107 protein-coding genes, 4 pseudogenes and 1 riboswitch (1 of these 112 running past the window's edge) are annotated in these 113378 nt (G+C 56.6%); of the genes and pseudogenes, 48 read left to right on the top strand and 63 right to left on the bottom strand.

Annotation, left to right across the window (positions count from 1 at the left end; genetic code table 11):
* Positions 1-609 carry the beginning of a glutamate--ammonia ligase gene (glnA, locus tag EGK14_RS18965; protein ID WP_125290648.1) on the bottom strand. The gene continues 801 nt to the left of window position 1, outside the view, so only the first 609 of its 1410 coding nucleotides appear in the window; the start codon lies at positions 607-609; its stop codon lies off the left edge, out of view.
* A gap of 433 nt (positions 610-1042) precedes the next feature.
* Between glnA and typA the strand changes: the two genes are divergently transcribed.
* The 5 genes from typA (at position 1043) to fabY (ending at position 5891) form a co-directional block, all read left to right on the top strand.
* Positions 1043-2866 (top strand): ribosome-dependent GTPase TypA, encoded by a 1824-nt coding sequence (typA, locus tag EGK14_RS18960; protein WP_125290646.1) that lies wholly within the window; start codon positions 1043-1045, stop codon positions 2864-2866.
* A 153-nt stretch (positions 2867-3019) separates the two neighbouring features.
* Positions 3020-3619 (top strand): glucose-1-phosphatase, encoded by a 600-nt coding sequence (yihX, locus tag EGK14_RS18955; protein ID WP_125290645.1) that lies wholly within the window; start codon positions 3020-3022, stop codon positions 3617-3619.
* Positions 3606-4529 (top strand): virulence factor BrkB family protein, encoded by a 924-nt coding sequence (locus tag EGK14_RS18950; protein ID WP_125290644.1) that lies wholly within the window; start codon positions 3606-3608, stop codon positions 4527-4529. Before yihX ends, EGK14_RS18950 begins: the two co-directional genes overlap by 14 nt.
* Positions 4465-4902 (top strand): D-aminoacyl-tRNA deacylase, encoded by a 438-nt coding sequence (gene dtd / locus EGK14_RS18945; protein WP_125290643.1) that lies wholly within the window; start codon positions 4465-4467, stop codon positions 4900-4902. The genes EGK14_RS18950 and dtd overlap by 65 nt, the downstream gene beginning before the upstream one ends.
* Positions 4903-4949: 47 nt before the next feature.
* Positions 4950-5891, top strand: coding sequence for a fatty acid biosynthesis protein FabY (gene fabY / locus EGK14_RS18940; RefSeq protein ID WP_125290670.1), 942 nt, complete (start codon positions 4950-4952; stop codon positions 5889-5891).
* On the opposite strand, the gene rluF is transcribed toward fabY, so the two are convergent.
* The 3 genes from rluF to EGK14_RS18925 all read right to left on the bottom strand — a co-directional run bounded on the left by rluF (position 5888) and on the right by EGK14_RS18925 (position 10029).
* The gene (gene rluF, locus EGK14_RS18935) at positions 5888-6775 is read right to left on the bottom strand and encodes a 23S rRNA pseudouridine(2604) synthase RluF (protein WP_125290641.1); all 888 of its coding nucleotides are present in this window, start codon (positions 6773-6775) and stop codon (positions 5888-5890) included. The two genes, fabY and rluF, sit on opposite strands and share 4 nt — an antisense overlap.
* A gap of 87 nt (positions 6776-6862) precedes the next feature.
* Entirely contained in the window at positions 6863-8542 is a 1680-nt protein-coding gene (locus EGK14_RS18930; protein ID WP_125290639.1) for an AsmA family protein, read from the bottom strand.
* 104 nt (positions 8543-8646) lie between these two features.
* Positions 8647-10029 carry an NCS2 family protein gene (locus tag EGK14_RS18925; RefSeq protein ID WP_125290638.1) on the bottom strand — a complete coding sequence of 461 codons (1383 nt, stop codon included), beginning with the start codon at positions 10027-10029 and terminating at the stop codon, positions 8647-8649.
* Positions 10030-10189: 160 nt separating this feature from the next.
* Between EGK14_RS18925 and EGK14_RS18920 the strand changes: the two genes are divergently transcribed.
* The gene (locus EGK14_RS18920; RefSeq protein WP_125290636.1) at positions 10190-10852 is read left to right on the top strand and encodes an SDR family oxidoreductase; all 663 of its coding nucleotides are present in this window, start codon (positions 10190-10192) and stop codon (positions 10850-10852) included.
* Positions 10853-10889: 37 nt separating this feature from the next.
* Here EGK14_RS18920 and recG read toward each other — a convergent pair whose 3' ends face one another.
* Genes recG through gmk form a run of 5 tightly spaced genes read right to left on the bottom strand, consistent with a single transcriptional unit; the run spans position 10890 to position 16759 of the window.
* On the bottom strand, positions 10890-12971 hold the full coding sequence (gene recG / locus EGK14_RS18915) for an ATP-dependent DNA helicase RecG (RefSeq protein ID WP_125290634.1): 2082 nt from the start codon (positions 12969-12971) through the stop codon (positions 10890-10892).
* On the bottom strand, positions 12968-13666 hold the full coding sequence (trmH, locus tag EGK14_RS18910; protein ID WP_125290633.1) for a tRNA (guanosine(18)-2'-O)-methyltransferase TrmH: 699 nt from the start codon (positions 13664-13666) through the stop codon (positions 12968-12970). The genes recG and trmH overlap by 4 nt, the downstream gene beginning before the upstream one ends.
* 3 nt (positions 13667-13669) lie before the next feature.
* Entirely contained in the window at positions 13670-15784 is a 2115-nt protein-coding gene (gene spoT, locus EGK14_RS18905) for a bifunctional GTP diphosphokinase/guanosine-3',5'-bis pyrophosphate 3'-pyrophosphohydrolase (RefSeq protein WP_125290632.1), read from the bottom strand.
* A gap of 22 nt (positions 15785-15806) precedes the next feature.
* Positions 15807-16082: a DNA-directed RNA polymerase subunit omega gene (rpoZ, locus tag EGK14_RS18900; RefSeq protein ID WP_016191359.1), complete on the bottom strand. Its 276-nt coding sequence runs from the start codon at positions 16080-16082 to the stop codon at positions 15807-15809.
* Between the two features lie 53 nt (positions 16083-16135).
* Positions 16136-16759 carry a guanylate kinase gene (gmk, locus tag EGK14_RS18895; protein WP_125290631.1) on the bottom strand — a complete coding sequence of 208 codons (624 nt, stop codon included), beginning with the start codon at positions 16757-16759 and terminating at the stop codon, positions 16136-16138.
* A 251-nt stretch (positions 16760-17010) separates the two neighbouring features.
* Here gmk and ligB point away from each other — a divergent pair, with 251 nt between their 5' ends.
* Positions 17011-18675 (top strand): NAD-dependent DNA ligase LigB, encoded by a 1665-nt coding sequence (gene ligB, locus EGK14_RS18890; protein WP_125290630.1) that lies wholly within the window; start codon positions 17011-17013, stop codon positions 18673-18675.
* Between the two features lie 5 nt (positions 18676-18680).
* On the opposite strand, the gene EGK14_RS18885 is transcribed toward ligB, so the two are convergent.
* Positions 18681-19298 carry a trimeric intracellular cation channel family protein gene (locus EGK14_RS18885; protein ID WP_125290629.1) on the bottom strand — a complete coding sequence of 206 codons (618 nt, stop codon included), beginning with the start codon at positions 19296-19298 and terminating at the stop codon, positions 18681-18683.
* A gap of 261 nt (positions 19299-19559) precedes the next feature.
* Here EGK14_RS18885 and EGK14_RS18880 point away from each other — a divergent pair, with 261 nt between their 5' ends.
* A complete protein-coding gene (locus EGK14_RS18880; RefSeq protein WP_125290628.1) occupies positions 19560-19961 on the top strand; it encodes a hypothetical protein in 402 nt (133 codons plus the stop codon).
* Between the two features lie 47 nt (positions 19962-20008).
* On the opposite strand, the gene EGK14_RS18875 is transcribed toward EGK14_RS18880, so the two are convergent.
* The 6 genes and pseudogenes from EGK14_RS18875 to EGK14_RS18850 all read right to left on the bottom strand — a co-directional run bounded on the left by EGK14_RS18875 (position 20009) and on the right by EGK14_RS18850 (position 24470).
* Positions 20009-20341 carry a zinc ribbon domain-containing protein YjdM gene (locus tag EGK14_RS18875; RefSeq protein WP_125290627.1) on the bottom strand — a complete coding sequence of 111 codons (333 nt, stop codon included), beginning with the start codon at positions 20339-20341 and terminating at the stop codon, positions 20009-20011.
* A gap of 307 nt (positions 20342-20648) precedes the next feature.
* Positions 20649-21107: pseudogene (locus EGK14_RS18870) on the bottom strand (DUF943 family protein); the annotation flags it as partial.
* A pseudogene (locus tag EGK14_RS18865) lies at positions 21097-21583 on the bottom strand (YPO3983 family protein); the annotation flags it as partial. The pseudogenes EGK14_RS18870 and EGK14_RS18865, both read right to left, overlap by 11 nt.
* Positions 21584-21782: 199 nt before the next feature.
* Complete coding sequence (locus tag EGK14_RS18860) at positions 21783-22247, bottom strand: DUF943 family protein (RefSeq protein WP_125290626.1); 465 nt, start codon at positions 22245-22247, stop codon at positions 21783-21785.
* Complete coding sequence (locus tag EGK14_RS18855) at positions 22237-23082, bottom strand: YPO3983 family protein (protein ID WP_125290625.1); 846 nt, start codon at positions 23080-23082, stop codon at positions 22237-22239. The genes EGK14_RS18860 and EGK14_RS18855 overlap by 11 nt, the downstream gene beginning before the upstream one ends.
* A gap of 524 nt (positions 23083-23606) precedes the next feature.
* A complete protein-coding gene (locus EGK14_RS18850) occupies positions 23607-24470 on the bottom strand; it encodes a YicC/YloC family endoribonuclease (protein WP_125290624.1) in 864 nt (287 codons plus the stop codon).
* 221 nt (positions 24471-24691) lie between these two features.
* Between EGK14_RS18850 and rph the strand changes: the two genes are divergently transcribed.
* Both rph and pyrE read left to right on the top strand, forming a co-directional pair.
* Positions 24692-25408: a ribonuclease PH gene (gene rph / locus EGK14_RS18845; RefSeq protein WP_125290623.1), complete on the top strand. Its 717-nt coding sequence runs from the start codon at positions 24692-24694 to the stop codon at positions 25406-25408.
* Between the two features lie 51 nt (positions 25409-25459).
* Positions 25460-26101, top strand: coding sequence for an orotate phosphoribosyltransferase (gene pyrE / locus EGK14_RS18840; RefSeq protein WP_125290622.1), 642 nt, complete (start codon positions 25460-25462; stop codon positions 26099-26101).
* Positions 26102-26245: 144 nt separating this feature from the next.
* Here pyrE and slmA read toward each other — a convergent pair whose 3' ends face one another.
* The 3 genes from slmA to coaBC form a co-directional block, all read right to left on the bottom strand.
* Entirely contained in the window at positions 26246-26842 is a 597-nt protein-coding gene (gene slmA, locus EGK14_RS18835) for a nucleoid occlusion factor SlmA (protein ID WP_125290621.1), read from the bottom strand.
* A 107-nt stretch (positions 26843-26949) separates the two neighbouring features.
* On the bottom strand, positions 26950-27408 hold the full coding sequence (dut, locus tag EGK14_RS18830; protein WP_125290620.1) for a dUTP diphosphatase: 459 nt from the start codon (positions 27406-27408) through the stop codon (positions 26950-26952).
* On the bottom strand, positions 27386-28597 hold the full coding sequence (gene coaBC / locus EGK14_RS18825; protein WP_125290619.1) for a bifunctional phosphopantothenoylcysteine decarboxylase/phosphopantothenate--cysteine ligase CoaBC: 1212 nt from the start codon (positions 28595-28597) through the stop codon (positions 27386-27388). The genes dut and coaBC overlap by 23 nt, the downstream gene beginning before the upstream one ends.
* 184 nt (positions 28598-28781) lie before the next feature.
* Here coaBC and radC point away from each other — a divergent pair, with 184 nt between their 5' ends.
* The 4 genes from radC to mutM all read left to right on the top strand — a co-directional run bounded on the left by radC (position 28782) and on the right by mutM (position 31060).
* On the top strand, positions 28782-29450 hold the full coding sequence (radC, locus tag EGK14_RS18820) for a DNA repair protein RadC (RefSeq protein WP_125290618.1): 669 nt from the start codon (positions 28782-28784) through the stop codon (positions 29448-29450).
* A 282-nt stretch (positions 29451-29732) separates the two neighbouring features.
* Complete coding sequence (rpmB, locus tag EGK14_RS18815; protein WP_004154798.1) at positions 29733-29969, top strand: 50S ribosomal protein L28; 237 nt, start codon at positions 29733-29735, stop codon at positions 29967-29969.
* A gap of 16 nt (positions 29970-29985) precedes the next feature.
* Positions 29986-30153, top strand: a complete 168-nt coding sequence (gene rpmG, locus EGK14_RS18810) for a 50S ribosomal protein L33 (protein ID WP_001051798.1) — start codon at positions 29986-29988, stop codon at positions 30151-30153.
* 97 nt (positions 30154-30250) lie between these two features.
* Entirely contained in the window at positions 30251-31060 is an 810-nt protein-coding gene (gene mutM, locus EGK14_RS18805) for a bifunctional DNA-formamidopyrimidine glycosylase/DNA-(apurinic or apyrimidinic site) lyase (protein WP_125290617.1), read from the top strand.
* Here the strand turns inward: mutM and coaD are convergent, their stop codons facing one another.
* The 8 genes from coaD to EGK14_RS18765 form a co-directional block, all read right to left on the bottom strand.
* Entirely contained in the window at positions 31061-31543 is a 483-nt protein-coding gene (gene coaD, locus EGK14_RS18800; protein WP_125290616.1) for a pantetheine-phosphate adenylyltransferase, read from the bottom strand.
* Complete coding sequence (locus tag EGK14_RS18795; RefSeq protein ID WP_125290615.1) at positions 31540-32328, bottom strand: glycosyltransferase family 2 protein; 789 nt, start codon at positions 32326-32328, stop codon at positions 31540-31542. The genes coaD and EGK14_RS18795 overlap by 4 nt, the downstream gene beginning before the upstream one ends.
* Positions 32329-33603, bottom strand: a complete 1275-nt coding sequence (gene waaA / locus EGK14_RS18790) for a lipid IV(A) 3-deoxy-D-manno-octulosonic acid transferase (RefSeq protein WP_125290614.1) — start codon at positions 33601-33603, stop codon at positions 32329-32331.
* Positions 33604-33704: 101 nt separating this feature from the next.
* The gene (locus EGK14_RS18785; protein ID WP_125290613.1) at positions 33705-34838 is read right to left on the bottom strand and encodes a glycosyltransferase family 4 protein; all 1134 of its coding nucleotides are present in this window, start codon (positions 34836-34838) and stop codon (positions 33705-33707) included.
* The gene (gene rfaQ / locus EGK14_RS18780; RefSeq protein ID WP_125290669.1) at positions 34831-35910 is read right to left on the bottom strand and encodes a putative lipopolysaccharide heptosyltransferase III; all 1080 of its coding nucleotides are present in this window, start codon (positions 35908-35910) and stop codon (positions 34831-34833) included. Before rfaQ ends, EGK14_RS18785 begins: the two co-directional genes overlap by 8 nt.
* 70 nt (positions 35911-35980) lie before the next feature.
* The gene (locus EGK14_RS18775) at positions 35981-36982 is read right to left on the bottom strand and encodes a glycosyltransferase (RefSeq protein WP_125290612.1); all 1002 of its coding nucleotides are present in this window, start codon (positions 36980-36982) and stop codon (positions 35981-35983) included.
* Positions 36983-36984: 2 nt separating this feature from the next.
* The gene (locus tag EGK14_RS18770) at positions 36985-38085 is read right to left on the bottom strand and encodes a glycosyltransferase family 9 protein (RefSeq protein ID WP_125290611.1); all 1101 of its coding nucleotides are present in this window, start codon (positions 38083-38085) and stop codon (positions 36985-36987) included.
* Positions 38086-38298: 213 nt separating this feature from the next.
* Positions 38299-39384, bottom strand: a complete 1086-nt coding sequence (locus EGK14_RS18765) for a glycosyltransferase (protein WP_125290668.1) — start codon at positions 39382-39384, stop codon at positions 38299-38301.
* Positions 39385-39701: 317 nt separating this feature from the next.
* Here EGK14_RS18765 and EGK14_RS18760 point away from each other — a divergent pair, with 317 nt between their 5' ends.
* On the top strand, positions 39702-40664 hold the full coding sequence (locus tag EGK14_RS18760; protein WP_125290610.1) for a deacetylase: 963 nt from the start codon (positions 39702-39704) through the stop codon (positions 40662-40664).
* Between the two features lie 15 nt (positions 40665-40679).
* On the opposite strand, the gene EGK14_RS18755 is transcribed toward EGK14_RS18760, so the two are convergent.
* From EGK14_RS18755 to envC, 8 genes and pseudogenes are all read right to left on the bottom strand, one after another.
* Positions 40680-41597, bottom strand: coding sequence for a glycosyltransferase family 2 protein (locus tag EGK14_RS18755; protein ID WP_125290609.1), 918 nt, complete (start codon positions 41595-41597; stop codon positions 40680-40682).
* Positions 41594-42583, bottom strand: coding sequence for a lipopolysaccharide heptosyltransferase RfaC (gene rfaC, locus EGK14_RS18750; protein WP_125290608.1), 990 nt, complete (start codon positions 42581-42583; stop codon positions 41594-41596). The genes EGK14_RS18755 and rfaC overlap by 4 nt, the downstream gene beginning before the upstream one ends.
* A complete protein-coding gene (gene rfaF, locus EGK14_RS18745; protein WP_125290607.1) occupies positions 42571-43632 on the bottom strand; it encodes an ADP-heptose--LPS heptosyltransferase RfaF in 1062 nt (353 codons plus the stop codon). Before rfaF ends, rfaC begins: the two co-directional genes overlap by 13 nt.
* A 16-nt stretch (positions 43633-43648) precedes the next feature.
* Positions 43649-44581 carry an ADP-glyceromanno-heptose 6-epimerase gene (gene rfaD, locus EGK14_RS18740; RefSeq protein ID WP_125290606.1) on the bottom strand — a complete coding sequence of 311 codons (933 nt, stop codon included), beginning with the start codon at positions 44579-44581 and terminating at the stop codon, positions 43649-43651.
* 133 nt (positions 44582-44714) lie between these two features.
* Positions 44715-45622, bottom strand: a pseudogene (locus tag EGK14_RS18735) (hypothetical protein).
* A complete protein-coding gene (locus tag EGK14_RS18730) occupies positions 45615-46850 on the bottom strand; it encodes a glycosyltransferase (RefSeq protein WP_125290667.1) in 1236 nt (411 codons plus the stop codon). The pseudogene EGK14_RS18735 and the gene EGK14_RS18730 overlap by 8 nt, the downstream one beginning before the upstream one ends.
* Before the next feature lie 46 nt (positions 46851-46896).
* On the bottom strand, positions 46897-47784 hold the full coding sequence (locus EGK14_RS18725; protein ID WP_125290666.1) for a divergent polysaccharide deacetylase family protein: 888 nt from the start codon (positions 47782-47784) through the stop codon (positions 46897-46899).
* Between the two features lie 48 nt (positions 47785-47832).
* Positions 47833-49137 carry a murein hydrolase activator EnvC gene (envC, locus tag EGK14_RS18720; protein WP_125290605.1) on the bottom strand — a complete coding sequence of 435 codons (1305 nt, stop codon included), beginning with the start codon at positions 49135-49137 and terminating at the stop codon, positions 47833-47835.
* Between the two features lie 313 nt (positions 49138-49450).
* Here envC and EGK14_RS18715 point away from each other — a divergent pair, with 313 nt between their 5' ends.
* From EGK14_RS18715 to cysE, 5 genes are read left to right on the top strand one after another with little or no spacing between them, the layout of a single operon-like run.
* Positions 49451-49882 (top strand): rhodanese-like domain-containing protein, encoded by a 432-nt coding sequence (locus EGK14_RS18715; RefSeq protein WP_125290604.1) that lies wholly within the window; start codon positions 49451-49453, stop codon positions 49880-49882.
* Positions 49883-49899: 17 nt separating this feature from the next.
* Positions 49900-50151, top strand: a complete 252-nt coding sequence (grxC, locus tag EGK14_RS18710) for a glutaredoxin 3 (protein WP_125290603.1) — start codon at positions 49900-49902, stop codon at positions 50149-50151.
* Between the two features lie 48 nt (positions 50152-50199).
* Positions 50200-50667 (top strand): protein-export chaperone SecB, encoded by a 468-nt coding sequence (gene secB, locus EGK14_RS18705; RefSeq protein WP_125290602.1) that lies wholly within the window; start codon positions 50200-50202, stop codon positions 50665-50667.
* Positions 50667-51677, top strand: coding sequence for an NAD(P)H-dependent glycerol-3-phosphate dehydrogenase (gpsA, locus tag EGK14_RS18700; RefSeq protein WP_125290601.1), 1011 nt, complete (start codon positions 50667-50669; stop codon positions 51675-51677). Before secB ends, gpsA begins: the two co-directional genes overlap by 1 nt.
* Positions 51678-51724: 47 nt before the next feature.
* Entirely contained in the window at positions 51725-52546 is an 822-nt protein-coding gene (gene cysE, locus EGK14_RS18695; RefSeq protein WP_125290600.1) for a serine O-acetyltransferase, read from the top strand.
* Here cysE and trmL read toward each other — a convergent pair.
* Genes trmL through cpxR form a run of 3 tightly spaced genes read right to left on the bottom strand, consistent with a single transcriptional unit; the run spans position 52543 to position 55129 of the window.
* Positions 52543-53016 (bottom strand): tRNA (uridine(34)/cytosine(34)/5-carboxymethylaminomethyluridine(34)-2'-O)-methyltransferase TrmL, encoded by a 474-nt coding sequence (gene trmL, locus EGK14_RS18690; RefSeq protein WP_125290599.1) that lies wholly within the window; start codon positions 53014-53016, stop codon positions 52543-52545. The genes cysE and trmL overlap by 4 nt on opposite strands.
* 41 nt (positions 53017-53057) lie before the next feature.
* Positions 53058-54434: an envelope stress sensor histidine kinase CpxA gene (cpxA, locus tag EGK14_RS18685; RefSeq protein WP_125290598.1), complete on the bottom strand. Its 1377-nt coding sequence runs from the start codon at positions 54432-54434 to the stop codon at positions 53058-53060.
* Positions 54431-55129, bottom strand: a complete 699-nt coding sequence (cpxR, locus tag EGK14_RS18680) for an envelope stress response regulator transcription factor CpxR (protein WP_125290597.1) — start codon at positions 55127-55129, stop codon at positions 54431-54433. Before cpxR ends, cpxA begins: the two co-directional genes overlap by 4 nt.
* A gap of 152 nt (positions 55130-55281) precedes the next feature.
* On the opposite strand from cpxR, the gene cpxP reads away from it, so the two are divergent.
* The 7 genes and pseudogenes from cpxP to EGK14_RS18650 all read left to right on the top strand — a co-directional run bounded on the left by cpxP (position 55282) and on the right by EGK14_RS18650 (position 60870).
* The gene (gene cpxP / locus EGK14_RS18675; RefSeq protein ID WP_125290596.1) at positions 55282-55791 is read left to right on the top strand and encodes a cell-envelope stress modulator CpxP; all 510 of its coding nucleotides are present in this window, start codon (positions 55282-55284) and stop codon (positions 55789-55791) included.
* Between the two features lie 278 nt (positions 55792-56069).
* A complete protein-coding gene (locus tag EGK14_RS18670) occupies positions 56070-56228 on the top strand; it encodes a type II toxin-antitoxin system HicA family toxin (RefSeq protein WP_233598537.1) in 159 nt (52 codons plus the stop codon).
* A 55-nt stretch (positions 56229-56283) separates the two neighbouring features.
* Positions 56284-56406: pseudogene (locus EGK14_RS21920) on the top strand (type II toxin-antitoxin system HicB family antitoxin); the annotation flags it as partial.
* Between the two features lie 187 nt (positions 56407-56593).
* Positions 56594-57490 carry a CDF family cation-efflux transporter FieF gene (gene fieF, locus EGK14_RS18665; protein WP_125290595.1) on the top strand — a complete coding sequence of 299 codons (897 nt, stop codon included), beginning with the start codon at positions 56594-56596 and terminating at the stop codon, positions 57488-57490.
* Between the two features lie 204 nt (positions 57491-57694).
* Complete coding sequence (gene pfkA / locus EGK14_RS18660) at positions 57695-58657, top strand: 6-phosphofructokinase (RefSeq protein ID WP_125290594.1); 963 nt, start codon at positions 57695-57697, stop codon at positions 58655-58657.
* A 151-nt stretch (positions 58658-58808) separates the two neighbouring features.
* Positions 58809-59801: a sulfate ABC transporter substrate-binding protein gene (locus tag EGK14_RS18655; RefSeq protein WP_125290593.1), complete on the top strand. Its 993-nt coding sequence runs from the start codon at positions 58809-58811 to the stop codon at positions 59799-59801.
* 310 nt (positions 59802-60111) lie between these two features.
* Positions 60112-60870 carry a CDP-diacylglycerol diphosphatase gene (locus EGK14_RS18650; RefSeq protein WP_125290592.1) on the top strand — a complete coding sequence of 253 codons (759 nt, stop codon included), beginning with the start codon at positions 60112-60114 and terminating at the stop codon, positions 60868-60870.
* A 6-nt stretch (positions 60871-60876) separates the two neighbouring features.
* On the opposite strand, the gene yhjD is transcribed toward EGK14_RS18650, so the two are convergent.
* Positions 60877-61872: an inner membrane protein YhjD gene (yhjD, locus tag EGK14_RS18645; protein ID WP_125290591.1), complete on the bottom strand. Its 996-nt coding sequence runs from the start codon at positions 61870-61872 to the stop codon at positions 60877-60879.
* A gap of 56 nt (positions 61873-61928) precedes the next feature.
* Positions 61929-62828: a LysR family transcriptional regulator gene (locus EGK14_RS18640; RefSeq protein WP_125290590.1), complete on the bottom strand. Its 900-nt coding sequence runs from the start codon at positions 62826-62828 to the stop codon at positions 61929-61931.
* A gap of 115 nt (positions 62829-62943) precedes the next feature.
* Here EGK14_RS18640 and EGK14_RS18635 point away from each other — a divergent pair, with 115 nt between their 5' ends.
* Positions 62944-63702, top strand: a complete 759-nt coding sequence (locus tag EGK14_RS18635) for an SDR family NAD(P)-dependent oxidoreductase (protein WP_125290589.1) — start codon at positions 62944-62946, stop codon at positions 63700-63702.
* A 42-nt stretch (positions 63703-63744) separates the two neighbouring features.
* Here EGK14_RS18635 and EGK14_RS18630 read toward each other — a convergent pair whose 3' ends face one another.
* On the bottom strand, positions 63745-64596 hold the full coding sequence (locus EGK14_RS18630) for a PhzF family phenazine biosynthesis protein (protein ID WP_125290588.1): 852 nt from the start codon (positions 64594-64596) through the stop codon (positions 63745-63747).
* 149 nt (positions 64597-64745) lie between these two features.
* Between EGK14_RS18630 and EGK14_RS18625 the strand changes: the two genes are divergently transcribed.
* Positions 64746-65369 (top strand): glutathione S-transferase family protein, encoded by a 624-nt coding sequence (locus tag EGK14_RS18625; protein WP_125290587.1) that lies wholly within the window; start codon positions 64746-64748, stop codon positions 65367-65369.
* Positions 65370-65373: 4 nt separating this feature from the next.
* Here EGK14_RS18625 and EGK14_RS18620 read toward each other — a convergent pair whose 3' ends face one another.
* On the bottom strand, positions 65374-66831 hold the full coding sequence (locus EGK14_RS18620; protein ID WP_125290586.1) for a PLP-dependent aminotransferase family protein: 1458 nt from the start codon (positions 66829-66831) through the stop codon (positions 65374-65376).
* 136 nt (positions 66832-66967) lie between these two features.
* On the opposite strand from EGK14_RS18620, the gene EGK14_RS18615 reads away from it, so the two are divergent.
* Positions 66968-67552 (top strand): LysE family translocator, encoded by a 585-nt coding sequence (locus tag EGK14_RS18615; protein ID WP_125290585.1) that lies wholly within the window; start codon positions 66968-66970, stop codon positions 67550-67552.
* A 29-nt stretch (positions 67553-67581) separates the two neighbouring features.
* Here EGK14_RS18615 and EGK14_RS18610 read toward each other — a convergent pair whose 3' ends face one another.
* From EGK14_RS18610 to EGK14_RS18595, 4 genes are all read right to left on the bottom strand, one after another.
* Positions 67582-69981, bottom strand: a complete 2400-nt coding sequence (locus tag EGK14_RS18610) for a phosphoketolase (RefSeq protein WP_125290584.1) — start codon at positions 69979-69981, stop codon at positions 67582-67584.
* A 112-nt stretch (positions 69982-70093) separates the two neighbouring features.
* Positions 70094-71689, bottom strand: a complete 1596-nt coding sequence (gene mqo, locus EGK14_RS18605) for a malate dehydrogenase (quinone) (protein WP_199746482.1) — start codon at positions 71687-71689, stop codon at positions 70094-70096.
* A gap of 642 nt (positions 71690-72331) precedes the next feature.
* Positions 72332-73099: a triose-phosphate isomerase gene (gene tpiA / locus EGK14_RS18600; RefSeq protein WP_125290583.1), complete on the bottom strand. Its 768-nt coding sequence runs from the start codon at positions 73097-73099 to the stop codon at positions 72332-72334.
* 119 nt (positions 73100-73218) lie between these two features.
* Positions 73219-73812 carry a YiiQ family protein gene (locus tag EGK14_RS18595; protein ID WP_125290582.1) on the bottom strand — a complete coding sequence of 198 codons (594 nt, stop codon included), beginning with the start codon at positions 73810-73812 and terminating at the stop codon, positions 73219-73221.
* Between the two features lie 92 nt (positions 73813-73904).
* Between EGK14_RS18595 and EGK14_RS18590 the strand changes: the two genes are divergently transcribed.
* Positions 73905-74348 carry a DUF805 domain-containing protein gene (locus tag EGK14_RS18590; RefSeq protein ID WP_125290581.1) on the top strand — a complete coding sequence of 148 codons (444 nt, stop codon included), beginning with the start codon at positions 73905-73907 and terminating at the stop codon, positions 74346-74348.
* Here EGK14_RS18590 and fpr read toward each other — a convergent pair.
* Positions 74339-75085, bottom strand: coding sequence for a ferredoxin--NADP(+) reductase (gene fpr / locus EGK14_RS18585; protein WP_125290664.1), 747 nt, complete (start codon positions 75083-75085; stop codon positions 74339-74341). The genes EGK14_RS18590 and fpr overlap by 10 nt on opposite strands.
* A gap of 280 nt (positions 75086-75365) precedes the next feature.
* On the opposite strand from fpr, the gene emrD reads away from it, so the two are divergent.
* Entirely contained in the window at positions 75366-76544 is a 1179-nt protein-coding gene (emrD, locus tag EGK14_RS18580; protein WP_125290580.1) for a multidrug efflux MFS transporter EmrD, read from the top strand.
* Between the two features lie 29 nt (positions 76545-76573).
* Here the strand turns inward: emrD and glpX are convergent, their stop codons facing one another.
* The 3 genes from glpX to EGK14_RS18565 all read right to left on the bottom strand — a co-directional run bounded on the left by glpX (position 76574) and on the right by EGK14_RS18565 (position 80114).
* Positions 76574-77584: a class II fructose-bisphosphatase gene (gene glpX, locus EGK14_RS18575; RefSeq protein ID WP_125290579.1), complete on the bottom strand. Its 1011-nt coding sequence runs from the start codon at positions 77582-77584 to the stop codon at positions 76574-76576.
* 144 nt (positions 77585-77728) lie between these two features.
* Positions 77729-79240: a glycerol kinase GlpK gene (gene glpK / locus EGK14_RS18570; protein WP_125290578.1), complete on the bottom strand. Its 1512-nt coding sequence runs from the start codon at positions 79238-79240 to the stop codon at positions 77729-77731.
* Between the two features lie 31 nt (positions 79241-79271).
* Positions 79272-80114, bottom strand: coding sequence for an MIP/aquaporin family protein (locus EGK14_RS18565; RefSeq protein WP_125290577.1), 843 nt, complete (start codon positions 80112-80114; stop codon positions 79272-79274).
* Between EGK14_RS18565 and EGK14_RS18560 the strand changes: the two genes are divergently transcribed.
* Together EGK14_RS18560 and zapB are read left to right on the top strand one after the other, a co-directional pair.
* Complete coding sequence (locus tag EGK14_RS18560) at positions 80113-80571, top strand: hypothetical protein (RefSeq protein ID WP_125290576.1); 459 nt, start codon at positions 80113-80115, stop codon at positions 80569-80571. The two genes, EGK14_RS18565 and EGK14_RS18560, sit on opposite strands and share 2 nt — an antisense overlap.
* Positions 80561-80800 (top strand): cell division protein ZapB, encoded by a 240-nt coding sequence (gene zapB / locus EGK14_RS18555; RefSeq protein WP_125290575.1) that lies wholly within the window; start codon positions 80561-80563, stop codon positions 80798-80800. The genes EGK14_RS18560 and zapB overlap by 11 nt, the downstream gene beginning before the upstream one ends.
* Positions 80801-80896: 96 nt before the next feature.
* Here zapB and rraA read toward each other — a convergent pair whose 3' ends face one another.
* From rraA to priA, 7 genes are all read right to left on the bottom strand, one after another.
* A complete protein-coding gene (rraA, locus tag EGK14_RS18550) occupies positions 80897-81382 on the bottom strand; it encodes a ribonuclease E activity regulator RraA (RefSeq protein WP_125290574.1) in 486 nt (161 codons plus the stop codon).
* Between the two features lie 106 nt (positions 81383-81488).
* Complete coding sequence (locus EGK14_RS18545; RefSeq protein ID WP_125290573.1) at positions 81489-82418, bottom strand: 1,4-dihydroxy-2-naphthoate polyprenyltransferase; 930 nt, start codon at positions 82416-82418, stop codon at positions 81489-81491.
* 171 nt (positions 82419-82589) lie between these two features.
* Positions 82590-83921: an HslU--HslV peptidase ATPase subunit gene (gene hslU / locus EGK14_RS18540; RefSeq protein ID WP_125290572.1), complete on the bottom strand. Its 1332-nt coding sequence runs from the start codon at positions 83919-83921 to the stop codon at positions 82590-82592.
* 11 nt (positions 83922-83932) lie between these two features.
* Positions 83933-84463 carry an ATP-dependent protease subunit HslV gene (gene hslV, locus EGK14_RS18535; protein ID WP_012439891.1) on the bottom strand — a complete coding sequence of 177 codons (531 nt, stop codon included), beginning with the start codon at positions 84461-84463 and terminating at the stop codon, positions 83933-83935.
* Between the two features lie 90 nt (positions 84464-84553).
* On the bottom strand, positions 84554-85522 hold the full coding sequence (ftsN, locus tag EGK14_RS18530; protein WP_125290571.1) for a cell division protein FtsN: 969 nt from the start codon (positions 85520-85522) through the stop codon (positions 84554-84556).
* A gap of 159 nt (positions 85523-85681) precedes the next feature.
* Positions 85682-86719, bottom strand: a complete 1038-nt coding sequence (gene cytR / locus EGK14_RS18525) for a DNA-binding transcriptional regulator CytR (RefSeq protein WP_125290570.1) — start codon at positions 86717-86719, stop codon at positions 85682-85684.
* Positions 86720-86917: 198 nt separating this feature from the next.
* The gene (gene priA / locus EGK14_RS18520) at positions 86918-89116 is read right to left on the bottom strand and encodes a primosomal protein N' (protein WP_125290569.1); all 2199 of its coding nucleotides are present in this window, start codon (positions 89114-89116) and stop codon (positions 86918-86920) included.
* Positions 89117-89331: 215 nt separating this feature from the next.
* Between priA and rpmE the strand changes: the two genes are divergently transcribed.
* Entirely contained in the window at positions 89332-89544 is a 213-nt protein-coding gene (rpmE, locus tag EGK14_RS18515; RefSeq protein ID WP_024966154.1) for a 50S ribosomal protein L31, read from the top strand.
* An 84-nt stretch (positions 89545-89628) separates the two neighbouring features.
* On the opposite strand, the gene metJ is transcribed toward rpmE, so the two are convergent.
* Entirely contained in the window at positions 89629-89946 is a 318-nt protein-coding gene (gene metJ, locus EGK14_RS18510; protein WP_125290568.1) for a met regulon transcriptional regulator MetJ, read from the bottom strand.
* 244 nt (positions 89947-90190) lie between these two features.
* On the opposite strand from metJ, the gene metB reads away from it, so the two are divergent.
* The 4 genes from metB to EGK14_RS18485 all read left to right on the top strand — a co-directional run bounded on the left by metB (position 90191) and on the right by EGK14_RS18485 (position 95662).
* Entirely contained in the window at positions 90191-91351 is a 1161-nt protein-coding gene (metB, locus tag EGK14_RS18500) for a cystathionine gamma-synthase (protein WP_125290566.1), read from the top strand.
* A 2-nt stretch (positions 91352-91353) separates the two neighbouring features.
* Entirely contained in the window at positions 91354-93783 is a 2430-nt protein-coding gene (locus EGK14_RS18495; RefSeq protein WP_125290565.1) for a bifunctional aspartate kinase/homoserine dehydrogenase II, read from the top strand.
* Between the two features lie 267 nt (positions 93784-94050).
* Positions 94051-94953, top strand: a complete 903-nt coding sequence (gene metF, locus EGK14_RS18490) for a methylenetetrahydrofolate reductase (protein WP_125290564.1) — start codon at positions 94051-94053, stop codon at positions 94951-94953.
* A gap of 88 nt (positions 94954-95041) precedes the next feature.
* Positions 95042-95662: a hypothetical protein gene (locus EGK14_RS18485; protein ID WP_125290563.1), complete on the top strand. Its 621-nt coding sequence runs from the start codon at positions 95042-95044 to the stop codon at positions 95660-95662.
* Here EGK14_RS18485 and ppc read toward each other — a convergent pair.
* Both ppc and argE read right to left on the bottom strand, forming a co-directional pair.
* A complete protein-coding gene (gene ppc, locus EGK14_RS18480; protein ID WP_125290562.1) occupies positions 95659-98310 on the bottom strand; it encodes a phosphoenolpyruvate carboxylase in 2652 nt (883 codons plus the stop codon). The two genes, EGK14_RS18485 and ppc, sit on opposite strands and share 4 nt — an antisense overlap.
* 237 nt (positions 98311-98547) lie before the next feature.
* Positions 98548-99699: an acetylornithine deacetylase gene (gene argE, locus EGK14_RS18475; RefSeq protein WP_125290561.1), complete on the bottom strand. Its 1152-nt coding sequence runs from the start codon at positions 99697-99699 to the stop codon at positions 98548-98550.
* 171 nt (positions 99700-99870) lie between these two features.
* Between argE and argC the strand changes: the two genes are divergently transcribed.
* The 4 genes from argC (at position 99871) to argH (ending at position 104354) form a co-directional block, all read left to right on the top strand.
* Positions 99871-100875: an N-acetyl-gamma-glutamyl-phosphate reductase gene (gene argC / locus EGK14_RS18470; RefSeq protein WP_125290560.1), complete on the top strand. Its 1005-nt coding sequence runs from the start codon at positions 99871-99873 to the stop codon at positions 100873-100875.
* Between the two features lie 15 nt (positions 100876-100890).
* On the top strand, positions 100891-101667 hold the full coding sequence (argB, locus tag EGK14_RS18465; RefSeq protein WP_125290559.1) for an acetylglutamate kinase: 777 nt from the start codon (positions 100891-100893) through the stop codon (positions 101665-101667).
* A 19-nt stretch (positions 101668-101686) separates the two neighbouring features.
* Positions 101687-102901 carry an argininosuccinate synthase gene (locus tag EGK14_RS18460; protein WP_125290558.1) on the top strand — a complete coding sequence of 405 codons (1215 nt, stop codon included), beginning with the start codon at positions 101687-101689 and terminating at the stop codon, positions 102899-102901.
* A gap of 79 nt (positions 102902-102980) precedes the next feature.
* Positions 102981-104354, top strand: coding sequence for an argininosuccinate lyase (gene argH / locus EGK14_RS18455; RefSeq protein ID WP_125290557.1), 1374 nt, complete (start codon positions 102981-102983; stop codon positions 104352-104354).
* 98 nt (positions 104355-104452) lie between these two features.
* Here argH and EGK14_RS18450 read toward each other — a convergent pair whose 3' ends face one another.
* Entirely contained in the window at positions 104453-105184 is a 732-nt protein-coding gene (locus tag EGK14_RS18450) for a glutathione peroxidase (protein WP_125290556.1), read from the bottom strand.
* A 135-nt stretch (positions 105185-105319) separates the two neighbouring features.
* Here EGK14_RS18450 and oxyR point away from each other — a divergent pair, with 135 nt between their 5' ends.
* Entirely contained in the window at positions 105320-106237 is a 918-nt protein-coding gene (gene oxyR, locus EGK14_RS18445) for a DNA-binding transcriptional regulator OxyR (protein WP_125290663.1), read from the top strand.
* Here the strand turns inward: oxyR and sthA are convergent.
* Positions 106220-107620: a Si-specific NAD(P)(+) transhydrogenase gene (gene sthA / locus EGK14_RS18440; RefSeq protein WP_125290555.1), complete on the bottom strand. Its 1401-nt coding sequence runs from the start codon at positions 107618-107620 to the stop codon at positions 106220-106222. The two genes, oxyR and sthA, sit on opposite strands and share 18 nt — an antisense overlap.
* 193 nt (positions 107621-107813) lie before the next feature.
* Between sthA and fabR the strand changes: the two genes are divergently transcribed.
* Entirely contained in the window at positions 107814-108455 is a 642-nt protein-coding gene (gene fabR / locus EGK14_RS18435) for an HTH-type transcriptional repressor FabR (RefSeq protein ID WP_125290554.1), read from the top strand.
* A gap of 9 nt (positions 108456-108464) precedes the next feature.
* Positions 108465-108818, top strand: a complete 354-nt coding sequence (locus EGK14_RS18430; RefSeq protein WP_125290553.1) for a YijD family membrane protein — start codon at positions 108465-108467, stop codon at positions 108816-108818.
* A 57-nt stretch (positions 108819-108875) separates the two neighbouring features.
* Here the strand turns inward: EGK14_RS18430 and trmA are convergent, their stop codons facing one another.
* Entirely contained in the window at positions 108876-109976 is a 1101-nt protein-coding gene (trmA, locus tag EGK14_RS18425) for a tRNA (uridine(54)-C5)-methyltransferase TrmA (RefSeq protein ID WP_125290552.1), read from the bottom strand.
* Between the two features lie 123 nt (positions 109977-110099).
* A riboswitch (cobalamin riboswitch) is annotated at positions 110100-110276 on the top strand.
* Between the two features lie 65 nt (positions 110277-110341).
* Between trmA and btuB the strand changes: the two genes are divergently transcribed.
* Positions 110342-112213 carry a TonB-dependent vitamin B12 receptor BtuB gene (gene btuB, locus EGK14_RS18420; RefSeq protein ID WP_125290551.1) on the top strand — a complete coding sequence of 624 codons (1872 nt, stop codon included), beginning with the start codon at positions 110342-110344 and terminating at the stop codon, positions 112211-112213.
* Positions 112158-113009 carry a glutamate racemase gene (gene murI, locus EGK14_RS18415; RefSeq protein WP_125290550.1) on the top strand — a complete coding sequence of 284 codons (852 nt, stop codon included), beginning with the start codon at positions 112158-112160 and terminating at the stop codon, positions 113007-113009. The genes btuB and murI overlap by 56 nt, the downstream gene beginning before the upstream one ends.
* Positions 113010-113378: the final 369 nt, after the last annotated feature.

Here is a 113378-nt window from a genome sequence, read left to right as displayed (position 1 = left end):
CATTTGCTCCATGGTCAGACACATAGCAGAACGGATGTCCTGTGAAGAGTCGACCGGTGGCACCGGGAAATAACCGCCTTTCAGGCCCGGACGGTGGCCTTTGTTGCCGCCTTCATATTCTTTACCGGTGTTCCATGCCGCTTCGATATCGTCGATAGCCACGTGAGAGCCGGAGGTGGTCGCGCCGAAACGCACATCGTCAAACAGGAAGAATTCTGGCTCCGGGCCAAACAGTACGGTATCAGCAATGCCGGAAGAACGCAGGAAATCTTCGGCGCGCTTGGCGATAGAACGTGGGTCGCGATCGTAGCCCTGCATGGTGCCTGGCTCAAGGATGTCACAACGGATGATAAGCGTAGAGTCTTCAAAGAAAGGATCCAGGACCGCAGTGGTCGCGTCCGGCATCAGCACCATGTCGGATTCGTTAATGCCTTTCCAGCCGCCGATGGAGGAGCCGTCAAACATTTTGCCTTCTTCGAAGAAGTCAGCGTTAACCTGGTGAGCAGGAATGGTAACGTGCTGCTCTTTACCTTTGGTGTCTGTGAAGCGCAGGTCAACAAATTTGACTTCATGCTCGTTCATCATCGACAGAACGTGTTCAGCGGACATACTTAACTCTCCTGGATTTGTCATGGTCGTCGGTTAGAGAACTTTCGCGGTGCGCTTTGCTTATCTCGCCCAGCCGACCGATAATTATGTTCTCTGACTGCTTAGCAACCGTTGTAGAAACTGGCCTCTTTCGCTTGTTATAATTAAAGCGAAAACTATGCCAACTTTCTTAATTGATGAAAAAAGCGCTATGATGCGCCCTCTCGTGAAACGGGAGCTGCACCATGATGGAAGTCGCGCACCATTATGGTGCTTTTGCGTGCGGTCAATGCACAATAATAGTGCATTTTTCTGATAAAGGGTGTTTTTTGCACCGGAAACGGCCCCGAAAGCAATCCCGAAAGTTATCTTTAATTGAAAACTGTGATCCTGTTCAGCTCTTCGATTAATCCGTGTACAATAGCGCGCTATTTCTAATGCCTGAGGCAAAGCTGTGATCGAAAATTTGCGTAACATCGCCATTATTGCCCACGTTGACCATGGTAAAACTACCCTGGTTGATAAGTTGCTGCAGCAGTCCGGGACCTTTGACGCCCGCACCGAAGCAACCGAACGCGTAATGGACTCCAACGATTTGGAGAAAGAGCGTGGGATTACCATCCTCGCAAAAAACACCGCCATTAAATGGAACGACTATCGTATCAACATCGTGGATACCCCGGGACACGCCGACTTCGGCGGCGAGGTAGAGCGCGTGATGTCTATGGTCGACTCGGTGCTGCTGGTTGTGGATGCAATGGATGGCCCTATGCCGCAAACCCGCTTCGTGACCAAAAAAGCGTTTGCTAATGGTCTGAAGCCGATCGTGGTCATCAACAAGGTTGACCGCCCTGGCGCACGTCCTGACTGGGTTGTGGATCAGGTCTTTGACCTGTTCGTTAACCTGGACGCGACCGACGAGCAGCTCGACTTCCCTGTTATCTACGCTTCTGCTCTGAACGGTATTGCTGGTCTTGACCACAGCGACATGGCAGAAGACATGACCCCGCTGTATGAAGCCATTGTGCAGCACGTTTCTCCTCCACAGGTAGAAATGGAAGCGCCGTTCCAGATGCAGATCTCGCAGCTGGACTACAACAACTATGTTGGCGTTATCGGCATCGGCCGCATCAAGCGCGGCAAAGTGAAGCCGAACCAGCAGGTCACCATCGTCGACAGCGAAGGCAAAACCCGTAACGGTAAAGTCGGCAAGGTTCTGACTCACCTGGGTCTGGAGCGTATCGACGCGACCGAAGCGGAAGCGGGCGATATCATCGCTATCACCGGCCTGGGCGAGCTGAACATCTCCGACACCATCTGTGACCCACAGAATGTGGAAGCGCTGCCAGCGCTGAGCGTTGATGAGCCAACCGTTACCATGTTCTTTAACGTCAACACCTCGCCGTTCTGCGGTAAAGAAGGTAAGTTCGTTACTTCTCGTCAGATCCTGGATCGTCTGCGTAAAGAGCTGGTGCACAACGTTGCGCTGCGCGTGGAAGAGACCGAAGACGCCGATGCATTCCGCGTTTCCGGCCGTGGTGAACTGCACCTGTCCGTACTGATCGAAAACATGCGTCGTGAAGGCTTTGAGCTGGCGGTATCCCGTCCAAAAGTTATCTTCCGCGAAATTGACGGTCGTAAGCAGGAGCCGTTCGAGAACGTCACCCTGGATATCGAAGAGCAGCATCAGGGCTCTGTGATGCAGGCGATGGGCGAACGTAAAGCGGACATGAAAAACATGGATCCGGATGGCAAAGGCCGCGTACGTCTTGACTACGTGATCCCAAGCCGTGGCCTGATCGGCTTCCGTAACGAATTCATGACCATGACTTCCGGTACCGGTCTGCTGTACTCCACCTTCAGCCACTACGACGACATTCGTCCGGGCGAAGTGGGCCAGCGCCAGAACGGCGTGCTGATCTCTAACGGCCAGGGTAAAGCGGTAGCCTTCGCCCTGTTCAGCCTGCAGGATCGTGGCAAGCTGTTCCTGGGTCACGGCGCAGAAGTTTATGAAGGCCAGATTATCGGTATTCATAGCCGTTCTAACGACCTGACCGTGAACTGTCTGACCGGTAAGAAACTGACCAACATGCGTGCTTCCGGTACTGACGAAGCGACCACGCTGGTGCCGGCTATCAAGATGACGCTTGAGCAGGCGATTGAATTTATCGATGACGACGAGCTGGTGGAAGTGACTCCGCTGTCCGTACGTATTCGTAAACGTCACCTGACTGAAAACGATCGTAAACGCGCATCACGCGGCAGCAAAGAAGCCTAATCGCTTTTTTTAAGCTGTAATACAGGGCCGGATCTTTCCGGCCCTGTTTTTTTCGCCTGTGGAACCTTCCTTCCAGATTTCAAAATCCTGCCCTGTTCAGCTTCTCTTTTTACCGCTAGAGTGAATACCTTACCGGAACAAATGGAGATGGCCATGCTGTATATCTTTGATTTAGGTAACGTCATTGTTGATATTGATTTCAACCGGGTTCTGGGCGTCTGGAGCGATCTGGGACGCGTGCCTTTGGCCACGCTGCAAAGCCGTTTTACGATGGGAGAAAGCTTTCATCGCCATGAACGAGGAGAAATCAGCGACGAGGATTTTGCCGAACAGCTGTGCGACGAGCTGGGTCTGGCGCTAAGCTTTGAACAGTTCACCGCAGGCTGGCAGGCCGTTTTTGTCGGCGTCAGGGCGGATACCATCCGTATCATGAACGGACTGCGCGCGCGCGGCGATCGGGTCGTTATCCTGTCTAACACCAACCGGCTGCATCAGCGTTTCTGGCCGTCGCAGTATCCCGAAGTGCAAAGCGCGGCGGACAAGCTCTATCTTTCCCAGGAGATGGGGATGCGCAAACCGGAAGCGCGTATCTATCAGCAGGTGCTGAGCGAGGAGGGCTTTACCGCCAACCAGGCTATTTTCTTTGACGACAATCAGGAAAATATCGACGCGGCGCAGGCGCTGGGCATTCAGAGCGTACCCGTTTTTGATGCGACCACCATACCGGCCTTTTTCGCTAATGCGGCCGATTAACCATTATCGACATCGCCTGCGGGCAACCTGGCGCTGGGTAAAACTGCTTTGGCAGCGTATTGATGAAGATGGCATGACGCTGCTGGCGGGGCATCTTGCCTATGTGTCGCTGCTGTCGCTGGTGCCGCTGGTGGCGGTGGTATTTGCGCTGTTCGCCGCCTTCCCGGCCTTCGCCGACGTCAGCAGGCAGCTCAAGCTGTTTATTTTTCAGAACTTTGTGCCGGCGTCCGGCACGGTAGTTCAAAGCTATCTGGAACAGTTTGTCGCCAACGTCAATAAAATGACGGCGGTGGGCGCCTGCGGGCTGGTGGTGACGGCGCTGCTGCTGATGTACTCCATCGACAGTGCGCTAAATGTCATCTGGCGCAGCAAGCGCAAAAGGCCCCTCGTTTACTCTTTTGCCGTCTACTGGATGATCCTGACGCTTGGCCCGCTGCTGGCGGGTGCCAGCCTGGCAATCAGCTCTTATCTGCTGTCGCTGCGCTGGGCTTCAGTCAGCGGCGTCAGCGGCCTGATTGACTACGGGCTGCGTATTTTTCCGCTGCTGCTCTCCTGGCTGGCTTTCTGGCTGCTCTACAGCATTGTGCCAACGCGGCAGGTGCCGGGGAAAGATGCGCTGGTCGGCGCGCTGGTGGCGGGGCTGCTGTTTGAGCTGGGGAAAAAAGGCTTTGCGCTCTATGTTACGATGTTCCCTTCATATCAGCTTATCTATGGCGTGCTGGCGGTTATCCCCATTCTGTTTCTCTGGGTTTACTGGACATGGTGTATTGTCCTGCTGGGCGCAGAGATCACCGCCTCTCTCGGCGACTATCGCCAGCTTAAACAGGAAGAAGAAAAGGAAGAGAATGATTGCCTTAATTCAACGAGCGCTGAGCGCGAGCGTGACGGTAGCCGGTCAGACCATCGGTGAAATCGGGCCGGGATTGCTAATCTTACTGGGCGTGGAAAAAGGCGACGACGAGCAAAAAGCGCAGCGGCTGTGCGACCGCGTGTTGGGCTATCGCATCTTCAGCGATGAGAACGGCAAGATGAATCTTAACGTGCAGCAGGCTGGCGGCAGCGTGCTGGTAGTCTCGCAGTTTACGCTGGCGGCCGACACGCAAAAAGGCATGCGCCCGAGCTTTTCGGGCGGCGCGGCGCCAGCGGAGGCTGAGCAGTTATATGAGCACTTTGTCGCCTGCTGCCGCGAAACAGGCCTTGTCGCCGAGACGGGCCGCTTTGCGGCGGATATGCAGGTATCGCTGGTTAACGACGGGCCGGTGACGTTCTGGCTCCAGGTATGAAACGGTCGGAAAGGCTAACGGGCGCCCCGGAAAAAGAGAATCACTTTATGTATCATCTTCGTGTACCTGAAACCGCAGAAGAGCTGGATATCTACTACCAGTTTCGCTGGGAAATGCTGCGCAAACCGCTTCGCCAGCCCAAGGGATCGGAGCGCGACGCCTGGGATGCCTTTGCGCATCACCAAATGGTGGTGGATGAAAACGGCGCGCCGGTTGCCGCAGGGCGCCTTTATATCAACGCGGATAACGAGGCGGCCATTCGCTTTCTGGCCGTGCATCCTGCGGTGCAGGGCAAAGGATTGGGCACGCTGGTCGCGATGACGCTGGAGTCGGTGGCGCGTCAGGAAGGGGCCAAGCGGGTAGTGTGCAGCGCCCGTGAAGACGCCGTCGAGTTTTTCGCCAAGCTTGGCTACGTCAATCAGGGCGAAATCACCGTGCCACAGACGACGCCGGTTCGTCATTTTTTAATGATTAAGCCGGTGATCACGCTGGACGATATTCTGCATCGTGCCGACTGGTGCGGGCAGTTGCAGCAGGCCTGGTACGAGCATATCCCGCTCAGCGAAAAAATGGGCGTGCGTATCCTGCAGTATACCGGGCAAAAATTTATCACCACGATGCCGGAAACCGGCAACCAGAATCCTCACCATACGCTGTTCGCCGGCAGCCTGTTTTCGCTGGCGACGCTGACCGGCTGGGGGCTGATTTGGCTGCTGCTGCGCGAGCGACATTTAGGCGGCACCATTATCCTGGCCGATGCGCATATCCGCTACAGCCACCCCATCAGCGGCAGGCCAGGCGCGGTAGCGGACTTAGGCTCGCTGAGCGGCGATCTGGACAGGCTGGCCCGGGGACGCAAGGCGCGCGTTCAGCTGGAAGTCGAGCTGTTTGGCAATGAAGAGTGCGGGGCGGTATTTGAAGGCGTCTATATTGTGCTTCCTGCCGATCCGGATGGCCCGCTGGAGCCAGCCGGATCGAATATGCCTTAACGGCCTTTTTTCTTGCGGCCCGGCTGGGTAAAGCGTTTGCGGGAGGCCAGGTTGCCCGGCGTCTTCGCGCCTTCCTTACCGCTTTTCTGCCCGCCAATGGCCGGTTTTTTCGCGGCGGCGGGCTTCGCTTTCGCCTGCGCTTTTTTGGCGGGTTTTGCTTCGGATGAGGAATCCTCAATCAGGCCGAACAGCTCGGTCAGCTCGTCGTCGGTCAGATCGCGCCACTCGCCCAGCGGCAGGCCTTTCAGGCTGACGTTCATAATGCGCGTGCGTTCGAGCTTGGTGACCTCGTAGCCAAAGTGCTTGCACATGCGGCGGATCTGGCGGTTAAGCCCCTGCACCAGCGTAATGCGGAAAACAAACGGCGCTTCCTTTTGCACCTTGCACTTCAGCGTCACCGTGCCCAGCATCGGCACGCCAGCGCTCATGCCCTCAATAAACTCATCCGTCACCAGCTTGTTTACCGTGACCACGTACTCTTTTTCGTGGTTATTGCCGGCACGCAGGATCTTATTCACCAGATCGCCGTGATTGGTCAGAAAAATCAGGCCCTGCGAATCTTTATCCAGGCGGCCAACAGGGAAAACCCGCTTGCTGTGGTTAACGAAGTCGCTGATATTATCCCGTTCGCCTTCTTCCATGGTGGTGATAATGCCCACGGGTTTATTCAGGGCGATAAATACCAGATCTTCCTCATCGCGCGGCTCGATAAGCTGACCGTTCACTTTCACCACGTCACCGGCAAAAACCTGCGCGCCAACGGCGGCCCGCTTGCCGTTAATAAAGACATTTCCCTGTTCGATATAGCGATCGGCATCGCGACGAGAACAGATACCGCTCTCGCTAATGTATTTATTGAGACGAATGGATGAGTTGGTCAGCATGGTTCCTCCGTAAAAAAGCGGACTATACATTAACCGCGCTACGTTGCGAATACGGGTTAATCATATAGTCCGCCTGCGGGCAGCATTTTACCTGTTGCTGAGATTACCTGCCTGCACGGTCTGCTGGACTGACTTATCGCCAGCAATAGCGGAAAGCGTGCCGTTAACGGAAGGCTTCAGCGGCGCGTCTTTCATCAGGCTGCCCTGCATCTTCAGCGTCAGCTCGCCGTTTTCGGTCAGGGGTACCGCTGGCCATCCCCAGTCCTGCAACAGATTCAGCGGCATGTCACGGCCGTGCAGCGACAGCGAAAAAGCGCGCTGCGGCTGCTGCGAAACCGTTGCCAGCCCTTTGAGAATGCCGCTGCGGGGAAACGCGCTCATCTCCGTGACGTTGATGGCATTGCTGTCCGCCGTCAGGGCGAGAGAAGGATGACGCAGATCCACACGGTTAAAGGTCGCTTCCGCCGCGTTAAAGCTCAGGTTACCGCCCCAGATGCCCCATTCCCGATCGCGCGCCAGCAGCAGGTTGCTACCGTTGCCGTCGAGCGAGGTCAGCTGGAAAGGAAAATTCGGGTCGATATCAATAATCAGGTTATGGCTGACGTTCAGCTTTGTCACTTCCAGGGTTTGCAACCACGCCGGTAAACGGCTCAGCCAGAACGCCCGCCAGGCTGGCGGCAGCGTGTACTCCAGCCCGGCGATAACCACATCATCCAGCGTCAGCTTTTTATCGCTGCGCGTCCAGTTACCTGACGCACGGATCAGCCCGTTAACCCAGCGGGAGCTGAACTGCGTCAGCGCCGCGCCCTGCGGTGAGAAGGTCATATTAACGATAGGATCGTTCAGCAGCAGCGCGCCGTTCACAAAGCTGCTGGCATTCATCGACAGCGAGCCGTCCTCGCTTTCCCAGTCGCCGTCGCGCAGCGTTATATTTTTCAACGCCAGATTAAGATCGGTCACCGCCCAGTTCTGGCCTTCCAGTCGGGCATCGGTTACATCCACTCGCTCGAAATGCACGGCGGGCAGCGTTAACAGAGGCTGTAGAAATTCGGCAAGCGTTTTGCTGCTCTGCAGACGCAGATTGTTCAGCCTTAGCGTGCTGACCTGCCAGCTGCCCTGCTCGTCACGCTGCGCGCTGGCCGTCACCGACCCGCGTGCCACGTCGGCGCCCATATTACTCAGCACCAGCTGTTTTGACCTGATGCGGCCTTCAATCAGCACATTGCTGGCAGGAATATCTTTAAACGTCAGCGAGCCAGCGCTGAACTGGAAGCTGGCATTATTACCGATAAAGCTTATCGCCTCGGGCTGCCAGGGCATCACGCCGCCGTTTACGTGCCGAGCCTCGAGAGGCAGCATATCGTGATGGCTGCTGACTGCCATGTCGCTCAGCTGCAAACGCTCTGCGGAAAGAGGCAGCTGGCTGGTTTTACTGGTAATTCTTAGCGTACCCTGGCTAAGCAAAACGCTGGCAAAATGCAGAGGCTGTGAAAACTGCCCGGCGCTCAACCCTAAATCGACACTTTTTGCCACCAGGATGGCTGGTCGGGTTTTATGGCCGAACGAAACGTCATGAAGGATGAGATGCGATGGCGCGGAAAAATTATGCTCCAGCTGGCCGACTGCCAGCTGATAAGCGCTGTGCTGGCTGACGGTGCGGCTGAGCCAGCTGGCTCCCCAGCGAGTTTGCAGCAGTAGATACGACATAATGACCAATGCCAGCAGGATAACCAGCAGCGAAAGAAGAATTTTTCCAACAAATTTCATGAGCTATCCCTGTGCGCTTGCAATAAGGGGTGTTATGCCTGATTTATGCGCGAAGCTCAACCCTGGGAAGACGGCAGAAGGCGCTTTGCCCTCTGCCGTTTACGCTATTTCTCCTGAGGGAAAAGCAGATTCAGGATGATAGCGGTAATGCCGCCGGCGGCGATGCCGGAAGAGAGCAGCGTTTTCAGCCATGCCGGTGCGAATTGCAGGATCAGCGGCTGTTGTGAAACGCCCAGCCCTACCGCCAGCGACAGCGCAATAATCATAATCGCCCGACGATTCAGCGGCTCGCGCGAGACGATGCGCACGCCCGAGGCCGCAATCGTGCCGAACATAACGATGGTCGCGCCACCCAGCACCGGTTCAGGAATATGCTGCACAAAGCCGCTGACCGCCGGGAAAAGCCCCAGTACGATCAGCATCAGCGCGACCACGAAGCCAACGTAGCGGCTGGCGACGCCGGTCAGCTGGATCACGCCGTTGTTTTGACCAAAACAGGAGTTGGGAAAGGTATTAAACAGTGCCGAGACGCACGAGTTCAGGCCGTTCGCCAGCACGCCGCCTTTCAGCCGCTTCATATAGAGCGGACCGCTGACCGGCTGTTCGGAAACGTCGGAAGTTGCGGTAATATCGCCGATGGTTTCCAGCGAGGTCACCATAAACACCAGCATCAGTGGGATCAGTAAATTCCAGTCGATGCCCAGCCCGTAATAGAAAGGCTGTGGCACGGCAATCAGCGGCTGGTTCGTTGCGGCGGTTCCGGCGGGGAGCATATCCATCAGCCAGGCCAGCAGATAGCCGACGGCCATGGCTATCACCAGCGAGGCCACGCGTAAATAAGGATTACGCTGGCGGTTCAGCAAAATAATCACCAGCAGCACCGCGCCGGCCAGCAGCAGGTTCTTTGGCGCGCCAAAGGTGTGATTGCTCATGGCGGCAAAACCGCCGCCGATAGAGGTCAGGCCGACCTGGATCAGCGACAGGCCGATAATCATTACCACGATGCCGGAAACCAGCGGCGTAATTACACGGCGCGCCAGATGCAGCACGCGGGAAAGCGCCATTTCGGTAACGGAAGCCAGCATCAGCGTGCCGAACAGGGCAGCCATCATAGTCGGCACATCCGCGCCGCCGTTTTTCAACGCCATGCCGCCCATGATCAGCGGCGTCACAAAGTTAAAGCTGGTGCCCTGAATCGACAGCAGTCCCGATCCTATCGGGCCCCAGGTTTTTATTTGCAGCACCGAGGCAACCCCGGAGGCGAACAGCGACATGCTGATAATATGCTGCGTGTCCTCAGCGGGCAGGCCCAAAGCCTGGCAGATCAACAGCGCGGGCGTGATAACCGCGACAAACATTGCCAGCAAATGCTGGCAGGCAGCAAACAGCGTCTGCGGCAGCGGGGGGCGATCTTCAAGGCGGTAAATTAATTCACTTTTTGCAGCGGGCGCTGCGCTGCGGCTGGCTTCAGAAAGATTAGCGGACATGCTCAGGAGTTCCGTGGCGAACAAAGTGGCGATTTTAAGCTTCTCTACGGTAAAAGCAAACGATTGCCAACAGCATCGGCTAAACGCCGGACGGCAAAGCGAACCACTATTCACTAAGCTTAATCATCGCGCCTGCGGGCCAGAAAAAAGGAAGCAAACAATGAACGTATTTATTATTGGCGCAACGGGTGGCGTGGGGCGACGTCTCAGAAAACGGCTGGCCAATGCGGGCCATCAGATCACGGGGCTGCATCGTCGGAACAGTCAAAAAGAGGCGCTGGAGGCCGATGGCGTAAAACCGGTGAATATCGACCTGATGAACACCAGTAGCGAAAGGCTGGCGGCGGCGATGCAGGGCTGCGATGCCGTGGTGTTCTCCGCAGGCGCAGCAGGCGCTGGCGTAGATTTCACCGATGGCATTGACGGTCGCGGCGCGCGCTTCGCTGCCGAAGCCGCCAGGCTGGCAGGTATTCAGCGTTTTCTGCTGGTTTCCGCTTTTCCTGATGCCGGAAGGGGCAAGGCACCTTCGCCGGGCTTTGAGCATTATATGCAGGTAAAAAAACAGGCCGACGTGATGCTTTCTGCGACCTCGCTGGACTGGGTGATCCTGCGGCCCGGCACGCTGGTTAACGAAGCGGGCACGGGAAAAGTCAACGCCGGGTTGGCCATTCCTTACGGCACCGTCCCGCGCGATGATGTGGCCGCCGTGCTGCATTCGCTGATTGAGCAGCCAGAGGTGAAAAGGGTGATAATCGAGTTAACCAGCGGCGAACAGCCGGTTAACGAAGCGGTCGCCGCGATGGCTGCCTTTAGCGGTAGGTAGCCGGAGCGCAGGAGGAAAGACAGCAGGCTACCGGAGGTCAGGCGTTGGTATAGCGCTCGGTTTCCGGCATCCAGCGTTCAATCAGCGCCTGCGCCTGTTCAGGATAGTGCTGATGAATATGGCGGGCGACGCGCTGCACTTCCGGGATCATCGCGCCATCGCGTACCAGATCGGCCACCCTGAATTCGGCGTTGCCTGTCTGACGCGTACCCAGCAGCTCGCCAGGACCACGGATTTCCAGATCGCATTGCGCAATCACGAAGCCGTCGTTGCTGTCGCGCAGAACCTGTAAGCGTTTCTGCGCCGTTTTGCTCAGCGGCGCTTTATAAAGCAGCACGCAGTGGGAGGCAACCGAGCCGCGACCAACGCGCCCCCGCAGCTGGTGCAGCTGCGCCAGGCCAAGCCTTTCCGGGTTTTCGATGATCATCAGGCTGGCATTAGGCACATCCACGCCAACTTCGATGACCGTGGTAGCGACCAGCAGGTCAACCTCGCCCTGTTTGAACGCCTGCATCACCGCCTGCTTCTCGGTGGGTTTCATCCTGCCGTGCACCAGCCCGACGTTCAGCTCTGGCAGCGCCAGCTTCAGCTCTTCCCAGGTGGCTTCGGCGGCCTGGGCTTCCAGCTGTTCCGATTCTTCAATCAGCGTACAGACCCAGTAGGCCTGGCGACCTTCGCCGCTACAGGCGTTCTGCACGCGGGTAATAATATCGGCCCGCCGCGTATCGGGAATGGCGACGGTAGTGACCGGTGTACGGCCCGGCGGCAGCTCGTCGATGGTGGAGGTTTCCAGGTCCGCATAGGCAGTCATCGCCAGCGTACGCGGGATCGGCGTCGCGGTCATAATCAGCTGATGAGGATGGAAACCCTGCTGCAAGCCTTTTTCCCACAGCGCCAGCCGCTGGTGGACGCCAAAGCGGTGCTGCTCGTCAATAATCACCAGCGCCAGGCCGTTAAACCGCACCTGTTCCTGAAAAATCGCGTGGGTGCCGACAATCATCGATACCTGACCGCTGGCGATGGCATCCTGCTGCGCCAGGCGCGCCTTGCCTTTCTGCTTGCCAGCCAGCCAGCCAACTTCAATCCCCAGCGGCGCAAACCACTGGCGGAAGTTATTGGCGTGCTGTTCGGCCAGCAGCTCGGTTGGCGCCATCAGCGCCACCTGTTTGCCCCAGGCGATCGCGTTCAGGGCGGTCAGCGCGGCCACCAGCGTTTTGCCCGATCCTACGTCACCCTGCACCAGGCGCATCATGGGGTAGCTTTGCGCCAGGTCGTGCTCTATTTCCTGCACGACGCGCGCCTGGGCGTTGGTCGGCTTAAACGGCAAGGCAGCCAGCAGCCTGTCGCTCAGCTCATGGCGAGCCGGCATAGCTAAAGCACGATAGCGCTGCGCGCCGGCGCGAACGGCCAGCATACTGAGATTGTGCGCCAGCAGCTCTTCCATAATCAGGCGACGCTGCGCCGGATGCCTGCCGTTTTCCAGATCCACCAGCGCCGTATCGGGTGGCGGCCTGTGCAGCATCCGCAGCGCATCCGGCAGGCTGATCATGCCCTGGCTCAGCTCCGACGGCAGAAGTTCGGCGACAGGACAGGTATCCAGCAGCTTCAGCGCCTGATCGGTCAAATTGCGCAGCGTCGCCTGGCGGATCCCTTCGGTCGTGGAGTAGACCGGCGTCAGCGTTTCCTGTAGCTCCACCACGCTGTTATCGCCCTGAACGCGATACTCAGGGTGAATAATTTCGGCGCCGCGCTGGCCGCGCTTTATTTCGCCATAGGCGGTTACACGCCGACCGGGCGCCAGGCTGTTTTTCATGCCGGCGTTAAAGTTGAAAAAGCGCAGCGTCAGGATGCCGGTGCCGTCGCTGATTTGACAGGTCAGCATGCGGCGGCGGCCAAAGGAGATATCGCTTTGCAGCACTTCGCCCTCTACCGTGGCGTAGATGTCAGGCAGGAGGTCGTTAATAGCGTAAAGCTGGGTGCGGTCTTCGTAACGAAGCGGCAGATGAAGCAGCAGATCCTGCACGGTGGTCAGCCCGAGCTTCGCCAGCTTGCCAGCCTGGCTTGCGCCAACGCCGGCAAGCGTGCTGAGCGGGATGGCATCCATCAGGCGGCCCGTCATTTTTTACGTACCGATGCCTGCATGGTGGCCCACCAGTCGGGATCGGCAATTACTTCGCCCGTTTCGCTAATTTGCGGATAAGGTAAGCCTTTATGTTTGGCGACCCTGGCCAGAACGGGATAGCCGCCTTCAAACAGCAGGCGCTGCTGTTCGCTATAGGAAAGCAGACTCTCCTGACGCTGATACATGCCTGCGTTCTGGCGCTGGCGCTGTGCTTCATAGAGGATCAGCGCTGAAGCTACGGAGACGTTCAGCGACTGCACCATGCCGACCATCGGAATAACGATCTCCTGGTCAGCCAGTTCAAGCGCCTGTTGGGTGATACCGGTTTTTTCCTGACCCATCAACACGCAGGTCGGGCGGGTATAATCGATTTTGCGGAAATCTACTGCTTTATCAGAAAGATGCGTAGCCAGGATCTGCATTCCCTGGCCTTTAAGATGCGTGACCGCATCAGCAATAGTCGGATGCGTTTTCACCTGCACCCAGCTGTTGCTTCCGGCGGCGGCAGAGGCCATGGTACGCATCCGGCTGCCCGGCCAGACCGCATGGACTTCATGCACGCCAACCGCATCTGCCGTGCGGATCACCGCAGAGACGTTATGCGGTTTGTGCACCAGCTCCATGCAGACGGTTAAATCGTGCTGGCGGGCAGCCAGCATTTCACGGATACGGGCAAAACGTTGAGCATTCATGCGCTAGTTTCGGTTGCGGTGAACTTTAATCACGTCAGGCATTACGCGGATTTTGCGCATAATATTCGCCAGATGTACGCGATCGCGTGCCGTCAGACGGATAAAGGCGCTGTAAACCCGGCCATCTTTCTCTTCCGTGTTCAGGCTCTGGATATTCGATCCGGCAGTGTTGATGGCCGCCGTCAGGTTTGCCAGCGCGCCCTGGTGGTTAAACATATCCACCTTGATCTCCGCCACAAACTCCTGCTCGGTAACCTTATCCCACTCTACCGCCATAAACTTCTCTGGCTCTTTCTGGTAGCCGCGGATATTCCGGCAGGATTCATGGTGCACTACCAGACCTTTGCCGGGGCTGACATGCGCCACAATAGGATCGCCGGGAATAGGGCGGCAGCACTTGGCAAAGGTGATCAGCACGCCGTCGGCGCCTTTGATCGGCAGCTTGCCGCGCGATGGCGTACTGGAAACCACCGGCGCAGGCTGGTCGCTCTGCTGCAGGTTTTTCGCCACCACCACGCTCATAGCGTTGCCCAGGCCAATCTCTGCCAGCAGATCGTCCAGCGTCGCCAGCTTCATGCGTTCCAGCTCGTGCTGAATACTCTCCGGCGAAATCTCGGCCAGCTTGCGGCTGCCGCCCAGCGCATGATTCAGCAGGCGACGGCCAAGGCTGACAGAGTCGTCGCGCTTGAGGTTTTTCAACAGCTGACGGATTTTGGCGCGCGCTTTGGAGCTGACCACGAAGTTCAGCCAGGCGGCGTTAGGCCGCGCGCCCGGTGCCGTAATGATTTCAACGGTCTGACCGCTGGTCAGCGGCTGGGAAAGCGGGTAGGGCTGGCGATCGACACGCGCGCCCACGCAGGCATGACCGATATCGGTGTGCACCGCATAGGCGAAGTCAACCGGCGTCGCGCCCGCAGGCAGTTCGACGATGCGGCCTTCCGGCGTGAAAACGTAAATCTCGTCCGGGAAAAGATCCGATTTTACGCTTTCGATAAATTCAAAGGAGCTGCCCGCGCTCTGCTGCAGCTCCAGCAGGCTTTGCAACCAACGCTGGGCGCGGATTTGCGCAGTGGTACTGCTTTCGCCCTGCTCTTTATAGGCCCAGTGCGCCGCGACGCCCATCTCTGCCATCTGATCCATATCTTCCGTACGGATCTGCACTTCAACCGGTACGCCATGCGGGCCGATCATCGAAGTGTGCAGCGACTGATAGCCGTTGGCCTTGGGGATAGCGATGTAGTCTTTCACCCGGCCCGGACGAGGCTTATAGAGGCTGTGCATCTGGCCCAGCACCCGGTAACAGGTATCCACGTCGTGAACGATGACCCTGAAGGCATAGATATCCATAATGGAATGGAAGCGCTGCTCTTTCAGGTGCATTTTGCAGTAGATGGAATAGAGGTGTTTTTCCCTGCCGCTGACGCGACACGGAATGCCGGCTTCCTGCAGACGACCGTCAATCTCCGCAAGGATTTTCTGGATCATCTCTTTGCGGTTGCCGCGCGCCGCTTTCACTACCTCTTTGATAACGCGGTAGCGGTTGGGATAGAGCGCCTCGAAACCCAGCTCTTCCAGCTCGGTTTTCAGGTGATGAATACCCAGGCGATGCGCCAGCGGACTGTAGATCTCCAGCGTTTCCAGCGCGATACGACGACGCTTATCCGGACGCAGCGATCCCAGCGTGCGCATGTTATGCGTGCGGTCAGCCAGCTTGATCAGAATGACGCGGATATCCTGCACCATCGCCATGATCATTTTGCGAAAGTTTTCGGCCTGCGCCTCTTTCTTATCGCGGAATTTCAGCTTGTCTAGCTTGGAAACCCCCTCCACCAGTTCAGCCACGTTCTTACCGAACAGCTGTTCCATATCCTGATAGGTGGCGGGAGTATCCTCGATGACATCATGCAGAAGCGCGGCCATGAGCGTTTCATGGTCGAGCTTCATCTCCGCCAGAATACAGGCGACAGCAACCGGATGGGTAATGTAAGGCTCACCGCTGGAGCGAGTCTGTCCCTCGTGAGCATCACGTGCGACAAGGTAAGCTTGCTTGAGGCGCTTTATCTGGTCCTCAGGCAAGTATTTTTCAATCAGTTGATTGAGACTTTCAAACAGATACAAGGGCGAGCCTTCCGGCTGATGATTAACGACGACCTTCAGCGATAGCGGTAACAGCCTGCAGTTCTGCGGCTTCCTGCTCCTGCTGTTCCTGACGATCACGGACATCCAGAATCTGGTTGGTGATCAGACCTTCTTCGATCTCGCGCAGCGCGATAACGGTAGACTTGTCGTTTTCTTCCGGAACCAGCGGATCTTTGCCGCCAACCTGCATCTGGCGAGCGCGACGAGCGGCGACCAGAACCAGGTCAAAACGGTTACCAATTTTTTCTACTGCGTCCTGTACGGTTACGCGTGCCATAAGTGTGATACTCCACGGTTGACGAAATGACTGGGCATCATACTGAGTTGTCCTCAGTCTGCCAACAGTTTGCTGATTAAAGCATCATGACGGGATTTTTGACGGCCCATTCGCAGACGCTCGGCGCGAATAATGGTTTTCAAATCGGACAGCGCCAGATCGAAATCATCGTTCACAATAAGGTAGTCGTACTCCGCATAGTGGCTCATTTCCGCGACGGCCTGCGCCATACGTCGGGCAATGACCTCTTCGCTGTCCTGACCGCGCCCGCGCAGGCGGCGATCCAGCTCGTCTTTTGACGGCGGTAAAACAAAAATGCTGCGTGCCTGCGGCATTTTCTGACGGATTTGCTGCGCGCCCTGCCAGTCAATATCTAAAAAGACATCCACGCCGGTTGAGAGCACCTGCTCGATCGCCCTGCGTGACGTGCCGTAATAATTGCCGAACACTTCGGCATGCTCCAGAAAGGCATCTTCTTCGATCATACGACGAAATTCGTCATGGTTTACAAAATAATAGTGTTCGCCGTGATTCTCACCCGGACGCACGCCCCTGGTGGTATGGGAGATGGACACCTGAGTGTCATACAGCGGTTGCGTCTTTAGCAGCGCGTTAATCAGGCTGGATTTACCCGCGCCGCTTGGTGCTGAAACAATAAAAAGTGTGCCTTGAGCCATGATGATTTCTTGCTATGCCAGTCGGAGTTTACTTCCTGCACAGTATACACGGGTGAAGGCCAGGATGCAGCGTTTCGGCTGTTCTGCCGCGTTTTTTCTCTAAATCTGGAAGATGGCTCGCGGTACTGATGACAGGTTTCATGCTAGGAGGAAAACTTTTCGATATGTTTTCCATAAGCAATCTTACGCTATCGCCATGTTCTGATTTTGCCGATTTAATAAGCGAAGCAGAGCAACAAGGGAGTGTGACGATGCGAAGCATAGTAATAATGTTCGGGCTGGGAGGGGGGGCCATTGCGCAGGCTTTTTGCCCCGTCTGGTCACCCGCCCGGGCAGAACTGGAGATGGCAGCGCTGGAAAAACAGCTGAGCGACTGGGATCGCGCCTACTATGAGCAAGGCATCAGCCTGGTTGAGGATGAACGCTATGATGCCTTAGAGAAAACGTATCATGACTGGCAGCGCTGCTTCCGGCCTGAAAGCGACTCTCGTTCGCCGGCGCTGGCGAAAAGCGGCAAGGTACGGCATCCGGTGGCGCATGTTGGCGTCAAAAAGCTGCCGGACAGAAAGGCGGTAGCGCGCTGGATGGTGGGAAAGCAACCGCTGTGGGTCCAGCCAAAACTGGACGGTATTGCCGTGACGCTCTTGTATCGGTATGGAAAACTTGTGCGGGTAATCAGTCGCGGCGACGGGCTGCGAGGGGAAGACTGGACGGAAAAAGCGCGCCATATTCCCGCTATTCCGCAGCAGATAACGCTGGATGACGATCCCCTGGTTTTGCAGGGCGAGCTTTATCTGAAGATGACCGATCACCAGCAGGCCAGCCAGGGTGGCGTTAATGCCCGCGCCGTCGTGGCTGGTGCAATGCGGCGTAATGAGAGCTCGCCGCTATTGGCACAGCTGGGCATATTTATCTGGGCCTGGCCGGACGGACCGGAAAAGATGCCGCAGCGCTTACAGCAGTTAAGCAAGGCGGGCTTCAGCATTATGGAAGCCTGGAGCAAGCCTGTTGCCAACGCTGATGAAGTCGCCGACTGGCGCGAACGCTGGTTTCATCAGCCTCTGCCCTTTGTTACGGATGGTGTGGTGATCCACGGTACGCCAGTAAAGGGCGCTTACTGGCTACCCGGCGATAATACCTGGTCAGCAGCCTGGAAATATACGCCGCTGAAAGTGAGCGCAGAGGTTCGCTCAGTCGATTTCCCCATTGGGCGGACGGGAAAAACAGGCGCGGTACTAAATCTGTTACCCGTACAGCTGGATGATAAAAAAGTCAGCCGGGTCAATATTGGCTCGCTTAAACGCTGGCAGGCGCTGGATATCGTGCCGGGCGACAGGGTCGCCATTAGCCTGGCGGGTCAGGGCATCCCCAGGCTTGACGAGGTCATCTGGCGGGTACAAAAACGGGACAGGCCGCCCGTACCGGATGCTGATGCTTTTCATGCTCTGAGCTGTTTTGACTATACGCCTGCCTGTCGCGAGCAGTTTCTGGCCCGCCTTGTCTGGGCAAGCGGCAGACAGGCGCTGGCGATGACCGGCGTCAGCCGTAGCAGCTGGCAGCGCCTGATGCAGGCCGGGCAGCTGACCCATCTATTTTCCTGGCTTGCGCTGACTCAGGAAGATCTGCGGAAAATTGCTGACCTCACGCCCGCCCGCGCAGACTGGCTTTACCACCAATTCTCGCTAAGCCGACGGCAGCCCTTCAGGCGTTGGGTAAAAGCCCTGGGCGTTCCTGTACCGGAAGGTGCCCTGAACGCTATTGAAGATAACGACTGGTCAACGCTACTGGCCCGACGGGAAGAGGCATGGCAGCAGCTACCAGGCATAGGTAAAACGCTGGCCGGGCAAATCGTGCGTTTTCTGCATCACCCTCAGGTGCAGCAGCTGATTGCTTATGCAGATGAGGCAAGGCGATGAACCTTTTAGTGATCGGCATGAGGATAGTTAAATACCGGCAGCCCCAGCCGGAAGCGCAACGCCAGCAGGCGCGCCAGAAAGCCAAACAGCAGCGTGATGATGATGGCCAATTCGTCGGATACCGGCGTTTTCAACAGCAGGATATAGAGCCAGCCGGAAGCAAAGGCGATACCGGCATAAAGCTCCTTCTGGAAAACCAGCGGGATACGGTTGCAGAACATATCGCGCAGCACGCCGCCGAAGACGCCGGTAATCACCGCACTAATAGCCGCAATAATCGAGGCATGGCCCATATCCAGCGCCACTTTGGTGCCGATGATAGAGAAAACGGCCAGGCCCAGCGCGTCCAGCACCAGGAAGACCTTGCGCAAATGCGGCATCAGCGGCGCCAGCTGGGTGGTAATAACGGCAGCCATCGCCACAATGACGATGTATTCGGGGTGTTTTACCCAGCCAAGCGGGTAGTGGCCAAGCAGCATATCGCGCACGGATCCGCCGCCAATAGCGGTAACGGAAGCGATAATAATGACGCCGAACATATCCATTTTCCGGCGGCCAGCGGCCAGCGCGCCGGTCATGGCTTCTGCGGTGATCCCAATCAGATAAAAAACAGTAAGTAGCATAACCTGCTCCTGAGCAATCGGCGGCAAGCCTGCAGGATCCCAGACAGGTTGACGAGTGAATTTTTCTAAAAGCCGTTAAGTAAATGAGTTTACCTAATCTGAAAATAAAGTAACCGTGCGCGTCTCAGGGACAACATTTTATTTTATTTGAGTTTTTTTGAATCCGCTATTCAGCAATGGGCTTAGCCACCTGACATAGCATGATTAAAAAACTGCACGGCTGGATCCTGAAGTCGGGCAGGCTATCACAAGGATGAGAAAATGATGGCAGGTGAAATTTTCCGACTGTTGGCAAAAGGGATCCATCCGGAAACAGGCGAGCTGTTGCCGCCAGCTTCTGTTGTGCATACACCCGAGGCTATAAGGCTGTTGTTTGCTCTGGCTGAAGAGTTCAGCAGCGTGAATTTCAGTGCTGTAAAACGGCAAGAAAAGGTGAAGCTGACGCCAGAAGAGCGTCGGGAAAAGAATCGAGCGGAAGGGCGGCCAGGCAACGCTTATCTTCCCTGGTCTGAAGAGCAAAAACAGGAGTTGATAGCGCTTTTCCGGCAGGGCCATTCCGTCAGCGACCTGGCTGGCCTGTGTGAGCGTTCACCGCGTTCAATCGCCATGCAGTTAGAAAAGCAGGCGCTTATCACGGCAGAACAGGCTGCGGCCTTTAGCTGAAGACTGCGCAGCCTGTACCCCGATCGTCGCCGCAGGTTAAAACCGGATCAGTTTTTCTTTACGAATTCTGATTTCAGCTTCATCGGGCCAAAGCCGTCAATTTTACAGTCGATATTATGATCGCCTTCCACCAGGCGAATGCTTTTTACTCTGGTGCCGATCTTAAGAGGCGTCGAGCTGCCTTTGACCTTGAGGTCTTTAATAACCGTCACGCTGTCGCCGTCAGCCAGCAGATTGCCGTTGGCGTCTTTTACCACCAGCGCGTCTGTGACTTCTGTGTTGCCAGACCAGACGTGGCCGCATTCGGGACAGTTAAACAGGTCGCCATCCTGCCAGCTGTATTCGGAGTGGCATTCAGGGCAGGGAGGAAGAGTTTGCATAAAAACCTTAAAATTATCCGCAGGAAAAGAAGGGGGATTTTAGCCTGGTGCCGCCTGTAAAACTATTCATCTTTAACAATATGCGTCAGGCACAGGGTTTATGCGCTCACCAGTGATATAAGGTGTACGGCAGACAATAACGGGTTATCCATATAGCCAATTATCTTTTCAACCAGATGACTGTAGTGGCCATATAGAGAAAATGTAAGTGATAGCGACCGGCGCTCATTCGTGCTTTCTTCGCATAGTTGGTGCGGAGGGAGCGGAAGACTTTATTGTTGTCTCTGCGCGAGTGGAGCCGTTCTAATCTGATTTTTTTTACCATCTTACCACTGTCGTTTATACGATATGTTCCGCTATCTACAATGAAATAAAGGCCGGTATTCCTGCTATTGTTAACCATAATGAGCGAATCTTTATCAATACAATTTACTGGCGGTTTCATATCATTAAAACAGAGTCGGTCATACCCATAGGTTTATTTATATCCATCACCAAACCCCCAAAAAATGATGGTGAAAAAACCATCCAGGGCCGGCCTTGGGATGTTATACCTGCTCTTGAGGATTTCTTTGTTTTTCAACCACCAATTAACTTTCCCTTGTTCAGTTAGAGGGAAGTTCTTTACTAAAACATCGCTATAGTTATGTCTTTGGTGAACAGCTATGATCTCCACGGGACGTAACGACAACAAGAGGAGGTAAACCAGCAGGGTGCAGCTAATAAGTAATGACGCACAAAACGCTTTTTTAATTTTAGATTTCATTGCGCTCACCTGTAATCTCTACAGTAGCTTCCATATTGGTCATGAATGGCCTGAAGCCAAACTGGTTGTATCGCTGGAGCACGAACCAGATACGGAAAAAATGGAACTGACTAAATTTTTTTTCAAAATATCATCGCTATTCAAACCAAAATGGTCCTGTACCTTGTAATGTACCACTGTCCGATAGCGATCATTATCAATATGCAGTGATTTTATAGTGATATGTGTAGCCCAGGTATCGTGAACGGTAATGCCCATACCATTGTAATGGTCCTGGAATCTGTCGAACTTTGGTAACTTACTACTTAGTATTGCATCTCTTAGTCTGGTCTTGTTTTCAACTGGAAAATTTTTTCTTTCACAGTCTGTACCTGTTCTGAATGCTTTTGATAACAAAATGCGTGTGCTTTTTTTTCGGAAATATCTCTAATTATCTGTTCTTTCAATGCCCTGTCCAGAGAATAGCGGGCTAATGGGGCTAAAAAACCACTCATTTGTTACGTTCGCCTTGCACGTCACCGCCTTACTGAAAGGAGTCGAGGCAGGCGGTAAGGCGTTGCCGCTTTTCTCCCCGTCGGGATAGCCTCCCTGCCATTTTGTTACTTTCGCAGAGCTGGTGAAAGTTAGGGTAGAGCGGATGATTTTATTGCTGTCCCCACGCGAGGGAGAGGGGTACTATTCGTCTTTAAGTTTTATTTTATTACCGTTTTTTTCCATACGGTATCTTCCATCGTACACCCTAAATAATATTTCTTTTTTTCTATTATTCTCTACAGAGAAAACGGCATTTTTATCTATGCAATTTTTAACGGTATTCATGTCATCAAAGCAGCGACGGTCATACTTCCCTTTTTCTTTGTATCCCTCGCCATAATCCCAAAAATTCACATAAAAATTACCAGAGGATGAAGGACAGGGGATGTTATATTTTATTTTCAATGAGTCTTTATTTGCCAGCCACCAATTTATCTTTCCTTTATCGGTGAATGGGAAATTTTTTACTAAAATCTCGCTAAAATTATCTTCCTGATGGACAGCGATAATTTTGACTGGTCGTGAGGTCAACCACCAAAAGTAGCCAGTCAACGCGCAGCTGGTTATAACAAGAGCCACCGCGATTTTTTTTAAGTTAGCTTTCATTAGGGCCCCCGGTAATCTCTACAGTGGCTTCCATATTGGTCATGTATGGCTTAAAGCCAAACTGATCGTATCGCTGGAGTACAAACCATATGCGGAATAAATGGAACTGGCTGAATTTTGTTTTCAGTATATCGTCGCTATCGAGGCCAAAGTGATCCTGTATCTTGTAATGCACGACAGCCCGGTAACGGTTATTATCGATGTGCAGTGATTTTATAGTGATATGCGTTGCCCAGGTATCATGAACCGTAATACCCATGCCGTTATAATTATCCTGAAACCTATAAAATTTAGGTAACTTGCTATCAAGTATTATTCTTGTTATTTCCCCCCTCATTTCGGAAGGGTAAAATCTATTATTCCAATCTGTATTTTTACTAATAATCCTTTTAATTCTTAAAAAAGTACTGTTGTCTGTCCCGTCATTAAGAATCTGCTCTTTCAATGCCCGGTCCAGCGAGGTATCACGAAAGGGTATACCGTTGCCGTTCTGCATGTGGGTGATCATCTTTTCGATCAGGTGGCTGTACGGCCCGTACAGGGAAAATTTGCGGGATAACGAGCGGAATTCATCAAACAGCATTGCGGCACACTGCTGGCGAGTGATCTTTTCACCCTGGCCGCGCAAATTGCAGCAGAACATGGATTGAGGACGATCCATTGAGGAACGCCGGGTAAGCTTCCAGGGATCAACCCGGTCAGAAATGTAATCCAGCCGATACTGTGATTTTAACTGTGCTTCGGTCAGATCGCCGCAGCGCATATCACTCGCGCCATAGTCGTCCATCCACTTTTGGGTTTTGAATATGGTGCAGGGGAGCTGTAGTGCGGTCATTGTGAAACATTCCTTGTGCAATCGTCCGTCAGGATCTGTACGGAAATCATACGCGCTGGTGGGCCGGAGTGTAAACGCTGCACCTTCTTTGCACGTAATTTTTTGCAGATTAAGGCAATCAGGCTTTTTCTCACGAGTACCGGGCGCGAGCTGGTGATCCCGTCTGTTCGTCTTAATTAGTTAAAATTAGCGAATTAAGAACATTTACAGGGTGAGGGCTGAACAATGCGCGATATACGAGCGGCGGTGAAACGCTGGGGAGAATGGGCGGCGCATGAAGATAACCGTTCTGAACGCCCCTCAAACCGTTCTCCTGCCTTAATCCATGCCTGCATCTGAATATCTGTCAGCTATGCCATAGTGTTGCATTAACATTGAATAGTGCTTTGTACCCAAGCTGGAACGAGGAAAGTACTTTGAGTACAAAGAAAATGCGCGATGTTATGCAACAGCATGAAAATAATAAAGCCCGCAATTAGCGGGCTTTATTGGTTTTCTGCTACTGAGTGCGACTGTATGCAACTTTACTCGATATTCTGAATCTGCTCACGCATCTGCTCAATCAGCACCTTCAGCTCAATAGCCGAAGTGGTAACCTCTGCATTGATTGATTTAGACGCCAGCGTATTCGATTCGCGGTTAAATTCCTGCATCATAAAGTCGAGGCGGCGGCCCACCGCTTCTTTCTTTTTCAGGATGTTATAGGTTTCTTTAACATGCGCTTCCAGACGATCCAACTCTTCCGCCACGTCCACGCGCTGCGCCAGCATAATCAGTTCCTGCTCAACCCGATTACTGTCCAGCTGAACCTGAGCCTCTTCCAGTTTGGTCACCAGACGTTCGCGCTGCCATTTCAACACGTCCGGCATTTGCGCACGTACTTTAGTCACTTCAGTAGTGACGCCTTCCAGCCGTTGTTCAATCAATGATTTTAACGCGGCGCCTTCCGTTTCACGGGCGGCGATAAAGTCGTCCAGAGCGCTGTCCAGCGCGCTCAACAACTCTGCGGAAATGGCATCCAAATCCTGCTCTTCTGCTGACATGACGCCAGGCCAGCGCAAAATATCGACCGGATTGATTTCGCCCTCGTCGCTCTGCATTTTGACCCAGTTGGCGGCTTTAACCAGCTGAATAGCCAGTTTTTCATTCAGCACCAGGGAGCTCTGCGCGCGCACGTCTGCGTCAAAACGCAGATTACACTCGATTTTACCGCGGGTCAGGCGGTTGCGAATGCGTTCGCGGATCACCGGCTCCAGGCCGCGAAACTGCTCGGGCAGACGGATATAGGTTTCTAAATAGCGCTGGTTTACGGAACGAAGCTCCCAGGCTGCGCTGCCCCATTCGCCTTTGGTTTCACGCCGGGCGTAGGCGGTCATACTGCGGATCATTGTGCGTACCCGTTTTCAGAATAAGTTCAGGTGATTATAGCGGTGCCGGCCTTGCCTTAACAGGCATCTGGTCAAACTCTGACAAATCAACGGGATTGAGGCTGCGCTTACTATCGCGCCAGCTGCACAGAAACCGCGTTGCCAGCAGGCTGTCATAGGCATTCGGCTGTGAAATCCGTATAATGCGCAGCCAATCACGATTTTCAAGCCGGAGAAAAACCATGCGTCCAGCAGGCCGTAATGCCCATCAGGTGCGTCCCGTCACCCTGACTCGCCACTACACCAAACATGCGGAAGGCTCCGTTCTGGTTGAATTCGGTGAAACCAAAGTCCTTTGTACCGCTACCATTGAGGAAGGCGTGCCGCGCTTTCTGAAAGGACAGGGCCAGGGCTGGGTAACCGCAGAATATGGCATGCTGCCACGCGCTACTCATAGCCGTAACGCTCGCGAAGCGGCCAAAGGCAAGCAGGGCGGCCGCACGCTGGAAATTCAGCGTCTGATTGCCCGCTCTCTGCGCGCCGCACTGGATCTGAAAGCGCTGGGCGAGTTCACCATCACGCTGGACTGCGACGTCCTGCAGGCGGATGGCGGCACGCGTACCGCTTCTATTACCGGCGCCTGCGTAGCGCTCGCAGATGCGCTTAATCATCTGGTCGCTATCGGCAAGCTGAAAGCCAACCCGATGAAGGGGATGGTCGCCGCCGTGTCTGTCGGCATCGTCAACGGCGAAGCGTTATGCGATCTGGAATATGTCGAAGATTCTGCTGCGGAAACCGACATGAACGTAGTCATGACCGAAGATGGCCGCATGATTGAAGTGCAGGGCACGGCAGAAGGCGAGCCGTTCAGCCATGACGAGCTGCTGACGTTGCTGTCGCTGGCTCGCGGCGGTATTGATACGCTGATTCAGGCGCAGAAAGCGGCGCTACAAGACTGATTTCCCCAGGCGACCACAGAGTCGCCTTTTTTAACGATTGAGGAGCGAGACATGAAAGCCTGGCAGCGCCAATTTATCGAATTTGCTATTAATAAGCAGGTCCTGAAATTTGGAGAGTTCACGCTGAAATCCGGACGTAAAAGCCCCTATTTCTTTAACGCGGGCTTGTTTAACACGGGCCGTGACCTGGCGCTGTTAGGCCGTTTCTATGCGCAGGCGCTGGTGGATTCCGCTATCGATTTCGATCTGGTGTTCGGCCCGGCCTATAAAGGCATTCCTATCGCTACTACCACCGCCGTTGCGCTGGCCGATCACCACGACCGCGATGTGCCTTACTGTTTCAACCGTAAGGAAGCGAAGGATCACGGCGAAGGCGGAACGCTGGTCGGCAGCCCGTTACAGGGCCGTATTATGCTGGTAGATGACGTTATTACCGCCGGTACCGCTATTCGCGAATCGATGGAGATCATCTCGGCGAATAAGGCGACCCTGGCCGGCGTGCTGATTTCGCTGGATCGGCAGGAGCGAGGCCGCGGACAGGCCTCGGCTATTCAGGAAGTGGAGCGCGATTACGGCTGCAAGGTTATCGCCATCATCACGCTGAACGATCTGATTAGCTACCTGGAAGAGAAACCGCAGTTGGCCGATCATCTGGCCGCCGTCCGGGCCTACCGCAAAGAGTACGGTATCTGACGAATACGGGCCGCCGGTTGCGGCCCTTTCATTTCCCACCAGCTGCAAGGCAAACTACGGCCTTTTAAATTCAGATCAGCTGGCAGGCCAACTGTGGCCTTTTCGATTCAGATCGGCTGGCAGGCCAACTGCGGCCTTCCCGATTCAGACCAGCTGACAGGCCAGCAGCGGCCAGCGCGTTTCAAATTCCACCGTCGGGCGATAGCGGAAATCGGAACGCACAAAGCGCGACAGCAATCCCTCACAGAAAGCCAGCAGCTGCGAGGCCAGCAGCGCCTCCTCCGTCTGGAATCCTTCGCCGGTACGCATTTTCTGCTCGCGCAGCACCTGCTTCAGCTGCACCTCGATACGTTCGAACAGCTGGTTGATTCTGCTTTGCAGACGGTCCTGCTCGAACATCAACGCATGGCCGGTCAGAATACGTGATAAGCCCGGATTACGCTCACCAAAGCCCAGGATCAGCTGGATAATCAGCCGTAAACGCGGCAGCGTCTCTTTTTCATCCTGCAAGATTAGATTGATGCGCGTAATCAGGCTGTCTTCAATAAACTCAATCAGGCTGTCAAACATGCGGGTTTTGCTGGGAAAATGCCGGTAAAGCGCAGCTTCAGAAACCCCCACGCTTGCCGCCAGTTTGGCGGTAGTGATCCGCTGGCTACCATCGCTGGATTCCAGCATCTGCGCCAGCGCCTGCAGTATTTCTTCGCGACGATTCCTTTTCGCACTTTTATTCTCTGCCATGTCCTGAAAGACCCCTGAAATATCACCATGTACGGGCAAGCGCCCACGCAACATCCGTGAGCCATCACGCTCACGGTGGAAATAAGGACGGGTGCTCTGGTCGGTCGTTACTGACGACCCGAGTGGCCGAAGCCGCCTTCGCCGCGCGCGCTGGCGTCGAAGTCATTAACCAGATTGAATTCAGCCTGAACGACCGGTACAAACACCATTTGAGCGATACGCTCGCCTGGCTCAATGCTGAACGTCTCCTGGCTGCGGTTCCAGACGGAAACCATCAGCTGCCCCTGATAATCGGAGTCAATCAGCCCGACCAGGTTGCCCAGCACCACGCCATGCTTATGGCCCAGGCCGGAGCGCGGCAGGATAACGGCCGCCAGCTGAGGGTCGCCAATATGGATAGCCAGGCCGGTTGGCACCAGCGTGGTCGCGCCCGGCGCCAGCTGTACCGCCTCGTCCAGGCAGGCGCGCAGATCGAGACCAGCGGAGCCGGAAGTGGCATAGGCGGGCAGAGGGAAAGTGGTGCCCACGCGCGGGTCTAAAATCTTAACGTCGATTTTTTTCTTCATAACGGCTGACTATCTCGTCCAGTAATTGTTGGCCCAGGAGCTGCTTATCGCCGAGCGGTAAGGCTTTATTCCCTTCCTGCCAGAAAAGATGCAGGGCATTGGTATCGCTGTTGAAACCGTGCCCGGCTTTTGAAACATCGTTGGCGCAAATCAGATCCAGATTCTTCCGAACCCTTTTTTGCCGGGCGTATTCTTCCACATTCCGGGTTTCCGCTGCAAACCCCACCACGTAGGGGCGGTTTTGCTGCATGGCCGCGACGCCTGCGACGATATCCGGATTTTTCACCATTTTCAGCAGGATTTCGTCACCCTGCTTTTTGATTTTCTCACTGGCGACTTCCGCTGCGCGGTAGTCGCCAACGGCAGCGGCCGCGATAAAAATCTGCTGTTCGGCAACGCTGGCCATCACCGCCTGTTGCATTTCCAGGGCGCTTATCACATCGATACGTTTGACGCCCGGCGGCGTGGCCAGGGCAACCGGCCCGGCAACCAGCGTCACGTTAGCGCCCCGTTTTGCGGCGGCGGCGGCCACGGCGAAGCCCATTTTACCCGAGCTGTGATTGCTAATGAACCGGACTGGATCAAGCGATTCGCGGGTTGGGCCAGCCGTCACCATCACATTAAGGTGCGCTAAATCGTGCTGCGGCGTCGCCCAGCGGGCGGCTTCGTCCACGATAGTCAGCGGATCTAACATACGGCCCGGCCCGACGTCGCCGCAGGCCTGGCTGCCGCTGTCCGGCCCCCAAATCATCAGGCCGCGCGCCTGCAAAACCTGAAGATTATGCTGCGTGGCGGCGGCACGATACATCTGCTGGTTCATGGCGGGAACGACGGCGACAGGCGCCGCCGTCGCCAGGCATATTGTGGTGACCAAATCGTTAGCCATCCCTGCGGCAACGCGAGCAATAAGATCGGCCGTGGCGGGTGCAAGGATCACCAGGTCAGCCCATTTTCCCAGTTCGATATGCCCCATCGCTGCTTCCGCCGCCGGATCGAGCAGGTCGTCGCTGACCGGATGACCCGATACGGCCTGGAGACTCAGCGGCGTGATAAATGCTTTGGCCGCGGCGGTCAGCACGACGCGCACTTCCGCCCCGCGATCGCGCAGGCGTCTTACCAGCTCAGGCGCCTTGTAGGCAGCGATACCGCCGCTTACGCCCAGCACAATACGTTTACCGGTTAATGTCATAGTTTCTGCTCCATTGAGCCAGCAGGGCGCCCGCGCGCCGGAATTCTGCCATTTTATCATAATCCCTGCCTGCTGACTTTTAGCACAACGACCGTACTGTAAAGCAGCGCGGCAAACGGAAAAATGCATAGAAAAATACTGTATATAATGCCATGATTTAGCCAGCTACGGAAGGAGAAAGCGGATGAAGAAGCCATGGAAAAAAATGCCGCCGCGCGAAAAGCTGGTGGCGGGCGGGGCCGGCACGTTGACGGATACGGAACTGTTGGCGATTTTTTTACGTACCGGCGCGAACGGTGTCCACGTCATGACGCTGGCGCAACAGCTGCTGGAGGAGTTCGGTTCGCTGCACCGGCTGATGACGGCAGACAAAGACGCGTTTTTACGGGTAAAAGGCGTAGGCGTGGCGAAGTATGCCCAGCTTAATGCCATTGCCGAGCTGGGCAGGCGCTTTTTCACCTGTGCGGATTCGGTAAAGCAGGCCATGCAAAGCCCGGGCGATATGGTGAATTTCCTGCACAGCAAGCTGGCGCATCGTGAACGTGAGATTTTTATGGTGGTTTTTTTTGATAATCAGCATCGGGTCATTCACACCAGTGAAATGTTCGCGGGTACGATAGCCAGCGTAGAGGTGCATCCGCGTGAAATCGTGCGTGAAGCGCTGAAGCAAAACGCGGCGGCGATTATCCTGGCGCATAACCATCCCTCGGGCATTTCGGCGCCCAGCATGGCCGATCGCGATGTGACTCAACAGGTTAACGACTGCTGCAGGCTGTTTAACATCCGCGTGCTTGACCATATTGTTATTGGTCAGGGCGAATATGTTTCCTTTGCGGAAAAAGGCTGGCTGTAATGCGGAAAAAAGCGGCAAACCGCGTTTTTTTCATCGTAGCGGCGGTGCTTTTTCCGTTCAAATGCGGCAATTTTGCGCGATCCAAAGGGATCTTTATCTGTTCGGGACTTGAGCACCAGCGTTGCAGGGCGTATACTACGCCACCTTTGAGAATCTCGGGTTTGGCATTTGGGCCTGCTCAGCGGGTTCACATAGAACTCGCCTGGATGGGCTAAGAGCCTGACGAGGCGGCCAAGACCTTATTTTTAAAGCTCGAGCTTATTTGATTTTTGGAGAATTGACATGTCACGAGTCTGCCAGGTAACTGGAAAGCGTCCGGTGACGGGTAACAACCGTTCCCACGCAATGAACGCGACGAAACGCCGTTTCCTGCCGAACCTGCACTCTCACCGTTTCTGGGTTGAGAGCGAAAAGCGCTTCGTTACACTGCGCGTATCTGCCAAAGGCATGCGCGTAATTGATAAAAAGGGTATTGAGACGGTTCTGGCCGATCTGCGTACCCGCGGTGAGAAGTACTAAGGTAAGGAACTGAAACATGGCTAAAGGTATTCGTGAGAAGATCAAGCTGGTTTCTTCTGCTGGTACAGGTCACTTCTATACCACCACGAAGAACAAGCGTACTAAGCCGGAAAAACTGGAACTGAAGAAATTCGATCCTGTTGTCCGCCAGCACGTGATCTACAAAGAAGCTAAAATCAAGTAATTGACTTTAGCGACTGAAAAACCCTGCCTCGGCGGGGTTTTTTCTTTTGTGCGCCTGAAAACGTTTTTACGTCTGAAAATATCTGCGGGAGGTTTGTATGCCGGAATTACCAGAGGTTGAAACCAGCCGACGCGGTATCGAACCGCACCTTGTCGGCGCCACTATTCTGCACGCCGTGGTGCGCAACGGCCGTTTGCGCTGGCCGGTCTCGCATGAAATCCACAGCCTCAGCGATCGGCCGGTACTCAGCGTACAGCGCCGCGCCAAATATCTGCTGTTGGAGCTGCCTGAAGGCTGGATCATCATCCATCTTGGCATGTCCGGCAGTCTACGCGTGTTGTCAGAAGAGGCACCGCCGGCGAAGCATGACCACGTGGATTTGGTGATGAGCAACGGCAAAGTGCTGCGCTATACCGATCCTCGCCGCTTTGGTGCCTGGCTGTGGAGCAGCGATCTGGCCGCCAGTAACGTACTGGCCCACCTTGGCCCGGAGCCGCTGAGCGAAGCTTTTAACGCGGATTACCTGTTTGAGAAGTCGCGCAGCAGGCGCACGCCGGTTAAGCCCTGGCTGATGGACAACAAGCTGGTGGTGGGCGTTGGCAATATTTACGCCAGCGAATCGCTGTTTGCCGCCGGGATCCATCCCGATCGACCGGCAATGGCGTTGACCAGAGAAGAAGTGGTTCTGCTGACGGAAACGATCAAAGCCGTGCTGTTGCGATCGATTGAGCAGGGCGGCACCACGCTGCGTGATTTCCTGCAGTCGGACGGCAAACCGGGCTATTTCGCCCAGGAGCTACAGGTCTATGGCCGTGCTGGCGAACCCTGCCGCGTTTGCGCCACGCCGATCGTAGGTGCCAAACACGCGCAGCGCAGCACCTTCTATTGTCCAACCTGTCAGAAATAATCAGGCGGAGAGCTTTGCCAGCAGCGCGCTGTGCACCGACGGCGGCAGGAAAGCGCTGACGTCGCCGTGATGGCGCGCCACCTCTTTGACCAGCGTGGAAGAGATAAACGAATATTTTTCTGAAGGCATCAGAAACACGCTTTCAAGCTCCGCCAGCAGGTGCCGATTCATATGCGCCAGCTGCATTTCGTATTCAAAATCGGAAACCGCCCGCAGGCCGCGCACCAGGACGTTGGCCTGCTGATCCCGCGCGAAGTTCGCCATCAGATCGCTGAATCCTACCACTTCCACATTCGGCAAGTGTGCGACCACCTGTTGCGCCAGCGCCACGCGTTCATCCAGCGAAAACATCGGCTTTTTACTGGGGCTGGCGGCAATAGCCAGGACGATATGGTCAAACATCAACGCGGCGCGCGTGACGATATCCAGATGACCGTTGGTCATGGGATCGAAAGTGCCGGGATAGATCGCTTTTGTGCTCATAATCCGCCTTTGCCGGAAGCGTGGGAAGAGTGGTTCAGCGCCCAGAGCGCCGTATATTTATTGAAGGTGTACTGCGCGTTAACCACGGCAAGCAGCCAGCCCTGTTTGCCATCCAGAAAACCGGCGCGCAGCACCAGGGTTTTCAGAAAGGCGCCCAGCGTATGGGCGAAAATTGAAAGCAGACCGCACTTTTTCCCTTGGTGGTGACGCTGCTTCGCCCAGGCTTCGGCATATGCGAACTGCTTCCACTGAAACGCGGAGAAATCGCGGCAGGTCAGATGCAGCAGGTCGCCCTTCAGCGCCACCACCTGCGCCCCTTTGGCTTCCAGCGATTCATGTACCTGATGATCGTTATAGCCGTATTCACGTGGATAGAGGCGGGTCACACGGTCAGGATACCAGCCGCTGTGGCGCATAAAACGTCCCATAAACAGATTACGGCGGCCCAGGCTATAAACCGTAGCGGGCGCGGCAGGCTGTTGCAGCACGGATTCGATAGCGGCGCGCAGCGGCGGCGTCACGCGCTCGTCGCTGTCGATCATCAAAATCATCGGATGCGTGGCATAGCTCTGCGCCAGCTGGCGCTGTTTGCCGTAGCCGTGCCATTCGCGGGAGTGAAACACTTTGGCACCGTGGCGGGCGGCGATTTGCGGCGTGCCGTCGCTGCTGCCGGAGTCCAGCAGCACAATCTCGTCGGCCCAGTTCACGGACTCCAGACATTCCGGCAGCAGTTCGGCTGCATCTTTAGCGATCAGCACGACCGACAGAAGCTGACGTGAAGACATTTAGTGATTCCGCTGTGGCAGATAGGGTTCAAGTAACTGTAGCAGACGCTGTAGCGCGCCCTGATTCTGATGCAGCACCTCTACCGCATGGCGGCCGTAGTAAAGACGATAGTCTTCGTCGGTCAGCAGCGTACCGATCTCTTTATCCAGCGAGTCGGCATCGTTTACGGTGATCAGACCGTCCGCCTGCTGAAGTTTTGCACAGATATCTTTGAAGTTAAACGTATGCGGCCCCATCAGCACGGGAATAGCATGCGCGGCGGCCTCCAGCGGATTATGTCCGCCGCGCTCCACCAGGCTGCCGCCGACGAAAGCCAGATCGGCGATGCCGTAGAGCAGCATCAGTTCGCCCATCGTATCGCCAATCACCACCTGCGTGCTGCTGGAAGGGATCTCGCCGCTGCTGCGTAACGTGTAGCTGAAGCCGGCCTTTTGCGTCATGTCGCGAGCCGTGTCGAAACGTTCCGGATGGCGCGGTACCAGGATTAGCAGCAAAGCAGGAAAACGCGCCAGGAGCTTGCGGTGCGCTGCCAGGATAATGCTTTCCTCACCCTCGTGCGTGCTGGTGGCGATCCATACCGGACGACGCGGCGCCCACTGCCGACGCAGCGTCACCGCACGGGCGGCCAGCTCGGGCGTCACGGAGATATCGAACTTCAGGCTGCCGGTCACCGCCAGCTGGGAACGCTTCAGGCCAAGCGCCACGAAGCGTTCGCCGTCTTCCTGGTTCTGCGCCGCGATCAGCGTAATCTTTTGCAGCAGACGCTGCATAAATTTACCGAGCTTGCCGTATCCTTTCGCCGAGCGCTCCGACAGGCGGGCGTTCGCGATGACCAGCGGGATTTTTCGGGCATGAAGCTGCGCGATCATATTTGGCCACAGCTCGGTTTCCATAATGATGACCAGCCGCGGGCTGACATTATCCAGAAAGCGGTTCATTGAGCCGGGCAGATCGTAAGGCAGATAGACGTGGTGAACATCTTTACCGAAGGCGGAAGCCGCCCGTTCCGAACCGGTCGGCGTCATGGTCGTCACGGTAATCGGCATCGTGGGATAACGGTGGCGCAGCGCTCTGACCAGCGGCACGGCGGCCAGCGTCTCGCCGACAGAAACGGAGTGCAGCAGTATACCGTCCGGCTTGACCTTGCCTTTACAGTAGCCGTAGCGTTCGGCCCAGCGCTTCCGGTAGGCGGGCGCTTTTCTGCCGCGTAACCAGAGCCGGAGCCAAATCAGAGGCTGAATAAGATAGAGCAGGACGGAATAAATTGTTGTCATCACAGTTTACGAATTACGGAGTGACTCGCGTCAGAAAGTGCCGGAAAAGAGAAACATTACCGCATGTTAGCAGATAAGTCGCGCATGCTCACACCTTCTTCTCAGGCCTGCCGCAACACTTGTTGATATAGCGCATGAAGCTGCCCTGCCAGGCGCTGCGGCGAGCAGGGGAGAACGCGCTCCCGGGCCGCATCGCCCATGCGCGCATCAACGCTTCTGAGCGGGATGGCCTGCGCGGCGGCGCTCAGTGCCGCAATATCCAGCGCGTCGCAAACGTAGCCCTGTTCGCCGTTAACGATAAACTCAGCGCCACCGCAGGTGTCGCTGGTGATTACCGGCAGACCACAGGCCATCGCCTCCAGGATCACGTTAGGGAAAGGATCGTAAAGCGTGGGCAGTATCAGCGCGTCGGCCGCATGGTAATAAGGGATCACGTTGTGCTGCACGCCGACAAAGTGGATACGTTTTTCGCAGCCCAGCGCGCGGGCGTGGCTAAGATAACGGGCCTGCTGTTTATCCTGACCTACCACCAGCAGGTGCGCTTCGGTAGCGGCCAGGGCACTGATGGAGGCCCTTAATCCTTTGCGTTCAAAACCGGAACCAACGTAAATAAACACTTTGGCTTCGGCAGGCAGACGCAACGACGCGCGAGACTGCTGGCGCTCGGTCGGCGTGGCAGGCTGAAAGCGCTGCGCGTCAATCGCGTTATAGATCACCGCGAACTTCTCTTCCGGCACCTGAAAACAGCGCATGATGTCGTTTTTTACCATCAGCGAGTTACAGATAATTTTTTTCAGCGCAGGTGAACGGAACATCTCTTCTTCCGCCGCCATTACATAGCGATGATAAGGGCTTAAATCGGCCAGCAGCTTTTGCACGGGCGAAACGATGCGCGCCCTTTGCGCCAGCCAGACGCGATGCACGCCGTCGCCGGCGCGAAAAATATCACAGCCCGCAATACGCTCGTGGCTTTGTACGATATCAAACTTTTCTCGCTGCCAGCATTCACGCGCCGACAGCGCAAAGCCGCGCTCACGCGAGATGCGTCCCCATTTTTTCGGGTTACAGATATGCAGGTGCCATTCCGGTTTCGGCTCGCCCTGCCAGCTGCGGGTGATGATGTTCAGATCCAGACTGTTATCGTCCAGCGCCTCCAGCGCCCGCGAAATAAACCTCTCCGCGCCGCCGTCCGGGCGGTATTTTTGCCGCACTATAGCCAGTCGTACTTTACTCATCCAGATAGTTCCTTGCGGCTTTGACCACCTCATCAAGCGGGATGGCAGAAAGATAACGAGTCTCGGTTCTGGTATTAATGCTGTCTGGCGAAGGGAGAGGCGCATAGTCGCCGGCCCAGATCACCCGATTGTTATCGCCCCAGGGACGCCACTGCTTAAGCTTGGTCGGGCCAAACAGCGCGATGCACGGCGTATCCAGCGCGGCGGCCATATGCATCGGCGCGGAGTCGACGCCGATAAACAGGCGGGCATGATCGATCAGCGAAGCCAGCTGCGGCAGCGACAGCTTTCCGGCCAGCGAAATCGCTTTGCCGGGACACAGGGAGAGAATATGGTCGATCATCGCCAGCTCTTTTTTATCCGGCGCGGCGGTCAGCACGATATCGATTTGCTCAGAGGCCAGCGCGGCGATCAGCCCGGCCATTTTGTCATCTTCCCAGCATTTAAAAATCCAGCGCGAGGTCGGCTGGATAACGATATAGGGACGCGTAATCTTGCTTTGCGCCAGCACGGTTTGCGTATGTGACCAGTCGCTTTCGCTGTAGTGCATTGCTGCCGGGAAACCGGAAAAGGGAATATTCAGCGGCTGTAGCGCGGCGAGGTTCTGCTCAACGGTATGCAGCTGGCTGTGGTTGCTGGTAGACACGAGGTGGGTGTGCGCCCGTTGCCAGAAGGCGTTGCGACGCTTGTGGTAAGCGAACCCAATCCGAACCGGCGCGCCGGAAAGGGCGGTGATAATCGCGCTGCGCCACTGATCGGCCAGGTTGATGACCAGATCGTAGCCTTCCTGGCGGATCGCCTTAAGCAGTGCGGCTTCATGGCGCAAATGCGCCAGCGTTCCCTCATTTTTCCATTTGCGATCGATAAAGCGCAGCTGACGAATGTGCGGATGCGCCTGCAGCATCGGCTGCGTCTCTTTATAGAGCAGCACGTCGACAGCGGCCTGCGGATAACGCTGGCGCAGCGCCTCAATAACCGGCGTGGTAAGCAGCATATCACCATGGTGACGCAGCTTGATCAGCAAAATCTTGCGCGGCGCAAAGGAGGCGGGAATCGACGAAGAAGTGGCCATACTCATGGGATCTCGAAATAAAGTGGACCGATTGTAAGGGAAAGCTCGTGCAGGAAAAAGGCGCCGCGCATTACGAACGACGCCAGCGGTAAATCCGGCTCAGCCAGAGCAACAGCTGATACCACTGTTTAACGCCGCGCGCGTTGCGCAGCATTCGTCCCGGCGTTTTGCTGGCGAGCAGATCCGCTATCATCGCCTGGCGCGCTTCGGCATCAGGTTCACGCCGTAAAGCGTGGCAAACGGTCAGCGCCTCTTTGGTTACCTGACGATAAATTGCCGAACCAATCTTAACTTTATCGCGATAGCGCAGGTTGATTTCATCCAGCATCCGGGCGATTTTCAGATAATGACGCTGATACTCGACGTTAGCCATACCGCTGCGCTTGCGGTTGCTGATCGACTGGTCATGCACGTAGTATCGATACAAAATCTTATCGGTGTAGCGTACGCGGCGGGCGTTCAGCATAAGTTCGGTCGTCCACGGGATATCCTGATGGTGCAGGCCGGGTTCAAACTGTAGGTGCAGCTGGTCGATTAGCGAGCGGCGATAGATGCCCAGCCACACGACGTGCAGATAGCGGTTGGACGCCAGCGCCTTGTTCAGCCACTCTGCGCCGCTCAGCACCGGCGTAGCCTGTAAACGGTCGACAGGAATAAGCGGTTTTGCCCGGCCCGATCCCCAAAAAACGCGCTCGGCGTTACACTGCGCCACGTCCAGATCGTCCTGTTCCGCCATGGCGGTCAGCGTGCTGTACATCTCTGGTGAAAGCGTATCGTCGGCGTCGGGGAAAGTGACATATTTGCCGCGCGCTATCGCCAGCCCGGCGTTGCGGGCGCGGGAAACGCCGCCGTTAGCCTGGTCGATCACGGTAATATGGTCATATTCACCGGCGTAGCGGTGCGCCAGCTGCGCCGAAGCATCCGTCGAGCCGTCATTGACGATAATGATTTCCAGCGACGCCAGCGTTTGCGCCAGCATAGAGTCGATAAAAGCCTGAAAGCTGGCTCCGGCGTTGTACATCGGGACGATCGCGCTCAGCAAAGGCGCTGAGGAGGTATCTTGCGGTTTCATGCTCAGGATGACGTCTTCTTTTCTTGTAATGGCCGCTTGCGCGCGCAGATAAAATCATAAATATCGTCGAGCTTGCGATTATCCAGCTCGTAAAGCTGCTCGACGGGATGATTAAACTTATACAGGGCGTAAAAAACAAACGACGACGGCGCGATATGATTCGGTCCGATTAACAGCACGTCGCCCAGCGGACGCTGCTCTTCAACGCAGCAAGGCCCGTAGATCAGGATCACGGGCACATTTTGCGAGTCGGCGATGTAGATATTGCCCGAATCCGAGGCGATGTAAAAATCCATCTGGCTGATGGCGTAGGGCAGGCCTTCCAGCGAGACTTTACCGATCATGTTAACGATGTTATCGCTTTCACCCACCACTCTATTGAGCTCGTGCAGGCGAGTAAGTTCATTTGGCGCGCCAAAAACATAAAACAGGCAGGGCAGCCCGCTCAGCCTGTCGAACAGCGCTTTCCAGATCGTCGGCGGAATGGTTTTTGCCTGGTTGCCGGCCGAAATACTGATGCCGATTTTGATTTTGTCGGTGCGGAACACTTCTTGCGGCGTAGTGTCGGGCTTCAGCAGCGGCAGCGTGGCGTGCTTGGGATAGCTCTCTTTGGTCAGCGAACGATCGGCCAGCTTAAGGTAGTTTTCCAAAGTTAACGAATACTTGTCATGTTCCACAGTGCCGGTCGCGGTCAGATAAAAGATCCCCTGATACCATTTGCGGCGGTACATCGACAGAAACTGCTTGTTGCTCGCGTTACAGCAGGCGGCATAAAACAGATTGGTATTATTAGGATGCAGCAGGTAGACGTTTTCATAGCGATTCATCAGCTTCAGCGCCAGCTTCAGCTTGCTGTACGTGCTGCTTTTATGATCTTCAATATAAAAAATGTCCGCCAGCGTGCTGTCGTGCTCCGCCAGCGGCGCAACGGTACGGCTCAGCAGCGCGTCGCTCTTTTCAAGATGTGCCAGCAGGGGGGTGATATTGACAAAATCGCCGATTTTCGCCGTCTGGATCACCAGATTACGGGCCTCTTTTTTATGGCTGAGTTTCATCAACAGTTTGAAAGGCAGCAAAAGTAAAAACAGCAGCACATAATTCACGCTCTGTTCTCCCTGAGCGAAGAGTGTCGGTATTCAGCTGACACAGATGGTATTTGTAACGTTTTCACCGTGCTCTGATAGCCGTTTTCGGTTATGAGCGTATTCATACTGAAACCTTAAAAGATAAAAATGCGCGTCCGGCCAGGCCAGGGAGCACGCCAGAATAATGTCTGACCCTTTCAGACATCTCCGATCCGCAAACGTTGCGTGGGCCTAAGAAGCGATCAGCGCAAGATACTGTTTGCAGACTGCTTCGATGCTGTAAGCCTCTAAATCAAGCTGTGAAACATCGGGCGGGTCTGACCAGACGTCCGCGATAGTTTCCGCCAGCGAATCCACATCCAGATTCGCCAGGCCGCGAGCCAGTTCGCCGGTCATAATCGACACGGGGCCGCCGGGACAGCGGGTGCTGACTACCGGAACCTGGCAAATCAGCGCTTCTACCAGCACGTTGCCGAAGCCTTCGCTGTCCGAGCTGACCACCAGCAGCTTCGCGTTACGGATCCAGGGATAGGGGTTGCTGGTAAAACCTTTAAAAATTACCCGATCCTGAATACCCAGCGTTAGCGCCAGTTTCTTCATTTTTCCTACTGCTTCATCCGTACCCTGGCCAATTAAGACCAGCGGCGCGCTTATCCCCGTTTTGGCATAGGCGCGCAGCAGCCTGTCGTGCCGCTTGGTCTGGTGAAATCGGCCGACGTGGATCAGGTAGGGTTCGCCCGCCATCTCGCAGGGCTGCATAGCCGCAGTACGAACGGTATCAAAGTCGAAAGGATTGAAAATGATCCGCTCGTGCTTCGGCTGTATCGCAAAGGAGCGTTTCAAATCGCTGACCACGTACTGAGAGACGCCAATGATATTCCGGTTTTGATATACGCGGCGCGTTTTCAGTTTCTTCTGCCACAGGGAAAAACCCTGCCGGTGGGCCAGATAAGAGGCGGAAAAGACGCCGTGCAGGCAAAACCAGGTCTTGTCCTTGTCGAGATGGCGGCAGCGGCTGACGATACGGTCGGTTTTGTGCAGATGCGATACCACCAGGTCGAAACGGCCCTGCTCTTTTTCGGCCTGCATTATCGCCCGATCCAGGCAGGCCGCACGACGACTCAGCTCCGTAAGCTTTCGCCAGGGCATATGGCAGGTATCCTGAACGATCTGATAATCCAGCCCGGCAGGGATGGCGTAATCGCAGACGGCACGCAGCGAAAACAGCGAAACCCGATGACCGCGCTCTATCAACCCTTTGGAAAGCGTCAGCACAACTTTCTCCGCGCCCCCGCCGGGCAGACCATCAATGATCATTAATACGCGCTTGGACAATTTTGTACCCTTAGCAGAGAAAATCATGCGGTGCTGACCGCTTCCAGGCCACTAACCGCACGAAAAAAAGCATTTTTTTATCTAGTCGGGCAAGTCCCTTGCCGTAGCCCGGTAAAGCTGTCCTGCCGATCCTGTCAGGCTGAGCCAGTTTTATCTGTTTATCTTAGAAAAATAAAAAAGATAGCGCCATAGCCAATCGCTTTCGCGCCGTTGCGCTGCAATTACTGTTGCGTCCCGTCATGCCGCTGTTACCATACCGGCAGAGTTAACACGAGGTTAGCGCGGAGCGCCGCATCGACATGAAAAAACCTGCTTTCTTAATCACCATCGATACGGAAGGTGATAATCTCTGGCGTAATCGTTCTGGTCAGGTGACTACCGAAAATGCCGCCTGGCTTGCCCGCTTTCAGCAGCTTTGTGAGAAATATACCTTTAAACCGACCTGGTTGACGAACTATGAAATGGCCGTCGATCCGGTTTATATCGATTTTGCCCGCGATGTTATCGCTCGCGGTCAGGGCGAAGTAGGCATGCATCTGCACGCCTGGAACAGCCCGCCAGCCTATGAATTAACCGACAACGACTGGCAGCATCAGCCCTATCTGATTGAATACCCGCGTGAAGAGATACGCAAAAAAGTCGCTTTTATGACTGAGCTGCTGGAAGAGACGTTTAACGTCAAAATGCTCAGCCATCGTGCGGGACGCTGGGCGTTCAACGAGTATTACGCTCAGCTGCTGGTCGAACACGGCTACCGGGTTGACTGCTCGGTGACGCCGGGCGTTAACTGGCGGTTTTCCCCGGGCGCGCCGCAGGGCAACGGCGGCACGGACTATACGCACTTTCCCCGCTCGGCTTACCATCCCGATAGCGCAGATATTTCTCGTCCCGGCAATTCACCGCTGCTGGAAGTGCCGATGACCATCCGTTATAAGCACTCCGGGCTGATGAATGCGGTTAAACAGGGCTACGATCGCCTGCGCGGCAAGCGCCGCAGCCCTTCCGTTTACTGGCTGCGCCCGACTGGCGGCAACGCGCAGCAGATGATCGACCTGGCGGAAAAAACGCTGGCGGAAGGCGCTGACTACGTAGAGTTTATGCTGCACTCCAGCGAGTTTATGCCCGATGGCAGCCCGACCTTTAAAACGGCGGCCGATATTGACCGGCTCTATGACGATCTGGCGCAGCTGTTCAGCTGGCTGCAAAGCCGCACTCATGGCATGACGCTGGCGGAGTATGCCGCCGCGAAAGCCGGCACCTGAACAGAAACGGGGCCGTTAAAGGCCCCGTTTTCTCACCGTCAGCATTTTCCTTTTATAACTCGTCCTGATTTTGCCGTTCAGCAAAAAACGCCCCAGGCCGACCTGCGCGATCCGTGCTCTCACTTTGTCGCCCTGCGAGGTCCCTCGCAGATCGGCATGGTAGCGGTTGGCGATATCCAGCCAGTGGCAGGTGATCAAATGCTCATAGCGCGGCGGTAAAACCTCGTCCATATGCGCCGTTGCGGCGATCAGACAGGCAATTTTGTCGGCATCAATAGCGGACGACAGGCTCTGCTCATGCTTACGGTAGAGATAAAAACCGGCGGAGGTAAACAGCGTTTTTTTGCTCTGCATCAGCAGCTGCGGAAACAGCCAGCTATCTTCGTAGCAGATAAAGTCCGGAAAGGCGTGCTGCTGAATAAGCTCGCGTGAGAAAAACTGGCCGATAAAATGCGCCTGATAATCACGATGGATCAGAAAGCGCTCTACGGCATCATGCGTGGTCAGCTCCTCAGGCTCGGCAGGCTGCCACTGCACCGTGGGCGAGGCGTGCCGCACTTCGATAATTTTACTGAGCAGAATATCCGGCGAGGTCTGGCGCAGCGTCGCCAGCCGGTGCGCCAGCGCGTCGGGCAGCAGCATATCGTCGCCGTCCACCATCAAGACATAATCGCCGTGCGCCAGGCCTAACGCGTGGTTGCGCACTTTGCCAACGTTGCGATAGTCGGTATGGCTGCTGCGAAGCTGCGGCAGCCGCGCCGCGTAGTGCTCAATAATACTCTGCGTCGCATCCGTGGAAGCGTCGTTAACTACGACGATCTCTGCCCGATCGATCGCCGTGCCCAGCGAAGCGACGACGCTTTCCAGTGTATCGGCCAGCGTCTCGCCGCAGTTATGGGCGGCAATCAGCACGCTCAGCGCAGGGCTGTTCATGACTTTTCTTCCGGCGAGGAAGCCAGCAGCGGCATCAGCTGCGCCATCACGTTTTCGGCAGAGATATCCGCCATGCGATTGCCCTGCGCCGGTTTCAGTACAAACTGGTTTTTGCCATAGCCGCCGATCAGGCCTGGATCGGTGGGGCCGTACAGCGTGATATTAGGGCGATCCAGCGCCGCCGTTAAATGGCTAAGCCCCGTATCTACCGACACTACCGCGGCGGCGCCCGCTAACGCGCGCGCTACCTGCTCCAGCGTAAGTTTGGGCAGTACTTCCACATAGTCGAAGCCAGCCGCCAGCCGCTGCGCGCGCTGGTGCTCATGTTCCGCGCCCCACGGCAATTTGATCCGCAGGCCGCTGCCGTTCAGCAGCGTAATCAGCTCACGCCACTGCGCTTCCGGCCAGTGCTTTTCATCGCGCGTGGTGGCGTGCAGGAAGACCAGATAGCGGCCGTCATCCGGCGAAGGCGCCAGCATAAAATGTTGCGCGATAGCGTAATCGCCAGGCGTCTCCGGCAGCGGATAATTCAGGCTTTTGGCGAACAGCTCACGCGTACGCTGTACGGCATGCTGCTGCTTATTGATTTCATGGCGTTGGTCATACCACCAGCTGGCGAAAGGTTCGCGCGCGCTGCGGCTGTCCTGACCGTGCTTGACGCCTTTAGCGATGCGCGTCACCAGCGCGGCGCTTTTGATCAGGCCCTGCGCGTCAATCACCATGTCATACTGGCGCGACTGCACTTCGCGTTTGAACAGAAAGCGTTCTTCGCGCACTTCGCTGCCGAACCAGTGCTTGCGCCAGCGGCGGATTGCCACGGGGATAACCCGATCAACCGCCGGATGCCAGGAGGGGATTTGTGCGAAACCTTCCTCTACGACCCAGTCGAAACGAATGCCGGGGATAGCCCGCATGGCGTCGGTAAGGGCGGGCAGCGTGTGCAGGACATCACCCATTGAGGACGTTTTCACAATCAGGACGTGCATACAGCCTCCAGAGGCCGACCCAGCAGCGCCGACAGCTCTTCCGCCACGCGCTGCGGCTTAATATCTATCAGGCTCTGGTGATAGCCCTCTTCCGCATCGCCTTTACGGACTTTGTGATAGCCGGTGATCAGCCGGATAACGCGCCCTTTATGCGACAGCGGCGGCGTAAAGTCCGGGCTGCTTGGGCCGTAAAGCGCAACGAGCGGGCGATCCAGCGCGGCGGCGATATGCATCAGGCCGGAGTCGTTGCTGACCACGGCCTGGCAGTGCGCCAGCAGAATGACCGCCTGCTCCAGTTTGGTTTCGCCAGCCAGATTATGGCAGTGCTGGCGCGAGCTTTCTTCCAGGCTTTGCAGGATTTGCTCGCCGGTCTCTTTATCTTTAGCCGAGCCAAACAGCGCGATCTGATAGCCGCTGTCGATCAGCTGCTGCGCCAGCGCGGCATAGTGATAGTGCGGCCAGCGCTTGGCCGGCCCGAATTCCGCGCCGGGACAGAAGCCGATAAGCGGCCGTTCCGCGCTCAGCCTGAAGGCGGCGGCGGTTTCCTGCTTTTCCTGCTCGTTGACGAGCAGCTTCGGCCAGAGCAGCGGCTGCGGCAGATCGCTGGCGCTCGCGATCTGCGCTTTGTCGTAAGCCAGCGCGACGTAGCGCTCAACCATCAACGGAAACGCGGCTTTATCCAGCACGCGGATATCGTTCAGCAGGCCGTAGCGCATCTCGCCGCGCCAGCCTGTACGGGTCTGGATATCGGCAAAGAAAGGCACCAGCGCGGATTTAAAGGAGTTGGGCAGGACGTAAGCGCGATCGTAACCCTTATCGCGCAGCGAGCGGCCCAGACGGCGGCGCTCGCCCAGCGCCAGCGCGCCGTGGCCCAGCGGCATCGCCAGCGCCTCGTTGACTTCCGGCATCCGCGACAGCAGCGGACGGCACCACGCGGGGGCCATCACGTCAATTGTGGCTTCAGGCCAGCGCTGTTTCAGCGTGCGATAAAGGCTTTGCGACATCATCATATCGCCGACCCAGGATGGCCCGATCACCAAAATTTTCATTGCCGGATCCGTCCCGTTACGCGTTGCGATTCAGCCAGGCCATATACTCGGCCACGCCTTCTGCCACGGTTTTAAACGGCTTATCGTAGCCCGCCGCGCGCAGTTTGGTCAGGTCCGCCAGCGTATAGGCCTGGTAACGTCCTTTCAGTTTTTCCGGGAAAGGAATGTATTCGATCTGGCCTTTCTGATGGAAATTCAGCGCGGCGTCGGCCACTTCCTGGAAAGATTCGGCACGGCCGGTTCCGCAGTTAAAAATGCCGGAAACGCCGTTTTCCCAGAACCACAGATTGACGGCGGCGACGTCTTCCACATAGATAAAGTCGCGCTTAAAGTTATCGCTGCCTTCAAACAGTTTTGGATTTTCGCCGTTGTTCAGCTGGGTGTTCAGATGGAAAGCCACGCTCGCCATGCTGCCTTTATGCCCTTCGCGCGGGCCATACACGTTGAAGTAGCGGAAGCCGCAAATCTGCGACTGCGCTTCCGGCAGGATCTCACGTACATAGTGGTCAAACAGCATTTTGGAATAGCCGTAGACGTTCAGCGGCTGCTCATACTGACGCTCTTCGATAAAGTTATCGTTGCGGCCGCCGTAAGTCGCGGCGGAAGAGGCGTACAGGAAAGGGATCTGACGCTCAAGACAGTAGTGCAGCAGCTCTTTGGAGTACTGATAGTTGTTATCCATCATGTATTTGCCGTCCCACTCGGTGGTGGAAGAGCAGGCGCCTTCGTGGAAAACCGCCTCGACGTCGCCAAAGTCTTCATCGGCCAGAATGGCGATCAGGAAATCTTCTTTATCCATATAATCGGCAATATTCAGATCCGCCAGGTTGGCGAATTTGGTGCCGTCTTTCAGGTTGTCGACCACCAGAATATCGGTGTGGCCTTTGTCATTCAGCGCTTTGATGATGTTACTACCGATAAATCCCGCGCCGCCAGTGACGATAATCATGAGTTTTAACCTTTAAGAATGTGGGTGAAACACAAAGTTCACGCGCTAATGCCTGATATCATAACATCTCAGCCCGCCTCAAACAGCCGGATGACTCCGTAAGAGAAGGTAAATTCCGGCCGCAGGCGGCAAACTACTTCAGCTTTTCCGCGTCGGTCAGATAGCGTACTTTGCGGGTATAATCCTGGCCCTTGAACGTCAGCGGCGTATCAGGGGATTGCAAATATTTTTGCCATTCGTCCAGCGGAAACCCGCCATGCGCACCGATCACTTCTTTGGGAATGGCGGCGGTAGTGCCACCGATTTTTTTGGAAACAGGCCAGTTCATCCAGTCGCCCAGGTTGACCGTTTTCAGATCCAGCATGTCCAGCAAGGCAGCCAGCGGCAGCTGATCGGTCGGTGGCTGGGAATCGTCCATCAGCTCCCATGTGTCCTGAAACAGCGTCAGCCACAGCGGGCAAATGCGTTTCCATGTCTGACGGGTAGCGGCTAAAAAGGCGCCATTAACGTGATCGACGATAAAAGGACGTACGCTGTTGCGGTAATAAGCGGGGCGATGCCGTTCCGGCGTATTCATCAGCTTGGCGATCATTTTCCCCTGGCGGAAACTGGCGTAAATATGCCCGTCCAGCATATTGATTTCCGGCATTTTCAGTAAGTTGAGATCGGAATCGATCATCAAAATGCCGTCCGTTTTGGCATATAAAGGCGCTTGTATTTTGATCAGGCGACTGCGGTAAATCTGCTTATAACGATAGCTCTCTTCCCGCACGGGCACAGCCAACGTCACCACGCGCGTTTTTTCCGGCAGCTGGCCGAAAGCTTCCACAGGCTGGTCGCTGACGATAACGATTTCCTGTGCCGCAGGCGCGAAGCGCGAGGCAAACAGCGCGCTTAGCCGGGCCTCCTCAACAAAATCCGCGCCCGTACAAGGTATGACAACAGAGGTCACCGGGACAGGCCCTGAACTTCTGGCTGTTGATACGAAATATTATGTCGTGCGCGAATATGCCGAAATCGGGGATTCAAAAATTCAAACATGCGATGAGTTTCCATAAGCCGCAGTTTTCAAAATGGTTTCCACGCCAGTGACGTAGTGCTCAATGGCATAGTGTTCTTTAACGTGCCGGTTAGCCTGAAGCAAAAGCTGCTGACGCTTTTCTGCATTAAGCCACAGCGTTTCCATCTGTTTGAACAGGCCCTGCGTGTCGCCATAATCAAACAGCAGGCCGGTTTTGTTATGCTCGATGAGCTCCGCCGTGCCGGTGACTTTTGAACCGATTACGGCAGTGTTGAGCAGCATCGCTTCCAGCACCACGCGCGGCAGGCCTTCGCTTTTCGATGCCAGGATAAAAACGTCGAAAGCAGCGAGATAGTCCAGCGGGTTGCTGCGAAAACCGGTAAAAATGACGCGATCCTGAATACCGGCCTGCGCCGCCTGCTGCTGCAATGCCGCCAGCTCCGGCCCTTCGCCCAATATCACCATGCGCCAGTCGGCTTTGGGAAACGCCGCGGCAAACTTCGCCAGCGCCTGTAAGGTATGGTGACTGGATTTTCTGGCGATCAGCGAGCCGATACTGCCGAAAACGAAGGTATCGTCGGTAACGTCCAGCAGCTGTTGGCGCATGGCGGCCCGTTCCGGTAACGGTTGATAAATATCGATGGCGTTAAAAACGGTAAAGCATCTTTCCGCCGCTACGCCGTTGGCCAGCAACACCTCGCGTACGCCGTTGGAGACGGCGATAACCGCATCGGCGCGCTGGTTGACCATGGTAACCAGCGCGCGATCCAGCACCGGCTCAATACGGCAGTGCTGCACCACGCTGACGGGCAGATCGCGGGCAGCCAGATAGCCCTCGGCGTTGGAGCCGGGCTGATTATTCATATACAACATCTCGCTCTGTTGCTGAATAAGCAGCTGGCGAATAGCGCGGGCGTTGGGCCGAATGCGCCATAGTTTATCGACAAAGCGCGTGGCTTTCAGCCGCAGGCCGCGATGGAAAAACACCAGTGAACGCAGCAGCTCTTTAAGCAGCTTCGCCCAGCGCGGCTGTTTGCGCTGGGCGATAAAGGTGACGGGGATAGCCAGCGAAGCCAGCACCTGCTCAATGGAATCCCCGCTGCCGCGCCGGTAGTTATGATAAAAGCAGCAGCGGATATCAAACTGGCTGCGGTCGATACGCTTCAGCAGCTCCAGCATACTGTTGGTGCCGCCGCCCCATTCATTGCCGGTATCCAGTAACAGAATTTTTTTACGCTGTGGCGCCATCATGCCGCTTCCAGACTCGTTTAGCCGACGTGATGCGGCATGAAGGTTAATCGTTGTCCAGTTCCAGCTTCAGGCCGGAAAAGTAAGTATTGATATAGCGGACGCCCGCGCTGTCGGCGAGACTTTCCGTTATAGCGTTCAGCGCGCGGCCGGCCGGCACGAATTCAGGCCTGCCCTGACAAGTTTTCACGCCCTTGAACGGGTTGCGCGGCGGCGTCGGTTTCGCCACGGTCGGCGGCGCCTGACGACCTGCATTTTGCGGCTCGTTCAGCAGCTGACCCGGACTGACCAGCGTAATATCGGCTGGCAGCGTCGGCAGCATCTGTTGCAGTACTTTCACCGTAGTCGGATGTGGGTGTCCAATAGCAATCGCGGAGCCGTCGCGCTGGGCCAGATGCACCGCGCGCAAAAACTGTTTGCGAATATCGGCCTCGTTTTGCGTATCGTCCAGAAAGACGCGGCGCTTAATCACTTTAACACGGGTGCCTGCTGCGGCACGGGTCGACTGACTGTTGCCGATAGTCATGCTGTCGAGAAAATAGAAGTTGTAGTGGTTCAGCACCTGCATCACTTTCTGCATGCCCGGCAGGCTGGAGGTCATCGCGCTGCCCATATGGTTGTTCAGCCCCACGGCGTAGGGAACTTTAGCCACGGCCTCCCGGATAATCCGCTCTACCTCTTCGCCGGACATGTCCGGGCGCAGGGTGTTTTTTTCCAGCGGCTGTTTGCTGAGCGGCGCCATCGGCAGATGGATCAGCACCTCATGTCCCCGCTGGTGGGCTTTCGTTGCCATTTCATGCGCATGAGTAGCATCCGGCAATACCGCCACGGAAATGGCCGTCGGCATTTGTAATACCTGGTTTTCCTGCGCCGGACGATAGCCAAAATCGTCAATGACGATAGCGAGTTTACCCGCATGCGCCGAACAGGCCATCAGCAGACCCGTCAGCGCGCCGCTGAATTTATAAAGATAAGACAAAAGTTATTTTCCCAACCACGGAAGTGGATTAACGGCCTGTCCCTGGCGACGGATCTCAAAATAGAGCGAAGGCGTGCCGCGCCCGCCGCTGGTGCCAACCAGCGCAATCGGCTGGCCTGCTTTGACCTGAGCGCCCACGCTGACCAGCGCGCTCTGATTGTAGCCGTACAGGCTCATATCGCCTTTGCCATGCTCCACCACCACCACCAGACCATAGCCCTGTAGCCAGTCCGCCATCAGCACGCGACCGTCGGCAACGGCTTTGACTTCCCGGCCTTCCGGCGCGTCGATCACCAGCCCTTTCCAGCGCAGTTCGCCCTGCAGCTGCTCGCCGAAACGGTGCTCAAGAGTGCCGCGCACCGGCCACAGCAACTGGCCGCCCGGTCTGCCCAGGCCACCGGTTCTCGCCATCAGCGAGCGCTCGCCCTCGGTAGGTTTATAGGTGGTGCCTTTGCTTTTTGCCTGCGCCTCGCGTTCGCGCACGCGCTGCGCTTCTTTGGCCTCTTTTTCGGCTCTGGCGCGGGCTTCCCGCTCCGCTTTGGCGATCTTATCGCGCAGGCGACTTTCGTTCGCCCGCATCTCTTCCAGCTGCGCCTGATCTTTCTCCAGCGAGGATTCCAGCGTGGTCAGCGTCTTCTGACGCGCCGCACGAGCGCTTTCCAGCTTCTGCTGCTGGACTTCCTGCTGCGACAGCATCGCTTTTTGCTTCGCCTGCTTATCTATCAGCGAGGCTTTCTGGGAAGAGAGATCGCTGCGCGTTTTTTTCAACTCGTCGATCGATTGCTGGCGTGCATCGTTCAGGTAGCCGAAATAGGCCAGGATACGTTCGCTACGCTGGCTCTCTTCGCTGCTCAGCAGCAGCTGTAAACCGTTGTGCTGGCCCTGGCGAAAGGCGGCGTCCAGCTGCTCGGCCAGCATTTTTTCCTGCTTTGCCTGCTGGGTTTGCAGTTTGCCGATCGAGGCGGTAAGCGCCGCGATTTCGTCATTGAGCGCGCCAAGCGAACGCTGGGTTTCGCGCAGCTGTCGGCTGGCCTGGGCGATAGTTTTTTCCTGGCTTTGCAGCTGATCGAGCAGCTTGCTGCGCTGCAGTTTTTGCTGCTGAACGCTTTTTTCTTTGGCGGCGATATCCGCGCGCAGGCTGGAGAGCGCGGATTTAGTGTCGTCTGCGTGGCCGATAGCGGGCAGCAGAAGCAGGCCAGCGCAAAACAGGCTGGCTGACAGCGTGAACATGCCCGATCGTAACGGGGGTGCAGAGGCCAATCCGTTAGCTGGGGTTCGTTGATATGAAACTGTCGCTTTTTCCCTCATAGGAGGAGGATTATTCCACGATGAACAGCGCCTTACCAGCCTCAGCGGCGGGTTTTGCGTTTCCATCGGTGACAAAGCGAGGCGGCTGACCGGAAAGCGCAGACGCAAAGAGGGACGCTGCGCAATTAATCGCCAGTCAGGATTGCTGCGTTAACGTTCGGATCGAACGTTTATGACCTGAGCCCATTTTTTTGGGAAATTTGCCGCAGAAAAAGCAACTCTGACGGCATCGCGTCTGTACATGAAACGCCTGGCAGGTATACTCAGAAGCCTTGTTTTCGCTTATTAACCCTTTCGGGAGTTGTTACCCCTCATGCAAGATATTATGCAGTTCGCAGGCAATCATACCCTTCTTAGTCTGGCATGGGTCGTCCTGCTGGTTTTGGTGATCGTGACCACAGTTAAGGGCATGTTCTCCAAGGTAAAAACCATCAGCCGCAGCGAAGCGACGCGTCTGATTAATAAAGAAGAAGCCGTGGTAGTGGACGTGCGCGGGCGCGATGACTTCCGTAAAGGCCATATTTCTAACGCGATCAACGTGCTGGCTGCCGATATCAAAAAGGGCAGCTTTGGCGAACTGGAAAAACACAAAACGAAGCCGGTTATCGTGGTGTGCGCTAACGGCGTTTCCGCAGCCGACCCTGCTGCGCAGCTGAACGCCGCCGGTTACGAACAGGTTTTCATTCTGAAAGACGGCGTGGCTGGCTGGAGCGGTGAAAACCTTCCGCTGGTGCGTGGCAAATAATTTCTGGAGACGAAGGTATGGCAAACGTTGAGATCTACACCAAAGCAACCTGTCCTTTCTGTCATCGCGCCAAAGCGCTGCTGGCTCAGAAAGGCGTAGCGTTCCAGGAAATCGCTATCGACGGCGACGCTGAGAAACGCGAAGAGATGATCAAACGCAGCGGCCGTACCACTGTTCCGCAGATTTTCATCGATGCACAGCATATTGGCGGCTGTGACGACCTCTATGCCCTCGAGGGCCGCCAGGGCCTCGACCCGCTGCTGCAGTAACGCGGGCAAGTGGCGCAATAACGGATTATTAACCCATAGGATTTTAATATGTCAGAACAAAATAACACCGAGATGTCTTTCCAGATCCAGCGTATCTATACTAAAGACGTCTCTTTTGAAGCACCAAATGCGCCGCAGGTTTTCCAGAAAGAGTGGGAACCAGAAGTGAAACTGGATCTGGATACGGCATCCACTCTGCTGGCTGATGACGTGTATGAAGTGGTTCTGCGCGTAACCGTAACCGCCACCGTGGGCGAAGATACGGCTTTCCTGTGTGAAGTGCAGCAGGCGGGCATTTTCTCCGTGGCCGGCATTGATGGCAACCAGATGGCGCATTGCCTGGGCGCATACTGTCCGAACATCCTGTTCCCTTATGCGCGCGAATGCATTACCAGCCTGGTTTCCCGTGGGACCTTCCCGCAGCTTAACCTGGCGCCGGTTAACTTTGACGCGCTGTTTATGAACTATCTGCAGCAGCAGTCAGGTGAAGGCGCCGCTCCGCAACAGGATGCATAATGCCTGCCTCAATGAGTGTACTCGGTGCCGGCTCGTACGGCACCGCCCTGGCTATCACGCTGGCCCGTAACGGACACGACGTGGTGATGTGGGGCCATAACCCACAGCATCTGGCGCAGCTCCAGGCTGACCGCTGCAATGCGGCCTTTCTGCCCGATGTTCCTTTTCCCGACTCGCTGAGCCTTGAGAGCGACCTGGCTACGGCTATTGCCGCCAGCCGCGATCTGCTGGTGGTTGTTCCCAGCCATGTGTTCGGCGATCTGTTACAACAAATCAAACCGCACCTGCGCAGCGATTCCCGCATTGTCTGGGCCACCAAAGGGCTGGAAAAAGAGACCGGGCGGCTGTTGCAGGACGTGGCGCGCGAAATCCTGGGCGACAGTCTGCCGCTGGCGATTGTGTCCGGCCCGACTTTTGCCAAAGAGCTGGCGGCGGGAATGCCGACGGCGATCGCGCTGGCCGCGACGGATGCGGAATTTGCCGACGATTTACAGCAGCTGCTCCACTGCGGCAAAAGCTTTCGCGTTTATAACAACCCTGATTTTACCGGCGTGCAGCTTGGCGGCGCGGTAAAAAACGTTATCGCCATCGGTGCGGGTATTTCTGACGGTATCGGCTTTGGCGCCAACGCCAGAACGGCACTGATTACCCGGGGCCTGGCGGAAATGTCCCGGCTGGGCGTAGCGCTGGGGGCCGATCCCGCCACCTTTATGGGCATGGCGGGACTGGGCGATCTGGTGCTGACCTGCACCGATAATCAATCGCGCAATCGCCGCTTCGGCATGATGCTGGGGCAGGGAATGGACGTGATGGCGGCGCAAAATACTATCGGGCAGGTAGTGGAAGGATTCCGAAATACCAAAGAGGTGAGGGCGCTGGCCGCACGCTGCGGCGTGGAGATGCCGATAACCGAGCAAATTTATCAGGTATTGTATTGCGAAAAAAACGCGCGGGAGGCAGCATTAAGCCTGCTTGGGCGTACACGGAAAGATGAAAACAGCATCAGCTGAGACAGGGAAGCGCCGCAGTATTCTGTTATTTGATGGGGAGTAGAGTAATGCCGTGTGTAGAGCCCGGGATGGTCTGGGATTATATCAAAGAGGAAGCGCGGGCGCTGGCGGAAGGCGAGCCGATGCTGGCCAGTTTTTACCACGCTACCTTGTTAAAACACGATGATTTGGGGAGCGCGCTGAGCTATATGCTGGCTAACAAGCTGGCTAATCCAATCATGCCCGCTATTGCCATCCGCGAGATTGTCCAGGAAGCCTATAAGCAGGACGCCTCTATGATCCAGTCGGCCGCCTGCGACATCCAGGCCGTACGTCAGCGCGATCCCGCCATCGACAAATACTCTACGCCCCTGCTCTACCTGAAAGGGTTTCATGCTCTACAGGCTTACCGTATCGGCCACTGGCTGTGGAATGAAGGCCGCCGCGCGTTGGCCATCTATCTGCAGAACGAAATCTCTGTCTCTTTTGCCGTGGATATTCATCCGGCCGCGAAGATCGGACGCGGCATCATGCTCGACCACGCTACAGGCATTGTCGTGGGCGAAACCGCCGTGATTGAAGATGATGTTTCTATCCTGCAATCGGTGACGCTGGGCGGGACGGGCAAGACCAGCGGCGACCGTCACCCTAAAATCCGCGAAGGCGTGATGATTGGCGCGGGCGCGAAAGTGCTGGGCAACATTGAAGTAGGACGCGGTGCCAAAATCGGCGCCGGTTCCGTCGTGCTACAACCTGTGCCGCCGCATACCACGGCGGCCGGCGTACCGGCGCGCATTGTTGGCAAACCCAGCAGCGACAAGCCGTCAATGGAGATGGATCAGCACTTCAACGGTATGGTGCCGGGCTTTGAGTTCGGCGACGGTATTTAGCTTTTAATCAGCGCGCCCGCATAGTCCAGCTGGCGCCACGCTTCATAAACCACTACGGAAACCGCATTCGACAGGTTCATGCTGCGGCTGTCCGGCTGCATTGGAATACGAATTTTCTGCGCCGCAGGCAGCGCGTCCAAAATCTCTTTGGGCAGGCCGCGCGTTTCCGGGCCGAAAAGCAAATAATCCCCTTTCTGATAGCTTACGGCGCTGTGCGCGGGCGTGCCTTTGGTGGTCAACGCAAACAGGCGCTGCGGCTGTTCGGCTGCCAGAAAAGCCGCATAGTCGGCGTGACGCTGGATGGCGGTGAATTCATGGTAATCCAGACCAGCCCGGCGCAGGCGCTTATCATCCCAGGTAAAACCCAGCGGCTCGATCAGATGCAGGCGAAAGCCTGTATTGGCGCACAGGCGAATAATATTGCCCGTGTTTGGGGGGATTTCAGGTTCAAAAAGTACGATATTCAGCATCAGCGGCGGCCCTCGTTCACAAGGGCCGCAGCATAGCAAATTCAGCTGTTGCTGGTATAGAGCGGCAGCCAGAGCGTCAGTCGCAGACCGCCAAGGGGGCTGTCATCCGCTTTCACCCAGCCGCGATGCTGCTGAATGGCGGTTTCCACAATCGCCAGCCCCAGGCCGGTGCCGCCGGATTCACGGTCGCGTGCCTCGTCGGTACGGTAAAACGGTCGGAAAATCTGCTCGCGATCTTCCGCACTGACGCCCGGGCCATCATCATCCACATGGATGGTAATGCCCTGTTTATCCACGGAAAAGCTGACTACGATACGGCTATGGGAATAGCGCAGCGCGTTACGAACGATATTTTCCAGCGCGCTGTCCAGCGCGCTCGGGTTGCCGTAAAGCGGCCACGGCCCTGGCGGATAGGGAACCTCCAGCGTTTTGCCCATCTGCTCCGCTTCAAACCGGGCGTCGTCCAACACGCCTGACCAGAGATGATTGGCCTTCATCGCTTCGCTGACCAGCGCGTTCTTGTGCTGGGTGCGCGACAGCACCAGCAGATCGTTGATCATGCCGTCCAGCCTTTGCGCCTCCATCTCAATGCGCTGTAGCTCTTTACCTTCGCCCTGGCGACGACGCATCAGCGCGGTAGCCAGCTGTAATCGCGTCAACGGCGTGCGCAGCTCGTGCGAGATATCAGACAACAGGCGCTGCTGTGCGGTCATCATCCGCTCCAGCGCGCTCACCATTTGGTTAAAGCTGGAACCGGCGGCAAGAAACTCCTGCGGGCCTGATTCCAGCTCAGGGCGCTGCCGCAGGTTACCGGCGGCCACGTCATCGGCCGCGTGTTTCAGTTTGCGCGCCGGTTTCGCCAGGCTCCACGCCAGCCAGAGCAGCAGCGGCGAGCTGATCAGCATGGTAACGATCAGCAGCAGCAGCGGGCGGTCAAACAGCAGGTTGATAAAATCCAGCTGCGAACTGCCGGCAGGCCTGATCAGGTAGAGCTGATAGCTGTCTTCGCCATCGCGCACGGAAAACGGCCCGAGCATCTCTGTCCGGCCATATTTCTTTTTCTGCGGGTGGTCGGCATTATCGGACTGGCCGATAAAGTTACGGATAACCTGCATTTCGTTATGCTGCGCGCCGATCACGCGGCCTTCACTCGTCACCAGTAGCAGGCGCTGACCCGGCGGTGCCCACTTGTCGATGGCGCGAAACAGCCTGCGCCACCACATTAAATCGTTGGGCGGATCCTGCATCAGCTCCGCCTCGACGTGTTGTTCTATCATGGTGCCCTGCCGCTGCTCATTATCAAGCAGCGGCGTCATCTGACGGGTATCAAGTTTGGGCACCATCAGCACCAGCATCAGCACCAGCGCCAGGGTCAGCCAAAAAATGGCAAAGATGCGGGTAGTCAGGCTCGATATCATGTAGCGGAGACCATCAGGTAGCCCCGACCGCGCAGCGTTTTAAACCAGGGATGCCCATCCTTGCGATCCGGTAGTTTGCGGCGCAGGTTGGAAATATGCATATCAATGGCGCGATCAAACGGCGTTAAGCGTTTGCCTAACACTTCCTGGCTCAGGTGTTCGCGAGAGACGACCTGGCCCAGATGCTGCGCGAGCAGATAGAGCAGCGTAAACTCGGTACCGGTTAAATCCAGCGTGACGTCGTCAAAGCTGGCTTCCTGACGCCCCGGATTCAGGCGCAGATGGTCAACCTCCAGCGTTGGGGAACCGCTGTCGTGCTGCTGTTGCTGTTCACTCCAGTTGGAGCGGCGTAAAATCGCGCGTATACGGGCCACCAGTTCGCGATCGTTGAAGGGCTTAGGCAGATAGTCATCCGCACCCAGTTCCAGCCCCAGAACGCGATCCAGCTCGCTACCGCGCGCGGTCAACATGATAACCGGCGTTTGATGCTGCTGACGCAGCTCTTTCAGGGTATCAATACCGTTCTTTTTGGGCATCATAACGTCGAGAAGTAACAGATCGACAGAACTATCCAACAGAGCCAGCGCCTGCTCACCGTCGCCGGCTACCAGTACGTCGAACCCTTCCATTTCAAGCAATTCTTTCAACAGCGAAGTCAATTCGCGATCGTCGTCAACCAACAGTATTTTATTCATTTTTTATTGCCCTCCACAGGCAAAATACCGTGAACGAATGCCCGCAATCCATGACTTTACGTAGTTTTACACCCCCTGACGCATGTTTGCAGCTGCCCCCGTAGACTGATTTTCGTTGAATCGAAATATGGAAACCAACCTGGGAGTTAACGATGCGCAAAGTTACCGCCGTCGTTGTGGTTCCGGCGCTGATACTTAGCTTCTCCGCCGCATGGGCTACAGATGTGACGACGTTTGACGAGATGCATCGGGGTAGCGCAGTGCCAGGCAGTATGGCGCAAGTTCCGCAAAACCACATGTTTGATGGCATCGATCTTACCGAACAGCAGCGCCAGCAGTTACGGGATCTGATGCAGCAGGCGCGTCATGAGCGTTCTCCCATAAGTATTAACGATTTAGAACAGCTGCACGCAATGATTATTGCAGATAAATTTGATGAGGCGGCCTATAAAGCCCGCGTCGACAAAATTGCTCAGGCTGAAGCGGCACGGCAGGTAGAGATGGCGCGAGTGCGCTACCAGATGTATCACCTGTTGACGCCGGCGCAGCAAGCCGTTCTGAATCATAAACATCAGCAGCGCATAAACGAAATGCGCCGCCTGACGGAAGCGCAGCACGTTACACCGCTGCAGGCTGTAAGTAGCACAGGCAGTAACCAGTAGCAGAATATCCCTTTTTTCCTTGCCATAGACACCATCCCTGTCTTCCCCCACATGATGTGGGGGTTTTTTTTATCAGGCTTTTCACCCCTCCGCCTCTGATGATTGCTCAAAAAACCTTTCATTACAGGCTGTTGTCTTCCGAACGTGAGAAAGGGTAACCCTAATAACTTCATCTCGTTGCGTATCAGGGTTGTTATTGTTTTATGACGACACTACAGGGCGCAGGGATGGATAGCAGGAAGCTCAGTGCAGAAACCAGGGATGATGGCTGAGTCCTGGTGTGGGTAAACGGTAGCCATCACCATTTTACTCATCCAACCAAACCGGGGCTGGTGACGAGACCTCATCCTAAAAAAGATTTACCGGTCATCACGGTAAAAGTGTCAGGAAACAGACGGGCATCTGACCGGATCTCCTGCTTACCCGGAGAGGCTTAAAAATATGTTTTATCCAATTGCGACCGGGACGGGTGACGATCGGCACGCGTACGGCGTGACGGTGCCTGAGTCTCTTATTGACCGGAGCGATCGTTGCGTTGTTAAGCGCCCGGAGTTTAAAAGCCGTTCGGGCTTTCTGACTCAGGCAGCGTTAGAGCCTGTTACCGCATCACAATAGACGCTGTTAAACAGCGTTCGGAAGCATTTTAATGAAGCCAGGGCGCGGATGCTTTTTAATATAAATACTTTTATCAATGCCTTAATGGTGACTGATAAGTGCCACCCTGCCTTTCCCCTCATGATGGCGAGGCTTTTTTTGTCCGAAATCCGGTATACTGAAGCCACTGTCCTGAACGGAGTGCGATATGGCACAGCATTATGCGCGCCTGGTTAACTCTGCCGCTCTGGCGGCTACGGCTCTGGCTTCTCTGTTACTTCTGGTGAAGATTTTCGCCTGGTGGTATACCGGCTCGGTCAGCCTGCTGGCGGCGCTGGTGGATTCTCTGGTGGATATTGCTGCCTCGCTGACTAACCTCTTTGTGGTGCGCTACTCCCTGCAACCTGCCGATGAGGAACATACCTTTGGACACGGCAAGGCCGAATCGCTGGCCGCGCTGGCGCAAAGCATGTTTATCTCCGGCTCCGCACTTTTCCTCTTCCTGACGGGATTACAACATCTGTCGACGCCTGCCGGCATGCGTGCGCCGTTGGTTGGGGTTATCGTCACGCTTATTGCGCTCTTTTCAACGCTACTCCTGGTCGCTTTTCAGCGCTGGGTGGTGCGCAAAACCCACAGCCTCGCCATTCGCGCCGATATGCTTCACTATCAATCTGACGTTATTATGAACGGCGCCATCCTGATAGCGCTGGGATTGAGCTGGTATGGCTTCAAACGTGCCGATGCGCTGTTTGCGTTGGGTATCGGCGTCTGGATCCTCTATAACGCGCTGCGGATGGGGTACGAAGCGGTACAGCTGCTGTTGGACAGGGCGCTGCCGGAATCAGAGAAGGCAGAAATTGCGAGCATTGCCGGCCAGTGGCCTGGTGTGGAAGGCGTACACGATATCCGCACGCGCCTTTCCGGCCCCACACGCTTTATTCAGCTGCATCTGGAGCTAAAAGACCATCTGACGCTGTTTCAGGCGCACCTGATTGCGGAAGAAGTTGAACGAGCATTGCTGAAAGCTTTTCCCGGTTCTGATATTACTATTCACCAGGATCCCTGCTCGGTAGTACCTGAAAAGGAGCTGAATGGGCTATGATTTTCAGAGAGTTAAAAGAGTTACCCGAGAATTGCCTGAAAGAGTTATTTTGCGAGGAAAAAATAGCAGAATGATCCCTGACCTGAATCAATTCAGCTAAAAGGCTTTGATATACTATTGCCAACATTAGTCGATCGCTCGCGTACGCCGATCCCCCAAGGCGTTCAGAATTTAAAATTTGCATTAACAAGTTCAGAGGTTGTCATGATCAAAAAAATCGGTGTACTGACAAGCGGCGGTGACGCGCCTGGCATGAATGCAGCTATTCGGGGTGTCGTTCGTGCGGCGCTGAGTGAAAATCTTGAAGTTTTTGGTATTTATGACGGCTACCTGGGATTATATGAAGACCGCATGGTAAATCTGGATCGCTACAGCGTTTCCGATATGATCAACCGCGGCGGCACTTTCCTGGGGTCGGCGCGTTTCCCGGAGTTCCGCGAAGAATCCGTTCGCGCCGTGGCCATTGAGAACATGAAAAAGCGCGGGATTGATGCGCTGGTGGTAATTGGCGGCGACGGCTCTTATATGGGGGCCAAAAGGCTGACGGAGATGGGCTTTCCCTGCATCGGCCTGCCGGGCACCATCGATAACGACGTAGCCGGTACGGATTACACTATCGGCTACTTTACCGCGCTGGAAACGGTGGTAGAGGCTATTGACCGCCTGCGCGATACGTCTTCTTCCCATCAGCGTATCTCTATTGTCGAAGTGATGGGTCGCTACTGCGGCGATCTGACGCTGGCGGCAGCTATCGCGGGCGGCTGCGAATTTATCGTCCTGCCGGAAATCCCGTTTACCCGCGAAGAGCTGGTGCAGGAAATTAAAGCGGGCATCGCTAAAGGCAAAAAGCACGCGATTGTGGCGATTACCGAGCACATTTGCGATATCGACGAGCTGGCGAAATATATCGAATCCGAAACCAAACGCGAAACCCGCTCGACGGTGCTGGGCCATATTCAGCGCGGCGGCGCGCCGGTAGCCTATGACCGCATTCTGGCTTCACGGATGGGCGCCTACTCTATTGAGCTGCTGCTGCAGGGCTACGGCGGCCGCTGCGTCGGTATTCAGAATGAGAAGATGGTACACCACGATATTATTGACGCCATTGAGAATATGAAGCGTCCGTTTAAAGGCGACTGGCTGGATACGGCTAAACGTCTTTATTAAATCGTAATGTCTTTTCAGGCGCTGCTCGTCAGCGCCTTTATTATGCAAAGTGATATTCCATTCAGTTATTACAGCTAGCTTTTAATTCTTTAGGTCAGCAGTCACTTTGTGTCACGCTCTCTGCCAGAAAAAACCTTTGGGAGCGCGCATAATGAAAAAGTGGAGCATCGGATTAACCCTGCTGCTGGCTTCAACCAGTGTTCTGGCGAAAGATATCCAGCTGTTAAACGTCTCTTACGATCCTACCCGTGAGCTTTACGAGCAGTACAACAAAGCTTTCAGCGCGCATTATAAGCAGGAAACAGGCGATAACGTGGTGATCCGCCAGTCTCATGGCGGCTCCGGCAAGCAGGCAACCTCCGTGATTAACGGCATTCGCGCCGATGTGGTGACACTGGCGCTGGCCTCCGACGTGGACGCTATTGCCGAGCGCGGACGCATCGATAAAAACTGGATCAAGCGTCTGCCGGAAAACTCCGCCCCTTATACTTCCACCATTGTGTTCCTGGTCCGCAAGGGCAACCCAAAACAGATCCACGACTGGCAGGATTTGACGAAGCCCGGCGTTTCCGTGATCACGCCAAACCCAAAAACCTCTGGCGGCGCGCGCTGGAACTATCTGGCTGCCTGGGGCTGGGCGCTGGACAAAAACAACGGCGACAGCGACAAGGCGCTGGCCTATATCAAGGCGCTGTTTAAGAACGTTGAAGTACAGGATTCCGGCGCACGCGGCGCAACCAATACTTTTGTTGAACGCGGCATCGGCGACGTGCTGATCGCGTGGGAAAACGAAGCTTATCTGGCCGTCAACAAACTGGGCAAAGACCAGTTTGAGATCGTGACACCGGGTGAGTCGATTCTGGCCGAGCCGACGGTATCCGTCGTGGATAAAGTGGTCGACGATCGCGATACCCGTAAAGTGGCCGACGCCTATCTGAAATACCTTTATTCGCCGGAAGGTCAGGATATTGCAGCGCAAAACTATTACCGTCCGCGCGATCCGGCGGTGGCGAAAAAATATGCCGACAAATTCGCGCCGGTGAAGCTGTTTACCATCGACGATCCTAAGTTCGGCGGCTGGGCTGAAGCGCAGAAAACGCATTTTGCGGACGGCGGCACCTACGATAAAGCCATGCAGCGTTGATATCTTCAGGCTGCCGACAAAGTAAGGCGTTGGTGAGAAGGGTGTTTGGCAGCAAAACGAGACTCCACGGACGGGCGCGTCCCTGTTCCGGCCTCTGCTGTTTTTCACCGGCCCAAACGCGATCTGATGACACAGGATGAGTTTATTATCAGTCAGAAGCCAGTCATCCGACTGGCTTTTGTTTTATTCGTTATATCCTGCTGATTCCAAAAAGCTTCCGCCAAATAGTCACGCGTGTTGATTATTTAACATGACCTTTAACAATGATTCGTTTACATTATGCGCAATTTAACGCGCAGAGGTTGTTGTCATGCAGGGAGGAACGCGTGTCCTGATTACGGGCATCGTGGCGTCCGTGGCTGTTATCGCAGGCTGCAAAGCGCTCAGTTTTAAACATAATGCCAATGCATTATGGAATATTGTCAGCCAGCAGTGCGTACCCAATCAGCAACAAAACAACGATCCGGCACCCTGCCGAATTGTAGATTTGCGCAACGGGTACGTGGTGATGAAAGATCGGGAAGGGCCGCTGCAGTTTCTGTTGATGCCCGTGAAAAAGCTCGCCGGTATCGAAAGCCCCGAGCTGCTTAATCCTTTTGCTCCTAACTATTTTGCCGAGGCCTGGCACGCGCGTCACTATATGGCTGAGCGTCGCGGCTCGCCGGTAGACGACAGCGCGGTAGCATTAAGCATTAACTCGCAGCGCGGCAGAACGCAAAATCAGCTGCATATTCATATCTCCTGCCTGCGTCCGGATATTCGGCGGCGGTTGGACAGCCTGAACAGCTCGCTAAGCGAGAAATGGCAGTCGGCGCAGTTGGGTAAGCACGAGTACCAGATCAGGATAGTGAGCCGTGACGAACTGAAAAAAACCAGCCCGTTTGTCCGCATTGCAAACGAGTTGCCGGGCGCGCGTGAGGAGATGGGGAAATACGGTATCGCGGTGGCGGCGATGCCGGGCGGCATGCGGGTGCTGATGGTAATTAAACGCAACCTGCTGCTGCTGAATCAGGGTTCAGCGGAAGAGCTTCAGGATCACAGCTGCAGCATTTTGCAGCCGTCATCCTGATTGCTATCAGACCGGGGTATTAACCTGCTCCGGCTCATCATCCGCATATTCCGCCGTGGCTATCCAGGCGGCGCAGAACAGCGTCAGCCGGGCGAAAAAGTAGAAGAAAGCCATCAGGCCGAGCACGGAACCAAATGCCGCGCCGGAAGGTGAAGATGCCAGCTTCGGCAACGTCATGGTCATAATCGCCTTAATCACCTCAAAGCCGATAGCGGCGAGCAGCGTCCCGCGAAACAGCGCTTTTTTACGCGGCTTGTGGCGAGGCAGGCGCCAGAAAATCCACAGAAACAGCAGATAGTTTGCCAGGATAGAGATGGTCAGGGCAATGGTGGTCATCGCCGGGCGCAGCCATTCGATACCGTCCAGACCCAGCGCCCGCACAATGGCGTCCTGCGCCGCGCCGGCGACCGAAGTCAGCATGATCGTAATAAACAGCGCCAGCACCAGGCCTATCAGCGAGATGAAATCGCGGGTGTATTTGAAGTAAATCTTTTCTTTATCCTGCTGGTTACGTTCCCAGACGTCGCGCGACTGCGCGCGAACGGCTTCACGCAGGTTGCCCATCCAGCTGATGCCGGAATAGAGCGCCACCAGCAGGCCGGTGATCCCCACGGTAGTGCGCTGCTCGACGGCCGTTTTAACGGTGTTCTTCAGCGTGGTGGCCAGCGTAGGATCGCTGATGCTGTTAACCATTCTGTCGATCAAATCCGTTAGCAGATCCTGATTGGAAGCAAGTATGAAACCCACGCCTGCAAACGACACCATCAGAATGGGGATCAGCGAAAGAAAAGAAAAATAGGTGATCGCCGCGCCAAACTGGCTGCCCATGCGGTCGGTAAAGCGCTCTCCGGCACGGATAAAATGCGCCACCGCCGGAATAGCCTGAAACCAGCTTGCCAGACGGGAAACGCGCGTAATCGACTTATCGACGGTTTTATTGCCGGTTTTGATATTAATCAGCGGCTTTTCCGCTTTTTGCTCTTCGGGTTTATTTTCCTTCATGGATCCTTCTTCATATCCTTCAAGTGCATGGCGTAAAACAAATTATAGCCGGACGCTCAGGCAACGTAGTGTTTCATTGCCTGAGTCAGCCATTCCATAAAGACCTGAACCCGACGTGTCAGGTTGCGGCGATGGGGATAAATCAGCGAAACGGGCATCGGTTCGGCGCGAAAATGCGGCAGGATCTCGACCAGCTTTCGCTCGGTCAGCGCCTGTTTTACGCCGCGCTGCGGCACCTGAATAATGCCCAGACCGGCCAGACAGGCGGCGCGATAGGTTTCCGTGCTGTTGACGGTTACCGTTCCGCCGGTTTGAATATAGCGGCTATTTTTACCGTCGAAGTATTCAAAGCCCGTCGGCTGCACGCCAATCTGCTGGCTGTAGTGCACCATCGCGTGCGAGACGAGATCCTCTGGCGTGGTCGGCGTACCAAAACGCGCCAGATAGTCAGGACTGGCGCAGTTAATCAACGTCAGCTTCCCCAAAGGCCTGGCGATCAGGCCGGAACTTTCCAGCACGCCGACGCGCACCACGCAGTCAAAGCCTTCCCGTACCACGTCCACGCGTCTGTCGCTGCTGCTCAGCTCCAGTTCGATGCCGGGATAGTGCTGCATAAAATCCGGCAGCAGCGGCAGGATATAGTCGCACGCCATGCTAACGGGCATATCCACCCGCAGCTTGCCGCTTAGCGTGGCGGGATCGTGCTGGAACAGCGAATCCATTTCATCCAGCGTCGCCAGCACGTCGCGGCAGCGCTCATAATAAATCATGCCGTCCTGCGTCAGCTGGACGCGTCGTGTAGTGCGGTGCAGCAGCCGTACGCCCATCGCGTTTTCCAGCGATTGCAGCTGCCGCGACAGGCTGCCTTTAGGCAATCCCATGCTGTCGGCAGCACGGGTGAAACTCTGGAGTTCAGCGACCCTGACAAACACCTGCATTGCGTGAATTTTATCCATTTATCCGCCCATTGTTGCTTATAACGAAACAGTGATGCGTAGCCAAAACCATTTATAGATCGCTTTGTGGGCAATATCCTGTTTTTTATCCACAGCGGAACCTACGGAGCGAGAAATGAGCCATAAAATTGCGGTTATCACCGGCGGCAGCCGGGGTTTAGGCAGAAACGGCGCGCTGAAGCTGGCTGAAAAGGGCGTTGACGTGATTTTTACCTGGCGCAGTAAAGAACAACAGGCGCAGGCGGTCGTTAAAGAAATTGAAGCGCTGGGCGCCCGTGGTGTCGCGCTACCGCTGGACGTAGGCGACAGCCAGGCCTCTCCCGGCTTTGTCAGCGAAGTGCAAAAACAGCTAAAAGCGATCTGGCAGCGTGACAGCTTTGATTATTTATTAAACAACGCAGGAACGGCGCTGCATGAGCCCTTTGCGTCGACCACGGAAGCGCAGCTCGAGGCTTTGGTCAACGTCCATTTCAAGGGGCCGTTTTTTCTGACGCAGCAGCTGCTGCCGCTGATAGCCAACGGCGGGCATATCCTTAATGTTTCCAGCGGTCTGACGCGCTTCAGCCAGCCCGGCTCCGGGGCGTATGCGGCGGTAAAAGGTGCGATGGAAGTGTTAACGCGCTATCAGGCGAAAGAGCTGGCGGCGCGGGGCATTCGCGTCAATATCCTGGCGCCCGGCGCTATCGCAACGGATTTCAGCGATGGGCGAGTGCGCGACAATCCGCAAATCAATGCGTTTATCTCTTCCGTCACGGCGCTGGGTCGCGTGGGGCTGCCGGACGATATCGGCAAGGCGATCGCCATGTTGTTCAGTGACGAAAGCGCCTGGATCACCGGACAGCGCATCGAGGCGTCCGGCGGCATGTTTCTCTGAGACGTTTCAGGCCAGAAAGCGTCGCGCCCCCCGGCTTTAGCCTTAAAGACGGATAGTGCCGTCTATGACCGTAACCGTCTGGCCGCCAATCCAGGCGGTGCCCGACGCCCAGCTTACGCTCAGGCGACCGGCACGCTGTAAGGCCGTGCCCTGACGCACGCGGTAGTCCAGCTCCACGCCCTGCGCCTGCAGGTAGCGGGCGAGACAGGCGTTGGCGCTGCCGGTCACGGGATCTTCGCACAGCGAGCCGTGCTCCATCAGCAGGCCGCGCACCTCATACTGTTCCGCTGCGCCCTGTAAAGGGCCAAACGGCATCACGCCGGTCACGCGGGCTTTTTTCAGCAGCCGTTCAAATTCCGTAACGTTGGGTTTGATCGCCAGCACCGCTTCGGCGGAAACCATTGGCACCAGCAGAAAACGGATGCCCATATCCGCAATCATTACCGGCAGACGGGTTTCTATCGCATCGGTGTTTAACGCGCTGCCCAGCGGCGCCTCGTTAAATTCCGTCAGCGTCGCCTCCGGGGCGGCAAAAGCCAGCGCGCCGTCGTCGGCAATCTTAACCTTTACCAGCCCCAGCTCGCACTGCTGCACAATCTGGCCCGGCTTCTTCAGGCTAATACCAGATTCCAGCAGCGCATGGGCCGTACCAAGCGTTGGATGGCCTGCGAACGGCAGTTCGCCGTCCGGCGTAAAAATACGCACCCGATAATCGGCGGCCGCATCGGTTGCGGGCAGAACAAAGGTGGTTTCCGATAAATGCGTCCAGCGGGCCACGGCCTGCATCTGCTCTGTGCTGAGATCTTCGGCCGCCATGATCACCGCCAGCGGGTTGCCGTTTAAGGGCGAAGAGGTAAAAACATCAACCTGTTTAAAAGCGCGTAGCTGCGTCATCTGTCTCTCCTTTCCATTAATTTTCTTTGACAATATCAGGAATTTTCACGGTCGGGGTGCTGAAGAGGTGCTATTTTCAGGTTAAGGAGCACCGTTATCAGTTCACGCTGTAACAGGTAGCCTAACCCGAACAAAAAAGTGACGGAAATATGCTGAAAATACTGGGGCGTGCATCGTCTATCAACGTCCGTAAAGTCCTGTGGTCCTGTGAAGAACTGGGTATCGCCTTTGCACGCGAAGAGTGGGGCGAAGGCGCCAGGTCGCCTCAGGAAGCTGAATTCAGGGCGCTTAATCCCAACGCATTAATGCCGGTTATTCAGGAAGGCGATTTTATTTTATGGGAGTCCAACGCCATCATTCGCTATCTGGCGAACGCTTATGAAGGCGACTGGCTCTACCCACGGGAACCGCGCGCGCGTGGGCGAGTCGATCAGTGGATTGACTGGCAGGCCACCGAACTGAATACGTCCTGGCGCTATGCGTTTATGTCGCTGGTGCGGCACTCTCCCGCTCATCAGGATCCGCGCCTGCTGGCCGCCGCCTGTAAAGGCTGGAACTACACGATGGCTATTCTTAATCAGCAGCTGGAAAAAACCGGCGCTTTTGTCGCGGGCGACGCGTTCTCGCTGGCCGATATTCCGATTGGGCTGTCGGTGAACCGCTGGTATGAAACGCCGATGGAGCATCCCGAGCTGGCGGCGGTGCGCGCCTATTACGAGCGCCTGACGAAACGCAAGGGTTACGCGCACTGGGGACGCAACGGGATGCCGTAACGGCTCAGGCGATGCCGGGCGGGATGCCGCTCATCTCGCAGGCCAGCTCGCCTGTGCGCTTCAGCGCCCAGGTATAGCGTTCGTCAAAGTGGTAGCAGCAGGTCAGCCGGATCGCGCTGTTGCAGCGGTCGCTCAGCGTATAGAGCGCGCCCGGCGTCAGGCAGATTTTTTCCTGCAACAGGCGGTGGAACAGGTCGATGCAGTCGATCTGGCCCGGCAGCTCGACCCAAAAAATAAAGCCGCCGCTGGGCAGCGTCGCTCTGGTGCCCTGTGGGAAATGCCGGGCGATCAGGCCGCGCGCCTCATCCATTAACGTGGCATAGCGGCGGCGCATGGTGCGAAGATGACGATCGTAGCCGCCGGATTCCAGAAACAGCCCAAGCGTTTCGCTCAGCAATTTTGATTCCGTCAGGGAAGAAACCGACTTGAGCCGCGCCAGCGCTCGGGAAAAACGTCCCGCCGCTATCCAGCCAACGTGAAAATCGGGCGCGACCGTTTTGGTAAAGCTGGCGCAGTGCAGCACCCAGCCATCCGTATCGAAAGCTTTTACCGCTGGCGACAGCGGCCAGCAGAATTGCAGCTCGTCATAAAGCCCATCCTCGATCAGCGGCACCTGATAATGGTTAACCAGCTTCGCCAACCGCTTTTTATCCTCCAGCCGCATGGTGCAGCCCAGCGGATTTTGTACCGTCGGCATGGCTACCAGCGCCTGAATGCGCTGCTCACGCAGCACCAGCTCCAGCGCGTCCAGCGACAGACCGTGCTGCGGATCGGTAGGCAACTCGAGCACCTTCAGGCCCAGGCTCGCTACCAGAGGGAAGAGATAGAAATAGGTGGGCGTTTCCAGCCCGATGCAGTCGCCGGGTTTGGTGACGGCGCGCAGGGCCAGCTGTAGTGCCTCCATACAGCCGTGGGTCAGGGTAATATCTTCGGCGGTGAGCAACATGCCCAAATCCGCTACGCGCCGGGCGATTTCACGACGCAGACGCTGGCTTCCCGGCGGCAGCGCATAACGACCGATCAGCCCAGGTTCGCGCCGCAGCAGCGAAGCCATAATGCGGCTGATTTTCGCTGTCGGAAAGAAATCGCTGTTTTGCGGGCAGGCCAGAGAAAGGTTGATATAGTCCGGATGGTTTTGCGCCGCAAAGACGGTGTCGATCAAATCAAGCTTCTCGCTGCCGGGCGTGCGCACCTGCGACGGATGGCCGTTGCGCGCCCTTAACGAAGGCAGCACGCCCCGGACATAGTAGCCGGACTGGGGCCGCGCTTCGATCAGTCCGCGATCTTCCAGTAGCCGATAGGCCGTCAGCACGGTGTTAACGCTGACCTGATGAATAGCGGCGCAGCGGCGCACGGCGGGAAGGCGGCTACCCGGCAGCCAGGTGCCGTTGTGGATGGCCTCCGCCAGCGTTTCGGCCAGCTGGTGATACAGCGTCTGCTCTGGCGGATCGATAATGGACACAATCACGTCTCCGGGTAATGGGTACAGTTAATCGATAATAAAGATTGTGCTCATAACAATAGTGGATTTCTGAATCTGTTACCATCACCGTAGACGCCTTACCATGTTCTTCTCATTCCCTTGCAGGAGAGCGGCCATGCTCGATCCCTCTTTTTTCAGCTACGTTACCGTTATGTCGATCACGCCCGGGCCGAACAATCTGATGCTCGCCACTTCCGGCGTTAATTTCGGGATGCGCCGCACCGTGCCGATGATGTTCGGCATCACGCTGGGCTGCGCCTTGCAGATAGCGATCGCCGCGCTGCTGCTGGACAGCCTGCTGCTGTGGATGAGCACCATTCGCCTGCCTTTAACGCTGCTGGGCTGCGCCTATCTGCTGTGGCTGTCGTGGAAGATTTTCCGCGCGGGCGCGCCGGAACTGCGGGAAAAAGCGAGGCCGCTGACGCTGCTGGGCAGCGCGCTGTTTCAGGTGGTCAATCCAAAAGCCTGGCTGATGGCGACCAACGTAGCGCTAATCTATTCCGCCAGCAGCGGCATCCTGCCGATAATGAGCGGTTTCGCCGCGCTGAATCTGCCCTGTATTTTGGTCTGGGCGATGATGGGCGACAGGTTAGGCAGGCATTTGCAGGTGGCGTGGAAGCTGCGGGCCTTTAACAGCGTGATGGCGCTGTCGCTGTTGGCCACCATCGGCTGGATGTTGGCAGAGGTGTTACAGCCATAAAAAAGGGCGGCCTGAACGCCGCCCCGGTCTTAGTCGCCGACCTCGCCGCCGCCTTCCTGCGACGGCCACTTCCAGTCCCGCACTTCCGGAATATCCTCGCCGTATTCACGCACCCAGGCGTGATGGGCCGCCAGCTTCTCCTGAAGCTCGTCCAGCACGTCGGCGGCTTTCTCCTGTAGCCCTGGCACGCGCAGGATCGCTTCCTGCGCCAGATGGTAACGATCCAGTTCGTTCAGCACCGTCATATCGAAAGGCGTGGTGGTGGTGCCTTCTTCGTTGAAGCCTCTGACGTGGAAATTCGGATGATTATTGCGCTGGTAGGCCAGACGATGGATCAGCGCCGGATAGCCGTGGAAAGCGAATATTACCGGCCTGTCACGCGTAAAAATCGCATCGAAATCCTGCTCTTCCAGCCCGTGCGGGTGCTGGTCGCGGGTTTGCAAAGCCATTAAATCCACAACGTTAACGACGCGAACCGACAGATCGGGCAGGTATTGCCGTAGCAGATCGACGGCCGCCAGCGTTTCCATCGTCGGCACGTCGCCCGCGCAGGCCATCACCACGTCCGGCTGTTTGCCCGGCTTCTCGTTGCCTGCCCACGACCAGATCCCCATGCCTTTCTCACAGTGGGCGATGGCCTCATCCATGCTCAACCACTGCGGCTCCGGCTGCTTGCCGGCAACGATCACGTTAATGCGGTCCCAGGTTTTCAGGCAGTGATCGCCGACCCATAGCAGGGTATTGGCATCCGGCGGCAGATAAACGCGGACAATATCGGCTTTCTTGTTGATAACGTGATCGATAAAGCCGGGATCCTGATGGCTGTAGCCATTGTGATCCTGTCGCCAGACGTGCGAGGAAAGCAGATAGTTAAGCGAGGCGATCGGCTCGCGCCACGGCAGCTTGCGGGAAACCTTCAGCCACTTGGCGTGCTGGTTGAACATCGAATCGATAATATGAATAAAGGCTTCGTAGCAGTTGAACAGACCGTGGCGACCGGTTAACAGATAGCCTTCCAGCCAGCCCTGACACTGATGCTCGCTGAGGATTTCCATTACCCGCCCATCCGGCGCCAGCTGCTCGTCGTAATCGCGGATCGCCTCCATCCAGGTGCGATTAGTGACGTCAAAAACCTTGCTCAGCCGGTTAGAGGCGGTCTCGTCCGGGCCAAACAGGCGGAAGTTATCGGGGTTATCGCGGAAGATAGCGCTCAGATAGCTCGCCAGCACGGCGGTAGACTGCTCCTGCGTGTCGCCAGGCTTATCGATTTTTACCGCAAATTCCCGAATATCCCGCGTTTTTAGAGGTTTGCGCAGCCGGCCGCCGTTGGCGTAAGGCGTCGCGCCCATGCGCTTTTCGCCCTGTGGCGCCAGCGCCTGCAATTCGGGTTTAAGCCTGCCTTGTTCATCAAACAGATCGTCAGGCCGGTAGCTTTGCAGCCAGTTTTGTAACAGCTGGCGGTGCTCGTCGTTTTCCCGACATTCGGAAACCGGCACCTGATGCGCGCGCCAGAATCCTTCCACCTTTTTGCCGTCCACCGTTTTTGGGCCGGTCCAGCCTTTCGGGCTGCGCAGAATAATCATCGGCCATGCCGGTACGCTGTCGCCGGTGTGGCCATGACGCGCCTGCTGCTGGACGTCACGGATGCGATCGAAAGCGCGATCCAGCGTGTCTGCCATCAGACGGTGCATTTTTTGCGGGTCGTCGCCGCTGACAAACAGCGGTTCATAGCCATAGCCGGCGAACAGCTGCCGCAGATCCTCATCGCTGCTGCGGCCAAGCAGCGTAGGATTGGCAATTTTGTAGCCGTTCAGATGCAGGATCGGCAGCACGGCGCCGTCCCGTGCGGCGTTTAAAAACTTGGTGCCGTGCCAGCTGGCCGCCAGCGGGCCGGTTTCCGCTTCGCCATCGCCGATCACGCAGGGCACGATAAGATCCGGATGATCGAAAGCCGCGCCAAAGGCGTGCACCAGCGAATAGCCCAGCTCGCCGCCTTCATGAATAGATCCGGGCGTTTCCGGCGCCGCATGGCTGGGAATGCCGCCGGGAAACGAAAACTGACGGAAAAGGTGCTGCATGCCCTGCGCGTCCGCGCTGACTTTTGGGTAGATTTCGCTGTAGGTGCCTTCCAGCCAGGTATTGGCAACCATGCCTGGCCCGCCGTGGCCGGGGCCGCAGATATAAAGCAGGTTGAGATCGCGCTGGCGAATAATGCGGTTCAGGTGCGCATAGATAAAGTTCAGGCCCGGCGTGGTTCCCCAATGCCCCAGCAAACGAGGCTTGATATGTTCAGGCCGCAGCGGCTCGCGCAGCAGAGGATTCGCCATCAGGTAAATCTGCCCGACCGAAAGATAGTTAGCGGCGCGCCAGTAGCGGTCAAGCAGCGCTAATTCAGTCTCGGTAGCGGAATGGGGTGAAGAAGTGTCCATCAGCTGCTCCTTTTAAATGAGTCAGCTAAAAGCATAGACGTCCGGGGAAGTTGTGCAGGAAGCGGCAAAACGCGCGCGTAAAAAAGGCGGGAAATCCCGCCTTCAGGCTTTGCTATTTACCGATTACGGCTGCGGCCACCGCCGCTTCGTCATTGGCCGCGGTAAACGGCGTGTAGTCGAGCTGCAAAATGCGGCTGGTTTCCGCCAGCTGGTGCTCGGTTGCCGCCACGTTGCCGTTCAGCTTCTGGCCGTAAGAGGGCACCATCGCTTTCAGCTTCGCCTGCCATGCCGACGTCGCCATCTGCCCGGCGAACACCTTGCTCATCAGATCGATCATAATAGGCGCGGCAGTGGAAGCGCCCGGCGAGGCGCCCAGCAGCGCGGAGATGGTGCCGTCCTGCGAGGTGACGACCTCCGTGCCCAGCTTCAGCACGCCGCCTTTCTGCGCGTCTTTCTTGATAATCTGTACGCGCTGGCCCGCTTTAACGCGACGCCAGTCTTCTTTTCTCGCCTCCGGGAAATAGTCCCGCAGCGCCTGGCAGCGATCGTCATCGGTCAGCATGACCTGGCCAATCAGGTATTTCACCAGATTAAAGTTATCCAGCCCGACGTGCACCATTGGCTTAAAGTTCGACGAGGTCATTGAGCCGAACATATCCCACAGCGAACCCTGCTTCAGGAATTTGGTCGAGAAGGTGGCAAACGGCCCGAACAGCAGCACCTGCTTGCCATCCAGCATCCGCGTATCCAGATGCGGCACGGACATCGGCGGCGCGCCGACGGAGGCTTTGCCGTACACTTTGGCCAGGTGACGCTTCACGATCTCCGGGTTTTCGCTCACCAGAAACTCGCCGCCGACCGGAAAGCCCGCATATTCTCTGGCTTCGGGTATGCCGGTCTGCTGGAGCAGCGTCAGCGCCGCGCCGCCCGCGCCGATAAAGATATATTTAGCGCGAATGGTTTTCCGGCGGCCGTTGTTTTTTAAATCGGCCACGGTCACGTTCCAGCTGCCGTCGCCGTTGCGCTCAAAGCCGCGAACTTCATGGCCGGTTTCCAGCGAAAAATGCCGGTTTTTCTGTAGCGATGCCACCATCTGGCGCGTGATTTCGCCGAAGTTCACGTCGGTGCCGGTGGTGATGCGCGTGGCGGCGACGCGATCTTTTTCATCGCGTCCTTCCATCAGCAGCGGTGCCCACGCCCTGATCTGCTCCGGATCTTCTGAATACTCCATACCGCGAAACAGCGAGCTTTTTTGCAGCGCCGTAAAGCGCTTCTTCAGGAACGCCACGTTATCGTCGCCCCAGACAAAGCTCATATGGGGAACGGTATTGATAAAGCTGCGTGGATTGCGCAGGACGCCTTTCTGAACCAGATGGGACCAGAACTGGCGCGAGATCTGAAATGCTTCATTGATCTCGACGGCTTTTTTGATATCGACCGAGCCGTCTTCTTTCTGCGGCGTATAGTTCATTTCGGCCAGCGCAGCGTGCCCGGTGCCGGCGTTGTTCCAGCCGTTGGAGCTTTCTTCAGCCACGCTGTCCAGGCGTTCGATCATACTGATGCGCCACTCGGGTTCCAGGGCCTGCAACCAGGTGCCAAGCGTAGCGCTCATCGCGCCTCCGCCGATCAGTAATACGTCTTTTTCTTCATCTGCCGTAGCGGCTTTCGCAGAGCCCATAGCGGCCAGAAATCCTGCTAATTTTGGCATGAGGCGACTTCTCCGTATGTTGATAAATCAACATGGTGAGCAGGTGAAACGGCGGCGATCTCTTTCGGATCGTAGTAGCCGCTTCGCTGAGTACAGTGCGCTTCCATCACAAAAACGGATGATTAACGCGCGTTAAGCGTTGTGGAAATATACCATTGTTACGTAGCAATTAAAAAATTGTTTAAAGATTAAAAATGAGAATGAATAATCAAACAAAATTAGAGGAAGTAATAACGGATGCCGATTCAGCGGAACGGTAGAGAGGATAAGGGATTATTTATTATTTATTTTCATAAGGATAAATATTTTTTCTTCAGATAGGGATGCACAAAAATTAGGCAGGAAGAGCCCAAAAAACAGGCTTGAGTAGAGGAGGGCACAGAGAATTTAGTTGTTATGAAATGTTAAATGGTTGTTAAGTTAAACGGGCTGGCGGACGATACAGCCCCGTGGCGGGTAAAACGAGGGCGGATATTTTCATACGGACAGGCTGATTAATAAAAACGTCTGCGCAGGCTAGGCAAAAAAATGCCTGCTCCGAGTGGGCGGAACAGGCGTCACGGACCGACACATCCAGAATGCTGCTCTTATCTCATGCCTGCCTGGCACGGGCGGAACAGGCATTGTTCTTTATCGGCAGCGTCAGGCTTTTTTAGCCGCCGCGGCAGCCTTAACGATCGCTGCGAAAGCATCCGCTTTCAGCGACGCGCCGCCAACCAGCGCGCCGTCGATATCCGGCTGAGCAAACAGCTCGGCCGCATTCTTATCGTTAACGGAACCGCCGTACTGGATAATGACCTGTTCTGCGACAGCGGCATCTTTTTTGGCGATATGGTCGCGGATAAACTTATGCACGGCCTGGGCCTGCGCAGGGGTAGCGGATTTGCCGGTGCCGATAGCCCAGACTGGCTCATAGGCAATAACCACGCCGTTGAACGCGTCAGCGCCCTGGGTTTCCAGCACGGCGTCAAGCTGGCGTGCGCACACTTCTTCGGTTTTACCCGCTTCGTTTTCCGCTTCGGTTTCGCCAATGCACAGTACCGGGATCAGACCGGCCGTTTTCAGCACCGCGAATTTTTTGGCAATCAGTTCGTCGCTCTCTTTATGATAAGTGCGACGCTCGGAGTGGCCGATAATGATGTATTTCGCGCCTACGTCTTTCAGCATCTCAGCGGAAACTTCGCCGGTGAACGCGCCAGACAGGTTAACGTCGACGTTCTGCGCGCCAAGCACGATATGACTACCCGAGCTGGCGTGTTTCGCCAGATCCAGATAAATCGTTGGAGGGGCAATGGCTACGCCGCAGCCATCGACGGCGCTCAGCTCATTACGCAGACCGGCAATCAGCTCGTTGACCATGTGTTTGCTGCCGTTCAGTTTCCAGTTACCCATTACTAACGGATGTCGCATTCTATCCTCCACGCTTAGCGCGATACGGTTTAATTACCCTGCCTCAGCAGCGTTGTCTGCCGGACAGTATAGAGATCAAAGCCCTTCAGAGCTTTGCTTTTCGTCATTTTTAAACCCGGTTAGCTGCCGTTCAGAGCCAGTTTTACCGGCTCGATGGCGAAGGTCAGCCCTTTTTCGCCATTATCGGCCACCACGTAACGCAGCGCGCCTTCCGCCTGGGCATAGTAGCGCGAGCCTTTCCCTTTACTCAGCAGATCGTCCAGCCGCTTCTGACTCTGTTCCTGAGTCAGCGTTGGTTCAAAAAACCGCGTCAGCGCAATCATATAGGCCAGCGCTTTATCCCGGGCAGCTTTCTCTTCCGGGCCGGGCACCGGCAGCCAGGTAATCTGTAACGTTTTGATCTTTCCGGTTCCCTGTTCCAACGCGGTAGAAGAGTAGAGATTTTCATTGATCTTGCTGGCGGCACGGGTCAAATTACTTTTATCGCCGCGGCTGTCCGTCGCCCGGTATTCAGCAATCTGTAACTTTGGATTGATAGCATTATACTTTTCGCGAAATTGGCCGATAGTCATATCAAAGGTCGGCGCACCCGCCAGAAGATAGGGCGCCGTGGGCATATGTTCAGCACGCTCCTGAGGATCGGCCTCGGCCCTAACGGGCGCGGTACTCAGCCAGACCAGTAACGTAAAACCCGTGAACAACGCTTTATTCATTATCTGTCGCTCTAACTAATGCAGTTAACGCAAGATTAAAACGGACAATGACCGGCAAAGTCAAAGCCTGACGCTGTTCTGAGGAAGAAAAAATGACCTTACAAGCGTGGTGTTTTTCCTGGCGCGGCAGGCTCGGGCGGCGCGATCTGTGGATTTGGCTGACGCTGTGGCTGCTGCTGCTGACCGTGCTGTTTACCCTGGCCGCGCGAGGCTGGATCAGCACGCAGACCGCCGCCTTCTGCGTGGTCAGCCTGCTGTGGCCGTCCAGCGCCGTGGTGGTGAAACGTCTGCACGACCGTAACAAATCGGCCGCCTGGGCTTTGCTGCTAATCGTGGCGTGGATGCTGCTGGCAGGGAACTGGTCGACGCTGCCTGCCAGCTGGCAGTGGACGCTGGGGCGCTTTATTCCCACGCTGATCCTGGTGACCATGAGCCTGGAGCTGGGCGTGTTCAGCGGCAGCAAAGGCGCCAACCGCTTCGGTAAAACCACGTTGCAGGTGAACTATTTTGGCCGTCGGACGCCCGATTACCAGTAGTGTTCGCTGGTAATATGGCCAGGCTTACGTTTCAGGTGTTTGCGCATGTCGCGCGTCTCTTTCAGCAGCTGCTGGGTGTCTCTTACCATCTGCGGGTTGCCGCACAGCATGATATGGCTCTCCTCTGCCGTCATGGGCAGTCCGACGGCGGCTTCCAGCTCGCCACGCGCTATCAGCGCGGGCACGCGGCCGGTCAGCGAGCCTTCGGGCGCTTCGCGGCTGACCACCGTCTGAATGCGTAGCTGTCCCTGATAGCGCTGCTCCAGCGCCTGCATCAGCGGCAGATAGCTCAGATCCTGCGCGTAGCGGACGGCATGGACGAGAACAATATGCTCAAAACGCGTCAGCCCTTTGCCTTCCTGCAGGATAGAGAGGTAGGGGCCGATAGCCGTTCCGGTCGCCAGCATCCACAGCGTTTTACACTCGGGAATTTCATCTATAACAAAAAAACCGGCGGATTCTTTGGTGATCATCAGCTTCTGGCCCGGCTGCAATGCATGAAGTCGCGGGCTTAATTTGCCTTCCGGCACCGTCACCAGGTAGAACTCCAGGTTGGCGTTGCTCGGGGCATTCACAAAAGAGTAGGCGCGCTGCACGCGTTCGCCGTCAACTTCCAGCGCCAGCTTGGCGAACTGTCCGGCAATAAAGGGATCGATGGGCGCGGTGACGGTAATGCTGAACAGGCTCTCCGTCCAGTCCTGCACCTGCTGTACTGTGGCGTTGACCCACTCGGCCATAGTGCGCTCCTTAGTCAAAACGGTTGAATAGCCTATCTTCGCTACGGAACGGCTTTTTTGCCAGCCTCCGTGTTGCGCAAAGCTCATATCGACAAATCCGGCATCCGACGTACAGTTTCATTTACGCCGCTGAACGCTTTTGCTGACACTTAATTAAAGACCATTTTTCCTTGCCCTCTCGCTTTGTCATGCGTTCCTGATATTTTCCTCGCTATCGAAAACCCCTCCTGGCCAATCGTCCTGTTTAATGGCGATTTTGCCGATAAATTGTGCTGATGAAATGAAGAAAATTGCAAACGGGCATTTGCTGGTGATGCTGATCGCGCTGGTGGCCGTCGGTCAGATGGCGCAAACCATTTATGTTCCGGCGATGGCGACCATCGCGCAGGATTTTGGTGTGCGCGATGGCGTAGTGCAGCGCGTGATGGCCGCGTATCTGATGACCTACGGCGGCTCGCAGCTGCTGTATGGCCCGCTGTCGGATAATATCGGGCGGCGTCCGGTTATCCTGGGCGGATTAACTATTTTTATGATCGGTTCGCTGGTCGCGCTCGGCGCGCCGACCTTCGATCTGCTGGTGCTGGGCAGCGCCATTCAGGGACTGGGAACGGGCGTGGCGGGCGTGATGGCTCGCACCATGCCGCGCGATCTGTATGCGGGCGGCGCGCTGCGGCAGGCCAACAGCCTGCTGAATATGGGCATTCTGGTCAGTCCGCTGGTCGCACCGGTGATTGGCGCGCTGCTGACCCATCTGTTTGGCTGGCACGCCTGCTTTATTTTCCTGCTGCTGCTCTGCCTGGGCGTGGGCACGGCAATGCTGCGTTGGCTGCCGGAAACACGTCCCGCGCCGTTGGAAAAACGCGCGCTTTTTTCACGCTATAGGCCGCTGCTGGCTGACAGCACCTTTGTGCGCTATCTGATAATGCTGATGGGCGCGCTGGGCGGCATCGCCGTGTTTGAAGCCAGCTGCGGCGTGCTGATGGGCGGCGTACTGGGACTCAACAGCCTCACGGTCAGCCTGCTGTTTATTCTGCCGATCCCGGCGGCGTTTTTCGGCGCGTGGTTTGCCGGCCGCGACAATAAGCCTTTTCAGCAGCTGATGTGGTGGTCGGTCAATAGCTGCCTGCTGGCTGGCGCGCTGATGTGGATCCCGGCCTGGTTCGGCGTAATGACCATCTGGACGCTGGTGGCACCTGCCGCGCTGTTTTTCTTCGGCGCGGGCATGCTGTTTCCGCTGGCGACTACGGGGGCGATGGAGCCGTGGCCCTATATGGCCGGTACGGCGGGCGCGCTGCTGGGCGGCCTGCAAAACCTGGGATCGGGCCTGGCGGCCTGGCTGTCGGCGCTGCTGCCGCAGAACGGGCAGTTCAGCCTGGGAATGCTGATGTTCGCCATGGCGCTGCTGATGCTGCTGTGCTGGCTGCCCTTGTCGAAAAGGCCGGAGATGCATGCGGTATGAAGTAACGGGCCACGCGGCCCGTAAACATCCTACAGAATATATTGATGCAGGCTCGCGTCCTTACGATCCAGATAGTGAATGGACTGGATGCGACGGATAGTGCGCGATTTGCCGCGCACCAGCAGCGTTTCGGTGGTGGCGACGTTGCCCTGACGCGTAATGCCTTTCAGCAGATCGCCGCTGGTGATGCCGGTTGCGGAGAAAATAACGTTATCGTTACGCGCCATGTCGGCCAGCGCCAGCACGTTTCCGGCTTCAATACCCATTGCCCTACAGCGTTGCAGCTCCTGTTCACCCAGCGCGCGGTTTTCCGGCGTATCGCCTTTGACCTTGTGACGCGGCAGCAGGCGTCCCTGCATATCACCATCCAGCGCGCGGATCACCGCCGCCGACACCACGCCTTCCGGCGCGCCGCCGATACCGTACAGCACGTCCACTTCGCTATCCGGCATACAGGTCAGGATGGAGGCGGCCACGTCGCCGTCGGGAAAGGCAAAAATCCGCACGCCCAGCTGCTGCAGCTCGGCAATCACGCCGTCATGGCGCGGCTTGGCAAGAACAGTGACGGTCAGCTCCGTCAGCGGTTTTTGCAGCGCCCGCGCGATATTTCGCAGGTTTTCCGCCAGCGGCAACGCCAGATCGATAGCGCCTTTCGCGCCAGGGCCAACCGCCAGCTTTTCCATATACATATCGGGCGCGTTCAGAAAGGTGCCCTTATCGCCAACGGCCAGCACGGCCAGCGCGTTGGCCTGGCCCATGGCGGTCATGCGCGTGCCTTCAATAGGATCGACCGCGATATCCACCGCATCGCCCTGGCCGCTACCCACTTTTTCGCCAATGTACAGCATCGGCGCTTCGTCGATCTCGCCTTCGCCGATGACGATTTGCCCATCGATATCGACTTTATTCAGCATGATACGCATGGCATGCACCGCAGCGCCGTCGGCCGCGTTCTTGTCGCCGCGCCCCAGCCATTTATAGCCAGCCAGCGCTGCCGCTTCCGTTACGCGTGAAAATTCAATAGCGAGCTCTCGTTTCATAATGGGCCTTACGCAAAGTAATGAAGCAGGAAGTCTGGCATGGCGGGGAGGAAAAACGCCAGCATTCTTATAGCCGGGTTCTGAACAACAGGGAGGAAGGGCGGAGCGGATGCCCGCAGCCGTGGCGGCTGCGGGCGAGAAACGTTACTCTTCGTGGTCTTCCCATGCCTGAGCGCGGGAAACGGCTTTCTTCCAGCCTGCATAACGATAGTTACGCTCGGTGGTTTCGATGCTCGGACGGAATTCGCGTTCAATGACGGCCTTGGCGCGGACTTCATCCAAATCTTTCCAGAAGCCTACCGCCAGTCCCGCCAGATAGGCGGAACCCAGCGCGGTCACTTCCAATACTTCCGGACGTTCGACGCGGGTGCCCAGGATATCGGACTGGAACTGCATCAGGAAGTTGTTGGCTACCGCGCCGCCATCGACACGCAGAGACTGCAGGCGGGTATTGGAGTCATTCTGCATGGCTTCCAGCACGTCGCGGGTCTGGAAGGCAATAGATTCCAGCGTGGCGCGAATAATATGGTTCGCGTTCGCGCCGCGCGTCAGGCCGAAGATAGCGCCGCGCGCATACGGGTCCCAGTAAGGCGCGCCCAGGCCGGTAAAGGCCGGTACCATATACACGCCGTTGCTGTCTTTCACCTTGGTGGCGAAGTATTCGGAGTCGGTGGCGTCACCGATTAGCTTCATCTCGTCACGCAGCCACTGGATAGACGCGCCGCCGATAAATACCGCGCCTTCCAGCGCATAGTTGACTTCGCCGCGCGGGCCGCAGGCGATAGTGGTCAGCAGGCCGTTAGTGGAGGTGACCGCTTCCGTACCCGTGTTCATCAGCATAAAGCAGCCGGTGCCGTAGGTGTTTTTCGCCATGCCGGGCTGAACGCAAAGCTGGCCATACAGCGCCGCCTGCTGGTCGCCCGCGATACCGGCGATGGGAATACGCGTGCCGCCTTTACCGCCGATATTGGTCTGGCCGTAGATTTCGGAGGAAGATTTCACTTCCGGCAGCATCTCACGCGGGATATCCAGGATCTCCAGCATGCGCTGATCCCACTCCAGCTTGTGGATGTTGAACATCATGGTACGCGAGGCGTTGGTGTAATCGGTGATATGCACCCGTCCCTGCGTCATTTTCCAGACCAGCCAGGAATCGACGGTGCCGAACAGCAGCTCGCCGCGTTTTGCCCGCTCGCGTGAGCCTTCAACGTGATCCAGGATCCATTTTACCTTGGTGCCGGAGAAGTAAGGGTTAATCACCAGACCGGTAGTGTGCTGAATATACTCTTCCAGCCCCTCTTTTTTCAGTCGGGCGCAGTAGTCGGCAGTGCGCGGATCCTGCCAGACGATAGCGTTATAGATCGGCTTGCCGGTCTCTTTGTCCCAGACGATGGCGGTTTCACGCTGGTTGGTGATACCGATGGCGGCTATCTCGTCCGAACGGATATCGGCGTGGGCCAACACTTCCACCAGCGTGGAGCTTTGCGACGCCCAGATGTCCATTGGATCGTGTTCGACCCAGCCGGTCTTAGGATAAATTTGCTGAAATTCGCGCTGGGAAACCGCAACAATGTTGGAGTCGTGATCCAGCACCACAGCGCGGGAGCTGGTTGTGCCCTGATCCAGCGCGACGATATATTTTTTATCTGTAGTCATAAATCCTTCCTGATGTGTAAAGGGTTAGCACCTACGCTTTACGCTGTTCAGCACGCGCTATCGTCTCTGGCTTCTTTACCGCAGCTGCGCCAGGCAGGTTACGGGCGATCAGAGAGCGGTAGCCGAATGCACCCACGCTGGCGCCAACAATCGGGCCAAAAATTGGCACGAGGAAATAAGGAATATCGCGGGCGCCGGTGAAAGCAACGTTACCCCAACCGGCCAGCCAGGCAAAGATCTTGGGTCCGAAATCACGGGCCGGGTTCAGGGCGAAGCCGGTCAACGGGCCCATCGAACCACCGATAACCGCGATAAGCAAACCGATCAACAGCGGAGCCATCGGGCCGCGCGGCAGGCCATTGCCGTCGTCGGTCAGCGCCATAATCAGCCCCATCATCACGGCAGTGATCACGGCTTCAACCAGGAAAGCCTGGCCAACGCTGATATGCGGATTAGGGTAGGTAGAGAAAATACCGGCCAAATCCAGGCTCTCGACGCTGCCGCGCACCATGTGATGCGCCTGTTCATAGTCCAGAAACAGGTTGTAGTAGAGTGCGTAAACCAGAGCGGCGGAGCAGAAGGCGCCTGCGACCTGCGCCAGAATATAAGGAATAACTTTACGACCTTCAAAATTGCCGAACAGGCAAAGCGCCAGAGTCACGGCCGGGTTCAAATGCGCCCCGGAAATGGCCGCGCTCAGGTAAACCGCCATGGCAACGGCGATCCCCCAGATAATGCTGATTTCCCATTGGCCCATGACCGCACCGGCCAGTTTTGCCGCCGCGACGCAGCCGGCACCAAAGAAAATAATCGTGCCGACGCCGAGAAACTCGGCGATGCACTGCCCTTTAAGGGTGGTGGTTGTCTGGCTCATGATGTTGGTTCCTGAAGGCGAGGTTAAATGGTGTACGGCTTTTTTTTCTCTTTCCCTGAGTCGCCCCAATCTTGTGTGGGGTTGTTGTGAATTTATCGTTAACGAGCATAAACGAGAAATAGCGAAATCAAAAGTTGTGTGCTGCTTCAAAAAAATGAGCGTTTTCGCGTCTTTTAACGGAATTTTCCTGCGGCTTTTGGCTTTCGTTTCTCATTTCATGTTGCAATTTGTTAACAATACCCGTGCAGGGATCGCGGGTAAATGTTACAAACACCAGGTCTGCGCTGAAAAACGCGGCTCTCCGCTTCGTAGCAGGTTCGCTGCTGGACTTGACGGGCCGCTCTACATACAATCGGAACATCGTTGTGAGCCGCAGCGGGTCGGCCAGTGTCGATCGCGCCGCGTCTGCAACATCAACGCCTTGCGATTAGGAGAGGTCATTTACGATGTCATTTGAAGTGTTCGAGAAACTGGAAGCAAAAGTACAGCAGGCGATTGATACTATCACGCTGCTGCAGATGGAAATTGAAGAGCTGAAAGAGCAGAACAACAACCTGAATCAGCAGGTTCAGCAGGCCGCGGGCAACAGCGAATCCCTGGTGCGTGAAAACCAACACCTGAAAGAGGAGCAGCATGTCTGGCAGGAGCGTCTGCGTGCGCTGTTGGGAAAAATGGAAGAAGTCTGAGTCAGGTTTGACGGCAGGCGGTAAAAGAACGGGTGCCAGTCAGCACCCGTTTTTGCTATATGATAGCCGGTGGATCTTGTGGAAGGATAAGGCGTGCTATTCAATATCCAGCGGATCTTCGGAAAGGATAATACCGGTATTGTCGGCATAAAGATGGTCGCCTGAAAAGAAGGTCACTCCGCCAAAATTGACGCGCACGTCGCTTTCGCCAATGCCTTCGCCAGCGGCGCCAGCCGGAATAGCCGCAATCGCCTGAATGCCAATATCCAGCTCTTCCAGGTCGTCCACCTGACGCACGGAGCCGTAGATCACCAACCCTTCCCATTCGTTTTGCAACGCCAGGCGAGCCAGCGCCGCATCAACCAGCGCGCGGCGTACAGAGCCGCCGCCGTCTACCAGCAGCACGCGCCCGCGTCCGTTTTCTTCCAGCAGATCATACAGAAGCCCGTTATCTTCAAAACATTTTACCGTGGTGATTTGCCCGCCAAACGAGGTGCGGCCACCAAAGTTTGAAAAGAGCGGCTCAACCACGTTCACATCTTCATGATAGATGTCGCAGAGTTCGGAAGTATCGTATTTCATAAGGGGTTCATCTGTTCGCCACAGGGAAGCTAAGTATATCGCTTTCTGGCGGTTGTTGGCAAAATCATCAGCTGTTAAAAATTGCGGCAGGTCAGGGACATCGCGATTAGTTCATCGCCAGACCAATGGCGAAAAGCAGATTGACCAGCAGCGTCGCTTTTACCGTTTTCTCCATCACGGGCCGCATAGCGGCGGCGGCAGTATGTTTGATAACAAAGCGTGCCTGACCGAACAACAGCGGCGCGCTGAGCAAAAACAGCCAGCCTGACGCGTCCAGCATCGCCAGTTTGGCATACACGCCAAAGCAAAGCAGCGCGCCGGAAAGCAGCATGGCATGATAATAGCGCGCGTTACAGGCGCCGAGCCGTACGGCCAGGGTGAATTTACCGTTGCGCCGATCGCTGTCGATATCGCGCATGTTATTGACGTTGAGCACGGCGACCGCCAGCATACCGCAGCCGGTCGCGGGCAGAAAAGCCAACAGATGCAGGCGGTGCGTTTGCAGATAAAAGCTGCCCACCACGCCCAGCCAGCCAAAGAAAACCAGTACGGAAAGATCGCCCAGCCCAAGATAGCCGTAAGGTTTTTTTCCTACCGTATAGGCGATGGCGGCGACGATGGCCAGCGCGCCCAGCGCCAGAAAGCCCAGTATATCGCCGAGGCTCTGACAGGCGCGCACCACCAGCGTTACGCCCGCGATCAGCGTCAGCGCAACCGACAGCGCCAGCGCAAAGCGCATCTGCTTCAGGCTAATCAGCCCTTTCTGCATGCCGCGTAGCGGGCCAAGGCGGTCGGGCGTGTCGCTGCCTTTTACCGCATCGCCATAGTCGTTGGCCAGATTGGACAAAATTTGCAGCAGCGCCGTGGTCAGCAGCGTCAGCAGCGCGACAGCCGGATCGAAATGGCCCGCATGCCAGGCCAGCGCCGAGCCGGTAATCACCGACGCGCAGGCCAAAGGCAGCGTACGTAAGCGCAGGCTTTCCAGCCATGCGCGGAAAGAGGTAAAAGCCGGAACTGCAGAGAGATTGTCGCTCATCAGGCTGGGCCTTTGCTGAAAAGGATGGATGTCGGAAAGCGACCAGTTTACTGGCTGTCCGCACGCGGAGAATTAATCCACGTCAGGAATTGGGCGGGAAAGCAGGGGCGGCTGAAAAAGAAAAACCCCGCGCGTGAGCGACGGGGTCTGAAAAGGCACGAGCGTGAAAAATTACAGGATAAAGCGGCTGAGATCTTCGTCCGCCACCAGCTCGTCCAGGTGCTTGCCAACGTAATCGGCATCGATGGTGATCGACTCGCCGTTGCGGTCGCTGGCGTCGTAGGAAATCTCTTCCATCAGGCGCTCCAGCACGGTATGCAGACGACGCGCGCCGATGTTCTCAGCCGTTTCGTTCACCTGCCAGGCTGCGGCAGCGATACGGCTGATGCCGTCTTCCGTAAAGTGGATATCCACGCCTTCGGTTTTCATCAGCGCCTTGTACTGCACGGTGACGGACGCACTTGGCTCGGTCAGGATACGCTCAAAGTCGTGCGTGGTCAGCGCCTGTAGCTCGACGCGGATCGGCAGACGACCCTGCAGTTCCGGGATCAGATCGGAAGGGCTGGCGACCTGGAACGCGCCGGAAGCGATAAACAGAATGTGGTCGGTTTTCACCATGCCGTGCTTGGTGGAAACGGTACAGCCTTCCACCAGCGGCAGCAGATCGCGCTGTACGCCTTCGCGGGAAACGTCCGGGCCGGAGCTTTCGCCGCGCTTACAGACCTTGTCGATTTCGTCAATAAACACGATGCCGTGCTGCTCGACCGCGTCAATCGCTTCCTGCTTCAACTCTTCCGGATTGACCAGTTTGGCAGCTTCTTCCTCGATCAGCAGCTTCATCGCTTCTTTGATCGGCAGCTTACGCGGCTTCTGCTTCTGGCCGCCGATGTTCTGGAACATCGACTGCAGCTGACTGGTCATCTCTTCCATGCCCGGAGGCGCCATAATTTCGACGCCCATCGGCGCGGCGGCCAGATCGATTTCGATCTCTTTATCGTCCAGCTGGCCTTCGCGCAGCTTTTTGCGGAAAGACTGGCGGGCGGCGGACGGCTCGGCAGCAGCTTCCGGCTGGCCCCAGTTGTTTTTCGCCGGTGGGATCAGCACGTCGAGAATACGTTCTTCGGCCATCTCTTCGGCACGATAGCGGTTTTTCTCAATCGCCTGCGAGCGCACCATTTTGATCGCGGAATCGGTCAGATCGCGGATGATAGAATCCACTTCTTTACCTACATAGCCCACTTCGGTGAACTTAGTCGCTTCTACCTTGATAAAAGGCGCGTTCGCCAGCTTGGCCAGGCGACGGGCGATTTCGGTTTTACCTACGCCGGTAGGGCCAATCATCAGAATATTTTTAGGCGTCACTTCGTGGCGCAGCTCTTCGTCGAGCTGCATACGGCGCCAGCGGTTGCGCAGGGCGATGGCAACAGCGCGCTTGGCGCCATCCTGGCCGATAATAAATCTGTCCAGTTCGCTGACGATTTCGCGCGGGGTCATTTCAGACATAATCAGGGTCCTTACGCTTTAGACGATAATTCTTCGATAGTAAGATTGTGGTTGGTATAGATGCAGATATCGCCTGCAATACCCAGCGCTTTTTCCACGATGTCGCGCGCGCCAATGTCGGTGTTTTCCAGCAGCGCACGAGCGGCAGCCTGGGCGTACGGGCCGCCAGAACCGATGGCGATCAGATCGTTTTCCGGCTGGATCACGTCGCCGTTGCCGGTGATGATCAGCGAGGCGTTTTCGTCAGCTACGGCCAGCAGGGCTTCCAGCTTGCGCAGCATCCGATCGGTACGCCAGTCTTTGGCCAGCTCGACCGCCGCCTTCACCAGATGGCCCTGATGCATCTCCAGCTTGCGCTCGAAAAGCTCAAACAGCGTAAAGGCATCTGCTGTGCCACCGGCAAAACCAGCAATGACCTTGTCATTATAAAGACGACGCACTTTTTTGACGTTGCCTTTCATTACGGTGTTGCCGAGCGTAGCCTGGCCATCACCGCCAATTACTACCTGGCCGTTGCGTCGTACACTTACAATTGTTGTCACGGGCAGACCCCTTGTTACAGTCGAAAGATCTCCCCGCAGGCCTACTGCGGGGCAATGATGCGATCAGATATGGGGGGAATCTGGAAGGTTTCAACCCCCCAGAGAGACAGGAATACAATTTGAGTGGCCGTTGCCGCGCAGGCGTTTCAGCGTGCTGTCGGCGGCGGTGCGGCTGTTGTAAGGGCCGACGATCACGCGATTCCAGCCGCCGCCGCTGGTGATTTTGCTTTCAAAGCCTTCAAACGCCAGCGAGGCGCGTACGGATTCCGCCTGGTCGCTGCCTTTGAACGAGCCGCACTGTACCATCCAGCGCTGCGTCTTCTCTTTTTCGACTTCTTTTGGCTTCTCGGTTTTCGGCTGTGGCTGGCGGACAGGCTCCTGGGCTACCGTCGGCTGCTGGCTGTGCTGCGGCAGCATGTGCTGCTGCTGTATCGGCTGCTGGCGTGATGGCTGTACCTGCGGCTGCATTTGAACCTGACGCGGCGGGATCTGTGGCTGCGTTTGTACCTGACGAGAAGGCTGAGGTTCAGAGGAATATGAGGTCTGCGGCTGGCGCGACTGCTGTTGCAGCTGCGTCTGCTGGCGCTGTAGCGTTTGCTGGCGTTGGGCTGGCGTCTGCTCGTTCCACGGCACTTCGTTCAGCTGGGTAGGCTGCTGGCGCATATCGGCCTGCATCTGCTCCAGCAGCTGGCGCTGTTCGTCGGTCAGTTGCGTGGGCGAATGCACTTCGCCGCCTGCCGAAGGCTCGACGGGCGTCGGCACCGTAATTTGACGGTTCTCCAGCTCTTTAATGTAGCGCCAGCGCTCTTCAGGCTTGGGCGGCAAACCGTTGCCTGCTGCTTTGTGATCCGGAATGACCGGCGCCTCTTCCTCTTTTTTATGATGGGCGATAAACCATAAGCCACCGACAAACGTCACCAGTACCGCGACGGCCAGACCTACCATGATCTTTGATACACCCGATCCGCTGCTGCGCTTTTTACTGCCGCCGCGGCCGTTGCTCTTTTTGCGACGCGTCCCTGTCGAACGCCCGCGGCCTACGTAATCTTTTTGTGCCACTATCGTTCCGCTAATAATCAATGAAGAGTAAGGTCGGGCCAGCGCGCTGGCCTGCAGCTCGCCATGTTACTCAAGGGCCGGAAGTTTGACCAGCAGGGATACGATTAAGAATCTGCTGAATCTCGGTTTTATTGCCCGAAAGGAAAGATTTCGCTCGCGCTACGCTTTTTCCCGCAGCGCGGGCGCCGTGCTGCCGCGAATTTTTATTTCAAAATCCAGCAGCCGGGAACCGCTGTTCACCAGCTTGCCCTGTAGCTGTTCCAGCAGCAGATTCATCGCCTCGCGACCGATGTTGAATCGCGGCTGAGCAATGGTAGTCAGCTGAGGATCGCTGTAGCGCGACAGTTCGATATCATCAAAGCCAATCAGCGACAGATCTTTCGGCACGCGCAGCCCCATTATTTTCGCCTGCGCCATCGCGCCCAGCGCCATGATATCGCTGTGGCAGAAAAGGGCGTCCGGCGGCTGCGGCAGCCGCATCAGCTGCTTCAGCGCGCGGCTGCCGGCGTCAAACGTGAAGTCGCCGCGCACAATATAGCGCGGATCCAGCCTGATGCCGTTGCGTTGCAGCGCCTGAATATAGCCCTGCAGGCGATACTGACACAGCGGCATATCCTGCGGCCCGGCCACGCAGGCGATACGCTCGTGGCCCAGCTTAAGCAGGTGGTTCACCGCTTCGAACGCCGCCGTCAGGTTATCAATGTGCACGGTCGGCAGGGCCAGATCGGGCGCGAATTCATTGGCCATCACCATCGGCGGCAGACTGCGCTGCTCTTCCGGCCCGGTTTCAAAAGGCACCTGCGACCCCAGCAGCACCATGCCGTCAATCTGTCGGGTCATCACCAGATTCAGGAAAGCGCTCTCCTGACGGTTTTGGTGCGCGCAGTCGCCAATCAGCACCAGATAACCTTCTTCGGCCGCCACCGATTCCACGCCGCGAATAATTTCGCTGAAAAAGGGATCGCAAATGTCGGGCACTATCACCAGGATGGTGCGGGACTCGCTGCGTCGCGGATGGCGTACCATGGCATGAGGTGAATAGCCAACGGCAATCACCGCCTCGTCGACTTTTTGGCGCGTGGCGGCAGAAACCTTTTCCGGACTCATCAGGGCGCGGGAAACGGTCGCCGTCGATACGCCCGCTTTTTCCGCCACGTCTTTCATCGTGGCGCTCACGGTTTCTGGCTTGTGCTCCAACGCTGTTCTCCTCATACCGGCCGGTTGACTGCCCGGCGTCGGCCGAAAATAAAAGGCTTTTTGTCAGCGTTATAGCCGACCCTCACCGTGAAATTAACCAATGCTAATCAATTGCGTTACTTAATTTGCATAAAAATAGTGACTTGTGCGACTTTTTTCGAGCCGACTCGCAGCCAGAACACGATATCGTCTGGCATTTCAGCCTTCGGTGGGATCCACATCCAGCGTCCATTTCACCTTGCGCGACTGCGGCAGCGTGCCCATCAGCGGCAGCGTAGCCTTGATCAGCCGCTGCAGCAGCGCGCGTGAAGGATGTTGGAGCAGCAGCTGCCAGCGATAGCGCCCGCCGCGCTTGGGCTGGAGCGCCGGAACCGGGCCCATTACCCAGAATGCTTCATCCTTCAGCGGGCTGGCTTCCAGCAGATTGCGCAGCTGCTGTAAAAAGAGCGCGGACTGCTGGTTATCATGATCCTCCGAGCGGAACAGCGCGTGGCTGGTGAACGGTGGCAGAAACACGGTTTTCCTTTCGACCAGCGCCTGCTGTGCAAAAGCGTCGTAGCCCTGATGCAGCAGCGTTTGCAGAAGGGGATGTTCAGGGTGATGGGTTTGTAGCATCACTTCGCCCTGTTTCCCGGCACGTCCGGCACGTCCGGCCACCTGGGTATAAAGCTGGGCGAAGCGCTCGGCGGAGCGGAAGTCGGCGGAAAACAGCGCGCCGTCGACATCCAGCAGCGAAACCAGCGTTACGTCAGGAAAGTGGTGGCCTTTTGCCAGCATCTGCGTGCCCACCAGGATCCTGGCGCCGCCGCGATGAACGTCGGCCAGATGCTGTTCAAGCGCGCCCTTGCGGCTGGTGGTGTCGCGGTCGATGCGGGACAGCGGTACGTCGGGGAACAGCTCGCCCAGATTTTGCTCCAGCTGTTCGGTGCCCAGACCGACCGGCACCAGATGCGTCGAGCCGCACTGCGGGCACTGGTGTGGAATAGGGCGCTGGCTGTCGCAGTGGTGGCAGCGCAGCTGGCGGTGGTGCTGATGCAGCGTGTAGTAGCGGTCGCAGCGCTGGCATTCGGCTATCCAGCCGCACTCGTGGCAGAGCATGGCTGGAGAAAAGCCGCGCCGGTTTAAAAACAGCAGTACCTGATTGTCCGCCTGCAGATGTTGACCGATCTTTTTGATCAGCATCGGCGACAGGCCGCCCTGAAGCTTCACGCCTTTCAGGTCGATCAGCTGCTGCGTCGCCTGACGCGCATTGCCCGCACGCTTGCTGAGATTCAGCTGACGGTATTTGCCCATCTGTACGTTGTGTAGCGTCTCCAGCGCGGGCGTGGCGGTTCCCATCACAATCGGGATATCTTCCTGACGGGCGCGAAAAACAGCCAGATCGCGCGCCTGATAGCGCCAGCCTTCCTGCTGCTTGTAGGAGCTGTCGTGCTCTTCATCAATAATAATCACGCCCAGCTGCGCAAAAGGCGTGAACAGCGCCGAGCGGGTGCCGATAACGATGGCCGTTTCACCCTGGCGGGCACGCAGCCATACGGCCAGCCGCTCGCTGTCGTTCAGCGCGGAGTGCAGCACGTCTACCGGCGCGTCAAAGCGCTCGCGAAAGCGGGCGATGGTTTGCGGCGTCAGGCCGATTTCCGGTACCAGCACCAGCGCCTGCTTGCCGCTGGCCAGTACGTTCTCCAGCACGCTCAGGTAGACTTCGGTTTTGCCGGAGCCGGTGATGCCGGCCAGCAGCCAGGCAGCGAAATGGTCGTCTTCGGCCCGGATAGCGCCGACCGCCGTGGCCTGTTCGGTGTTCAACCGCAGTCGTTCGCCTTTGACGGCGTAATGCGTTCGCCAGTCCTGCGGCGCGCGCTGCTGCGTCTGGAGATCGCATAATCCTTTGGCGCGCAGGGCCTGAAGCGTCGCATCGGTAATGTCGTGCTGGCCGATTTCATGGCGATAGAGATTGCGCTGGCGTAGTGCCGCCAGCGCCTGCTGCTGTTTCGGCGCTCGCTTCAGGCTTTCCTGGGCGGTTTCCCGACCGGTTTCCGTGATAAACCACTGCCAGAGCGGCGCTTCCCGCGCGGGTTTTCCCTGGCGCAGCAGCACGGGCATGGCGTGAAACAGCACTTCGCCCAGCGGATAGTGATAATAGTCAGCCGCCCACAGCAGAATGCGCCACAGCGAAGCGGGATACAGCGACTCGTCGTCCAGCACTTCATAAACGGGTTTCAGCTGATCGAGGGGAAAGTCGCTGGTGTCAGCAAGCCCCACCACCACACCGACCGCTTTGCGCTTGCCAAACGGCACGCTGACGCGCGCGCCCGGCACCGCCGCAGGCAGATGCGCAGGCAGCAGATAGTCAAAGTTGCGGGCAAGCGGAACGGGCAGAGCGACCTGAACGACGGGCATGAATTTATCCGGATGAAATTATGAGCGGGATAGTGTACACTGTGTCTTCCTGAATGTGCGGATTCGATTGCAGCGAGCGGTTATTTTCTGTATAGTTCGCCGCCGTTGATACGGCATTTTGGTATCAAATCACCTGAATTATTAATCTTCGTGTGGTGCCGGTGCAGGGTTTTCCTGGCACGGGAGAGCGACACGGCCTTAACTGAGGTTTTCCCATGAAAAAAGGTATTCACCCAAATTACGCTGAAGTTACTGCTAAATGTTCTTGCGGTAACGAAATCAAAACCCGCTCAACCGTGGGTCACGACCTGAACCTGGACGTGTGCGGCAAATGCCACCCGTTCTACACCGGCAAGCAGCGTGACGTTGCCAGCGGTGGTCGTGTTGACCGCTTCAACAAGCGTTTCAGCATCCCAGGCAGCAAATAAGTCGCCTGCACGAAGCGGATACCGTTTCGGATGCAACAAAAAACCCAGCTTCGGCTGGGTTTTTTTATATCTGCGAAAAAGCGCTTAATATTCCCAGGTATCGGGATCGACGCCCATTTCCCGCATGATCGCTTTGGCGGCTTCCGGGATTTCGTCGCTGCGCTCTTTACGCAGATCGACATCATCCGGCAGAGGCTGGCCGGTAAAAGCGTGCAGAAACGCTTCACACAGCAGCTCGCTGTTGGTGGCGTGACGCAGGTTATTAACCTGACGACGGGTACGCTCGTCGGTCAGAATTTTTAAAACTTTTAACGGGATGGATACCGTAATTTTTTTTACCTGCTCGCTTTTTTTACCGTGCTCAGCGTAAGGGCTGATATATTCGCCATTCCATTCAGCCATGGGTTACCTTAGTCATCATTAATATTTACTGTGCCGAAATTCAGCTAATTATGCCCGAAGTTGGGCGGCGCCACACCGTCTTGCGCCCACTTTTTGTCGGCAGCAAAAAGGTAATATTACCGGTTATTGACAGATTGCTCAATCTATACGCAAAGACATTTAGAAGTCCAGATGTATTGACGTCTATCTGTTCCCTGTTATGCTGGTGGCTCTTCTTTCTTTCTCCTGCAGGAATTTATGCTCCATGACGCGTAAACAGGCAACCATCGCGGTACGCAGCGGCTTGAATGATGACGAACAGTATGGCTGCGTTGTCCCGCCAATCCACCTCTCCAGCACCTATAACTTTACCGATTTCAACGAGCCTCGGGCGCATGACTACTCGCGTCGCGGTAACCCTACCCGCGATGTTGTCCAGCGCGCGCTGGCCGAGCTGGAAGGCGGTGCCGGTGCGGTGATGACCAATACCGGCATGTCGGCGATCCACCTGGTTTGCACCGTCTTCCTGAAGCCGGGCGATCTGCTGGTGGCGCCGCATGACTGCTATGGCGGCAGCTATCGTCTGTTTGACAGCCTGAGCAAGCGCGGCGCGTATCGTGTGAAGTTTGTCGATCAGGGCGACGAAGCGGCGCTGCACGCCGCGCTGGCGGAAAAACCGAAGCTGGTGCTGGTAGAAAGCCCGAGCAATCCGCTGCTGCGCGTGGTGGATATTGAGGCTATCTGTAAAGCGGCGGCAGAAGCCGGCGCGGTTAGCGTGGTGGATAACACCTTCCTTAGCCCGGCGTTGCAAAACCCGCTGGCGCTGGGCGCCGATCTGGTGATCCATTCCTGCACGAAATACCTTAACGGCCACTCCGACGTAGTGGCGGGCGCGGTAATTGCCAAAGATCCCGCGCTGGTAAAAGAGCTGGCCTGGTGGGCAAATAATATCGGCGTGACCGGCGCGGCTTTCGACAGCTATTTACTGCTGCGCGGCCTGCGCACGTTGGCGCCACGTATGGCTGCCGCACAGCGCAACGCGCTCGCTATCGTGGATTATCTGAAACAGCAGCCGCTGGTAAAAAAGCTGTATCATCCTTCGCTGCCAGAAAACGCGGGCCATCAGATTGCCGCCCGCCAGCAGAAAGGCTTCGGCGCGATGCTCAGCTTTGAGCTGAACGGTGACGAGCAGACGCTGCGTCGTTTCCTGAAGGCGCTGGAATTGTTCACGCTGGCCGAATCGCTGGGCGGCGTGGAAAGCCTGATCTCCCATACTGCCACTATGACCCATGCGGGCATGTCGGCAGAAGCGCGCGCCGCGGCAGGTATTTCGGAAACGCTACTGCGGGTTTCCGTAGGGATTGAAGATCACGAAGATTTAATTGCCGATCTGGATAATGCATTCCGGATAGCGGCTAAGAGGTAAGCATGAGTCATTCAGCAGTGGCAGCAGGCGCGCGTCAGCTGCATAAATTCGGGGGCAGCAGCCTTGCCGACGCCAAATGTTACCTGCGGGTAGCGGGGATCGTGGCGGAATACAGCCGTCCCGGCGACGTGATGGTGGTGTCCGCCGCAGGCAGCACCACCAATCAGCTGATTAGCTGGCTGAAGCTAAGCCAGAGCGACCGTCTGTCGGCGCACCAGGTGCAGCAGGCGCTGCGACGCTATCAGAGCGAGTTAATCAGCAGCCTGCTTCCGGCACAGGCGGCAGACGGGCTGATCGGTGAATTCATTCGCGATCTGGAAAAGCTGGCCGCTCTGCTGGATGGCAAAATAACCGAAGCCGCCTACGCGGAAGTGGTGGGACACGGCGAAATCTGGTCAGCACGGCTGATGGCGGCCGTGCTTCAGCAGCAGGATATGGCGGCGAGCTGGCTGGACGCGCGGGAATTTCTGCGCGCCGAGCGGGCCGCCCAGCCGCAGGTGGATGAAGGAAAATCCTGGCCGCTGCTGCAACAGCTGATTGCCCAGCATCCGGGCGAGCGGCTGGTGGTGACCGGCTTTATCAGCCGCAACGACGCGGGTGAAACCGTGCTGCTGGGCCGTAACGGTAGCGACTATTCCGCCACGCAGATCGGCGCGCTGGCCGGCGTGTCGCGCGTCACCATCTGGAGCGACGTAGCGGGCGTTTACAGTGCGGATCCGCGCAAGGTGAAAGACGCCTGCCTGCTGCCACTGCTGCGGCTGGATGAAGCCAGCGAGCTGGCACGCCTGGCCGCGCCGGTGCTGCATACCCGTACGCTACAGCCGGTTTCCGGCAGCGATATCGACCTGCAGCTGCGCTGTAGCTACCAGCCGGAACAGGGTTCGACCCGCATTGAGCGCGTGCTGGCTTCCGGCACGGGCGCGCGAATTGTCACCAGCCACGACGACGTCTGCCTGATTGAGTTCCAGGTGCCGCCGCAGCATGATTTCGCCACGGCGCAGAAAGAGATTGAACGACTGCTTCAGCGCGCGCAGCTGCGTCCGCTGGCGACCGGCGTTCATCCCGATCGCCACCTTTTACAGCTTTGTTATACCTCGGAAGTGGTGAACAGCGCGCTGACGCTGCTTCAGGATGCGGGCATTCCCGGACGCTTACAGCTGCGGGAAGCCATGGCGCTGGTCGCGCTGGTAGGCGCGGGCGTCTGCCGCAATCCGCTGCACAGCCACCGTTTCTGGCAGCAGCTGAAGGATCAGCCGGTTGAATTTATCTGGCAGTCGGAAGAGGGCATCAGCCTGGTCGCCGTGCTGCGCGTCGGGCCGACTGAACATCTGATCCGCGGTCTGCACCAGTCGCTGTTCCGTGCGGAAAAACAGGTCGGCCTGATGCTGTTCGGCAAGGGTAATATCGGCTCCCGCTGGCTGGAACTCTTCGCGCGCGAGCAGGAAACGCTATCGGCGCGGACGGGATTTGAATATGTTTTAGCCGGCGTGGTCGACAGCCGGCGCAGCCTGCTGAACTACGAAGGGCTGGACGCCAGCCGCGCGCTGGCCTTCTTTGATGACGAGGCAGTAGAGCGGGATGAGGAGTCGCTGTTCCTGTGGATGCGCGCGCACCCGTTTGACGACCTGGTGGTGCTGGACGTGACCGCCAGTGAGCAGCTCGCCGATCAGTATCTGGATTTCGCCAGCCACGGTTTTCACGTGATTGGCGCGAACAAAGTGGCCGGGGCGTCAAGCAGCGACCGCTATCGTCAGATCCGTGACGCCTTCGCTAAAACCGGCCGCCACTGGCTTTACAACGCCACCGTCGGTGCCGGGCTGCCGGTTAACCACACCGTGCGCGATCTGCGTGAAAGCGGCGACAGCATTATCGCCATCAGCGGCATCTTCTCCGGCACGCTTTCCTGGCTCTTTTTGCAGTATGACGGCACCGTACCGTTCACCGAGCTGGTGGACCAGGCATGGCAGCAGGGGCTAACCGAACCGGATCCGCGCGTCGATCTTTCCGGTCAGGATGTGATGCGCAAGCTGGTGATCCTGGCGCGCGAGGCGGGCTACGATATTGAACCGGATCAGGTGCGGGTGGAGTCGCTGGTGCCGAAAAGCTGCGAAGGCGAATCAGTCGACCACTTCTTTGAGAACGGCGAGGCGCTGAACGAGCAGATGCAGCAGCGCTTTGAGGCCGCACAGGAGATGGGGCTGGTGCTGCGTTACGTGGCACGCTTTGACGCTAATGGCAAGGCGCGCGTCGGCGTCGAGGCGGTCAGGGACGATCATCCGCTGGCGGCGCTGCTGCCCTGCGATAACGTCTTTGCTATCGAAAGCCGCTGGTATCGCGATAATCCGCTGGTGATCCGCGGGCCGGGCGCAGGACGCGACGTAACGGCTGGCGCGATCCAGTCCGACATCAACCGGCTGGCGCAGCTGCTGTAGTTTCTTTCGGGGCCGTAAATCGCGGCCCCGGCTTGAATGATAGCGCGTCATTTCTCTGTGCATTCGGCCCGATGGCGGCGGCCCCTTGATTTTCCTCACTTCTTTTTCCTGCATGAATTTCATTCAACTTTATTGAGAATTTGTCACGCTGCGGCATCATTTATCTGTTGACGTAAAATCGCCGATCCGTCATTTTGAATGTCTGGACGTCTAAACGTATAGAAGTTCAAGGTGGGCCGTTTTCTTCCGCGATCGATGAGGTAAGCCATGAGTTTTTTCCACGCCAACCAGCGCGAAGCACTGAACCAGAGTCTGGCCGAACTGAACGGGCAGATTAACGTCTCGTTTGAGTTTTTTCCGCCGCGCAGCGGCGAAATGGAACAGACTTTGTGGCGCTCTATCGATCGTCTCGGCAGCCTGAAACCGAAATTTGTTTCGGTTACTTACGGCGCGAACTCCGGCGAGCGTGACCGCACCCACAGCATTATCAAAGGTATTAAGGATCGCACCGGGCTGGAAGCCGCGCCGCACCTGACCTGCATTGACGCCAGCCGCAGCGAGCTGCGCGCTATCGCTCAGGATTACTGGGATAGCGGCATTCGGCATATCGTGGCGCTGCGCGGGGATTTACCGGCGGGCGGCGGCAAGCCGGAAATGTACGGCGCGGATCTGGTGGCATTGTTAAAGGAAGTGGGCGATTTCGATATCTCCGTTGCCGCCTATCCCGAGGTGCATCCGGAAGCCAAAAGCGCACAGTCGGATTTGATCAACCTGAAGCGCAAAATTGATGCGGGCGCAAACCGGGCTATCACCCAGTTCTTTTTCGATGTGGAAAGCTATCTGCGCTTTCGCGACCGCTGCGTAATCGCCGGGATCGACGTGGAAATCGTGCCCGGCATCCTGCCGGTTTCCAACTTCAAACAGCTGCGGCACTTTGCCACGCTGACCAATGTGCGCGTGCCGGGCTGGATGACCAGCATGTTCGCCGGGCTGGATGACGACCCGGAAACCCGCAAAATGGTGGGCGCCAACGTGGCGATGGATATGGTGAAAATCCTCAGCCGCGAAGGCGTGAAGGATTTCCACTTCTATACGCTGAACCGTGCGGAGATGAGCTACGCCATTTGCCACACGCTGGGCGTGCGTCCGGCGGTTGCCGTGCCGGCCTGATAAGTAAAAGCCAGCCGTCGCTTCGTTTACGCGAGACGGCATTTTTTTTATGATAACTGCTTTCCAGGGCAGGGATCATGAAGAACTCATGCAAAACACGATCGGGGAAATAAAGCGGCTGGGGATCAAAGGCTGTTTACTGGTAGCCCTTTTTACCGTTGTGCCTTTGGTGGCGATGGCATACTGGTCTGGTCTTTCGCGCAACGTTTATCTGGCCGATCCAGGTAGCGTTTTCTGGATAGCGGGTGAAGTCGGCGTAGGCGCCGCCGTGATCATTACCCTGGTGGCCGTCATCTTTTTTCATCGTCGCCTGACGCTGCGACAGCTCTCTAAACTTTTTATCTGTAGCGCCTTTATGATCGGCATGTTCTCGTTACAGCTGCCCTCCGCTCTGGTGCGCTATCTTCCCCATCAAAGCCTCCATTATCTGACGGAGTATGACGTTTCTTTTCCCGGCCCGAGCCGGGGCAAATCGGGCCGGTGTGAAATGGGGCTGTGGCTTAAGGATCGTCACCTTAACCGCTGGATACAGTTTTGCAGCAGCAGGGCCTGGCTGGCTGAACAGTGCGAAAGAGGGATGGACAGAATGGAAGTGACAGAGGAGGTCAACAAGTATGGCGTCAGGGTCGTCAACTTCTGGTGCGCCTGGTCGCCCGTTAAACCAGAAAGGCGTTCATATCCGGCAGATATGAACGCCCCGTACCGTTAGCCCGTATTACGCATGCCCGCCGCGACGCCGGCTATCGTCACCATCAGCGCCTGCTCAACGCGTGGATCCGGCTCTTCACCATTGGTTTCCTGCAGGCGGGAACGGTGCAGCAGCTCGGCCTGCAGCACGTTCAGCGGATCGGTATAAACGTTACGCAACGCGATGGATTCGGCAATCCACGGCTGGTCGGCCATCAAATGCGCGTCATTGGCGATGGTCAACACCGCTTTGATATCGGAATCCAGCTGGTCGCGCAGCTGCCTGCCCAGCGGCCACAGCGTCTGGTCCACCAGCCGCTGATCGTAATATTCCGCCAGCCAGAGATCGGCTTTGGAAAAGACCATTTCCAGCATCCCCAGACGGGTGGAGAAAAACGGCCAGTTGCGGCACATCGCCTCCAGCCGATCCTGATGACCCGCCTGCATCGCTTTTTGTAGCGCCGCGCCCGCGCCCAGCCAGGCAGGCAACATCAGGCGGTTCTGCGTCCAGGCAAAGATCCACGGTATCGCGCGCAGCGACTCGACGCCGCCGCTGGCGCGCCGCTTGGCCGGACGGGAGCCCAGCGGCAGTTTGCCCAGCTCCTGTTCCGGCGTAGCCGACCGGAAATAGGGCACGAAGTCGGCGTTTTCACGCACGTAGCCACGATACATCTCGCAGGAGTCGGCGGAAAGCTGATCCATAATGCCGCACCAGGCCGCTTCCGGTTCCGGCGGCGGCAGCAGGTTGGCTTCCAGGATGGCGCCGGTGTAAAGCGTCAGGCTGCTGATGGTGACTTCCGGCAGGCCGTATTTAAAGCGGATCATTTCGCCCTGCTCGGTCACGCGCAGGCCGCCTTTCAGGCTGCCCGGCGGCTGGGAAAGCAGCGCTGCGTGGGCCGGTGCGCCGCCACGGCCTATGGTACCGCCGCGTCCGTGGAACAGCGTCAGCGCAATACCGGCTTTTTCGCAGGTTTTAATCAGCGCATCCTGGGCCTGATACTGCGCCCAGCTGGCGGCCATTACGCCCGCGTCTTTTGCCGAATCGGAGTAGCCAATCATTACCATCTGCTTACCCTGGATAAAGCCGCGATACCAGCCGATATCCAGCAGCTGACGCATCACGTCGTTGGCGTTGTTCAGGTCATCCAGGGTTTCAAACAGCGGTGCCACCGGCATGGCGAAAGGAATACCCGCCTCTTTGAGCAGCAGATGCACCGCCAGCACGTCGGAAGGCGTTTTCGCCATTGAGATTACGTAAGCGGCAATGGAACCTTTCGGCACCTCCGCCGCCACGCGGCAGGTATCCAGCACCTCCTGCGTCTCGGCGCTCGGCTCCCATTGACGCGGCAGCAGCGGGCGTTTAGAACTCAGCTCGCTGATCAAAAACGCCTGTTTATCGGCTTCCGACCAGCTGGCGTAGTCGCCCAGGCCTAAATAGCGGGTGACTTCTGCAATAGCGTCGGTATGGCGCGTGCTTTCCTGGCGCAGATCGATACGCACCAGCGGCACGCCGAAGCACTTGATGCGGCGCAGCGTGTCCAGCAGCTGGCCGTTGGCAATAATGCCCATGCCGCAGGCCTGCAACGACTGGTAGCAGGCGTAGAGCGGATCCCACAGCTGGTCGTTGGAAATCAGCAGGTTATCGGGACGTGCAGGCCGCTCGCCCTTCAGGCGGCGCTCCAGATATGTCTGGGTCGTCAGCAGCTGGGCGCGCAGGTTTTTCATGATTTCGCGGTAAGGCTCCAGCGCCTCCGGGTTGCCGCACAGCTCGCGGACTTCCGGCGTACACTCCGACATCGACAGCTCGGAAACCAGCACGGCGATATCGCGCAGGAACAGATCGGTAGCTTTCCAGCGGCTTAGCTGCAGCACGTGGCGGGTGATTTTAGCCGTCACGTTCGGGTTGCCGTCGCGGTCGCCGCCCATCCAGGAGGTAAAGGTCACCGGCACGAAATCCACCGGCAGCTTAACGCCAAACGACGCCTCCACCTGCTCGTACAGCTCGCGCAGAAAGGCCGGGACGCCTTCCCACAGGCTGTTTTCCACCACCGCAAAGCCCCATTTAGCTTCATCGACCGGCGTCGGGCGATATTTACGGATTTCATCGGTATGCCAGGCCTGCGCAACCAGCTGGCGCAAACGACGCATAATCTGCGATCGGTCGTAGTCAGAAAGATCGTTATGATCCAGCTGTTTCAGGCAGCTGTTAACCTCGACCAGCTTGTGGATCAGCGTGCGACGGGTGATCTCCGTCGGGTGTGCGGTCAGCACCAGCTCCAGAGAAAGCGATTCGATAGCCTCGCGAATTTTGGCTTCCGTCAGGTTGGGCTGCTGCTTCAGGCGCTCGAAGGTTTTCGCCAGCAGCTCCTGGTGATTAGCGCCTTCGCCCTTGGGCGATATGGTGTGGTACTGCTCGGCGACGTTGGTCAGGTTCAGAAACTGGCTGAAGGCGCGCGCCACCGGCAGCAGTTCGTCATTGGATAAGTTTTGCAGCGTGGTAAGCAGCTCTTTACGGTGGGCGTCGTTTCCCGCGCGGGAGGACTTGGAGAGCTTACGGATGGTTTCCACCCGATCCAGGATGTTCTCGCCAAGCGCATCCTTAATCGTATCCCCGAGCAGTTTGCCGAGCATACTGACATTACTTCGCATTGCGGAATATTGTTCGTTCATATGACCCCTGACCGTTATTTTTATCACTCTCTACCGTCGCCGGTATAACATTGCCTTTTATCTAGCCACGTTCCCGTCCATCCGTCAATTGACTTAAACGTGTGCGAACCTGCTGCTAACTTGCGGTAATTTAAGAAATTTAACAGCGCCGCAGCGAGATAAGTTATTCTTATCAAGAAACAGATGATAAAGCCGGGGTAAAAGGCCGTTTTACTGGCCAAATGCCCCGCGTTTCACTCAGTGATAACAAAAATGCTGCACGACCTGCGTAATCAGTTCGCGGGTAGGTTTAATAAAAGCGGTATCGAGATATTCATCCGGCTGGTGCGCCTGGTTAATCGAACCTGGCCCCAGCACCAGCGTCGGGCACAGTTCCTGAATAAACGGCGCTTCGGTGCAGTAATTCACAATGCTGGTTTCCGTGCCCAGCAGCTTTTCCACCACCTTAACCAGTCGGTGATCGGCCGGGCATTCATAGCCGGGGATCGGCGGGTGCAGCTGACTGACGTTAACGCGGCCCGGCCAGCGTTCGCTGACGGGTGCCAGCGCCTCGTTAATCAATCCTTCCAGCTCGTTCAGCGTCAGGCCCGGTAACGGCCGCAGATCCATATGCAGATCGCAGCAGGCGCAGATCCGATTTGCCGCATCGCCGCCGCTGATATGGCCAAAGTTCATGGTCGGATAAGGAATGGCAAAACCGTCGTGGCGATAGCGCGTTTTCAGCGTGTCGCGCAGCGTCATCAGCTGGGTGATGGACTCATGCATCAGCTCAATGGCGTTGACGCCACGCGAAGGATCGCTGGAGTGGCCCGACTGGCCTTCAATACGGATCACGTTCGACATATGGCCTTTGTGCGCCCGCACCGGCTGAAGCGAGGTAGGCTCGCCGATAATGGCGCAGTCGGGCCGCACGGTGGCATTTTCAGAGAAATATTTCGCGCCGGCCATCGTGGTTTCTTCATCGGCGGTCGCCAGCACGTAGAGCGGTTTCGCCAGCTTTTTCACGTCAACATCGCGCAGCGCATCAAGGATAAAGGCGAAGAAACCTTTCATATCGGCGGTGCCCAGGCCATACAGCTTGTTATCGTGTTCAGTTAACGTAAAGGGATCGCGCGTCCAGCGACCGTCGTCGAACGGCACGGTGTCGCTGTGACCGGCCAGTAACAGACCACCAGCGCCGCTACCGGTACGGGCCAGCATATTAAATTTATGGCGCGTGCCGGGAACCGGCTGCACTTCCACCTCAAAGCCAATATCGCGGAACCAGCCTGCCAGCAAACTGATTAAAGCTTCATTACTCTGATCCATCGCGCTGTCGGTGGCGCTGATGGACGGCGTGGCGATCAACTCACGGTAAAGCTCAATAAAAGGCGGTAATTTTGTCTTCACTGTTGACAGTCCTTGCGTTAGGATAGTATCAATATTCATGCATTAATAGTGAATAAAAATACATTAATGGCGTGGGGATGGAAACCAGATTTCCTGCATAACCGGCGCTAACTGCCTGGGAATACGGCGTGAAGCCGTCACCCGAAACCCGAGACCGTTATAAGGTGTCCGATGTTAAATACGCTGATTGTTGGTGCCAGTGGCTATGCTGGCGTAGAGCTTGCGACCTACCTGAACCGTCACCCTCAGGTGAACATAACCGCTTTAGCGGTATCAGCGCAAAGCCCTGACGCCGGAAAATTGCTTTCCGATCTGCATCCGCAGCTGAAAGGGATGCTGGACATGCCGCTGCAGCCGCTGACAAGCGCGGCGGCGTTTGCCGACAAAGTGGACGTGGTATTTCTGGCAACGGCGCATGAAGTCAGTCATGACCTGGCGCCTGAATTCCTGGCTGCCGGCTGCGTGGTGTTCGATCTGTCGGCGGCGTTCCGCGTCAACGAAGAGAGTTTCTTCACCGACTATTACGGCTTCCCGCATCAGCATAAAGAGTGGCTGGCAAAGGCCGTATATGGCCTGGCCGAATGGCAGCAGAGCCAGCTAAAAGAAGCGCAGCTGATTGCCGTGCCCGGCTGCTATCCGACCGCCGCGCAGCTGGCGCTGAAGCCGCTGATTGCGGCGGATTTGCTGAACGAGGCGCAGTGGCCGGTCATCAACGCCACCAGCGGCGTCAGCGGCGCGGGACGCAAAGCGTCCGTTGCCACCAGTTTCTGCGAGGTCAGCCTGCAACCTTATGGCATTTTCACCCATCGTCATCAGCCGGAAATCGCCGCGCATCTTGGCGTGCCGGTGATCTTCACGCCGCACCTGGGCAACTTTCCGCGCGGCATTCTGGCCACCACCACCTGTCGTCTGAAAGCGGGCGTAACGCGTGAAGACGTGGCGGAAGCTTTCCATAACGCCTATCACGATAAGCCGCTGGTGCGCGTCTATGATAAAGGCGTGCCGTCGATCAAAGGCGTGGTTGGCCTGCCGTTCTGTGATATCGGCTTTGCCGTGCAGGGCGAGCACGCGATTATCGTCTCAGCGGAAGATAACCTGTTGAAAGGCGCGTCGTCGCAGGCGGTGCAGTGTATGAATATTCGTTTCGGCTTCCCGGAAACGCAGTCGCTTATTTAATCAGTGAGAAAGCCCATGACCAATCCTTTAATTATTAAACTCGGCGGCGTGTTGCTGGATAGCGAAGAGGCGCTGGCGCGCCTGTTTGACGCGCTGGTTGCGTACCGCGAAACCCACCAGCGTCCGCTGCTGATCGTTCATGGCGGCGGCTGCCTGGTCGACGAGCTGATGAAGAAGCTGGCGCTGCCGGTGAAAAAGAAAAACGGCCTGCGCGTCACGCCAGCCGATCAGATCGACATTATCACCGGCGCGCTGGCGGGTACCGCCAATAAAACGCTGCTGGCCTGGTCGAAAAAACACGGTATTGATGCCGTTGGCCTGTGCCTGGGCGACGGCGGCAGCGTCAACGTAGCGGCTTTTGATGAAGAGCTGGGCCATGTGGGCCAGGCGAAGCCGGGCAATCCTAACCTCATTAACACGCTGCTGGAAGCAGGCTACCTGCCGGTGATCAGCTCTATCGGCATCACCGAAGACGGCAAGCTGATGAACGTCAACGCCGATCAGGCCGCCACCGCGCTGGCCTCGACGCTGGGTGCCGATCTGGTACTGCTCTCCGACGTCAGCGGCATTCTTGACGGCAAAGGCCAGCGCATCGAAGAGATGACGACGGCGCTGGCGGAACAGCTGATCGCGCAGGGCATCATTACCGACGGCATGATTGTTAAAGTCAACGCCGCGCTGGATGCCGCCCGCACGCTGGGCCGTCCGGTTGATATCGCCAGCTGGCGTCATGCCGAACAGCTACCAACCCTATTTAACGGCGTGTCGATTGGCACCCGGATCCTCGCTTAACCGGTTCAAGGAAAAGACAATGCAAGATAAAAGCATCAAAAAAATCGTTCTGGCTTACTCTGGCGGTCTGGATACCTCCGCGATTATTCCGTGGCTGAAAGAGAACTACGGCGGCTGTGAAGTGGTCGCTTTTGTGGCCGATATCGGCCAGGAGCGCGGCGATCTGGAAGGCGTTGAGCAGAAAGCGTTGCAGTCCGGCGCTTCCGAATGCCACGTAGTGGATCTGCGTGAAGAATTCATCAGTGATTACGTCTATCCCGTGCTGCAAACCGGCGCGCTGTATGAAGGGACTTATCTGCTGGGTACGTCGATGGCGCGTCCTATTATCGCCAAAGCGCAGGTTGAGCTGGCGCTGAAAGTAGGCGCAGACGCGCTGTGCCACGGCGCAACCGGTAAAGGTAACGACCAGGTGCGTTTCGAAACCACCTACACCGCGCTGGCCCCACAGCTGAAAGTAGTTGCGCCATGGCGCGAGTGGAACCTGCGTTCCCGTGAGGCGCTGCTGGATTATCTGAAAGAGCGCAACATCCCGACCACCGCGTCGTTGGAAAAAATCTACAGCCGCGACGAAAACGCCTGGCATATCTCTACCGAAGGCGGCGTGCTGGAAAGCCCGTGGAATGCGCCAAACAAAGACTGCTGGGTCTGGACTGTCGATCCGCTGGAAGCGCCGGACCAGCCTGAGCAGGTGACGGTATCGGTAGAGAAAGGCCGCGTGGTTGCCGTAAACGGCGAAGCGCTAAGCCCGTTCGGCTGCCTGGAAAAACTGAACGTTATCGGCGCCAAACACGGCGTAGGCCGTATCGATATCGTCGAAAACCGTCTGGTGGGCATCAAGTCTCGCGGCTGCTACGAAACCCCTGGCGGCACCATTATGGTCAACGCGCTGCGTGCGGTTGAGCAGCTGGTGCTGGATCGCGACAGCTTCAAATGGCGCGAACAGCTGGGCCACGAGATGTCCTACGTGGTTTACGACGGCCGCTGGTTCGCGCCGCTGCGTAAATCCATTCAGGCCGCTGCCGAATCTCTGGCGGAAGAAGTCAACGGCGAAGTGGTGCTGCAGCTCTATAAAGGTCAGGTCACGGCGATCCAGAAAAAGTCCGCCAACAGCCTCTATTCAGAAGAGTTTGCGACCTTCGGCGAAGACGAAGTGTACGACCATCGTCACGCGGGCGGCTTTATCCGTCTGTTCTCGCTCTCTTCACGTATCCGTGCGCTGAACGAGAAAAAGTAAGCCGGTATTTAGCCTGGCGAAATAAGGCGGCGCAGGCCGCCTTTTAAAGAAAACTCAACGAATTTAATGGAGCACTGACATGGCACTTTGGGGTGGACGGTTTACTCAGGCAGCAGATCAACGTTTCAAACTGTTTAATGACTCGCTGCGCTTTGACTATCGTCTGGCAGAGCAGGACATTGTCGGGTCCGTAGCCTGGTCCAAAGCGCTGGTGACGGTCAATGTTCTGACTACAGAAGAGCAGCAGCAGCTGGAAGCCGCGCTGAACGTGCTGCTTGAAGAGGTGCGCGCTAATCCGCAGCAGATCCTGGAAAGCGATGCGGAAGATATTCACAGTTATGTTGAAGGCAGGCTGATTGAGAAAGTCGGCGCGCTCGGCAAAAAGCTGCATACTGGCCGCAGCCGTAACGATCAGGTCGCGACCGATCTGAAACTCTGGTGCAAAGCGCAGATCGGCGAGCTGCTGATTGCCACGCGTCAGCTACAGCAGGCGCTGGTGGCCACGGCAGAAGCGAACCAGGACGCGGTCATGCCGGGCTACACCCATTTGCAGCGCGCGCAGCCGGTGACCTTTGCGCACTGGTGCCTGGCTTATGTCGAGATGCTGGCGCGGGATGAAAGCCGCCTGCAGGATACGCTGAAGCGTCTGGACGTCAGCCCGCTGGGCTGCGGCGCGCTGGCCGGCACGGCTTACGAGATTGACCGCGAGCAGCTGGCTGGCTGGCTGGGCTTCGCCTCCGCCACGCGCAACAGCCTGGACACCGTTTCCGACCGCGATCACGTGCTGGAGCTGCTTTCCGACGCCTCTATCGGCATGGTGCATCTTTCCCGCTTCGCCGAAGATCTGATTTTCTTCAATACCGGCGAGTCGGGCTTTGTCGAGCTGTCCGATAAGGTTACCTCCGGCTCTTCGCTGATGCCGCAGAAGAAAAACCCGGACGCGCTGGAGCTGATCCGCGGCAAGTGCGGCCGCGTGCAGGGCGCGCTGACCGGCATGATGATGACGCTGAAAGGCCTGCCGCTGGCCTACAACAAAGATATGCAGGAAGATAAAGAAGGGCTGTTTGACGCGCTGGATACCTGGTCCGACTGTCTGCATATGGCCGCGCTGGTGCTGGACGGCATTCAGGTGAAGCGGCCGCGCTGTCGGGAAGCGGCAGAGCAGGGCTACGCCAATGCGACCGAGCTGGCTGACTATCTGGTAGCTAAAGGTGTCCCGTTCCGCGAAGCGCATCATATCGTGGGCGAAGTCGTGGTAGCGGCAATTGGCAAAGGCGTGGCGCTGGAAGCGCTAAGGCTGGAAGAGCTGCAACAGTACAGCAAGGTGATTGGCGAAGACGTCTATCCGATCCTGTCGCTGCAATCCTGTCTGGACAAGCGTAACGCGAAGGGCGGCGTTTCGCCGCACCAGGTGTCGCTTGCGATTACCGACGCGAAAAATCGCCTGGCGTAAACAAAAAAAGGCGGGCATCAGGCCCGCCAATCTGGTTTCGACTTATATTTTATTTTTAGGCACATAAGAGGGCGGGCGATGGCTCGCCTTCTTAATTCTTAGGCTAAAAAGAACTGTTCCAGATCGTCGCTGCCGCCGATGTGGCGTCCGCCGATAAAGACCTGAGGAACGGTCGCACGGCCGGTTACGGCGCGCAGGCTAACGGTGGTGGCATCCTGGCCCAGCACGATTTCTTCATACTGAATGCCGCGATCCAACAGCATCTGCTTGGCTTTAGCGCAGAACGGGCAGCCCGGCTTGGTGAACAGCGACACAGACTCCTGCACCTTAAATTCCGGTGCCAGATAGCGCAGCATGGTGTCGGCATCAGACACTTCAAACGGGTCGCCCGGCTTGTTTGGTTCAACAAACATTTTCTCTACAACGCCGTTACGAACCAGCATGGAGTAGCGCCATGAGCGTGGGCCAAAGCCCAGATCCGCTTTCTCAACCAGCATTTCCATGCCGCGAGTAAAATCACCGTTGCCATCCGGAATGAATGTGATGTTGTTAGCGTGCTGATCGGCTTTCCACGCGTTCATAACGAAGGTGTCATTGACCGATACGCACAGAATATTGTCCACACCGTGTTTTTTGAAAACGTCTGACAGCTCGTTATAGCGTGGCAGATGGCTCGATGAACAGGTTGGCGTAAACGCGCCTGGCAAAGAGAACACGATGACAGTTTTGTCTTTAAACAGCTCATCAGTCGTGACGTCTACCCAGCTGTCGCCCTGACGCGTATGAAAAGTGACCTGCGGGACTGACTTACCTTCCTGACTTGCAAACATAAACTACCTCTTGATTAGGGGTAAAAGTGACTCATCTCTCGAACGGGTGACATTATTATCATCCGGGCTTGATAGGGCTAATCGTTGATTGCTATTCTATCTATCGCCATGAACTATCGTGGCTCGGAGGAAAAGATGAATATTCGCGATCTTGAGTATCTGGTAGCGTTGGCTGAACATCGGCATTTCCGACGGGCAGCTGATTCCTGCCACGTCAGTCAACCTACGCTCAGCGGTCAGATCCGCAAGCTGGAAGATGAACTGGGCGTTATGCTGTTAGAACGCACCAGCCGTAAAGTGCTTTTCACTCAGGCTGGCCTGTTGCTGGTCGATCAGGCGCGCACCGTGCTGCGCGAAGTCAAGGTGCTGAAAGAGATGGCCAGCCAGCAGGGCGAGGCAATGTCGGGGCCGCTGCATATCGGGCTGATCCCAACAGTGGGGCCTTACCTGCTGCCGCAGATTATCCCGACGCTGCACAAAACCTTTCCCAAGCTGGAAATGTATCTGCACGAGGCGCAAACGCAGCAGCTGCTGGCGCAGCTGGACAGCGGCAAGCTCGACTGCGCGATCCTGGCCCTGGTGAAAGAGTCAGAAGCCTTTATCGAGGTGCCGCTGTTTGATGAGCCAATGAAGCTGGCGATCTATCAGGACCACCCGTGGCGCGATCGCGATCGCGTACCGATGTCGGATCTTTCTGGCGAGAAGCTGCTGATGCTGGAAGACGGCCACTGCCTGCGCGATCAGGCAATGGGCTTCTGCTTTCAGGCCGGGGCAGACGAAGACACGCATTTCCGCGCCACCAGTCTGGAAACCCTGCGTAATATGGTCGCGGCAGGCAGCGGTATCACGCTGCTGCCCGCGCTGGCCGTACCGAAAGAGCGCGTGCGCGACGGCGTTTGCTATCTGCCGTGCTACAAGCCGGAACCGCAGCGCACCATCGCGCTGGTGTACCGGCCCGGCTCGCCGCTGCGCGGCCGCTATGAGCAGCTGGCAGAGGCGATCCGCACCCATATGCAGGGCTATATGAACAGCGCGTTAAAACAGGCGGTTTAACCCGTTCAGCGCGGCCACGCGGTAGGCTTCGGCCATGGTGGGATAGTTAAAGGTGGTATTCACGAAGTATTCGATCGTGTTGCCGCCGTTTTTCTGCTCCATGATGGCCTGGCCGATATGAATGATCTCGGCAGCGCGTTCGCCAAAGCAGTGGATCCCCAGGATCTCTTTGGTCTCACGGTGGAAAAGGATCTTCAGGCTGCCGACGTTCATCCCCACGATTTGCGCGCGTGCCAGATGCTTAAACTGCGCCCGGCCCACTTCGTAAGGCACTTTCATCGCCGTCAGCTGTTGCTCCGTTTTACCCACCGAACTGATTTCCGGAATGGTATAAATACCGGTTGGGATATCCTCAATCAGATGCGCGTTCGCTTCGCCTTTCATCAGCGCCTGAGCGGCAATGCGACCCTGATCGTAAGCGGCGGAAGCCAGGCTTGGATAGCCGATCACATCGCCTACGGCATAAATATGCGGCTGGGCGGTCTGATACATGCTGTTGACCTTCAGCAGGCCACGGCCGTCCGCTTCCAGCCCGACGTTTTCCAGCCCCAGCGCATCGGTATTCCCGGTACGGCCGTTGGCGTACAGCAGGCAGTCGGCCTTCACTTTTTTGCCGGACTTCAGATGCATGATCACGCCGTCGCTGACGCCTTCGATTTTCTCAAACTCTTCGTTATGGCGGATAACCACGCCGCTGTTCCAGAAATGGTAGGAAAGCGAATCTGAGATTTCCTGATCGAGGAACGCCAGCAGATGATCGCGCGTGTTGATTAAATCAACTTTTACGTTCAGCCCACGGAAGATAGAAGCATATTCGCAGCCGATCACGCCCGCGCCATAAATAATAACGTGGCCAGGCTCATGATGCAGGTTAAGAATAGAATCGCTGTCGTAGATGCGCGGATGAGTAAAGTCCACGTCTACCGGATGATAAGGACGCGAGCCGCAGGCGATAACAAATTTCTCAGCGGTCAGTCTTTCCACGCTGCCGTCGTGCGTGGCGATTTCGATAGTGTTGGCGTCAACGAAACGGGCGTCGCCCTGGTACAGTTCGCAGCGGTTGCGCTCGTAAAAGCCCTGACGCATCCGCGTTTGCTGACTGATAACGTTTTCCGTATGGTTCAGAATGTCAGCAAAAGACGAGCGCAGCAGGCGGGTGTGATCGCTGTAAAGCGGATTCTGGTTAAATTCGATAATGCGGCTGACGGCGTGGCGGAGTGCTTTTGATGGAATGGTTCCCCAATGGGTACAACCGCCGCCGATATTGTGATAACGCTCGATAACGGCAATGCGCGCGCCCTGTTTAACCAGGCCCATCGCCGCGCCTTCGCCGCCAGGGCCGGAACCAATCACGATGGCGTCGTAATCATAAGACTGTTGCATACCAATACGTCCTATATTCTTATACAAATTTTCAACTTTATTCTAACATCTCGTGAGCGGGTTCCCAATTTTAACTGTTCAATTTGCCATTTATTGACAAAGCGAAGGGTTAACAGGCGTACACAAAGTTGATACCGCTGTACGCTGAAAAGTTTGATATAGTGCAAATCTGGCAGGCAAAACAGGCACAAACATGGGCGTCAGAGCGCAGCAAAAAGAACGGACACGGCGTTCGCTGATCGAAGCGGCATTCAGCCAACTGAGTGCCGAGCGGAGTTTTGCCAGCCTGAGCCTGCGGGAAGTCGCCAGGGAAGCGGGCATCGCGCCCACTTCCTTTTATCGTCATTTTCGCGACGTTGACGAGCTTGGGCTGACAATGGTGGACGAGAGCGGCCTGATGCTGCGCCAGCTGATGCGCCAGGCGCGTCAGCGTATCGCCAAAGGCGGCAGCGTTATCCGCACCTCGGTGTCCACATTTATGGAATTCATCGGCAATAATCCCAACGCTTTCCGCCTGCTGTTGCGTGAACGTTCCGGCACTTCGGCCGCGTTTCGCGCCGCGGTAGCCCGTGAGATCCAGCATTTTATCGCCGAGCTGGCGGACTATCTTGAAGTTGAAAATCGTATGCCGCGCAGCTTTACCGAAGCGCAGGCGGAGGCGATGGTCATTATTGTCTTTAACGCCGGGGCCGAGGCGCTGGATATTGACGTGGCGCAGCGGCGCCAGCTGGAAGAGCGGCTGGTGTTGCAGCTACGGATGATCTCTAAAGGCGCTTACTACTGGTATCGACGCGAACAGGAGCGGCTGGCGGTGTCGCCAGGCTCCCATGATTAGGAGAGTGAGATGAGTTTAGCGACTGGCCGGGACAAGGGCTCGCTGCTGCTGGCCTTTCTGACCGGACTATCCATTAACGGCTCGTTTTCGGTGCTGTTCGGTTCGATAGTGCCGTTTTCCGTTTTCCCACTTATCGCGCTGGGCCTTTCCGCCTGGTGCCTGCATCAGCGCTATCTTAACCGCGCGATGCCGGACGGCATGCCTTCTCTCGCCGCTGCGTTTTTCCTGCTCGGCATTCTGGTTTACAGCGCTATCGTCCGCGCGGAATATCCCGAAATCGGTTCTAACTTCGTGCAGACTATTTTGATGGTCGCGCTAATCTTCTGGATTGGTCTGAAGCTGCGGGCGCGCAGAGGCGGCTAACGCCCGAAGATGCGAACAGCAATAAAAAGAGCGATGCCCGGCATCGCTCTTTTGCGTTTAGCGCCGCGTCAGCAGAACGCCGCACTCCATATGATGGGTATAGGGAAACTGGTCAAACAGCGCCAGCCGTTCGACGTCATGAGTGGCGGAAAGCGTGGCCAGATTGTCGCACAGCGTCTGCGGGTTGCAGGAAATATAAAGGATGCGCGGGTAAGCCTGCACCATTTTTACCGTCTCTTCATCCAGCCCGCTGCGCGGCGGATCGACAAAGATAGTTTCGCACTCGTAGCTGCTGAGATCGATGCCTTCCAGACGATTAAACTGGCGCGTACCGTTCATCGCCTGGGTAAACTCTTCTGCCGCCATGCGGATAATCTGCACGTTTTCAATGTTGTTGATGGCAATATTGTACTGGGCGGAAGCGACCGACGGTTTGGCGATCTCCGTGGCCAGCACGCGACGGAAATTGCGCGCCAGTGCTAAAGAGAAGTTGCCGTTGCCGCAGTAGAGTTCCAGCAAATCGCCGCTGGCGTCTTTTGTCACGTCCAGCGCCCACTCCAGCATCTTAATGTTCATCGCCGCATTCGGCTGGGTAAAGCTGTTCTCCACCTGACGATAGATCAGCTCTTTTCCGGCTACCGGTAAACGCTCGTCCACAAAATCCCGATCCAGGCAGATTTTGGTTTTGGTGGCGCGACCAATCAGATGCAGATCGAAGCCTTCCGCGCGCAGCTCGTCACGCAGCGCCGTGGCCGCCTGCTGCCATTCATCCGTCAGCGCGCGGTGGTAAAGCATGGAAACCACGATCTGCTTGCTCAGCGTGGAGAGATAATCAATCTGGAACAGCTTATGGCGCAGCACCGGCTTATCGCGCACGGCGTCAATCAGGCGAGGCATCAGCTGGTTAATCAGCTCGCTGGCCGCCGGAAAGCTGTCAACGCGGATACGCTGGCGCGTCTGCTGATCAAAAATAATATGGTAGAGGTCGTCGCCGTCGTGCCAGATCCGGAACTCAGCGCGCATACGGTAGTGGCTGACTGGCGAACGAAAAACTTCGACGTCCTGTGCGGTAAAAGGAACCATCAGCGTTTGCAGGCGGGCTACTTTCTCTTCCAGTTGGGCATCGTAGTGTTCGATCGGCAGCTGTTCGGGAGTCATGGTCATTCCTGGGTTAAGGGCCTTAAAAGCCCTGCGATTGTAGGCATCCGCCGCGTAATGTCCAGCGTTGTCCGGTCATGGCATCGTTTGGACGCGCGGACGTCTGGAATTCTGTATGGGTTAACCATAAAATGCGCTGCCGGCCTTTCAATAAGTTAAAAGGGAATCCAGTGCAAAGCTGGGGCTGACGCGCAGCGGTGTGGAATGTCGTCGTGGGTGCCAGACACTGTCTTTGGACGGGAAGTCTGCACCGTTTCATGATTCCGAGCCCGAAGACCTGCCGGTGATTACGTCGCAACTCCTACGAGCGCGTTCTTTCTCGTATGCCTGCGGCATCTGCATGATTTACCGGATGCTCTGACACCATGATAACGAAACCGAAGCTGTTCGCCTTTAGCGCTACGGCACTTTTTCTCTGGGCGCAATATGGCTTTGCGCAGGATGCCGACAGCACGTTGGTCACCACCGCAAACCGTTTTGCACAACCCGTTTCCTCCGTGCTTGCGCCCACCACGGTCGTCACGCGCGAGGAGATAGATCGCTGGCAGTCGAAAAGCGTTGCCGATGTGATGCGTCGGCTGCCGGGCGTGGATATCGCGCGAAACGGCGGAATGGGGCAGCAAACCTCGCTGTTTATTCGCGGCACTAACTCCAGCCACGTGCTGGTGCTGATTGACGGCATTCGCCTGAATCAGGCCGGCATCAGCGGCTCTTCCGACCTCAGCCAAATACCGATCTCGCTGGTGCAGCGTATTGAATACGTGCGCGGCGCGCGCTCGGCCGTCTACGGCTCTGATGCGATTGGCGGCGTGGTTAACATCATTACCGGGCGGGAAAAACCGGGCACGACCTTAACAGCCGGGGTCGGCTCAAACGGCTATCAGGCCTACGATGGCACCACGCAACAGATGCTGGGGGAAAACACGCGCGTGACCCTGGCAGGCAACTACACCTATACCAAAGGGTATGATGTGGTGGCGAACTATCCGGATGCTTCAGGCAATGAGCGGCAGAAAGATCGCGATGGCTTTATGAGCAAAACGCTTTACGGCGCGATTGAACAGCAGATCAATGACGAGTTCATCGGTTTTGTACGGGGCTACGGCTACGACAACCGCACGGCCTACGATGGTTACGCTACTTATGTTAAGCCGGATACCTATGTCGATACGCGTCAGCTTTATAGCCAGACGTGGGATGGCGGCCTGCGCTTTAATAACGGGCTTTACTCTTCTCAGCTTGTCGCCAGCTATAGCCACTCTAAAGACTACAATTATAGCCCCGGCCTGGGACGATATGATGGATCCGCTACGTTAGACGACTCGCAGCAGTACAATCTGCAATGGGGCAACAACATTGTGGTGGGCAACGGCAGCGTTAGCGGCGGCGTCGACTGGCAGAAGCAAACCATCGAACCCGGCACGGCCTACGTTACCGACAGCCACGAAGTAACAAATACCGGCGTTTATGCAACAGCCCAGCAGGCGTTCGGTTCACTGACGCTGGAAGGCGCGGTGCGCGGCGACGATCATGCCGAGTTTGGCTGGCATAACACCTGGCAAACCAGCGGCGCATGGGAGTTCGCAGAAGGCTATCGCGTTATCGCCAGCTACGGAACGGCCTTTAAGGCGCCAACCATCGGCCAGCTTTACGGCTCCTTTGGCGGCAACAGCGATCTCGATCCGGAGCAAAGCAAGCAGTGGGAAGGGGGCTTCGAAGGCCTGACCGGCCCGGTTACCTGGCACGTGTCGGGCTATCGCAACGATATCGATAGTCTGATCGACTACAGCAGCGTAACCAGCAGCTACTACAACGTGAATAAAGCCACGATTAAAGGCGTGGAAACCACGGCGTCGTTTGATACCGGCCCGGTCAGCCACACGCTTTCCTATGACTATACGGATGCGCGTAACGGTGAAACCCATGAAATCCTCTTGCGTCGCGCCAAACAGCAGGTGAAGTATCAGCTTGATTACACCCTGTATGCCTTCGACTGGTCGCTCAGCTATCACTATCTGGGCCAGCGCTACGATAAAGAGTATTCACAGGATGCCAGCGGCAAAATTGTGAAGCTTGGCGGCGTCAGCTTATGGGATCTCGCGGTTTCGTATCCGGTCACATCCCGGCTGACCGTTCGTGGTAGAATAGCCAACCTGTTTGATAAAGATTACGAGACAGTTTATGGCTATCAAACTCCAGGAAGGGAGTATTACCTCAGCGGCAGCTACACCTTCTAATCCGCGACCCACCGTGCTGGTGTTTGACTCCGGCGTCGGTGGGCTTTCCGTCTGTGAAGAGATCCGGCAGCTGCTGCCGGATCTGCACTATATCTATACCTTTGATAACGTCGCCTTTCCCTACGGTGAAAAAAGCGAAGCTTTTATTGTTGAGCGCGTGCTTGAAATTGTGACCGCCGTTACGCGCCTTTATCCGCTGTCGCTGGTAGTCATCGCCTGCAACTCGGCGAGCACCGTTACGCTTCCTGCCCTGCGCGAACGTTTCAGTTTTCCTGTCGTCGGCGTGGTGCCGGCGATTAAACCTGCTGCGCGCTTAACGCGTAACGGCGTGGTCGGCCTGCTGGCGACGCGAGGAACGGTAAAGCGTCCTTATACCCATGAGCTGGTTAAGCGCTTCGCCGGTGAATGCAAAACGGAAATGCTGGGTTCTGCGGAGCTGGTGGAGCTGGCGGAGGCCAAACTACAGGGTAAAGAAGTGCCGCTGGAGCAGGTAAGGCAGATCCTGCAACCCTGGCTGCGGATGAAAGAGCCGCCCGATACGGTGGTGCTTGGCTGCACGCACTTCCCTTTATTAGCGGATGAACTGCAACAGGTATTGCCTGAAGGCACGCGATTAATCGACTCTGGCGCGGCTATTGCGCGTCGCACCGTCTGGCTGCTGGAAAATGAGTCGCCAAAAGTCTTCTCCGAAGAAAGTAATCTGGCCTTTTGTCTGGCAATGACGGAACAGGCAGTACAATTAATGCCCGTTTTACGGCGTTATGGCTTCGAAAAGCTCGAAAAACTGGCGCTTTAGCCCGGCTTTGCATAAAAAAACAACGGTCGGAAAATTTTTTAAAAATAGGGGTTGTCAGCCGTCAGAAACTCCCTATAATGCGCCTCCACTGACACGGAACAACGGCCTGACGGTCACCGGGTCAGAAGGTTCAGGAAGCTGAATCGCCGGAGAAAACTTCTGAAAAAGTGGTTGACTCTGAAGGAGGAAAGCGTAATATACGCCACCTCGCGGCAGGAAGCGAAAGCACTGTTCGCAACGCTCTTTAACAATTTATCAGACAATCTGTGTGGGCACTCGCAGGATTGATATCAGCGTCTCCGGACGCAAAAAAATATCAAGTCTTAAGAGTGAACACATAATGAAATTCATTATGACGTTTTACACTTG

This window comes from Erwinia sp. 198, assembly GCF_003937915.1.
Lineage (GTDB): Bacteria > Pseudomonadota > Gammaproteobacteria > Enterobacterales > Enterobacteriaceae > Erwinia > Erwinia aeris.
Note: the sequence above shows the minus strand (reverse complement) of the source record. Positions and strands in the feature narration are given on the sequence as shown.

Coding starts and splice junctions, on each gene's coding strand:
- fieF (WP_125290595.1), top strand. CDS start 56,594: ATGGCACAGCATTATGCGCGCCTGGTTAACTCTGCCGCTCTGGCGGCT.
- murI (WP_125290550.1), top strand. CDS start 112,158: ATGGCTATCAAACTCCAGGAAGGGAGTATTACCTCAGCGGCAGCTACA.
- EGK14_RS18920 (WP_125290636.1), top strand. CDS start 10,190: ATGAACGTATTTATTATTGGCGCAACGGGTGGCGTGGGGCGACGTCTC.
- zapB (WP_125290575.1), top strand. CDS start 80,561: ATGTCATTTGAAGTGTTCGAGAAACTGGAAGCAAAAGTACAGCAGGCG.
- metB (WP_125290566.1), top strand. CDS start 90,191: ATGACGCGTAAACAGGCAACCATCGCGGTACGCAGCGGCTTGAATGAT.
- EGK14_RS18615 (WP_125290585.1), top strand. CDS start 66,968: ATGCTCGATCCCTCTTTTTTCAGCTACGTTACCGTTATGTCGATCACG.
- EGK14_RS18860 (WP_125290626.1), bottom strand. CDS start 22,247: ATGAAAGCTAACTTAAAAAAAATCGCGGTGGCTCTTGTTATAACCAGC.
- fabR (WP_125290554.1), top strand. CDS start 107,814: ATGGGCGTCAGAGCGCAGCAAAAAGAACGGACACGGCGTTCGCTGATC.
- rfaF (WP_125290607.1), bottom strand. CDS start 43,632: ATGAAAATTTTGGTGATCGGGCCATCCTGGGTCGGCGATATGATGATG.
- oxyR (WP_125290663.1), top strand. CDS start 105,320: ATGAATATTCGCGATCTTGAGTATCTGGTAGCGTTGGCTGAACATCGG.
- gmk (WP_125290631.1), bottom strand. CDS start 16,759: ATGGCTCAAGGCACACTTTTTATTGTTTCAGCACCAAGCGGCGCGGGT.
- argC (WP_125290560.1), top strand. CDS start 99,871: ATGTTAAATACGCTGATTGTTGGTGCCAGTGGCTATGCTGGCGTAGAG.
- glpX (WP_125290579.1), bottom strand. CDS start 77,584: ATGAAACGAGAGCTCGCTATTGAATTTTCACGCGTAACGGAAGCGGCA.
- waaA (WP_125290614.1), bottom strand. CDS start 33,603: ATGACAACAATTTATTCCGTCCTGCTCTATCTTATTCAGCCTCTGATT.
- EGK14_RS18775 (WP_125290612.1), bottom strand. CDS start 36,982: ATGAAACCGCAAGATACCTCCTCAGCGCCTTTGCTGAGCGCGATCGTC.
- EGK14_RS18785 (WP_125290613.1), bottom strand. CDS start 34,838: ATGAGTAAAGTACGACTGGCTATAGTGCGGCAAAAATACCGCCCGGAC.
- metF (WP_125290564.1), top strand. CDS start 94,051: ATGAGTTTTTTCCACGCCAACCAGCGCGAAGCACTGAACCAGAGTCTG.
- dut (WP_125290620.1), bottom strand. CDS start 27,408: ATGAAGAAAAAAATCGACGTTAAGATTTTAGACCCGCGCGTGGGCACC.
- EGK14_RS18930 (WP_125290639.1), bottom strand. CDS start 8,542: ATGAAATTTGTTGGAAAAATTCTTCTTTCGCTGCTGGTTATCCTGCTG.
- EGK14_RS18880 (WP_125290628.1), top strand. CDS start 19,560: ATGATGGCAGGTGAAATTTTCCGACTGTTGGCAAAAGGGATCCATCCG.
- secB (WP_125290602.1), top strand. CDS start 50,200: ATGTCAGAACAAAATAACACCGAGATGTCTTTCCAGATCCAGCGTATC.
- EGK14_RS18650 (WP_125290592.1), top strand. CDS start 60,112: ATGCAGGGAGGAACGCGTGTCCTGATTACGGGCATCGTGGCGTCCGTG.
- coaBC (WP_125290619.1), bottom strand. CDS start 28,597: ATGACATTAACCGGTAAACGTATTGTGCTGGGCGTAAGCGGCGGTATC.
- priA (WP_125290569.1), bottom strand. CDS start 89,116: ATGCCCGTCGTTCAGGTCGCTCTGCCCGTTCCGCTTGCCCGCAACTTT.
- fabY (WP_125290670.1), top strand. CDS start 4,950: ATGTATCATCTTCGTGTACCTGAAACCGCAGAAGAGCTGGATATCTAC.
- EGK14_RS18635 (WP_125290589.1), top strand. CDS start 62,944: ATGAGCCATAAAATTGCGGTTATCACCGGCGGCAGCCGGGGTTTAGGC.
- rpoZ (WP_016191359.1), bottom strand. CDS start 16,082: ATGGCACGCGTAACCGTACAGGACGCAGTAGAAAAAATTGGTAACCGT.
- envC (WP_125290605.1), bottom strand. CDS start 49,137: ATGAGGGAAAAAGCGACAGTTTCATATCAACGAACCCCAGCTAACGGA.
- EGK14_RS18495 (WP_125290565.1), top strand. CDS start 91,354: ATGAGTCATTCAGCAGTGGCAGCAGGCGCGCGTCAGCTGCATAAATTC.
- tpiA (WP_125290583.1), bottom strand. CDS start 73,099: ATGCGACATCCGTTAGTAATGGGTAACTGGAAACTGAACGGCAGCAAA.
- EGK14_RS18595 (WP_125290582.1), bottom strand. CDS start 73,812: ATGAATAAAGCGTTGTTCACGGGTTTTACGTTACTGGTCTGGCTGAGT.
- cpxP (WP_125290596.1), top strand. CDS start 55,282: ATGCGCAAAGTTACCGCCGTCGTTGTGGTTCCGGCGCTGATACTTAGC.
- rfaC (WP_125290608.1), bottom strand. CDS start 42,583: ATGCACGTCCTGATTGTGAAAACGTCCTCAATGGGTGATGTCCTGCAC.
- EGK14_RS18875 (WP_125290627.1), bottom strand. CDS start 20,341: ATGCAAACTCTTCCTCCCTGCCCTGAATGCCACTCCGAATACAGCTGG.
- EGK14_RS18850 (WP_125290624.1), bottom strand. CDS start 24,470: ATGATCCGCAGTATGACCGCCTACGCCCGGCGTGAAACCAAAGGCGAA.
- EGK14_RS18925 (WP_125290638.1), bottom strand. CDS start 10,029: ATGTCCGCTAATCTTTCTGAAGCCAGCCGCAGCGCAGCGCCCGCTGCA.
- pyrE (WP_125290622.1), top strand. CDS start 25,460: ATGAAAGCCTGGCAGCGCCAATTTATCGAATTTGCTATTAATAAGCAG.
- EGK14_RS18630 (WP_125290588.1), bottom strand. CDS start 64,596: ATGACGCAGCTACGCGCTTTTAAACAGGTTGATGTTTTTACCTCTTCG.
- cysE (WP_125290600.1), top strand. CDS start 51,725: ATGCCGTGTGTAGAGCCCGGGATGGTCTGGGATTATATCAAAGAGGAA.
- rpmG (WP_001051798.1), top strand. CDS start 29,986: ATGGCTAAAGGTATTCGTGAGAAGATCAAGCTGGTTTCTTCTGCTGGT.
- EGK14_RS18450 (WP_125290556.1), bottom strand. CDS start 105,184: ATGTTTGCAAGTCAGGAAGGTAAGTCAGTCCCGCAGGTCACTTTTCAT.
- EGK14_RS18485 (WP_125290563.1), top strand. CDS start 95,042: ATGCAAAACACGATCGGGGAAATAAAGCGGCTGGGGATCAAAGGCTGT.
- EGK14_RS18725 (WP_125290666.1), bottom strand. CDS start 47,784: ATGGCCTGTTCGGCGCATGCGGGTAAACTCGCTATCGTCATTGACGAT.
- cpxA (WP_125290598.1), bottom strand. CDS start 54,434: ATGATATCGAGCCTGACTACCCGCATCTTTGCCATTTTTTGGCTGACC.
- ligB (WP_125290630.1), top strand. CDS start 17,011: ATGCGAAGCATAGTAATAATGTTCGGGCTGGGAGGGGGGGCCATTGCG.
- trmA (WP_125290552.1), bottom strand. CDS start 109,976: ATGACTCCCGAACAGCTGCCGATCGAACACTACGATGCCCAACTGGAA.
- EGK14_RS18715 (WP_125290604.1), top strand. CDS start 49,451: ATGCAAGATATTATGCAGTTCGCAGGCAATCATACCCTTCTTAGTCTG.
- EGK14_RS18610 (WP_125290584.1), bottom strand. CDS start 69,981: ATGGACACTTCTTCACCCCATTCCGCTACCGAGACTGAATTAGCGCTG.
- fpr (WP_125290664.1), bottom strand. CDS start 75,085: ATGGCCGAGTGGGTCAACGCCACAGTACAGCAGGTGCAGGACTGGACG.
- cpxR (WP_125290597.1), bottom strand. CDS start 55,129: ATGAATAAAATACTGTTGGTTGACGACGATCGCGAATTGACTTCGCTG.
- mqo (WP_199746482.1), bottom strand. CDS start 71,689: ATGCCAAAATTAGCAGGATTTCTGGCCGCTATGGGCTCTGCGAAAGCC.
- rluF (WP_125290641.1), bottom strand. CDS start 6,775: ATGCTGACCAACTCATCCATTCGTCTCAATAAATACATTAGCGAGAGC.
- EGK14_RS18655 (WP_125290593.1), top strand. CDS start 58,809: ATGAAAAAGTGGAGCATCGGATTAACCCTGCTGCTGGCTTCAACCAGT.
- mutM (WP_125290617.1), top strand. CDS start 30,251: ATGCCGGAATTACCAGAGGTTGAAACCAGCCGACGCGGTATCGAACCG.
- radC (WP_125290618.1), top strand. CDS start 28,782: ATGAAGAAGCCATGGAAAAAAATGCCGCCGCGCGAAAAGCTGGTGGCG.
- EGK14_RS18640 (WP_125290590.1), bottom strand. CDS start 62,828: ATGGATAAAATTCACGCAATGCAGGTGTTTGTCAGGGTCGCTGAACTC.
- EGK14_RS18590 (WP_125290581.1), top strand. CDS start 73,905: ATGACCTTACAAGCGTGGTGTTTTTCCTGGCGCGGCAGGCTCGGGCGG.
- rph (WP_125290623.1), top strand. CDS start 24,692: ATGCGTCCAGCAGGCCGTAATGCCCATCAGGTGCGTCCCGTCACCCTG.
- coaD (WP_125290616.1), bottom strand. CDS start 31,543: ATGAGCACAAAAGCGATCTATCCCGGCACTTTCGATCCCATGACCAAC.
- EGK14_RS18950 (WP_125290644.1), top strand. CDS start 3,606: ATGCGGCCGATTAACCATTATCGACATCGCCTGCGGGCAACCTGGCGC.
- rfaQ (WP_125290669.1), bottom strand. CDS start 35,910: ATGGCCACTTCTTCGTCGATTCCCGCCTCCTTTGCGCCGCGCAAGATT.
- hslU (WP_125290572.1), bottom strand. CDS start 83,921: ATGTCTGAAATGACCCCGCGCGAAATCGTCAGCGAACTGGACAGATTT.
- rpmB (WP_004154798.1), top strand. CDS start 29,733: ATGTCACGAGTCTGCCAGGTAACTGGAAAGCGTCCGGTGACGGGTAAC.
- rraA (WP_125290574.1), bottom strand. CDS start 81,382: ATGAAATACGATACTTCCGAACTCTGCGACATCTATCATGAAGATGTG.
- metJ (WP_125290568.1), bottom strand. CDS start 89,946: ATGGCTGAATGGAATGGCGAATATATCAGCCCTTACGCTGAGCACGGT.
- EGK14_RS18855 (WP_125290625.1), bottom strand. CDS start 23,082: ATGACCGCACTACAGCTCCCCTGCACCATATTCAAAACCCAAAAGTGG.
- yihX (WP_125290645.1), top strand. CDS start 3,020: ATGCTGTATATCTTTGATTTAGGTAACGTCATTGTTGATATTGATTTC.
- EGK14_RS18760 (WP_125290610.1), top strand. CDS start 39,702: ATGAAAAAACCTGCTTTCTTAATCACCATCGATACGGAAGGTGATAAT.
- argB (WP_125290559.1), top strand. CDS start 100,891: ATGACCAATCCTTTAATTATTAAACTCGGCGGCGTGTTGCTGGATAGC.
- yhjD (WP_125290591.1), bottom strand. CDS start 61,872: ATGAAGGAAAATAAACCCGAAGAGCAAAAAGCGGAAAAGCCGCTGATT.
- gpsA (WP_125290601.1), top strand. CDS start 50,667: ATGCCTGCCTCAATGAGTGTACTCGGTGCCGGCTCGTACGGCACCGCC.
- dtd (WP_125290643.1), top strand. CDS start 4,465: ATGATTGCCTTAATTCAACGAGCGCTGAGCGCGAGCGTGACGGTAGCC.
- glpK (WP_125290578.1), bottom strand. CDS start 79,240: ATGACTACAGATAAAAAATATATCGTCGCGCTGGATCAGGGCACAACC.
- btuB (WP_125290551.1), top strand. CDS start 110,342: ATGATAACGAAACCGAAGCTGTTCGCCTTTAGCGCTACGGCACTTTTT.
- recG (WP_125290634.1), bottom strand. CDS start 12,971: ATGACGGGCCGCCTGATGGATGCCATCCCGCTCAGCACGCTTGCCGGC.
- grxC (WP_125290603.1), top strand. CDS start 49,900: ATGGCAAACGTTGAGATCTACACCAAAGCAACCTGTCCTTTCTGTCAT.
- rpmE (WP_024966154.1), top strand. CDS start 89,332: ATGAAAAAAGGTATTCACCCAAATTACGCTGAAGTTACTGCTAAATGT.
- ppc (WP_125290562.1), bottom strand. CDS start 98,310: ATGAACGAACAATATTCCGCAATGCGAAGTAATGTCAGTATGCTCGGC.
- sthA (WP_125290555.1), bottom strand. CDS start 107,620: ATGCAACAGTCTTATGATTACGACGCCATCGTGATTGGTTCCGGCCCT.
- EGK14_RS18545 (WP_125290573.1), bottom strand. CDS start 82,418: ATGAGCGACAATCTCTCTGCAGTTCCGGCTTTTACCTCTTTCCGCGCA.
- EGK14_RS18560 (WP_125290576.1), top strand. CDS start 80,113: ATGATGTTGGTTCCTGAAGGCGAGGTTAAATGGTGTACGGCTTTTTTT.
- pfkA (WP_125290594.1), top strand. CDS start 57,695: ATGATCAAAAAAATCGGTGTACTGACAAGCGGCGGTGACGCGCCTGGC.
- argH (WP_125290557.1), top strand. CDS start 102,981: ATGGCACTTTGGGGTGGACGGTTTACTCAGGCAGCAGATCAACGTTTC.
- emrD (WP_125290580.1), top strand. CDS start 75,366: ATGAAGAAAATTGCAAACGGGCATTTGCTGGTGATGCTGATCGCGCTG.
- EGK14_RS18625 (WP_125290587.1), top strand. CDS start 64,746: ATGCTGAAAATACTGGGGCGTGCATCGTCTATCAACGTCCGTAAAGTC.
- EGK14_RS18765 (WP_125290668.1), bottom strand. CDS start 39,384: ATGATCATTGATGGTCTGCCCGGCGGGGGCGCGGAGAAAGTTGTGCTG.
- EGK14_RS18730 (WP_125290667.1), bottom strand. CDS start 46,850: ATGGCGCCACAGCGTAAAAAAATTCTGTTACTGGATACCGGCAATGAA.
- trmL (WP_125290599.1), bottom strand. CDS start 53,016: ATGCTGAATATCGTACTTTTTGAACCTGAAATCCCCCCAAACACGGGC.
- trmH (WP_125290633.1), bottom strand. CDS start 13,666: ATGAATGCTCAACGTTTTGCCCGTATCCGTGAAATGCTGGCTGCCCGC.
- EGK14_RS18430 (WP_125290553.1), top strand. CDS start 108,465: ATGAGTTTAGCGACTGGCCGGGACAAGGGCTCGCTGCTGCTGGCCTTT.
- EGK14_RS18885 (WP_125290629.1), bottom strand. CDS start 19,298: ATGCTACTTACTGTTTTTTATCTGATTGGGATCACCGCAGAAGCCATG.
- EGK14_RS18795 (WP_125290615.1), bottom strand. CDS start 32,328: ATGTCTTCACGTCAGCTTCTGTCGGTCGTGCTGATCGCTAAAGATGCA.
- EGK14_RS18755 (WP_125290609.1), bottom strand. CDS start 41,597: ATGAACAGCCCTGCGCTGAGCGTGCTGATTGCCGCCCATAACTGCGGC.
- slmA (WP_125290621.1), bottom strand. CDS start 26,842: ATGGCAGAGAATAAAAGTGCGAAAAGGAATCGTCGCGAAGAAATACTG.
- EGK14_RS18460 (WP_125290558.1), top strand. CDS start 101,687: ATGCAAGATAAAAGCATCAAAAAAATCGTTCTGGCTTACTCTGGCGGT.
- rfaD (WP_125290606.1), bottom strand. CDS start 44,581: ATGATTATCGTCACTGGCGGCGCGGGATTTATCGGTAGTAACATCATC.
- EGK14_RS18565 (WP_125290577.1), bottom strand. CDS start 80,114: ATGAGCCAGACAACCACCACCCTTAAAGGGCAGTGCATCGCCGAGTTT.